The organism is Castellaniella sp. S9 (genome assembly GCF_027257175.1).
Classification (GTDB): Bacteria; Pseudomonadota; Gammaproteobacteria; order Burkholderiales; family Burkholderiaceae_B; genus Castellaniella.
The window spans coordinates 1-112,571 of sequence record NZ_JAPFGD010000002.1; the positions used below are offsets into that span (position 1 = coordinate 1).

The 112,571-nt window shown below is 63.0% G+C and carries 111 protein-coding genes, 1 tRNA gene and 2 pseudogenes (1 of these 114 running past the window's edge); 63 read left to right on the forward strand and 51 right to left on the reverse strand.

Annotated elements, in window-relative coordinates; all coding sequences use genetic code 11:
• Positions 1-343: pseudogene (locus OOZ48_RS02625) on the reverse strand (IS21 family transposase); the annotation flags it as partial.
• A gap of 78 nt (positions 344-421) precedes the next feature.
• On the opposite strand from OOZ48_RS02625, the gene OOZ48_RS02630 reads away from it, so the two are divergent.
• Together OOZ48_RS02630 and OOZ48_RS02635 are read left to right on the forward strand one after the other, a co-directional pair.
• Positions 422-730, forward strand: a complete 309-nt coding sequence (locus OOZ48_RS02630; RefSeq protein ID WP_269495400.1) for a hypothetical protein — start codon at positions 422-424, stop codon at positions 728-730.
• Positions 723-1,058: a helix-turn-helix domain-containing protein gene (locus tag OOZ48_RS02635; RefSeq protein ID WP_269495403.1), complete on the forward strand. Its 336-nt coding sequence runs from the start codon at positions 723-725 to the stop codon at positions 1,056-1,058. Before OOZ48_RS02630 ends, OOZ48_RS02635 begins: the two co-directional genes overlap by 8 nt.
• Positions 1,059-1,130: 72 nt before the next feature.
• Here OOZ48_RS02635 and OOZ48_RS02640 read toward each other — a convergent pair whose 3' ends face one another.
• The gene (locus OOZ48_RS02640) at positions 1,131-2,063 is read right to left on the reverse strand and encodes an alpha/beta fold hydrolase (protein ID WP_269495404.1); all 933 of its coding nucleotides are present in this window, start codon (positions 2,061-2,063) and stop codon (positions 1,131-1,133) included.
• A 602-nt stretch (positions 2,064-2,665) separates the two neighbouring features.
• Here OOZ48_RS02640 and OOZ48_RS02645 point away from each other — a divergent pair.
• Both OOZ48_RS02645 and OOZ48_RS02650 read left to right on the forward strand, forming a co-directional pair.
• Positions 2,666-2,803 (forward strand): hypothetical protein, encoded by a 138-nt coding sequence (locus OOZ48_RS02645; protein ID WP_269495405.1) that lies wholly within the window; start codon positions 2,666-2,668, stop codon positions 2,801-2,803.
• 384 nt (positions 2,804-3,187) lie between these two features.
• Positions 3,188-3,754 (forward strand): peroxiredoxin, encoded by a 567-nt coding sequence (locus tag OOZ48_RS02650; RefSeq protein WP_269495406.1) that lies wholly within the window; start codon positions 3,188-3,190, stop codon positions 3,752-3,754.
• Between the two features lie 15 nt (positions 3,755-3,769).
• Here the strand turns inward: OOZ48_RS02650 and OOZ48_RS02655 are convergent, their stop codons facing one another.
• The 8 genes from OOZ48_RS02655 to OOZ48_RS02690 form a co-directional block, all read right to left on the reverse strand.
• Positions 3,770-4,483 carry a TetR/AcrR family transcriptional regulator gene (locus OOZ48_RS02655; protein ID WP_269495407.1) on the reverse strand — a complete coding sequence of 238 codons (714 nt, stop codon included), beginning with the start codon at positions 4,481-4,483 and terminating at the stop codon, positions 3,770-3,772.
• Between the two features lie 45 nt (positions 4,484-4,528).
• A complete protein-coding gene (locus OOZ48_RS02660; protein WP_269495408.1) occupies positions 4,529-5,782 on the reverse strand; it encodes an MFS transporter in 1,254 nt (417 codons plus the stop codon).
• A gap of 5 nt (positions 5,783-5,787) precedes the next feature.
• Positions 5,788-6,234, reverse strand: coding sequence for a MaoC family dehydratase (locus OOZ48_RS02665; RefSeq protein WP_269495409.1), 447 nt, complete (start codon positions 6,232-6,234; stop codon positions 5,788-5,790).
• A gap of 37 nt (positions 6,235-6,271) precedes the next feature.
• Positions 6,272-7,441, reverse strand: a complete 1,170-nt coding sequence (locus OOZ48_RS02670) for a thiolase family protein (RefSeq protein WP_269495410.1) — start codon at positions 7,439-7,441, stop codon at positions 6,272-6,274.
• On the reverse strand, positions 7,431-7,865 hold the full coding sequence (locus OOZ48_RS02675) for a Zn-ribbon domain-containing OB-fold protein (RefSeq protein ID WP_269495411.1): 435 nt from the start codon (positions 7,863-7,865) through the stop codon (positions 7,431-7,433). Before OOZ48_RS02675 ends, OOZ48_RS02670 begins: the two co-directional genes overlap by 11 nt.
• Positions 7,862-9,016, reverse strand: a complete 1,155-nt coding sequence (locus OOZ48_RS02680; protein ID WP_269495413.1) for a thiolase family protein — start codon at positions 9,014-9,016, stop codon at positions 7,862-7,864. Before OOZ48_RS02680 ends, OOZ48_RS02675 begins: the two co-directional genes overlap by 4 nt.
• A 2-nt stretch (positions 9,017-9,018) precedes the next feature.
• Positions 9,019-10,986 (reverse strand): acetoacetate--CoA ligase, encoded by a 1,968-nt coding sequence (locus OOZ48_RS02685; RefSeq protein WP_269495415.1) that lies wholly within the window; start codon positions 10,984-10,986, stop codon positions 9,019-9,021.
• Between the two features lie 64 nt (positions 10,987-11,050).
• A complete protein-coding gene (locus tag OOZ48_RS02690; RefSeq protein ID WP_269495417.1) occupies positions 11,051-12,445 on the reverse strand; it encodes a short-chain fatty acid transporter in 1,395 nt (464 codons plus the stop codon).
• Between the two features lie 334 nt (positions 12,446-12,779).
• On the opposite strand from OOZ48_RS02690, the gene OOZ48_RS02695 reads away from it, so the two are divergent.
• Entirely contained in the window at positions 12,780-13,064 is a 285-nt protein-coding gene (locus OOZ48_RS02695; protein ID WP_269495419.1) for an addiction module antidote protein, read from the forward strand.
• A 20-nt stretch (positions 13,065-13,084) separates the two neighbouring features.
• Here OOZ48_RS02695 and OOZ48_RS02700 read toward each other — a convergent pair whose 3' ends face one another.
• Both OOZ48_RS02700 and OOZ48_RS02705 read right to left on the reverse strand, forming a co-directional pair.
• On the reverse strand, positions 13,085-15,217 hold the full coding sequence (locus OOZ48_RS02700) for a DNA/RNA helicase domain-containing protein (protein ID WP_269495421.1): 2,133 nt from the start codon (positions 15,215-15,217) through the stop codon (positions 13,085-13,087).
• Positions 15,218-15,267: 50 nt separating this feature from the next.
• Positions 15,268-15,642 carry a nucleotide pyrophosphohydrolase gene (locus OOZ48_RS02705; protein WP_442867530.1) on the reverse strand — a complete coding sequence of 125 codons (375 nt, stop codon included), beginning with the start codon at positions 15,640-15,642 and terminating at the stop codon, positions 15,268-15,270.
• Between the two features lie 110 nt (positions 15,643-15,752).
• Between OOZ48_RS02705 and OOZ48_RS02710 the strand changes: the two genes are divergently transcribed.
• Entirely contained in the window at positions 15,753-16,163 is a 411-nt protein-coding gene (locus OOZ48_RS02710) for a cation diffusion facilitator family transporter (RefSeq protein WP_332108245.1), read from the forward strand.
• A gap of 54 nt (positions 16,164-16,217) precedes the next feature.
• On the opposite strand, the gene OOZ48_RS02715 is transcribed toward OOZ48_RS02710, so the two are convergent.
• Positions 16,218-17,156: a LysR family transcriptional regulator gene (locus tag OOZ48_RS02715; RefSeq protein WP_269495425.1), complete on the reverse strand. Its 939-nt coding sequence runs from the start codon at positions 17,154-17,156 to the stop codon at positions 16,218-16,220.
• A gap of 126 nt (positions 17,157-17,282) precedes the next feature.
• Between OOZ48_RS02715 and OOZ48_RS02720 the strand changes: the two genes are divergently transcribed.
• The 4 genes from OOZ48_RS02720 to OOZ48_RS02735 all read left to right on the forward strand — a co-directional run bounded on the left by OOZ48_RS02720 (position 17,283) and on the right by OOZ48_RS02735 (position 20,195).
• A complete protein-coding gene (locus OOZ48_RS02720; RefSeq protein WP_269495427.1) occupies positions 17,283-17,828 on the forward strand; it encodes a cytochrome b in 546 nt (181 codons plus the stop codon).
• A 31-nt stretch (positions 17,829-17,859) separates the two neighbouring features.
• Positions 17,860-18,432, forward strand: coding sequence for a YceI family protein (locus tag OOZ48_RS02725; RefSeq protein ID WP_269495429.1), 573 nt, complete (start codon positions 17,860-17,862; stop codon positions 18,430-18,432).
• 57 nt (positions 18,433-18,489) lie between these two features.
• Positions 18,490-19,059 carry a YceI family protein gene (locus OOZ48_RS02730; RefSeq protein ID WP_269495431.1) on the forward strand — a complete coding sequence of 190 codons (570 nt, stop codon included), beginning with the start codon at positions 18,490-18,492 and terminating at the stop codon, positions 19,057-19,059.
• Between the two features lie 98 nt (positions 19,060-19,157).
• Positions 19,158-20,195, forward strand: a complete 1,038-nt coding sequence (locus tag OOZ48_RS02735; protein ID WP_269495434.1) for a glutathione S-transferase family protein — start codon at positions 19,158-19,160, stop codon at positions 20,193-20,195.
• A gap of 31 nt (positions 20,196-20,226) precedes the next feature.
• Here OOZ48_RS02735 and OOZ48_RS02740 read toward each other — a convergent pair.
• From OOZ48_RS02740 to OOZ48_RS02775, 8 genes and pseudogenes are all read right to left on the reverse strand, one after another.
• Positions 20,227-20,991, reverse strand: a pseudogene (locus OOZ48_RS02740) (branched-chain amino acid ABC transporter permease); the annotation flags it as partial.
• A 16-nt stretch (positions 20,992-21,007) separates the two neighbouring features.
• On the reverse strand, positions 21,008-21,868 hold the full coding sequence (locus OOZ48_RS02745; RefSeq protein WP_269495436.1) for a branched-chain amino acid ABC transporter permease: 861 nt from the start codon (positions 21,866-21,868) through the stop codon (positions 21,008-21,010).
• A 7-nt stretch (positions 21,869-21,875) separates the two neighbouring features.
• A complete protein-coding gene (locus OOZ48_RS02750) occupies positions 21,876-22,628 on the reverse strand; it encodes an ABC transporter ATP-binding protein (protein WP_269495439.1) in 753 nt (250 codons plus the stop codon).
• On the reverse strand, positions 22,625-23,404 hold the full coding sequence (locus tag OOZ48_RS02755; protein WP_269495441.1) for an ABC transporter ATP-binding protein: 780 nt from the start codon (positions 23,402-23,404) through the stop codon (positions 22,625-22,627). The genes OOZ48_RS02750 and OOZ48_RS02755 overlap by 4 nt, the downstream gene beginning before the upstream one ends.
• Positions 23,401-24,642, reverse strand: coding sequence for an ABC transporter substrate-binding protein (locus OOZ48_RS02760; RefSeq protein ID WP_269495443.1), 1,242 nt, complete (start codon positions 24,640-24,642; stop codon positions 23,401-23,403). The genes OOZ48_RS02755 and OOZ48_RS02760 overlap by 4 nt, the downstream gene beginning before the upstream one ends.
• Positions 24,643-24,690: 48 nt before the next feature.
• Positions 24,691-25,236 (reverse strand): carboxymuconolactone decarboxylase family protein, encoded by a 546-nt coding sequence (locus OOZ48_RS02765; RefSeq protein WP_269495445.1) that lies wholly within the window; start codon positions 25,234-25,236, stop codon positions 24,691-24,693.
• A 185-nt stretch (positions 25,237-25,421) separates the two neighbouring features.
• Positions 25,422-26,444, reverse strand: a complete 1,023-nt coding sequence (locus OOZ48_RS02770) for an ABC transporter substrate-binding protein (protein WP_269495447.1) — start codon at positions 26,442-26,444, stop codon at positions 25,422-25,424.
• A 7-nt stretch (positions 26,445-26,451) separates the two neighbouring features.
• Positions 26,452-28,308 carry an SLC13 family permease gene (locus OOZ48_RS02775; RefSeq protein ID WP_269495449.1) on the reverse strand — a complete coding sequence of 619 codons (1,857 nt, stop codon included), beginning with the start codon at positions 28,306-28,308 and terminating at the stop codon, positions 26,452-26,454.
• 165 nt (positions 28,309-28,473) lie between these two features.
• Here OOZ48_RS02775 and OOZ48_RS02780 point away from each other — a divergent pair, with 165 nt between their 5' ends.
• From OOZ48_RS02780 to OOZ48_RS02795, 4 genes are all read left to right on the forward strand, one after another.
• On the forward strand, positions 28,474-29,310 hold the full coding sequence (locus tag OOZ48_RS02780) for an aldo/keto reductase (RefSeq protein WP_269495451.1): 837 nt from the start codon (positions 28,474-28,476) through the stop codon (positions 29,308-29,310).
• Positions 29,311-29,411: 101 nt separating this feature from the next.
• Positions 29,412-29,570 (forward strand): DUF5993 family protein, encoded by a 159-nt coding sequence (locus OOZ48_RS02785; protein ID WP_269495453.1) that lies wholly within the window; start codon positions 29,412-29,414, stop codon positions 29,568-29,570.
• Positions 29,571-29,604: 34 nt separating this feature from the next.
• Positions 29,605-29,838, forward strand: coding sequence for a hypothetical protein (locus tag OOZ48_RS02790; RefSeq protein ID WP_269495455.1), 234 nt, complete (start codon positions 29,605-29,607; stop codon positions 29,836-29,838).
• Between the two features lie 55 nt (positions 29,839-29,893).
• Entirely contained in the window at positions 29,894-30,415 is a 522-nt protein-coding gene (locus tag OOZ48_RS02795) for a disulfide bond formation protein B (protein WP_269495457.1), read from the forward strand.
• A gap of 10 nt (positions 30,416-30,425) precedes the next feature.
• On the opposite strand, the gene OOZ48_RS02800 is transcribed toward OOZ48_RS02795, so the two are convergent.
• Positions 30,426-31,187 carry an IclR family transcriptional regulator gene (locus OOZ48_RS02800; protein ID WP_269495459.1) on the reverse strand — a complete coding sequence of 254 codons (762 nt, stop codon included), beginning with the start codon at positions 31,185-31,187 and terminating at the stop codon, positions 30,426-30,428.
• Between the two features lie 144 nt (positions 31,188-31,331).
• Between OOZ48_RS02800 and OOZ48_RS02805 the strand changes: the two genes are divergently transcribed.
• Entirely contained in the window at positions 31,332-32,567 is a 1,236-nt protein-coding gene (locus tag OOZ48_RS02805) for a glycoside hydrolase family 88 protein (protein WP_269495461.1), read from the forward strand.
• Between the two features lie 106 nt (positions 32,568-32,673).
• Here OOZ48_RS02805 and OOZ48_RS02810 read toward each other — a convergent pair whose 3' ends face one another.
• From OOZ48_RS02810 to OOZ48_RS02855, 10 genes are all read right to left on the reverse strand, one after another.
• Positions 32,674-33,747 (reverse strand): Ldh family oxidoreductase, encoded by a 1,074-nt coding sequence (locus tag OOZ48_RS02810; RefSeq protein ID WP_269495463.1) that lies wholly within the window; start codon positions 33,745-33,747, stop codon positions 32,674-32,676.
• On the reverse strand, positions 33,744-34,199 hold the full coding sequence (locus tag OOZ48_RS02815) for a MaoC family dehydratase (RefSeq protein WP_269495465.1): 456 nt from the start codon (positions 34,197-34,199) through the stop codon (positions 33,744-33,746). Before OOZ48_RS02815 ends, OOZ48_RS02810 begins: the two co-directional genes overlap by 4 nt.
• Before the next feature lie 11 nt (positions 34,200-34,210).
• A complete protein-coding gene (locus OOZ48_RS02820) occupies positions 34,211-35,404 on the reverse strand; it encodes a CaiB/BaiF CoA transferase family protein (RefSeq protein WP_269495467.1) in 1,194 nt (397 codons plus the stop codon).
• A gap of 5 nt (positions 35,405-35,409) precedes the next feature.
• A complete protein-coding gene (locus OOZ48_RS02825) occupies positions 35,410-36,576 on the reverse strand; it encodes an acyl-CoA dehydrogenase family protein (RefSeq protein ID WP_269495469.1) in 1,167 nt (388 codons plus the stop codon).
• A 20-nt stretch (positions 36,577-36,596) separates the two neighbouring features.
• Positions 36,597-37,382: an enoyl-CoA hydratase/isomerase family protein gene (locus OOZ48_RS02830; protein WP_269495471.1), complete on the reverse strand. Its 786-nt coding sequence runs from the start codon at positions 37,380-37,382 to the stop codon at positions 36,597-36,599.
• Between the two features lie 5 nt (positions 37,383-37,387).
• Positions 37,388-37,813: a MaoC family dehydratase gene (locus tag OOZ48_RS02835; protein ID WP_269495473.1), complete on the reverse strand. Its 426-nt coding sequence runs from the start codon at positions 37,811-37,813 to the stop codon at positions 37,388-37,390.
• Positions 37,814-37,815: 2 nt separating this feature from the next.
• The gene (locus OOZ48_RS02840) at positions 37,816-38,799 is read right to left on the reverse strand and encodes a TRAP transporter substrate-binding protein (protein WP_269495475.1); all 984 of its coding nucleotides are present in this window, start codon (positions 38,797-38,799) and stop codon (positions 37,816-37,818) included.
• Positions 38,800-38,864: 65 nt separating this feature from the next.
• The gene (locus OOZ48_RS02845; RefSeq protein WP_269495478.1) at positions 38,865-40,136 is read right to left on the reverse strand and encodes a TRAP transporter large permease; all 1,272 of its coding nucleotides are present in this window, start codon (positions 40,134-40,136) and stop codon (positions 38,865-38,867) included.
• A complete protein-coding gene (locus OOZ48_RS02850) occupies positions 40,133-40,759 on the reverse strand; it encodes a TRAP transporter small permease (RefSeq protein ID WP_269495481.1) in 627 nt (208 codons plus the stop codon). The genes OOZ48_RS02845 and OOZ48_RS02850 overlap by 4 nt, the downstream gene beginning before the upstream one ends.
• Before the next feature lie 51 nt (positions 40,760-40,810).
• Positions 40,811-41,989 (reverse strand): fumarylacetoacetate hydrolase family protein, encoded by a 1,179-nt coding sequence (locus tag OOZ48_RS02855; protein WP_269495483.1) that lies wholly within the window; start codon positions 41,987-41,989, stop codon positions 40,811-40,813.
• Between the two features lie 240 nt (positions 41,990-42,229).
• Here OOZ48_RS02855 and OOZ48_RS02860 point away from each other — a divergent pair, with 240 nt between their 5' ends.
• From OOZ48_RS02860 to OOZ48_RS02890, 7 genes are all read left to right on the forward strand, one after another.
• Entirely contained in the window at positions 42,230-43,303 is a 1,074-nt protein-coding gene (locus OOZ48_RS02860; protein WP_269495485.1) for a GGDEF domain-containing protein, read from the forward strand.
• Positions 43,304-43,543: 240 nt separating this feature from the next.
• Positions 43,544-44,368 carry a formate/nitrite transporter family protein gene (locus tag OOZ48_RS02865; protein ID WP_269495487.1) on the forward strand — a complete coding sequence of 275 codons (825 nt, stop codon included), beginning with the start codon at positions 43,544-43,546 and terminating at the stop codon, positions 44,366-44,368.
• 59 nt (positions 44,369-44,427) lie between these two features.
• On the forward strand, positions 44,428-46,956 hold the full coding sequence (gene nirB / locus OOZ48_RS02870) for a nitrite reductase large subunit NirB (protein WP_269496298.1): 2,529 nt from the start codon (positions 44,428-44,430) through the stop codon (positions 46,954-46,956).
• Between the two features lie 10 nt (positions 46,957-46,966).
• Positions 46,967-47,407 carry a nitrite reductase small subunit NirD gene (nirD, locus tag OOZ48_RS02875; RefSeq protein ID WP_269495489.1) on the forward strand — a complete coding sequence of 147 codons (441 nt, stop codon included), beginning with the start codon at positions 46,967-46,969 and terminating at the stop codon, positions 47,405-47,407.
• The gene (gene cobA, locus OOZ48_RS02880; protein WP_269495491.1) at positions 47,394-48,206 is read left to right on the forward strand and encodes a uroporphyrinogen-III C-methyltransferase; all 813 of its coding nucleotides are present in this window, start codon (positions 47,394-47,396) and stop codon (positions 48,204-48,206) included. Before nirD ends, cobA begins: the two co-directional genes overlap by 14 nt.
• Positions 48,194-49,207, forward strand: coding sequence for an NAD(P)-dependent oxidoreductase (locus tag OOZ48_RS02885; protein ID WP_269495493.1), 1,014 nt, complete (start codon positions 48,194-48,196; stop codon positions 49,205-49,207). Before cobA ends, OOZ48_RS02885 begins: the two co-directional genes overlap by 13 nt.
• Before the next feature lie 108 nt (positions 49,208-49,315).
• Entirely contained in the window at positions 49,316-49,537 is a 222-nt protein-coding gene (locus OOZ48_RS02890) for a hypothetical protein (RefSeq protein WP_269495495.1), read from the forward strand.
• Positions 49,538-49,563: 26 nt separating this feature from the next.
• Here the strand turns inward: OOZ48_RS02890 and OOZ48_RS02895 are convergent, their stop codons facing one another.
• Both OOZ48_RS02895 and OOZ48_RS02900 read right to left on the reverse strand, forming a co-directional pair.
• On the reverse strand, positions 49,564-51,582 hold the full coding sequence (locus tag OOZ48_RS02895) for an OPT family oligopeptide transporter (RefSeq protein ID WP_269495498.1): 2,019 nt from the start codon (positions 51,580-51,582) through the stop codon (positions 49,564-49,566).
• Between the two features lie 55 nt (positions 51,583-51,637).
• Entirely contained in the window at positions 51,638-53,011 is a 1,374-nt protein-coding gene (locus tag OOZ48_RS02900; RefSeq protein ID WP_269495501.1) for an aminotransferase-like domain-containing protein, read from the reverse strand.
• Positions 53,012-53,225: 214 nt separating this feature from the next.
• Here OOZ48_RS02900 and dctP point away from each other — a divergent pair, with 214 nt between their 5' ends.
• From dctP to OOZ48_RS02920, 4 genes are all read left to right on the forward strand, one after another.
• Positions 53,226-54,269 carry a TRAP transporter substrate-binding protein DctP gene (dctP, locus tag OOZ48_RS02905; RefSeq protein ID WP_269495504.1) on the forward strand — a complete coding sequence of 348 codons (1,044 nt, stop codon included), beginning with the start codon at positions 53,226-53,228 and terminating at the stop codon, positions 54,267-54,269.
• Between the two features lie 77 nt (positions 54,270-54,346).
• Positions 54,347-54,856 carry a TRAP transporter small permease subunit gene (locus OOZ48_RS02910; protein WP_269495506.1) on the forward strand — a complete coding sequence of 170 codons (510 nt, stop codon included), beginning with the start codon at positions 54,347-54,349 and terminating at the stop codon, positions 54,854-54,856.
• Positions 54,853-56,160: a TRAP transporter large permease gene (locus tag OOZ48_RS02915; protein ID WP_269495508.1), complete on the forward strand. Its 1,308-nt coding sequence runs from the start codon at positions 54,853-54,855 to the stop codon at positions 56,158-56,160. The genes OOZ48_RS02910 and OOZ48_RS02915 overlap by 4 nt, the downstream gene beginning before the upstream one ends.
• A gap of 56 nt (positions 56,161-56,216) precedes the next feature.
• Positions 56,217-57,497: a hydroxymethylglutaryl-CoA reductase, degradative gene (locus OOZ48_RS02920; protein WP_269495510.1), complete on the forward strand. Its 1,281-nt coding sequence runs from the start codon at positions 56,217-56,219 to the stop codon at positions 57,495-57,497.
• 40 nt (positions 57,498-57,537) lie between these two features.
• Here the strand turns inward: OOZ48_RS02920 and OOZ48_RS02925 are convergent, their stop codons facing one another.
• The 8 genes from OOZ48_RS02925 to OOZ48_RS02960 form a co-directional block, all read right to left on the reverse strand.
• Positions 57,538-58,188: a carbonic anhydrase gene (locus OOZ48_RS02925; RefSeq protein ID WP_269495512.1), complete on the reverse strand. Its 651-nt coding sequence runs from the start codon at positions 58,186-58,188 to the stop codon at positions 57,538-57,540.
• A gap of 58 nt (positions 58,189-58,246) precedes the next feature.
• On the reverse strand, positions 58,247-59,413 hold the full coding sequence (locus OOZ48_RS02930; protein WP_269495513.1) for a PQQ-dependent sugar dehydrogenase: 1,167 nt from the start codon (positions 59,411-59,413) through the stop codon (positions 58,247-58,249).
• Between the two features lie 21 nt (positions 59,414-59,434).
• Complete coding sequence (locus OOZ48_RS02935; protein ID WP_269495515.1) at positions 59,435-59,917, reverse strand: YajQ family cyclic di-GMP-binding protein; 483 nt, start codon at positions 59,915-59,917, stop codon at positions 59,435-59,437.
• 53 nt (positions 59,918-59,970) lie between these two features.
• Positions 59,971-61,227: an NnrS family protein gene (locus OOZ48_RS02940; protein ID WP_269495517.1), complete on the reverse strand. Its 1,257-nt coding sequence runs from the start codon at positions 61,225-61,227 to the stop codon at positions 59,971-59,973.
• Positions 61,224-62,018, reverse strand: a complete 795-nt coding sequence (locus OOZ48_RS02945) for an ABC transporter ATP-binding protein (protein ID WP_269495519.1) — start codon at positions 62,016-62,018, stop codon at positions 61,224-61,226. Before OOZ48_RS02945 ends, OOZ48_RS02940 begins: the two co-directional genes overlap by 4 nt.
• Entirely contained in the window at positions 62,015-62,839 is an 825-nt protein-coding gene (locus OOZ48_RS02950) for an ABC transporter permease (protein WP_269495520.1), read from the reverse strand. The genes OOZ48_RS02945 and OOZ48_RS02950 overlap by 4 nt, the downstream gene beginning before the upstream one ends.
• Entirely contained in the window at positions 62,836-63,876 is a 1,041-nt protein-coding gene (locus OOZ48_RS02955) for an ABC transporter substrate-binding protein (protein WP_269495522.1), read from the reverse strand. The genes OOZ48_RS02950 and OOZ48_RS02955 overlap by 4 nt, the downstream gene beginning before the upstream one ends.
• Positions 63,877-63,986: 110 nt before the next feature.
• On the reverse strand, positions 63,987-65,042 hold the full coding sequence (locus OOZ48_RS02960) for a metal-dependent hydrolase (protein ID WP_269495524.1): 1,056 nt from the start codon (positions 65,040-65,042) through the stop codon (positions 63,987-63,989).
• A 161-nt stretch (positions 65,043-65,203) separates the two neighbouring features.
• Between OOZ48_RS02960 and OOZ48_RS02965 the strand changes: the two genes are divergently transcribed.
• The gene (locus OOZ48_RS02965) at positions 65,204-66,364 is read left to right on the forward strand and encodes a mechanosensitive ion channel family protein (protein ID WP_269495525.1); all 1,161 of its coding nucleotides are present in this window, start codon (positions 65,204-65,206) and stop codon (positions 66,362-66,364) included.
• Positions 66,365-66,514: 150 nt separating this feature from the next.
• Complete coding sequence (gene htpG, locus OOZ48_RS02970) at positions 66,515-68,413, forward strand: molecular chaperone HtpG (protein ID WP_269495526.1); 1,899 nt, start codon at positions 66,515-66,517, stop codon at positions 68,411-68,413.
• A gap of 38 nt (positions 68,414-68,451) precedes the next feature.
• Here htpG and ampD read toward each other — a convergent pair whose 3' ends face one another.
• From ampD to OOZ48_RS02985, 3 genes are read right to left on the reverse strand one after another with little or no spacing between them, the layout of a single operon-like run.
• Positions 68,452-69,042, reverse strand: coding sequence for a 1,6-anhydro-N-acetylmuramyl-L-alanine amidase AmpD (ampD, locus tag OOZ48_RS02975; RefSeq protein WP_269495527.1), 591 nt, complete (start codon positions 69,040-69,042; stop codon positions 68,452-68,454).
• Positions 69,039-69,290 (reverse strand): PP0621 family protein, encoded by a 252-nt coding sequence (locus OOZ48_RS02980; RefSeq protein WP_269495529.1) that lies wholly within the window; start codon positions 69,288-69,290, stop codon positions 69,039-69,041. The genes ampD and OOZ48_RS02980 overlap by 4 nt, the downstream gene beginning before the upstream one ends.
• Complete coding sequence (locus OOZ48_RS02985; protein WP_269495531.1) at positions 69,283-70,134, reverse strand: cytochrome C assembly family protein; 852 nt, start codon at positions 70,132-70,134, stop codon at positions 69,283-69,285. The genes OOZ48_RS02980 and OOZ48_RS02985 overlap by 8 nt, the downstream gene beginning before the upstream one ends.
• A 94-nt stretch (positions 70,135-70,228) precedes the next feature.
• On the opposite strand from OOZ48_RS02985, the gene ffh reads away from it, so the two are divergent.
• Positions 70,229-71,644 carry a signal recognition particle protein gene (gene ffh, locus OOZ48_RS02990; protein WP_269495533.1) on the forward strand — a complete coding sequence of 472 codons (1,416 nt, stop codon included), beginning with the start codon at positions 70,229-70,231 and terminating at the stop codon, positions 71,642-71,644.
• Between the two features lie 21 nt (positions 71,645-71,665).
• Here ffh and thiS read toward each other — a convergent pair whose 3' ends face one another.
• From thiS to trmB, 3 genes are all read right to left on the reverse strand, one after another.
• A complete protein-coding gene (gene thiS / locus OOZ48_RS02995; protein ID WP_269496301.1) occupies positions 71,666-71,866 on the reverse strand; it encodes a sulfur carrier protein ThiS in 201 nt (66 codons plus the stop codon).
• A gap of 65 nt (positions 71,867-71,931) precedes the next feature.
• On the reverse strand, positions 71,932-72,882 hold the full coding sequence (pip, locus tag OOZ48_RS03000; protein ID WP_269496303.1) for a prolyl aminopeptidase: 951 nt from the start codon (positions 72,880-72,882) through the stop codon (positions 71,932-71,934).
• A gap of 5 nt (positions 72,883-72,887) precedes the next feature.
• Positions 72,888-73,637 (reverse strand): tRNA (guanosine(46)-N7)-methyltransferase TrmB, encoded by a 750-nt coding sequence (trmB, locus tag OOZ48_RS03005; protein ID WP_269495534.1) that lies wholly within the window; start codon positions 73,635-73,637, stop codon positions 72,888-72,890.
• 88 nt (positions 73,638-73,725) lie between these two features.
• On the opposite strand from trmB, the gene OOZ48_RS03010 reads away from it, so the two are divergent.
• From OOZ48_RS03010 to OOZ48_RS03070, 13 genes are all read left to right on the forward strand, one after another.
• Positions 73,726-73,799 (forward strand) — tRNA-Gly (locus OOZ48_RS03010).
• A gap of 239 nt (positions 73,800-74,038) precedes the next feature.
• A complete protein-coding gene (locus tag OOZ48_RS03015; protein ID WP_269495535.1) occupies positions 74,039-75,928 on the forward strand; it encodes a tyrosine-type recombinase/integrase in 1,890 nt (629 codons plus the stop codon).
• 699 nt (positions 75,929-76,627) lie between these two features.
• On the forward strand, positions 76,628-77,374 hold the full coding sequence (locus OOZ48_RS03020; protein WP_269495537.1) for a hypothetical protein: 747 nt from the start codon (positions 76,628-76,630) through the stop codon (positions 77,372-77,374).
• A gap of 117 nt (positions 77,375-77,491) precedes the next feature.
• The gene (locus OOZ48_RS03025) at positions 77,492-77,704 is read left to right on the forward strand and encodes an AlpA family transcriptional regulator (protein WP_102071001.1); all 213 of its coding nucleotides are present in this window, start codon (positions 77,492-77,494) and stop codon (positions 77,702-77,704) included.
• A gap of 40 nt (positions 77,705-77,744) precedes the next feature.
• Complete coding sequence (locus OOZ48_RS03030; protein WP_269495540.1) at positions 77,745-78,623, forward strand: ParA family protein; 879 nt, start codon at positions 77,745-77,747, stop codon at positions 78,621-78,623.
• A complete protein-coding gene (locus OOZ48_RS03035) occupies positions 78,607-78,867 on the forward strand; it encodes a hypothetical protein (protein ID WP_269495542.1) in 261 nt (86 codons plus the stop codon). The genes OOZ48_RS03030 and OOZ48_RS03035 overlap by 17 nt, the downstream gene beginning before the upstream one ends.
• Positions 78,860-80,512, forward strand: a complete 1,653-nt coding sequence (locus tag OOZ48_RS03040) for a ParB family protein (RefSeq protein WP_269495544.1) — start codon at positions 78,860-78,862, stop codon at positions 80,510-80,512. The genes OOZ48_RS03035 and OOZ48_RS03040 overlap by 8 nt, the downstream gene beginning before the upstream one ends.
• A 15-nt stretch (positions 80,513-80,527) precedes the next feature.
• Positions 80,528-81,088 carry a DUF2857 domain-containing protein gene (locus OOZ48_RS03045; protein ID WP_269495546.1) on the forward strand — a complete coding sequence of 187 codons (561 nt, stop codon included), beginning with the start codon at positions 80,528-80,530 and terminating at the stop codon, positions 81,086-81,088.
• Between the two features lie 3 nt (positions 81,089-81,091).
• Complete coding sequence (locus OOZ48_RS03050; protein WP_269495548.1) at positions 81,092-82,267, forward strand: STY4528 family pathogenicity island replication protein; 1,176 nt, start codon at positions 81,092-81,094, stop codon at positions 82,265-82,267.
• 229 nt (positions 82,268-82,496) lie between these two features.
• Entirely contained in the window at positions 82,497-83,297 is an 801-nt protein-coding gene (locus tag OOZ48_RS03055; RefSeq protein WP_269495550.1) for a PFL_4669 family integrating conjugative element protein, read from the forward strand.
• A complete protein-coding gene (locus tag OOZ48_RS03060; protein ID WP_269495552.1) occupies positions 83,294-83,827 on the forward strand; it encodes a DUF3158 family protein in 534 nt (177 codons plus the stop codon). The genes OOZ48_RS03055 and OOZ48_RS03060 overlap by 4 nt, the downstream gene beginning before the upstream one ends.
• Positions 83,828-83,878: 51 nt before the next feature.
• Complete coding sequence (locus OOZ48_RS03065) at positions 83,879-84,280, forward strand: single-stranded DNA-binding protein (RefSeq protein WP_269495554.1); 402 nt, start codon at positions 83,879-83,881, stop codon at positions 84,278-84,280.
• Positions 84,281-84,508: 228 nt separating this feature from the next.
• Entirely contained in the window at positions 84,509-85,288 is a 780-nt protein-coding gene (locus tag OOZ48_RS03070) for a hypothetical protein (RefSeq protein WP_269495555.1), read from the forward strand.
• A gap of 64 nt (positions 85,289-85,352) precedes the next feature.
• Here the strand turns inward: OOZ48_RS03070 and OOZ48_RS03075 are convergent, their stop codons facing one another.
• On the reverse strand, positions 85,353-86,069 hold the full coding sequence (locus tag OOZ48_RS03075; protein ID WP_269495557.1) for a hypothetical protein: 717 nt from the start codon (positions 86,067-86,069) through the stop codon (positions 85,353-85,355).
• Positions 86,070-86,495: 426 nt separating this feature from the next.
• Between OOZ48_RS03075 and OOZ48_RS03080 the strand changes: the two genes are divergently transcribed.
• From OOZ48_RS03080 to OOZ48_RS03150, 15 genes are all read left to right on the forward strand, one after another.
• Positions 86,496-88,511 carry a DNA topoisomerase III gene (locus OOZ48_RS03080; protein ID WP_269495559.1) on the forward strand — a complete coding sequence of 672 codons (2,016 nt, stop codon included), beginning with the start codon at positions 86,496-86,498 and terminating at the stop codon, positions 88,509-88,511.
• 548 nt (positions 88,512-89,059) lie between these two features.
• A complete protein-coding gene (gene dcm, locus OOZ48_RS03085) occupies positions 89,060-90,529 on the forward strand; it encodes a DNA (cytosine-5-)-methyltransferase (RefSeq protein ID WP_269495560.1) in 1,470 nt (489 codons plus the stop codon).
• Between the two features lie 308 nt (positions 90,530-90,837).
• Entirely contained in the window at positions 90,838-91,668 is an 831-nt protein-coding gene (locus tag OOZ48_RS03090; RefSeq protein WP_269495562.1) for a hypothetical protein, read from the forward strand.
• Positions 91,669-92,034: 366 nt separating this feature from the next.
• Positions 92,035-92,397, forward strand: a complete 363-nt coding sequence (locus OOZ48_RS03095; protein ID WP_269495564.1) for a hypothetical protein — start codon at positions 92,035-92,037, stop codon at positions 92,395-92,397.
• Positions 92,398-92,719: 322 nt separating this feature from the next.
• Entirely contained in the window at positions 92,720-93,283 is a 564-nt protein-coding gene (locus tag OOZ48_RS03100) for a hypothetical protein (protein ID WP_269495565.1), read from the forward strand.
• Positions 93,284-93,569: 286 nt separating this feature from the next.
• On the forward strand, positions 93,570-93,782 hold the full coding sequence (locus OOZ48_RS03105) for a hypothetical protein (protein WP_269495567.1): 213 nt from the start codon (positions 93,570-93,572) through the stop codon (positions 93,780-93,782).
• A 20-nt stretch (positions 93,783-93,802) separates the two neighbouring features.
• On the forward strand, positions 93,803-94,195 hold the full coding sequence (locus OOZ48_RS03110) for a hypothetical protein (RefSeq protein WP_269496306.1): 393 nt from the start codon (positions 93,803-93,805) through the stop codon (positions 94,193-94,195).
• 93 nt (positions 94,196-94,288) lie between these two features.
• Positions 94,289-94,753, forward strand: a complete 465-nt coding sequence (locus OOZ48_RS03115; protein ID WP_269495569.1) for a hypothetical protein — start codon at positions 94,289-94,291, stop codon at positions 94,751-94,753.
• A gap of 100 nt (positions 94,754-94,853) precedes the next feature.
• Positions 94,854-95,570, forward strand: coding sequence for a DUF5983 family protein (locus tag OOZ48_RS03120; protein WP_269495572.1), 717 nt, complete (start codon positions 94,854-94,856; stop codon positions 95,568-95,570).
• Positions 95,571-95,857: 287 nt separating this feature from the next.
• Complete coding sequence (locus OOZ48_RS03125; RefSeq protein ID WP_269495574.1) at positions 95,858-96,673, forward strand: GTPase; 816 nt, start codon at positions 95,858-95,860, stop codon at positions 96,671-96,673.
• A 362-nt stretch (positions 96,674-97,035) separates the two neighbouring features.
• The gene (locus OOZ48_RS03130; protein WP_269495576.1) at positions 97,036-97,950 is read left to right on the forward strand and encodes a DUF3577 domain-containing protein; all 915 of its coding nucleotides are present in this window, start codon (positions 97,036-97,038) and stop codon (positions 97,948-97,950) included.
• A gap of 153 nt (positions 97,951-98,103) precedes the next feature.
• Positions 98,104-98,931 (forward strand): DUF932 domain-containing protein, encoded by an 828-nt coding sequence (locus OOZ48_RS03135; protein ID WP_269495578.1) that lies wholly within the window; start codon positions 98,104-98,106, stop codon positions 98,929-98,931.
• Positions 98,932-99,443: 512 nt separating this feature from the next.
• Positions 99,444-99,758, forward strand: coding sequence for a helix-turn-helix domain-containing protein (locus tag OOZ48_RS03140; protein ID WP_269495580.1), 315 nt, complete (start codon positions 99,444-99,446; stop codon positions 99,756-99,758).
• A gap of 82 nt (positions 99,759-99,840) precedes the next feature.
• A complete protein-coding gene (locus OOZ48_RS03145) occupies positions 99,841-102,630 on the forward strand; it encodes an HsdM family class I SAM-dependent methyltransferase (RefSeq protein ID WP_269495582.1) in 2,790 nt (929 codons plus the stop codon).
• A gap of 85 nt (positions 102,631-102,715) precedes the next feature.
• Entirely contained in the window at positions 102,716-103,360 is a 645-nt protein-coding gene (locus OOZ48_RS03150; RefSeq protein ID WP_269495585.1) for a hypothetical protein, read from the forward strand.
• A 397-nt stretch (positions 103,361-103,757) separates the two neighbouring features.
• On the opposite strand, the gene OOZ48_RS03155 is transcribed toward OOZ48_RS03150, so the two are convergent.
• Complete coding sequence (locus tag OOZ48_RS03155) at positions 103,758-105,581, reverse strand: ATP-dependent helicase (RefSeq protein ID WP_269495588.1); 1,824 nt, start codon at positions 105,579-105,581, stop codon at positions 103,758-103,760.
• A complete protein-coding gene (locus OOZ48_RS03160; protein ID WP_269495590.1) occupies positions 105,568-107,349 on the reverse strand; it encodes an ATP-dependent nuclease in 1,782 nt (593 codons plus the stop codon). The genes OOZ48_RS03155 and OOZ48_RS03160 overlap by 14 nt, the downstream gene beginning before the upstream one ends.
• A gap of 248 nt (positions 107,350-107,597) precedes the next feature.
• Between OOZ48_RS03160 and pilL2 the strand changes: the two genes are divergently transcribed.
• The 6 genes in view from pilL2 to traD are tightly spaced (at most 14 nt apart) and all read left to right on the forward strand, a layout consistent with a single transcriptional unit that may run on beyond the window.
• Entirely contained in the window at positions 107,598-108,176 is a 579-nt protein-coding gene (pilL2, locus tag OOZ48_RS03165) for a PFGI-1 class ICE element type IV pilus protein PilL2 (RefSeq protein ID WP_269495593.1), read from the forward strand.
• On the forward strand, positions 108,173-108,823 hold the full coding sequence (locus OOZ48_RS03170; protein WP_269495595.1) for a hypothetical protein: 651 nt from the start codon (positions 108,173-108,175) through the stop codon (positions 108,821-108,823). Before pilL2 ends, OOZ48_RS03170 begins: the two co-directional genes overlap by 4 nt.
• A 14-nt stretch (positions 108,824-108,837) precedes the next feature.
• Positions 108,838-109,566 carry a TIGR03759 family integrating conjugative element protein gene (locus OOZ48_RS03175; protein ID WP_269495597.1) on the forward strand — a complete coding sequence of 243 codons (729 nt, stop codon included), beginning with the start codon at positions 108,838-108,840 and terminating at the stop codon, positions 109,564-109,566.
• Positions 109,548-110,138, forward strand: a complete 591-nt coding sequence (locus OOZ48_RS03180; RefSeq protein ID WP_269495600.1) for a transglycosylase SLT domain-containing protein — start codon at positions 109,548-109,550, stop codon at positions 110,136-110,138. Before OOZ48_RS03175 ends, OOZ48_RS03180 begins: the two co-directional genes overlap by 19 nt.
• On the forward strand, positions 110,135-110,677 hold the full coding sequence (locus OOZ48_RS03185; protein WP_269495602.1) for an integrating conjugative element protein: 543 nt from the start codon (positions 110,135-110,137) through the stop codon (positions 110,675-110,677). Before OOZ48_RS03180 ends, OOZ48_RS03185 begins: the two co-directional genes overlap by 4 nt.
• A gap of 4 nt (positions 110,678-110,681) precedes the next feature.
• On the forward strand, positions 110,682-112,571 hold the 5' portion of the coding sequence (gene traD / locus OOZ48_RS03190) for a type IV conjugative transfer system coupling protein TraD (protein WP_269495604.1). 285 nt of this gene lie beyond the right edge of the window; only the first 1,890 of its 2,175 coding nucleotides appear in the window; it begins with the start codon at positions 110,682-110,684; the stop codon falls past the right edge of the window.

The following is a 112,571-nucleotide window of genomic DNA, read 5'->3' on the forward strand; positions in this document are numbered from 1 at the left end:
GGTAGCGCTCGCAGAACTGGCTGTATTGCAGGGTGCGCCGCCCCAGGTGGTTGGCCTGATACTCCTGCCACAGCAACATCAGGGTGATGCCCTTGCGAGAGAGTTCTTGGTGGATAACGGCGTAGTCGGGGATGACGGTGGCGGCTACCCCGGCCCGGGCGGGGAACAGGCACTGCTCCAGCTCGGCCTCAGTCAAGGGCTCAATGGCCGCCCAGTCCAGGCCCGCCGCTGCGGCGGCGGCCAGGTACTTGGCCACCACGCCCTTGGACACGCCCAGAGCCTGGGCGCAGTGGCGCTGAGAATGGCCCAGGCAAAGCGTGTGATGAAGAATGGATTTGATCATGCGCGTACTCAGTAAAGGCGGCGGCATGGGGACTCCCAAAAAGCCCGACACACTACCGCAGGGTTGAGGTCAACGCGCTTGATCTGGCCGGCTGCCGCCGGCGTGGTCACGATCATCGGAATCGATGGTCACACCACCGGAATAGGTGGTCACGATGCCGGAATCAGGGAAAATCAGAGGGACCGGGCTGCCTGGTCACGATCACCGGAATCGGTGGTCACAATCATCGGAATACGCACCGTGCGCTTCGCCGAGGCCGTCTTTGCGCTGCATGTCTTCCAGAAGAAAAGCAAACGGGGCATTGAAACGCCCAAGCCGGACATGGACATCATTCGTCTGCGTTTGAAGGCGGCTGCAATCGTTGCGCAGGAGTTGAGAAATGAATAAACGCATCATTGACGGCGTAGAAGTCGAGGCCAGCACCGGCAATGTGTTTGCTGACCTGGGCCTCCCCGACGCCGAAAAACTGCAAATCAAATCAGGGCTGACCGTCGAGATTGCCAAGGCCATTCGTGAGCGAGGGCTCACCCAAGCCGAGGCAGCACAACGCATGGGCCTGACCCAGCCCAAGGTATCGAGCCTGCTGCGTGGTGAATTCTCGAACTTTTCCGAACGCAAGCTAATGGATTGCCTAAACCGGCTGGGTTACGACATAGAAATCCGCGTGCGGAAAACACCGGAACCGGTCGGCCACCTGGTGCTAACTCACGCTTGAGGCGCTGACCCGTTTGTGGCCGCCGCAACGCCACCTCAGCCTGGCGGCTGGGCAGCAGCTCTATGAGCCTGATCAGCGAGCTGCTGAGAGAAAAGCCTCGATCGCTATAGCCAGTGCCTCAGGCTGATCGAGATGGACCATATGCCCCGCTCGATCAATAACCTTGCGCTCAACAGACCGGACCTTGCTCAGCCGCCCCTCGAATTCAGAACGAGGGTATTTATCATTGCCCTGCCACCCCTGGCCGTCATGTTCACCCTCCACCAACAGAACGGGCGCCTGGATCTCCTCCCACGTGGAGACGACCTCATCGCATCGGTAGATAAGGGGGTTGACACGTTTATGCACAGCATCCGCCGCAATGTGCCGGCGACCATCCTCTCCAAGCTCTGCCCAATGACGCGCGAGCCAGCGCCCATATTCCTGCTCGAGCAGCGGGCTTCTGCGTTTCAAGTGATCAACGACCTCCTGCTCGCTCGCAAAAGAGCGTAATGTCGTTGGTGATTTCAGGCCCTGTAGCCATTGAGCAAGCCTAGCAGACGCTGCGGACGGGTCGGACCGGGGCAGTCCAAAGCCCTCGACATTGATCAGGCGACGAACGCGCGTGGGGCATGTGCCCGCATAGACCATCACAATATTGCCGCCCATGCTGTGGCCCAGCAGATCGATTGGAGAGGCCGGCGATATGTAGTCAATGACGGCATCCAGGTCGCCGTAATAGTCGTGGAACGAATAACTGTCGACGGGCTGTGAGCCGCAGCTGCCGCCAAACCCCCGCCAGTCCAACGCGATGACCTCTCGGTCAGCGGACAGATAATCGACACAGCGTTGAAAGGAGGCTCCGATGTCCATCCAACCATGCGTCAGGAGCAGAGGTGGAGCGTTAAGCACGGAGCCGTTTTTAGGCGCCCACCGGTGAATCCTATAGGGCATCGTGCCTCGGATGGTGATCTGCTCGATGGTCGAGGCTCTGTGCGGGAGGTAAGGGGATGGCTGCGTGCTCATGCGCGGATTATAGAGGTTGTGAAAGCCCGGTAAAAACCTGTTCAGATGATAATTGAGGGTTGGACGGATACACGGCCTCGATCGTCAAACTGTGTCGGTGGCCGCGCTAAAAAAACACAAATCGTGCGCAATACCCGACGGGTTCGCATCCTGCTGGCTTCGCACCACCCCTTGCGCCACGTCTGCGCGCACGCGGCGCGTGCCATGGCCCCGTAGCGCTGAAAAATGCAGTCTGCTCGCCACTGAAAATGCAGACGCTGCGGCTACCGACCCGTCAGGCCGAAAAATCAGCATGATCGGCTCGGTGACGAAATATGCAGGTTAGCTCGTCCACCGAGCGATACCGGAGCGGAAAAATCGCCTGATGCGATACGGCGGTAAAGACTTTGTGCGCCGCCGCTGAGTGCCATAGGGCCATGCATTCGACGGACGTCCCGCGCAATGGCATGGAGCTGGGAACCTTCACCATCGATTCGAGGGATATCGGCCGCTTGGAGTGCCTCTCCGCCCTGCCGACTTGACATAATGCTGAATTACTGATATTTTATACAGTTGTAGTGGCGGCGCACGGTGTGCTGTCACATTGCTTTGGGAGAAAAACCATGTCTACACCTAAACGTGTCGCCTGGAAAAATATCGTCACGCCACCGCTTAACTGGAAAGCCCCAAAGATATCCAAGCAAGAATCCGAGTCTGGCGAGAACCAAAAAGACAAGGAAGAGCAAGGCTCCGATAAGTAAGCTTTTTGCCAACTGCGTTGTGGGCGTGTAGTTGGTAAAGCCGCGAAGCGTCTGCGGCCAGCGCCGGCCTAGCGTGGCCGCAGATTTCAAGGCCTGCCCCGATACAGGGGCAGGCCTTTTTGTGGTGCGCCCAGCATGGGCGCACTCCTGCGGGTGCAAGTCCCGCCATCAGTGGATCACAGCGAATGAAGCGAAGCGCAACGGCGTGAGGGTGACCAAGCGTGGGAAATAAGAAATCCCCAAAACCCTCATGAACACTGGCTTTACGGCCAACGTGCGATTCCGGCCCCGACCAGTTCTGCAAACCCCTCATGACTGTCCGAAAAGTGTTACTTGTTCCAGACAAACCTTTTAAATGTCCGAAAAGCATGTCATTCTTTAGACATGAAGAATGCGCCTCAAGTCTCCAACCTCAAAACCCAGGTCATCCGTCGGATCAGCGCAGCGCTGATGGCGGTGTCCCTCATCGCGTTTCCCAGCCTGGCCGGTGCGATCGAGGTGGGCGATATGGCCCCCGATTTCCGCTTGCCGGGGGCTGATGGCGGCACCTATCAGCTGTCGGACTATCGTGGTAAGCAGGCAGTGGTGCTGGCCTGGTTTCCCAAGGCCAACACGCATGGCTGCACGATTGAATGCAAGTCGCTGGCGGAAAGCGGCGACCAGATCCGTCAGTTTGATGTGACGTATTTCATGGCCAGCGTCGACCCGCTGGCCGACAACGTCGACTTCGCGGAAAAGACCGAAGCCGATTTCCCCTTGCTGAGCGATGAAGACAAGTCAGTGGCCAAGGCCTACGGGGTACTGGGCCTACTGGGCGTTGCCAAACGGCATACGATTTATATCGGCAAGGATGGCCGTGTCTTGAAGATCGATACTCAAGTCCGGCCCGAAACGTCGGCGCAAGACATGGTCCGGAATCTTGTCGATCTGGGGGTTGAGCGCCGTCACTGACAGTGCTGCGTAGGGCTACTCGGCAGCTGTCCCGTTGCCAAACAGCGTTCCGGCATATGTCCTGCCCACGGAAGCCGGGGGCGCATCGGTCGGCAGGGCCGGTTCGTCACGGCTGAGCATGCGCAGAGCCAGGTTGTTCAGGCGTTCTGCAATGTGCTTGGTAGAGAGTTTGCCTTGCGGGCGCATCCAGATGTAGCTGTAGAAGTACATGCCCAGGATGCCCTTCAGGACGATCGGATCGTACGGCCGGAAGTAGCCCTGGTCGGCCCCGTCGATGAGCGTGTCCCGCCAGATTTTCTCGTAGCGGCTGTGCAACTCCATGACCTCGGAGTAGCGGGGTTCTGATAGTGACTGGACCTCGCGGAAGCACACGGTAAGCTGCGTCTGGTGCGATGCGATCTTCTCGACCAGCAGGCGCCCCAGAATGGCGATGCGTAGATTGGGGTCGAGTTCGCGGCGCGCCTGTTCCGAGCCGATGTCGCCAAGATCCTGGATGTATTCCTTTGCGATGTCGTAGAGCAGGTCTTCCTTGCTCTTGATGTGGTAGTACACCGCACCCCGTCCCAGCCCCACCGCGTCGCATAGATCGCGCATGCTGATGGCGTGGTACCCGTGTTCCGCAAACAGTTTGGCCGCGATCCCCAGGATGCGGTTTCTCTGGGAACCGTTATCTGGGCCTGGCGCGTTGCCGGCATCCTGGGCGAGGGTGGTGGGAAGTCTGGACATCATTCCGGCTGATCCAATGGTTTTGAGCTCCGTATGCGAGTTCCTGCATTATAAGTTTGTGCGTCGTATCCCGCAGGCGGCCCTCAAGGACGGCCAGAACGCCGCCAAGCCCAGCAAGGGCCCGGGCAGCAGGATCCACGCGGAATCGATGCCCATGTGCTCGAAGAGGCGCGTGATCAGTGCGATCGAAACCACGGTGATGGCAAAGCCGATGGCATTCTGGATCGCCAGCGCGCTGCCCACCAGCTCTTTCGGGCAGTGGCGGGCAGAGAGCGCCGAAAACTGCGGTGAGTCTGCCACCACGGTCGCACCCCAAAACACCAGGATTGCAAAGAGGGCGAAGGGCGGCAAGTAAGAGCTTCCCAGCACGAAGACAAGACTGCACAAGCCCGAGAGCGCCAGTGCGCCGGCGGCAACACATTCGCTGCCTACGCGCTGCGACAGGCGTCCCCCGACCAGGCATCCGAGCGTGCCGGCTGCAATGATCAGGAAAGAAGCGCCCGAGATCCCGCCCACTGGCAGCGTCTGGCCCAGGGCCAGGCGCGCCACATAAAGCGGAATGATGGTCCAGAATGCGTACAGTTCCCACATGTGCCCGAAGTATCCCAGGGCGGCGGCGCGAAAGGCAGGAATCCGGAAGGCCTTCGTGACGGCGCCCGGCCGCAGCCTGTTGGGCTGGGCACCTGGGCGGTTCAGGTGCGGCCCGTCGCCCAGAATGCCGATGGCCAGCGCCCCCAGCATTGCAAGCAGGGAGGAAGCGCCGATGATCAGCGGCCACGGCAACTCGGCGCCCACCAATCGCAGCCCATGCGGCAAGGCCGTGCCCAGGGTCAGCATGGCGACTAGTTGCGCGAGCGCGGCGCCTGTGCGCTCAGGCGCCCAGGTGACGATCAGCTTCATGCCCAGCGGGTAGATGCCTGCCAGAGAAGCCCCGACCAGAAAGCGCAGCACCAGGGCCTCGGAAAGGCTCGAGGCCCACCAGGCGAAGACCGCATTGAATGCGGCGCCGGCGATGGCGCTGATGACGAAAAGCGAGCTGGCCCGAAAGCGGTCGGCCAGCCCGGTCAGCGAGACGAACAGGGTGCCGGCGATGAACCCAAGCTGAACCGCGCCGGTGAGCAGGCCGATGTCTGCGGCGGTGATGCCCCAGGCAGCCTGCAGGTCGGCGGCAGCGCTGTTGGCGCTGAACCACAGGGAGGTGCCGAACAGCTGGGCCAGCGCGATGACGGCGACCGGCCCGGGCTTGAGAATCAGGCGCGCTCTGATGCGGGCGACCGCCTGAGGAGCGCCTGTGCCCAGCATGGGAATCAGGCCTGGGGCTTGAGTAATGTGGTGTAGGTGGTGGCCGTTCCGCTCAAGCAGACATCGCCATCCTGATTGACGACGCTGACCTCGAGCTTGCAGATTGGCTTGTCTTCGCGGATTTCCTTGACCGTCACATGCCCGGTGATGGTGTCGCCGACGTACACGGCCTTCGAGAACTTGAGCTCCGTGCTCAGGAACACCGTCCCTGGGCCTGGCAGATCCTCGGCGACGATAGCGTTCAGCATGCCGGAAGTCACGCCTCCTTGCACGATGAGCCCCTTGAAGACGGAGGCCTTGGCCAGCTCCTCGTCAAAGTGCAAGGGGTTGCGGTCCCCTGTGATTTCCGTGAAGAGTTCGATATCCCGGCGGGTGATCGATTTCTGGCGTTGCGCACGGGCGCCTGCCTTTGGCATTCCGTTCAGGGTCTGGTTCCAACAGTTCTGACTCATGAGATCTCCATTCAACAGGTGTAGGTGGCCTGCGCGTCTACGCGACATTTTCAATCAGCACGGCCAGGCCTTGGCCGCCGCCGCCGCATAGGGTGGCGATTCCCCGGTGCAAGCCGCTGCGCCGCAGTTCGAGCGCCAGCGTCAGCAGCAGCCGGAACCCCGAGGCCCCCAGGGGGTGTCCGATGGCAATGGCGCCGCCATTGACGTTGACCTTCTCGGCCGACAGATTCAGTTCGCGCATGGATGCGACTACGACGCTGGCAAATGCCTCGTTGATTTCGTACCGGTCGATGTCGTCGACCGCCAGGCCTTGCTTTTGCAACAGCTTTTGGATGGCGTGTGCCGGTTGCAGTTGCAGGCTGGGGTTCGGGCCGGCGACCCAGGCCCAGTCGATGATCTTCGCCAGGGGACGTGCGCCGCCAAGTTGCTGCAGCTCCTGGTCGCTGACCACCAGGCCTGCGCTTGCACCGTCGGACATCTGTGATGCATTGGCGGCGGTGATCGTGCCGTCGGCGCCGAAGGCGGGCGCCAACGAGGCCACTTTCTCGGGCGTAGTGTCGGGGCGTATGCCTTGGTCCGACCGCACGACGGTGCCCTGGACCGTGACGGGGACCAGTTCGTCGCGCTCCCGCACGGCGGCCGCGTTGGCCGCGCGCTGCTGCGAGAGGACCGCCCACTCGTCCTGCGCCTGGCGGCTGATGCCCAGCTCGCGGTTGTACTGCTCGGACAATGTCCCCATGGAAAGGTCGCTCAAGGCGCAGTGCAGGCCTTCGCTTTGCAAGGCGCTGCGCGCCACCGTATCGGGGGTGATGACTTCGTCGGGAACGAGCCAGGCGGCGCGGGTCATGGAGTCGAATCCGCCAACCACGTACTGGTGCCCTTCGCCACAGCGGATGCGGCGCGCGGCATCGCACACGGCTTCCAGGCTGGCCAGGCAGACACTGTTCAGCGTCAATGCGGGCGTGCTGATGTCGATTCCCCCGCGAGTCGCCGCAATGCGCGCCGGGTTCTGGCCCAGGCCCGCCTGGACGACGACGCCCAGCAAGGCGGCATCGGGCCGTGCCGCACGGGGATGGCGGCGCACAATCTCCTGGATGACCGCCTGGCCCAGGTCCAGGGAGTCCAGGGGGGACAGGGCGCCTCGCATCTTGCCAAACGGCGTTCGTACCCCATCCAGCAGGTATGCGTTCGGGAACTCAGTTTGCATGATCGTCTCCGGAAGGTTCAAAGAAGGGCAGCATGCGCTCGCCAACCTGTACGCATCGCAGGGATACGGCACCTCCTATGCGCGCCTGTGTCGGATCGTCGACGAGCAGTTGGCTGAGCATGGTCGGTCCTTCATCCAGCTGTACCAGCGCGATGAGGTAGGGGGTGGCTGCTTGCCATGCGGGGTGGCCCGCGCGATGGATGACCGAGAAGCTCTTCAGCACGCCCTTTCCGCTGGCCGCCTCCCAGCTTAGTGTTTGCGACCAGCAGTGGGGGCAATGGTGTCTGGCATAGAAGACCCATTTGCGGCAATCGGCGCACCGCTGCAAGGCGAGCTGGTGGTTTTGCACCGCGTCCCAGAACGGCCGGGTGACTGGATTGGGGAAGGGGCCGGGAACTTGCAGGTGGGCTAGAAGTGCTGTCATGAGTCGGCTCCAAGGACCAGGGCGACGGCTTCGCTGACCGTTGCCCCATTGCCAGTGATCAGCGCGCTTTCCGCGTTGGGAATCTGGCGTGGGCCGGCGGCATGTCGCAACTGGCGGACGGCCTCGATGATGTGACCCATGCCGCCCGCCAGGTCGGCCTGCCCGCACGCCAGCTGCCCGCCGTGCGTGTTCAGGGGGTGGTCGCCCAGGTGATCAAAGCAGTGCTCGTCCATCCAGGGTCCGAACTGGCCTGGTGCGCACAGGCCGGCGTCCTCCAGGGTAAGGGCCACCATGATCGTATAGCAATCGTACAGGGACAGAAGGCTCATGTCGGCAGCCCGCAGGCCCGATTGCCGGAAGGCGTGTTCCATGGCGGCTTTGAGCGGCCCGCTGGTGAGCGAGGGCGCCTGGCTGATGGCGCGATGCGTGACCTTTTCGCCGGCGCCCAGCAGGTGTACCGGCGGATGCCGCAAGCCGCGCGCACGGCGCTTGTTCGTCACCACCACTGCTGCGCCACCTGCGACGGGCATCACGATTTCGTACAGATGCAGCGGGCTGGCGATCAGGGGCGAGGCCAGGATGTCTTGAGTGGTGGCCGGTTTGCCGTAGAAGATTGCGTTGGGGTTCAGTTGTGCATTCTGGCGCGCAATGGCGGCGATGCGCGCGAACTGTTCGGGCGTGGAGCCGAATTCGTCCATGTGGCGCTGCATCGGGAGGGCATAGGAAATGTTGGCTCCCGAGGCGCCAAAGGGCACGTCAAACTCGCGGATTGGATTGCGGTTGGGCGAACGGGGCGGATCGGCCTCGCGCACGTTGGCCAGCACACACACGACCGTGTCGCACATGCCGGCGGCGATGGCAGCGGCGGCACGCCAGACCATGCCGGCCCCGCTCGCACCGCCCAGGTCCACGACATTGGACATGCGAGGCTGGATTCCCAGGTACTCAGCCACCGTGGCGGGGACGTGCTGCGGCGTCTCGCCGACCTGGGGACCGACCAACAAGCCGTCCACCGCATCTTTTTCAAGACCGGCGTCCGCGACGGCCTGAATCACCGCGCTGCTGATGAAGTCCAGTGTGGTCTGGCCGACGGTGCTGCGCTGGGGCTTGAGCTCACTGATGCCGATGATGGAAGCCTGGTGAAGTGACATGTTCAGGCCTCTTCGTGCAGCGCGGAAATTGTCGCATAGTCGTCGAGGCAGGCCGGGTTGGCGAGGGAAGCAAGGTTCTTGACGGGCTTGCCGGCTGCGCTGGCACGCGCAGCCCCTTCGACCCGTTTGCCATTGATCGTGTAGGGCACACCGCTGACCTGATGAATGTGCCTGGGGACGTGGCGGGGAGAGGCATGCTTGCGGATGGCCTGACGTATGCGATCCTTGAGTGCATCGTCCAACGTATGGCCCGGCTGCAGCACGACGCACAGGACGATCTCCTCGTCGTCGTTGATCTTTCGGCCGAACACCACGCTGTCCTGGATGGTCTCGATGGTCTCGACCACCCGGTAGATCTCGGCGGTGCCTATACGGACGCCACCTGGCTTCAGGGTGGTGTCCGTGCGGCCATAGATGATCAGGGAGCCGTGGATCGTCTGCTCGGCCAGGTCGCCATGGGTCCAGATGTCGGGCCGCTCGGCAAAATACGCATCATGGTAGCGTTGGTCGCCGTTCTCGCCCCAGAAGGTCAGGGGGGCGCTGGGAAATGGCTCGGTGCATACCAGGTCGCCCTTGCGTCCGATGATCGAGGCGTTGCGCTCGTCGAGCACATCCACGGCCAGGCCCAGCGCCTTGCAGGATAGATGCCCGCGGCGCACTGGATGAAGCGGCGAACCCAGCGCGAAACAGCCGATGATCTCGGTGCCGCCCGATATGGAGGCGAAGATCATGTCCTGCTTTACGGCGGAGTACAGCCAGTCGAACTGTTCGGGGGTGACCGGGGCGCCAGCCGAGAGTACGCTGCGCAGCGCCCCTAGATCGTTGGACCGGCCGGGCGCATAGCCGGCTTCGGCCACGGCTGACAGGTAGCGCGGGCTGGTGCCGAAGTGGGTGATGCCGGCCGCCTCGGACAGGCGCCACAGCACACCGTAGTCCATGCCGCCATCAGTCTTCAGGATGGGGGCGCCATCATACAGGACGATCTGGGCCCGGCAGGCCAGACCGCTGATGACCCAGGGGTACATCATCCAGGCGATGTTCGTGTACCAGCTCATGACGTCCCCGGGGCGGACATCGCCGTGCAGGATGTGCTCCTTCAGGTGCTGCAGCAATACGCCCCCCGTAGTGTGCACAATGCCCTTGGGCAGGCCGGTCGTGCCCGAGGTGAACATGACGTACAGCGGGTGGGCGAAAGGAAGGGGCTCGAAGTACAGTCCATCGGATGGATGCGCGCAGAATGCGTCCCAGCCGATGAGGTCGATGCCGGGCGCATCCAGGGATATCGGCCCTTCGCCGGTGAGGACCATGGCCTCCAGGCCCTGCGTACCGCGGACGATCTCGGAAAGCTTCTCGCGGCAGTCGAAATCCTTGCCGTTGTACCGATAGCTGCCGCAGGCGATGATCAGCTTTGGATTGACTTGCCCTGCACGGTCCAGGATGCCGGCGGCGCCGAAATCCGGTGAGCAGGCCACCCAGATCGCGCCCAGGGACGCGGCCGCCAGCAAGCCCACCAGCGCTTCGATCCGGTTGGGCAGGATGCCCGCCACGCGGTCGCCCTTGCCAATGCCATGCGCGCGCATGCCTGCCTGTGCCGCGGCCACGAGGCGGCGCAGCTCGTCCAGGGTCAGGCGCCCGTAGATACCGTTCTCGTCGGCCTGGATCACCGCCATCCGGTCCCCGGGCCCGGCCAGCATGTTTTCCGCGTAGTTCAGGCGGGCATCGGGGTACCAGCGCGCGCCGAACATCACGCCCTCGCCCGACCGTTCCAGGCTGGTGGCCCCTCGGGTGCCGATGACTTCGCAGAAATCCCACACCGCGTCCCAGAATTCGCCCGGCCGGCTTGTCGACCACCGATGCAGCGTATCGTACTGGCCGGGGTCGAAGCCGTGAGCCTGCGCGAAACGCGCCAGGTTTGATTGCGTCATTTCCTGTTGGCCGGGACGCCAAAGGATTTCGTTGTCACCTATCATCTGAGTTCCCCGTGGGTTGCTTGAATACCATGTCCGACATGGCGGGCGGGTGGACGGGTCTTGGCTATAGAATCAGGGGCAGGATCACCAGCCCGATGCTGAAGATCACGAATGCGACCATCATCATCACGGCCGTGTAGCCCATGATCTCGCGGGCCTTCAGCGCCGTGACGCCCAGCAGCGGCAACATCCACATTGGCTGGATGCCGTTGGTCAACTGGTCGCCGTACGAGAACGCCATGATGATGACGCCCAAGTCGGCTTGGAGCGTCTTGGCGGCCTCCATCAGTAGCGGTCCTTGCACCGCCCATTGGCCGCCGGCCGAGGGTACCGCCAGGTTGACGATCGCGGCGCTGATCAGCGTAGTGATCGGCAGTGTGTACTGGTTGGAGACGGCCACGAGCCATTCGGCGAAAATCGCCACCAGCCCTGAACTGGCCATGATGCCCATGATGCCGGCGTAGAACGGGAACTGCAGGACGATCTGCCCGCAGGCGCCGATCGCGTCATCGACCGCCTTCACATACGCCATGGGCGTCTTGTAGGCCAGCATGCCAACGATCAGCAGGATGAAGTTGACGATGTTCAGGTTCAGGTCGACGCCGTGGGTGTAGAAGTGGTAGCCCACATAGGCAAAGCCCGAGATCACCACGATCAGCGAGAGCAGGGGCGCCTGCTCCAGGCGCTCGGCCACTGTCAGGCGTGCCTGGGCAGTGGCGACGGTCTTCTGGTCCATCAAGGCTCCGACGGCAGCAAGCTCGCCGCTCTCGGGGTCCGTGCCGTGACCGGCCTGCGCATCGGTGATTTCCTCTGTTTCTTCCGGCCGTGGGTGCATGCGCCGATAGACGATCGGGATGATCAGCAAGAATGCGACGAACGTCACCAGATTGGCGGGTGAGAGAATCGTCTCGCTGACGGGGATCAGACCGATCTCGTCCATCAGGAAGTGGCCCTGCGTGTTCACAAGCAAGGGTGCCGAGGCCGAGAACCCCGTGTTGAAGATGATCAGGCCCGTGAACCCGGCGGCCGCCGCCAGTGGATAGTGCACCCGGATCCCGCGCGCTTTGGCGGCCGCGCAAATTTCGCGTGCGGAGATGGCGCCGATGATCAGGCCCAGCCCCCAGCTAATGTAGCCGAAGACGATGGCCAACACCGTGATCAACGCAATGGCCTGGCCGGCGTTGCGGGGGAGCTTGGCGGCATGGGAAATGATCCGGCGCGCCGGTGGCGAAGCCGCCAATACATAGCCGAACAGCAGGATCACCACCATCTGCATGGAGAAGGTCAGCAAGTTCCAGAAACCGCCATACCAGTGTTGGACAAGTTCGAACGGCCCCGAAGGCGTCAGCAGCAGGCCGAGTATGTAGACGATGATTGTCAGGATGATCGCGAATATGAACGGATTGGGAATGTATTCGCGCGACAAGCGCGTACAAAATTCCCCAGCTTGTCTCAACATGGAATTTTCCTCCGGCAAACAAAATTTTTATGAATGGGCCAGCAGCTTGGTCGAACGTGCGCCTATGCTGGGGTTTGCCAGGGCAGTTTAGGAATTGTATTCCGACCAGTCAATACACTGCTTCTGTATTTGTTTATAGGATATTACTAAAATTCCTTATAAAACAATATATTATAAATTAAGATAAGGGAAAACCATGATCATAAAGTATTTTTAAAACTACTATTTAAGCATGTTATTTTTCCCGAATTCGGAGTTTTTAAACTACAATTCCATCATGTCGCGTGATGGTGCAGCCATTCGCGGCTCGATCCTTTCTTCGAGGCAAGCCATCATGAACGAACCCGATGCGTACGATCCGCTGACGTCGCTCCTGGACCAGGATGAAGTCGTCTATTTCCTTGCAGATGCGTTTGCGACTGAAGACGCGGGAAGAATTTCGCACGCGATGGGTACGGTTGCGCGCGCGCGCGGCATGGGCCGGATCGCCACCCAGACCGGCCTGTCGCGCGAGCAGTTGTACCGGACCCTAAGCGGCGAGGGCAATCCCACCTTGAGGACCTTGTTGACGGTCCTGAAGGCGCTTGGGGTGAGCTTGAGCGTACGCGTGGCCAGGTAGTGTGGGTGGGGGCGTAATACTCAATCAATCACGCCCAAAAACTCGCCCACCACCCGATAACGATGCGCGTCATCGTCGCCGAGTTCAATGGTCGCCATGCCGGGATCATCGGACCGGGGCTTCAGCAGGATTCTCTGGTGCTGCCATCCGTCGTCGGTCTCGACCTTGATGCTCTCGTATTCCTTGACGGTATATCGCGAGCCCGCATCGCCATCCTGGATGTCGTCGCATTCGACCAGCACGATTTTGCCGTTCCGGCTGCCGGCGGGATTCAGGCGAAACAGGCAGGTGGCGCCGTTTGGAATGATCGTGTTCATCGATTCGCCGACCACCCGGCAGGCGAAAATGTCCTTGCCTATTGGCATGCCTTGCGGCACGGCGATCCAGTGTTCGTGCGCGACGTGCTGCAGCGCGCTGAAACCGCCCGCGGCAGCCTGCAGGTCATAAAAAGGCACCGCGTTGACGTACGGCTCCAGTTTTTCAGCCGGCTTGGCCAGCGGAATGATAGTGGATCGATAGACGGGTATGTGCCGCTTCAGGTAGTTGCGCAGGCCTTCGTCGCACGCATAGACGAAGGTTCCCTTGATGCCTCGCAGCATGATGGTTTTGTAGATGTTCAATATGTATTGCTTCAGCTCCTCCGGATCGTCGATGGTCTGCTTGCCATTGCGGTCGTGGTAGTTGTCTTTGTCGATGACGATCTGGTCCAGCTTCGCGTCATAGCGGATCTCATGGCCGAAGATCACGCCCGCGTAGTTCAGGTCGTAACCCTGGGTCGTGTGAATGCAGCCGACTTCGTGCTCGGCGCCCGGTGTGTTGATGAAGTCTATGGTGGTGCTGTTCCAGCGCAGTTGGACATCCGCGATCCGGATGTCGTATGCATCCGGGTCTTTCCTGGATATCCACGGCCACGCGTAGCCGGCGACCAGCCGCGCAAGGCCATGCGCCTGATTCCGTCGATCGATTTCCTTCACCATGTCCGATAGCTTGTCGAACATCAGGAATTCGTACTTCTTTGAATGAAATGTCCCGGTGTCGGGCAGGTGCACGTTCAGCAGATCATCGAGGAACTGGACATAGTCCGAGCCTCCTTGAACCCGGAATTGGGAGACCAGCCGCATGACCTTCGAGTCGGGCGACGATTTGATGGCCTGGAAATCGGCGGCGTTCGCATCGGACGGTTTGATGCTCTGGCCCGCGTCGTAGAAAAAGACGGCCTTGCTTGACTGTTGGGTGACCCAATCGATCTCGCTGCAGGTGTTCTTGTCCAATCCCAGGGCCGCGCAAGCTTTGTCGAAGGCGCCATAGTAGGCGCCCAGGTTCACCCGTTTGCGCAGCCGGTGCGATTCGTCCACCAGCACAATATCGTAGGATCCCTGTACCAGTTCTGACGGACTGATGACCATGTCCGGGCGCAGGCCGGCGATGTTCCGGAACGCCTTTTTCAAGGTGTTCCGGAACGATGCCATCGGCACGACCAGGGCCATGCGCGGCTTTGGGTAGCGACTCTTGAACGCCGCCAGCAGTTCGCGCAGCTCGGTTTCCTCTTCGGAAAACTCGTGCAGCTCCAGTTCGGCATCGTCAGTGTGGATCAGCTTGAACAGGAATATGGCGAGAACGGATTTTCCCGTGCCGGCCCCGCCTTCGACCATGAGGTTCTTCAGCCCTGGGCTCAACAGTGCCCGCATGATCTCGATCAAGCCCTCGCGCTGGTCGGCCGACAGGGATTTGTAGGGCGAATACTTGAAGACATCCGAGTTGTCGATGGACTCCAGGGAATGCGCTGCTACGCCGTGCGCCCGCAATTTGTCCCAGGTTTCGCGAAAGATTCTCGAATACAGCTCGTCCTTCTGGAAGTAGTTGTGGTCGGCCAGGCCCAGGTTGCCGTTCAGCAGCCGGAAGCAGCCGTCGGCCGCCATGTACTTGATCAGCGAGGATTCGATGTCGAGGGTGGCGGATTTATTGAAGCGTTCGCTGCTGATGAGGTGCACCGTGGTCAGCCGTTTCTTGTGCGGGTGCTTGAGGTGGGTGCCCAGTCGGGTCAGTGTGTCGGTGGTTTCGCCGACGTAGGCATTGCGCGTCGCACCGTCGCTGAGGATATAGACCAGCGGCCAATGGCCTGCGGCGTGTGCATGGGTCTGTATGCTCGCCAAAACCTCCGGGGAAAACCCGTATCGCTTGACGTCGACAAGATCCGCCTGGCTCATAGCTCGTTGTATTTCTTCGCGCTGCCCCGGGCTTTGTCGACGGGGTATTTTTCCTCGTTGCGTTTGATTTTATCCAGGACGATTTGCTGGGGGTCGAAGCCGTAGGCATCGGACAGCAGCAGTGCGTAGGCCAGCACGTCGGCCAGTTCCTCTTTGACCTTCTCGGGATCGGCGGCCTCGGGCGCCTTCCATAGAAAAGCCTCCAACAGCTCGCCGGCCTCGATGCTCAGGGCCACCGCCAGGTCCTTGGGATTGTGAAACTGCTGCCAGTCGCGATCGTCGCGAAACTGTCGCAATCTTTGCAGGGCCTGGTCCATTTCCTTAGCCTTTTCCGGGGTCGATGTGTTGCCAAGGATGATAACTTGCGCCATTGCGGCTTGCACGCATGGCGGGTCGGGCGGCGGCACGCCACATGCTGCAGGACCACCACCTGAGGGCGGACAGGCCACCCCGGCCTGTGGCCTTCAGCGAGGAGACTCCTATGCCGCCAGAAACCAGTCCGGCATCGCCCTCATCGGCCGACGCAAAGGGCGCGCGCCGGGTGGTGTATGGCGCGGTGGCGGCGAATCTGGCCATCGCGGCCAGCAAGCTCGTCGCCGCCGCGGCGACGGGCAGTGCCGCGATGCTGGCCGAGGGCGTGCATTCGGCTGTCGATGCGGGCAACGAACTGCTGCTGTTGCTGGGCATGCGGCGCAGCAACCGGCCGCCCGACGAGTCGCATCCGTTCGGCTACGGCAAGGTCCTGTACTTCTGGGCTTTGATCGCGGCCGCCTCGGTCCGGTTCAAGCGGGGCATGCGCGTTGAGGAAGTCGAACAGGCCATCGGCCGGCTGGAGGACACGGTCAGCCACGAATGCCCGACGATCCGGCACGTGTTCTTTGAATTCCGCTGACGGCGGCGGGCGGCCGCGCGGGCGCGGGCAGTCCGGCCGGCACACCTGCCGCCTCTAATACACAGAGGCCGTCCTCACGGCTTCGTCGTTCTGCCGGCGGGCGTGTTCGACCAGGTAGTCCAGGAACACGCGGGATCGCTGCGGGATGAACTTGCGGCTGGGCAGTGCCGCATACATGGCCAGGCGGCCCGTGATCCAGGGGTTCAGGACGCGCACCATCCGGCCGTGCGCGAGATAGGACGCGACGAGGTCGAACGAGATCGAGGTGATGCCCGCGCCGTCCAGCGTGGCGCGCAGCAGGGTGTCGGTGTGGTTCGCGATCAGGACGGGTTCGGTGTCCACCTCGACCGCGCCCTGGGGGCCGGATCGCGGGTGGCGCCACATGCGCCAGGCGCGCAGCGGCGCGCCCGGGTGTTTGAGGCGCAGGCAGTCGTGTCCGGCCAGGTCCTGCGGCTTTTTGGGGGCGCCCCGGCGGGCCACGTAGTCGGGCGAGGCGACCAGGATCACTTCGGATTCTATGATCTTGCGCGCCACGATGTCGGCATCGAAACCGGCGTCCACCCCCAGCAGGGTGACGTCGTAGTCCTCGATGGGCGGGTCGCGGTGGGTTTCGACGTCCATGTCGATCACGATGCCGGGGTGGCGCCGGCGAAAGTCCGACAGCAGGGGGGCGATCACATAGCTGGCCAGGGCCGGCTGGGTGTGCACCCGCAATCGGCCGGCAAGTTCGCTGGTGTGTGCGCTGGCGACGGCATCGGCCTCGGCGACGTCTTGGAGGATCTGGCGCACGCGCGCCAGATAGGCCTCGCCGGCCTCGGTCATGGACACGCGCCGGGTGGTTCGCTGGAACAGCCGCGTGCCCAGCATCGCCTCGAGTTCGGCGATCAAGCGGGTCACCACCGGCGGCGACATGTCCAGGGCGCGTGCCGCCGCGGCAAATCCCCCTTCATCGGCGACCCGTTCGAACACCTGCATGGCCAGCAAGCGATCCATGGTGGTCCTCCTATCCTGATTATTCCTGAAACAGGAATAGTATATGTCATTACGCTGTATTTATTCCTGTTGTCAAAATACTTAAAGTAGCACTTCAACCCCATCACGCACGAACCGGAGGCGACCGTGAACCCGAACCCGCGCTATACCCGCACAGCCATTTTTTTGCATTGGCTGGTCGCGCTCGGCCTGGTCGGCACGTTCAGCCTGGGCTTCTACATGGAAGGCCTGCCCCTGTCGCCCAGCAAGCTGAAGCTGTATTCCTGGCACAAGTGGGCCGGCATGACGCTGTTGGCGCTGGCCGTGGTGCGCCTGGCCTGGCGCATGAGCCATCCGGCGCCCGAGCTGCCCGGCACCATGAGTCCGATGGCGCGCCTTGCGGCGGGTGTCGGGCACTGGCTGCTATACGCGCTGATGCTGGCCATCCCCGTCAGCGGCTGGTTGATGAGCTCTGCGCAGGGCTTTTCGGTGGTGTGGTTCGGGGTCGTGCCCTTGCCCGACCTGGTGCCGCGCAACGCGGCCCTGGGCGAGCTTCTGAATGGCGTGCACGTCACCCTGAACTATCTGCTGCTGGCCGCCGTGGCCGGCCACGCAGGCGCCGCATTGCACCACCATTTCATCAAGAAGGACACGGTCATGGCCCGCATGCTGCCGTTCGCGGGCCGGGCCTGACACCCGATATCACAGGATCAAAGGAAAACTCATGAACCTTTCTTTTTTGCGTCCCCTCGCCCTGGCCACCGCCCTCGGGCTGGGCATACTGGGCAGCGCCGGCGCCGCCGAATATTCCACGCTCGATGGCGAGGCCAGCACGCTCGCCTTCGGCTACAGCCAGATGAACGTCAAGATGGACGGCCGCTTTGCCGAACTGCGCGCGACCGAACTCAGCTTCGATCCGGCCCGGCCCGAAGCCGCCAAGGTGTCCATCGAGGTCGCGTTGTCCGGCATCGACGCCGGCTACGACGAGGCCAACACGGAACTGGCAAAGGACGAATGGCTGGCCCTGGCGGCGCACCCGGTCGCCACCTTCACCTCGACCGGAGTCGAGGCCTTGGGCGACAACCGCTATCAGGTGACGGGCGAGCTCTCGATCAAGGGCGTCACCCGCACGGTGACGGCGCCCTTTACCTTCGCGCAGGACGGCGATGCCGGTGTCTTCGAGGGTGATTTCACCTTCCAACGCGCCGACTTCGGCGTGGGCGAGGGCGAGTGGCGGGATTTCAGCATCGTCGCCAATGACATCCGGATTTCGTTCCGCATCGTTGCCAAGCCCTGATTTTCATTTTTGACCATTGAAATTTCCACCCATTGAACATTGAATAGAGGATTCATCATGAAAAAGACGCTCATCGCCGCCGCCTTCGCCGCTTTCTTCGCGGGCCAGGCCCTGGCCGCCCCGCAAACCTATGCGGTGGATCCGTCCCATACCTACCCGCGCTTCTCGTATGACCACATGGGCATGTCCAAGCAGATCCTGCGTTTCAACAAGACCTCGGGCACGGTGGTGCTGGACAAGGCGGCCCAGGACGCCAAGGTCGACGTGACCATCGACATGACCTCCGTCAGCACCGGATTCGAGATGTTCGACGGCCACATCCAGGGGGCGGATTTCCTGGATACCGCCGCGTTCCCCACCGCCACCTACCAGTCGACCAAGGTCGTCTTCGAGGGCGACAAGCCGGTCAGCATCGAGGGCGAGCTGACGATCAAGGGCATCACCCATCCGGTGACGCTGACCGTGACGTCCTTCTACAATGGCCCGCACCCCATGCTGAAGAAGGACGCCATCGGCGCCAACGCGACGGCGGTCATTTCGCGCACCGCCTTCAACGCCGGCAAGTTCGCGCCGGGCGTGGGCGACGAGGTGACGCTGGACATCGCGCTGGAAGCGGTGGCCGAATAAATGGCCGGGCATTCGCCCGAGGCCTGGCGGCCATCCGGCCGGGCATGGCGCATGCCGATGAATGGCGGGCTGCGAGGCCTGCCGGCAAGGAGAACGACATGGGACTGTTGATAGACGGACAATGGCATGACCAGTGGTACGACACCGAGGCCACGGGCGGGCGCTTCGTGCGCAGCGACGCCGGGTTTCGCCACTGGATCACGCCCGACGGCCAGGCCGGGCCCAGCGGCGACGCCGGGTTCCGGGCCGAGGCCGGCCGCTACCATCTGTACGTGTCGCTGGCCTGTCCGTGGGCCAGCCGCGTGCTGATCCTGCGCACCCTGAAGGGACTGGAATCCATGATCGGCGTGTCGGTCGTCAACCCCTATATGGGCGACCACGGCTGGACGTTCGACCCCGCCCCCGGCGTGGTCGCCGACCCGGTGCTCGGGGCGCAGTACCTGTACCAGCTCTATGCGCGGGCCCAGCCCGACTACACCGGCCGGGTGACCGTGCCCGTGCTGTGGGACCTGCAGCGCGACACCATCGTCAGCAATGAGTCCGCGGAAATCATCCGCATGCTGAATTCGGCGTTCGACGGCATCGGCGCGCGCGAGGGCGATTACGCGCCGGCGGATCTGCTGCCGGAGATCGACGCCCTCAATGCGGACATCTACGATGCGCTCAACAACGGGGTCTACAAGGCGGGCTTTGCCACCTCGCAGGCCGTGTACGAGCAGGAAGTCGCCAAGGTGTTCGCCTGCCTGGATCGCCTCGAGGACCGGCTGGGCCGCCGGCGCTACCTGCTGGGCGAACGCCTCACCGAGGCCGACTGGCGCCTGTTCACCACGCTGATCCGCTTCGACGCCGTCTATCACGGGCACTTCAAGTGCAACCTGAGGCGCCTGTCGGACTATCCGAATCTATGGAGCTACACGCGCGAACTCTATCAATGGCCCGGCGTGGCGGGCACCGTGGATTTCGACCACATCAAGCAGCACTACTACCGCAGCCACGGCACCATCAATCCCAACGGCATCGTGCCGCTGGGGCCGCAGCTCGACCTGTGGCGCGCCCCCGACCGTGCAGGTAGCGGTACTCGCGCCCGAACCCCTCGGGCTTGTAGATCAGCAGCAGGATCAGCGCGAGGCCGATGAGGATCAGCCGCAAGGCGGCCAGTTGGTGGGGCGCAAACCATGGAATCGCGTCGTCCAGGAATCTCGTGCCCTCGATCAGGACGACCACCGTCAGGCTGCTGAGCAGCACGCCGCGATGGCTGCCGCGGCCGGCCAGGATGACCAGCATGAAGGCCGATGCCGTCATGGCGACATTGAACTGCGTCGGGTCGATGTATTGGTAATAGAACGCGTGCAGGCAGCCGGCAATGCCCAGCGCGGTGCCGCCCAGCGCGAACAGGCGCAGGCGCGCGCCCAGCACGTTCTTGCCCACGGTCTCGGCCACCAGCGGATCGTCGCGCAGGGCGCGGGCGGTCCGTCCCAGCGGCGAGCGCGACACGGTTTCGAAGGCAAGGAACACCAGCGCCAGCCCGGCCATCGCGAACAGGAGCATGCCGATGTCGCTGGGGAACGGCCGTGGAATGCCCGGGATGCCGATGCTGCCGCGGGTGAGCCATTCCTCGTTGTTCACGATCAGCTTCACGCTCTCGGCAAATGCCAGCGTGACGATGGCGAAATAGTCGTCTTCCAGGCGTAGTGAAATCAGGCTGACGAGGGCGCAGACGACGGTGGTGATCACGATGGACGCCAGCACCGCCTGCCAGGGCGCCCAGCCCAGCTGCGTGATCAGCAGTGCGCAGGCATAGGCCCCGACCATGTAGAAGCCGAACAGGCCGAAGTTCACCAGGCCGGTCATGCCCCACTGGATGTTCAGCGCGAGGCCGACCACGCCGGCGATGACCGCGATGGTGAGCAGGGACAGCAGATAGCTCGTCATAGGGCCTCCTTTCCGCCTACCGGGTCAGCCAGCGGGTGCCGAACAGGCCGGCGGGGCGTAGGATCAGCAGCAGGCTCATCAGCACGAAAGCGACCATGATGCGGTAGTGCGAGGGCAGCACGAGGGTGGCGGCCTCGGACAGCACGCCCATCACCAGCGCGCCGGGTATGGCGGCCAGGGGATGCGTGAGGCCGCCCAGGATCGCCGCGGCAAAGGCGGGCAAGGCATACAGCCAGCCCATTTGCGGGTCGATGGTGGCATCCAGGCCGATGAGGGTGCCCGACAGTGCGGCGAGCACGCCCGACATCACCCAGGTCGCGGTGATCACCCGCTGGCGCGAGACGCCGCGCGTGGCCGCCAGGGGCGCGTTGTCCGCGATGGCGCGCATGGCGCGCCCCAGGCGGCTGCGGCGGAATATGATCCACACGACCAGCAAGGCCAGCGCGCACACGGCCAGCGCCTGGACCTGTTCGACGTTGATGCGCAAGCCCGCCCAGCGCCAGGGACGCGACAGCGCCACGTCGTAGCCCATCGGGGTGTTGCCCGCGATGAAGCGCACGATGTTCTCGAGGATGAACGACACGCCCATCGAGGCCACCATCAGCGTGACGGCGGAGCGGTCGCGCAAGGGCCGGAAGACCAGCAGGTCGATGGCCGCCGCCAGCGCGCCGGCCAGGGCGGCGCCCACGATGCCGGAGACGAGCAGCGGCAGTCCCAGGACCACGTTCAGGGTATAGACCATGTAGGCGCCTGCCGTGATCATGGCGCCGATCGCGAAGTTGGCGAAGCGCAGGACGCTGAAGGTCAGGGCCACGGCCAGCGCCGGCAGCGCGACGAGCATGCCGGTGACCAGGCCGTTGAAAAGTATCTGCATCATGTCCGTGTCAGGGGTCCGGCGTGTGCGCGCCCGGGCGGTCCAGGCTCAGGAACAGTTCGGCCAGCGTGTCGTCGGCCGCCAGTTCGGCGGCGGGCGCCGTGCGCCTCACGCGGCCCATGACGAGGACCAGGCCCTGGTCGGCCGCGGCCAGGCCCAGTTGCACGTTCTGTTCGATCATCAGCAAGGTGAGGCCGGTGCGCCGGATGCGGCCGATGATCCCGAACAGCAGTCCGGCGTTCCGGGGGGACAGGCCCGCGGAGGGCTCGTCGAGCACCAGCAGGTCGGGTTCCAGCATCATGGCGGAGGCCACGGCCACCATCTGGCGCTGGCCGCCGCTCAGGACGCCGGCCGGGGTCTTCAGGTGCGGGCGGATTTCGGGAAACAGTTCCAGGATTTCGTCGATCTTGCGCGCCAGCGGCGCGCGGGATTGGGGCGCTGGATGGAATTCCCAGCCCAGCCGCAAATTCTCGTGCACGCTCATGTTGCGGAATATATTGGCCTCTTGCGGCACGTAGGCCAGGCCGAGGCGGCTGCGCGCCGGGGCGTCCCGGTGAGTGATCGGGGTCTCGCCCAGGCGGATCTCGCCCGCCTGCGCGGGCACCAGGCCGACGACGGCCTTGAGCAGCGTGGACTTGCCCGAGCCGTTGGGGCCGACGATGGTCAGGGCCGAGCCGGCGGGCACCTCCAGGTCGATGCCGTGGAGGATGGGTTTGCCGCCATAGCCGGCCTTCAGGCCGCGCACCGTCAGGGCGGCGCTCACAGCGTCACCCCCAGGTAGGCGTCCTGCACTCGCTGGTCCGCCGTGACCTCGGCAAAGCTGCCCTCGGTCAGCACGGCGCCGTCGGCCAGCACGTAGACGGTGTCGCACAAGGCGGCGATGAGGTCCATATTGTGTTCGACGATGGCGAATGTGCGGCCTTCGTCGCGCAGTTCGCCGATGAAGGCCGCCAGTTCCTCCATCAGCGCCGGGTTCACGCCGGCGGCCGGTTCGTCGAGCAGGATGATGGGGGCCTCGAGCATCAGCGCCCGGCACAGCTCCAGCAGTTTCTTCTGGCCGCCCGACAGGCTGCCGGCCGGCGCATCGGCCAGCCGCAGCAGGCGCGTGCGCTCCAGCAGCGCCAGGGCGCGATCCAGGGCGGCATGCTCGGCATTGCGGATGGCGCGCCGGTCGGTGAAGATCCGCCACAGCGACTCGCCCGGATTGTCCGGCCAGGCCAGCAGCAGATTCTCGAGCACCGTCAGGCTGTCCAGCTCGCGGGCGAGCTGGAAGGTGCGCGCGATGCCGCCGCGCGCCCGCTGGTGCATGGGCAGGCGGGTGATGTCGCGCTCGCCCAGGCGCACGGCGCCTGCGTCGGGCGCGACGCTGCCCGCCAGCACGTTGAACAGCGAGGATTTCCCGGCGCCGTTCGGGCCGACGATGCCGGTGATCCGCCCGGGTTCGATGCGCAGCGAAATCCGGCGCAGCACCTGGAAGCCGCCGTAGGACAGCGAGACGCCGTCCGCGCTGAGGGCGAGCCCGGTGCGGCCGAAGGTCACTGGATCAGGCCCTTCAGATGATTGGCCCCGTGGGTGATGATGAAATGGCCGTAGCTGCGGTGCAACTGGTCGCCCGTGGGCACGAATTCGAAGTCCGCCCCGGCGCCGCTGTAGGCGATGTCTTTGCCGGCGCGCAGCGCCTTCAGGCCCGCGACCGGGTCCTCCACGGTCTCGCCCGGGCCGTTGACCACGTCGAGGATAGACTGGGTGAAGACGGCGGGATCGGCGCTGCCGGATTTTTCGATGGCCAGGGCCATCACGGCGATCTGGTCCCAGACGTTGGAGGGAAAGATGGCGAGTGTGTTGGCCGGCGTGCCGGTGTGCTGCGCGAAGGTCTTGTAGGCGGTCGATTCGGCGGGCGGGATCGACTGGATGTGCTGGATGCCTTCGGAGACCTCCGCGCCGACGTTCTTGATGAAAGCGCCCTCGGCATCCGCCGCCGAGGAATTCGAATAAATCTTGCTGGTGAAGCCGCCGCGGTAGACTTCGCGGGCGATGGCCGACAGTTCGGGCAGATAGCTGGGCAGGAACACGGCGTCCGGTTCCTTGGAGAATACTTTTTCGACTTCGGCCCGGTAGGACGACTGGCCCGGGTTGTAGTAGACGACGTCGACGATCTTGCCGCCCTGCTTCTCGAATTCCTTGACGAAGGGATCGACCATGATGGTCCAGGCGGGGGCCTGCTGCGCCAGCACGGATGCGCTGCGGGCGCCATCCTGGTAGGCGGCGCGCGCGAAGACCGCCCCCCAGTCGCTGCCGCGCGCCTGGAAGCGCCACACCAGTCCCCGGTTGTCGCCCTGGGTGACCTCGTCGCCTGTGCCGGTGACCAGCAGGGGGACCTTGCGTTCGAGCGTCAAGGGCCGCACCGCCAGGGCGACGGAGCTGCTCCACAGGCCGCCGATGGCCACGACCTTGTTGACGTCGAGCAGCTTGCGGGCCGAGGCGACGCCGGCGGTGGGGTTGGTCTCGCTGTCGGCCGCCACGATCTCGATCTTGCGGCCGTTCAAGACGCCGCCCGCCTCGGTGTTGATGAATTCGGCCGCCTGCTTGGCGGCCTCGATCATGCCGGGACCGTAGGCGCCGCCGGCGCCGCTCAGGGGCGCGATGATGCCGATGCGGATCGACGTGTCGTCCTGGGCGATCGATGCGGTGGGCAGGGCGGCGGCCGCCAGGGCGGCGAGCGATGAAAACGCGGCGAGGATGGCGCGGCGGCGCCCTCGTTCGAGGAGGCTGGACATGAGTGGGATACCCTTGATGAGGTCGAAAGAGTCGTTGACCGGCGGTGCCTACAGTGCGTGGGCGGTGGTGCCGCCCTCGCCGATCTGCAGGGCCTGGTTGAAACGGTTGAAGAAGCCGCACAGCGTGATGCGCAGCGTCAGCTCCACGATCTGCGATTCGGTGAAGACCTCGCGCAGGCGGTCGAACAGCGAATCCGGCAGCCGCTGCGCGGATTGCGTGACCGCGGCGGCGTACTCGACGACGAGCCTGTCGGTGTCGGTGAGGGGGGCGGACGTGGTGCCGTCGATCAATTGCTGCGGATCCTCGATGTCCAGCCCCTGGACCTGCAGGCGCGGCGTATGGCCGACGACACAGTACTGGCAGCGGTTCAGATGCGAGGTGACGATGATGGCCAATTCCGCATGCCGCAGCGAGATGCCTTGCCGGTTCTTCAGGGTCAGCAGCATGTCGAACAGGTGTTCCGCCGCGGGCTCCACCTGTGCAAGCACCCGGAATTGCTCCGCGAAATGATCGCTGCCCAGCGTGTAGTGGGGAAAGAGCGCCTGGAGCTTGGGACTCAAGGATTCGACGGCGGGTTCGGAGACACGGGGCATGGTGGGCTCGGCTGGATGCGTGGACGAACTGCGAAGCAGGCTGTGGCAAAGATCAATGACAAAGGGGCCGCAAGCGGCCCCGAGGCACGGGTACGGTGCCGACGACACCCGCGTGGATATGCGTCGTTATTCTATGCAGTCCTGGAAAGCCATTCCAATATCGGATCCCTATATCCTTATACTGTTTAGTCATACAACGATTGCGACGCCCGGGCTGCCTGGGCATAAAGAGCCGGCAACTGGATGCCTCGCGCGGCCAGGCGGGCGGGCCGCAGCGCGATCTGGAATTCCAGGCTGTCCTCGGGCGGGGGCAGGGGGGTGCCGTCCCGGATCGAGGCGAGAACGTCCAGCGCCTTGCGCGCCGCTTGTTCCCCCAGGCCATAGGGCGAGGGAATCACCGCCAGCGCGCCGCCCCCGGCGACGAAGCTTTCGCGCACGCCAACGGCCAAGGGCTTCGATTCGCGCTCGGTCCAGTCCGCCACGAACAGCCTGTCGGTCTCGGTGGGATCCTCGGGACCCCTCGGCAGGCCGCCGGTACTCAGCACGAGAAGCACGTCGGTGTCGCGCGCGGCGGCATGCACGGTAGCCTGCCAGGCCTCGAAGTCGTCCACCAGGTCCACCCCCAGCAATCGATGCGGGCCCCAGTCGAAGCTGCGCACCTGTTGTCCCTCCGCCTGGCCGGTCGGGTCGTCGATGCCCAGCGCGCGGATGCGCAGCGCCGGCCGGCCCAGGTGGCGCAGCAGTTCGACGATCTGGGCGAGCGGCAGGGCCTCGTGGACGCCGGTGACGTTGCCCGCCGTTGTATAGCCGAAGCTGGCGGGGTCCTCGCCCATTGCATAGACCAGGCGCGGACCGGGCCGGCCGGCGTAGTGGCGGCCGACGTGGACCTGGGCCTCCTCGCCGATCGCCACCAGCACGTCCGGTTCCCAACTGTCGACGGCGCCCTGGTTGCGCCGGCCGGCAGCCGCCCATTGCGCGGGGCTCATGTCCCCGGAGAACGACATATAGCGCCAACGCACGGCGATCGGCCGGCGGTTGCGGGCCAGCTCCCGCTGGATGCCGGTGTTGACGGCGGTTTCCCAGGGTCCGGTTTCGGAAAAGGAGTGCAGGATGAGCATGCGCGGTTTTTGATGGTTGAAGGCGACCAGCAGCGCCAGCAGCAGCACCGTGAACAGGCTTGCGAACACCAGGGCCAGGCGGTTTTTCATGGCGGCCTCAATACAGTCCCAGCCATCGCCAGTACGGGATGGACGCATAGGCCAGCACGACCCGCAAGGGGTTCAGCCACCAGGCGTAGTGAAAGAACAGCGTCTCGTCGCAGCGCGCGCGCAGGCCGCCGGCCAGCACCTGCTGGAAGGAGGAATTCTGGTGCGGCATGAACCAGATGTCGGAGAACAGCGAGGTCAGGAACAGGACCACCCAAGGGTGGATGCCCTGGTCCATGCCGATCGGCATGAGCAGCGTGGCCGACAGGATCATGCCCGCGGTCAGCGGCAGCGCCAGGCGCAGCAGCAGGGTCACCGCCAGCGCGAGCAGGATGAACCAGCCCAGCTGGCCGCCGATCCAGTCGAACCGGTGGCCGACCGTGTCGATCATCACCTCGGTCAGCCCCAGGTAATGGATGGCCTGGGTCAAGCCGTCCAGGGCCAACAGGAAGAAAATCAAGGGCCAGTCGATCCCGGTCTGGAAGCCGCGCTTGTCGAACAGGCCCAGCGCCAGCAGGCTGGCCAGCACGAAACCGGCGAGCCAGGCCGGCTGGGACTGGTGCCACTGGGGCACGGCTGCGCCGCCCAGGAACAGCAGGAAGGCCAGCGCGGCCACCCATTCCTGCGGCCGCAGCCGGCCCAGCACCGCGATCTGGCCGGCGATGCGTTCCGCCGGCAGGGCGCGGCGCGGTGTGTCCGCGCGGAACAGAAAGCGCATCGCCAGCAGGTGGCAGGTCAGCAGCCCGACGGCGACGACGCCGGCGCCCACCAGCCACCAGATGCCCTGGAATTCCTGCCGCACCTGGATCGGCAGCATCGTGAAGGCGGCCAGGTTGGAGGATTTCGCGGTCAGCAGCAGCGGCGAAAACAAGGTGGCGCCGGTGAAGGTGGCGATCATGAGGCCGGTGGCCTCGCGGCTGTGCGCGGGGGCGGCCAGGCTGTCGTCCATTTCACGGTACAGCGGCAGCAGCAGCGCGAGGCGCGCGTTCGAGGACGGCATGACGATGGACAATACGAAACCGAAGGCGGTCAGGGCGCTGCGGTGCCAGAACGGCGAATCGGGCAGTCGGGCGAGTATCCCCAGCATGACGCGGTAGGCCAGCCCGGAACTGACCAGGACCGCCGACAGGGCGTACACCCCCAGCAGCAGCAGGAAGGTGCGCGAATAAAAGCCGTGCAGCGCCACCTGGGCCGGTACCAGGTCGATGAACAGCATCGCCACCACGGCGATGATGGGCGGGATGTATTCGTCGACCAGCGAGAACAGCCACATCAGGGCCGTCATGGTGAACAGGCCCAGATAGACCGCGCTGTGCTGGGGCAGGCCGAGGTGGCCGCCCGCGTACCAGGCCAGCAGCGGCAGGGTCAGCGTGGCCACCCAGCCGATGCGTTGCTTCAGCGGCAGGGGCGCCGGGGCCTTGGGGGCGGGGGCCTGTGTGTCGGGGGGCGGCAGTTCGCCCAAGCGCGCCGCCAGGCCCAGCAGCGCCCCCGATCTGATCCGGGGGTCGCGGGCGGCCGGTGCCGCCAGGGCGCTGCGCGGCAGGCGCAGGGCCGAGACCGCGGTCGCCGCCCGCGCCGTTGCGAGGTAGCGTGCCTGCCCGGCCGGGGCGTCGGCCAGGGCCTCGGCGCCGAGGTCGTCGCCGGGACCGAGCGTGCGGCGCGCCTGCGCCGCGATGAGTTCGGCCGCGCCGTCCAGTATCCGGTAATAGTGGTCGGCGGGCTCGCCTGCCCGGATGATGTCGGTGCCGGCGGGGAATTCGCAGCACTGGGCGGCGGCCAGCAGCCGGGCGTGTTCCTGCGGCGTGCAAGCGGCCAGCAGGGGGCATTCCCGCAGGGCGGTGGCGATCTCTGCCTGTGTGAGTGACATCCCGTTGAATCCGTATCTATTTTTTTCCGGGCCTCGCCAGCTTAACTCAGAAAGTGCGGCCGCAGGCTCGGGGCTTGCACCCAGCGCGCTGCGCAAGCGGCTTCGGCGCGCCGACGGCATAATGTCGCTATAGGCTCGTTTCCACCGGTTTTCCCAGGAGATTCCATGTCGATTGTTTCCGTCCCCACCGTTACACTGTCCAACGGCGTCCGCATGCCGGGCATCGGCCTGGGAACCTGGCCGATGGACGATGCGCAGGCCGCGGGCGCCGTCGCCTCCGCGCTGGCCGCGGGCTATCGCCTGATCGATACCGCCGAGAACTATGGCAACGAGCACGGGGTGGGCGAGGGCTTCCGGGCCTCCGGGGTCGCGCGCGACGAGGTGTTCCTCACCACCAAGTTCAATCGCCAATGGCACAGCAAGGACGGCGTGCGCCAGGCCTGCGAGGCCAGCTTGCGCCGCCTTGGCATGGATTACATCGACTTGTTCCTGATCCACTGGCCCATCCCGGACCAGGATCGTTACGTCGAGGCTTTCCAGGGCATGACGGCGCTGGTCGAAGCCGGTCTGGTGCGCGCCATCGGCACCTCGAACTTCAAGGTCGCGCACCTGCAGCGCCTGTTCGATGCGGGCCTGGTGCCTCAGGTGAACCAGATCCAGCTGGACCCCTACCATTTGCGGCCGGACATCGTGGCGGTGCACCGTGACCGCGGCATCGTGACCGAGGCCTGGGGGCCGCTGGGCCGCGCCGGCAGCGGCATGATCAATGACCCGGCCATCGCAGCCATTGCCCGGCGCCATGACCGCACGCCGGCCCAGGTGCTGTTGCGCTGGAGCGTGCAGTCCGGCTATGTCCCGGTCCCGAAATCCGCCGATCCGGCACGCCAGGCGCAAAACCTGTCGGTGTTCGATTTCACCCTGTCGGACGAGGACATGGCGGCGATCGATCGCCTGGACCGGCACGATCCCCAGATGCTCGACTCGGACGTATACGGGCATTGACCGGACGGGGGCGGCGCACGATGTTGCCGCCTCGCCCCTGGTGTAATCGGCGGCGCCTCACCTACAATGTGTCACTTCGTAAACCGATGACGGGGCGCCCCATGATCATGATGTTGCCTTTCCTGACCGCCTTGCTGGCCATAGGCTTTGCCATCAGCGGACGGCGCGGCGCGTGCATCGGCCTGTGGGTCGTGACCTTGCTGGTTTTCGCGGCCTGGTGCCAGTATCACATGACCGGCGTGCTTCCCATTTCCCTCTAGGGCCTGTTCACACTAATTAAGGAGTCGCGAAGCCATGAAAAATCTGGCTGAACAAGGCGCCTGGCGCAGCGCGTATGTCCATACGCGCAAGACGGGCAACGCAGGGCAGGCGGATTTTTCATGGCTTCCCGCAGGGTTGAGTCTGAACGCCGCCGCCCGCTGCGTTGTCCATCCTCGCAAGGCATTGAGCCTTGCTGCGGTGGACGCCTTGCGCTCGACAGCGTTCAGACCCAACGCGATCTCCTTAATTAGTGTGAACAGGCCCTAGGCGGACGATCATGGCAGGCGATATTTTTTCGGGTTCACGGCGTTTTTCGGATGGGATGAATGCGCTCGGCCTGGCGGCCGTCTGCGGCGTGCTCCTCATGGCCTTCATCTGGCAGGTCGCCTTCGACGAACTGCCGTGCCCCTTGTGCCTGCTGCAGCGGGTGGGCTTCGTGCTGGTGGGCATCGGCCTGCTGCTCAATGTGCGATTCGGGCCGTCCCCCCTGCATTACGCCCTGATTCTCTTTTCCGCCCTGGCCGGCGCGTTTGCCGCCGGCCGCCAGATGCTGCTGCATATCGGCCCCGCCGACCCGGGCTACGGCTCGCCGTTCCTGGGACTGCACTTCTATACCTGGGCGTTCGTGCTCTTCGTCCTCGCCATGGCCTGGACGGCGGCCATGCTGGTGATCGATCGGGCCTGCGCCGATGCGCCGCGAGTGCGCAGGAACGGGCCGCTGGTCCGGGCGATCATCTGGCTGTTCTTCGCCCTGGTCGCCGCCAACCTGGTGTCCACCCTGCTGGAATGCGGCTTTGGCGCCTGCCCCGACGATCCGGTGTCCTATCTGTGGTGGCCCCGCTGAGGCGGGGACACTAGGCCCGCATCCTCATCCGCGCGCGGATCTGCTGGGCGACCTGAACGATGCCCTGGGCGATGGATTTTTCCCGTTTCTTGTCCAGCCGGTCGGTGGGTATCGACGTGCTGACGGCGATCCGCCGTCCCAGCGGTGTTTTCCCCGCGTAGGCCGCAAAGCAGATGAGGCCGGCGGCGACTTCCTCGAGGTCGCGGGCCAGGCCGGTCTGGCGCACCTCGGCCAGTTCGCGCAGGAGGATCTCGCGTCGGGTGATCGTGCGTTCGGTGACGGCCGGCAGCCGGGCCGGCAGCAGCCGCAGGATTTCCTCGTCGGGCAGCTGCGCCAGCAGCGATTTGCCCAGGGCGCAGGTATGGACGGGCAGCCGGGATCCGAGGTCGGAGACCAGCCGGACAGGGCGATGGGCGTCCTCGCGGGCCAGATAGACGACCTCGCCGCCCTGCAGGACGGCAAGCTGGACGACCTCGTTGTGCTGCTCGACGAAGGCGGTGGCCACGGCACGGAAGGTGTTCTGCAGGCCGTCGTGGTGAATGTACGAGCAGCCGAGCACGTAGAGGCCGATGCCGACCACGTAGCCGCTGCCTTGTTTCTCGATCCAGCGGCGCTGCTCCAGCGAATCGAGCAGCAGATAGAGCGTGCTTTTGGCGAGTCCCGTGTGCTGCGCCAGTTCAGTGGGACGTACCGGCTCGTTGCGGGAGGCCAGCAGGCGCAGGATCGCATCGGCCCGGTCCACGGCGGGGGCGGCGGATTTGGGTACGGTCATCTCATCCATCGTCGTCCAATATATCGGAAATTAGAACAATCTATTGTTCCACTTCGGCAGTCTATATACACTTCGCTGCAAAGTCCAAGGATTTCGCAATGGGGCAACCCGCTATTCATCGACAAGTTCAAGGGAGCTGAACATATGAATCAAGAGGCTGCGGCCGCCGGACAGGCCTTGCCGAACGACATGCGCGAGCTGTTCGACCGAACGCTTGATCGCGTGGCGCAGAAAGTCGCCGAAGACGAGCCCCGCCTGGGCGTGGAGTTCCCCTACGTGACCTTGCCCGACGGGTCCTGGGACCTGCTGCCGGCCTCCGTGTCGGCCGGCTACACCGGCGAGGCATGGAGCCACGGCAACTGGTTCTGCGGTTTCTGGGTGGGGCTGCTGCTGGCGTCCCATCTGCATACGGGCGACCCGCGCTACATGACCTGGGCGCGCGAACGCATGCGCCTGGTGGCGCAGCGCGCCGACGACGGCAACACGCATGACATCGGCTTCATCTTCGAAAGCAGCGCGGTGCCGGGTTTTCACATCACCGGCGATGACTGGTATGCGCAAATCGCGCTGCGGGCCGCCGACCGGCTGCGCGCGCGCCTGGTCACCACGCCGGGGGGCGCCTACCTGGCCTCGTGGGGGCCGATGGATGATCCGCGCGGGCGCCGCAGCTCGGCGATCGACACCATGGCCAATTTGCCTCTCTTGTATTGGGCGGCAAACCATAGTGGCGACGGCAGCTATCGCATGGCGGCCGATGCGCACGCGGCCATGACGGCCAAGGGTTTCCTGCGTCCCAATTGGTCGACCTACCACGCGGTCGAATACGACGAGGCCACCGGCCGGCGCACGCGCGGCTTCACGTTCCAGGGGGCGGGGGACGAATCCGATTGGGCGCGCGGGCAGGGCTGGGCCATCTACGGCTATGTCGAGTCCCTGCGCGAGACTCGCAAGGCGCGCTATCTGGATCTGGCGGAAAAGACCGCCAACTACTACCTCGAGCGCCTGGGCGACCGCCTGGTGCCGCCCTGGGATTTCGATGCCGAGGGCGCGGATGCCGAGATCAAGGATACGGCCACCACGGCAATCGTCGCCTCGGCCCTGATCGAGCTGGGGACCATTCACCCGGATCGGGCCGCGCGCGCGGCCTGGCGCGCCCGCGGCCTGGATATGCTGGCCGGCCTGTGCCGTGAGGAATTCGCGGACGATCCCGCCCATCGGGGGCTGCTGCGCAACAGCTGCTATTCCCGGCCGCACAAGCAAGGCGTGGTCAGCGCGACCATGTTCGGGGATTACTTCTTCGTGGAAGCCCTCTGCCGGGCGGTGATGCCGGGCCGCTTCCTGCCGGCCTCCTCGCCGGTCACGCCCGCGGCGTCGGTCTGAGACTCCCAGCCCGATAGACAGCGACCCAGGCCGTTTCCGAGCCTGGGTCGTTTTCTTTGGGACCGAGCCGCAGGCAGGCGCCATGCCTGGCAGCGTTTCGTTGGCGTCAGCCCGTCGTCGTCGTCAGCGACCGGATCCGCTCGTACAGGTGCCGCGGAATGCTGACCTCGCCGGTCGCGAGGGTGCGCTGACGGGCCTCGTAGCGCCGCTGCGAGGGCAGCCGTGCGCCTTGGGCGATGATGGATTCGAAGAGCCCCTCGGCACGGTCGAAATGCTGGGCGCGCTCGGCGCCCAGGAACACGTCCGGGTCCAGCGCCACGATCAATTCCCCGTGCAGGGGCGTCAGCCCTGCGCCCTCGTCGACCTTGATCGATTCGGCGCTCAGCAGGTCGCCGAGCAGGGGGCCGGTGAGGAGTTCGACCATGGTGGACAGGGCCGAACCCTTGTGTCCGCCAAACGTGCGCAGCGCTCCTTTCAGGGCGGCCGTCGGATCGGAGGTGGGTTGGCCGTCGCTGTCCACCGCCCATTCCAGCGGGATGTCCTGGCCGGCAAGCGCGTGCATCTGGATGTCGCTGCGCGCGATCACGCTGGTGGCAAAGTCAAAGACATACGGTATGCCTTGAGGGCGCGGCCAGCCGAAGGCGATGGGATTGGTGCCGAAGGTCGGTTTGTTGCCGCCCTCGGGGGCCACGCAATTGACCCCCTGCGTCATGACCAGGCCGATCAGGCCGCGCTCGGTCAGGGCCTCGACCTCTGGCCAGAGGGCCGAGAAGTGATAGCAGTTCTTGATGGTCATGATCGCAACGCCGGTCTTGCGCGCCTTCTCGACCAGCACGGGCAGACCGGTCTGGAAGCTGAGCAGGGAATAGCCAAATCTGGCGTCCATTTGCAACAAGGACGGCGACCGATCGTTGACGACCGGGACGGCGTCGCGCACGAGCGGGCCGCGGCGGATCAGCTGGACGGCCCCGGGCAGTTGATGAAAGCCGTGGGAATGGCATTCATCGCGTTGGGCCAGGGCCATGGCCTCGATCACGGTTTCAGTGTGCTCCGGCGAGAGCCCATTGGCGAGCAGCGCCTCGACCCCCATCTGGCGCAGTGTCTCCAGGGGCAGGCTGATTCGGGCGTCCGCGTCGGGGCCATTCCGATCCGCGTGTTTTTTTTCTGGGAGAGGATTCATGTCTTGAACTCCAGTTCCTTGAGGGCCGATTGGCCCGTCAGCACGCACTGGCCATCCTGCTTGTGTACGGTGGTGTGGATGACGATGATGCGCTTGGCGGGCTTCTTGTCGACGACTTTCAGTTCGATCGTCAAGGTGTCCCCGATGTGGACGGGACCGCTGAAGCGCAGATCCTGCCCGACGTACACAAAACCTGCACCCGTCAGGCGCGTGTGCGCCGTCGAGATCAGCGCGCCGGTGAACAAGCCATGGACGACACGGTGGCCGAATACGGTCCGCGAGGCGAAGTCCTCATCCATGTGCAGCGGGTTGTTGTCGCCCGACAAGGCCTCGAATACGCCGACGTCGACCGCGGTGACGGTTCGGCTCAGTGTGTACTGGCGGCCGATCTCGATGTCGTCGAATCCGAGCATGGCGGCCTGCTGGCCTGCGGGTTGCGTGCTGGTCGTCATGACTGCTCCACCTATTTTTCGGGGGTTGTGCGCAGTTGGGTGGCGCCCTCGGCGGCCAGGGCCTGGATGTCCTCGTCGCTGTAGCCGGCCTCGGCCAGGACTTCGTGCGTGTGCTCGCCCAGTTGCGGAGGCGTGCGGCGCAGGGGCGGTGCCTTGCCATCGTACCGTACCGGATGGGCCAGGACACGGATGGTGCCCGCCCCGGGATAGTCGATCGGCAGGATGACCTCATTGTGCTGCACCTGGGGATCCACCTCGACTTGTTCGTACTCGTTGACGGGCGCATACCAGATGCCGTGGGTCTCGAACGTCTCCATCCAGTGCTCGGTGCTGCGCCGGCGCAGGGCGTCGCAGACGATGGCGTGCACCTCGTCGCGCTGTTCCATCGCGCCCCGCGGGCCGAAGTCCGCGAGTTCCGGCCGCTCGAGCGCAACCGCCAGGGTCTCCAGCGGCGAGATCGAGATCGCAATCCAATGGTCGGCCGTGCGGTAGGTGCCGTACGGCGCGCCGTGAAAGCGGCTGCCCATCGCCGGGCTGCTGCGCTTCCACAGCGGCCCCTTGTTCATGTAATAGCAGAACGGTTCGATCTGCAGGTCCAGGGCGGCGTTCAACAGGTTGCTCTCGACGCGGGTGCCCTGGCCGGTGCGTTCGCGCTGATGCAGCGCGGCGAGTATGCCGAAGGCGGCCAGGCTGGCGGCGTGCTGGTCCACGATGGCCGAGCCGACGGGCACCGGGCCGGCCTCGCCGTCGCCCGAGAGCATCGTCAGCCCGCTCATGGCCTGCAGCAGCAGGTCCTGGCCCGGGCGTTTCAGATAGGGGCCCGAGGATCCATAGCCCGTGCACGAGCAATAGACGAGACGCGGGTTGATGGCCTTGAGCGCCTCGTAGCCGAGTCCGAGCTTGTCCATGACGCCCGGCCGGTAGTTCTCGACCAGCACATCGGCCTCGGCGGCCAGGCGCTGGGCGATTTCGAGGCCTTTCGGGTTGCGCAGGTCGAGGGTGATGCTGCGCTGGTTGCGGTTGGCCAGCATGAAAAAGACGCTGACGCCTTCGACGAAGGCGTCAAATCCCGCCCACTGACGCTCCCAGGCGCCTTGGGCGGGTTCGATCTTGATGACGTCCGCACCAATGTCGGCCAGCATCTGGACGGCCGACGGCCCTTGCAGGAAGTGCGTGAAACTGAGAACTTTGATGCCTTCTATCATGGCCTTCAGGTATCCATTTGGGAAAGAAGTTCGCGCGAGATGATCATGCGCTGGATCTCGGAGGTCCCCTCGACGATCTCTAGCACCTTGGCATCGCCAAAGGCCCTCGCGACCGGGTATTCAGTGATGATGCCATAGCCGCCGTGAATCTGTATGGCCTGGTGGGTGGCCTCCATGGCCTTCTCGGTGGCAAAGAGCTTTGCCATCGAGGCTTGTTGGGCAAACGGCCGACCTTGATCCCTGCGGGCCGCAGCGTCGTACAGCATCAGGCGCGCGGCATGAGCGTGAACTGCCATGTCGGCCACCTTGAACTGCAGGGATTGGAAATCAGCGATGGGGCGTCCGAACGCCCGGCGCGTCTTCATGTAGGACAGCGAGCGGTCCAGCGATCCTTGCAGCAGACCCAGGGCCAGCGCGCCGATCAGGATGCGGCCGGTGCTGATCTGGGCCAATGTCTGGCGCAAGCCTGCGCCTTGTTCACCCAATAGATTATCGGCCGGAATCCGGCAATTGCGAAAGACGAGCTCGAATGTGCTGGAGGCCCGCCAGCCGATCTTGCGCAGCTTGCGGCCATACTCGAAACCCGGCGTGCCGTTGGGCACGATGAAGTTCGAGATCTCTTTGCGGCCGTTGTCGCGTGCGCCGGTGACGGCCGCGATCACGACAGGGCCGGTGACCTCGGTGCCGCTGTTGCTGATGAAGGTCTTGGCGCCGTCGATGACCCACTCATTGCCCTCGCGTCGGGCGCGGGTCGAGATATTGGCGGCATCGGACCCTGCATCCGGTTCGGACAAGCCGATAGCGCCCACCTTGCGGCCATCCAGGATCGGGGCCAGGTATTGCTGCTTTTGTGCATCGGTGCCGTAATTGCTGAGCAAGCTGGCAACCGTGGAGTTCGCCATCAATGAGTTGGCGACCGCGCAGTCCACGCGTGCGAGCTCTTCCAGGACGATCGTAAAAGAGACCCAGTCGCCGTCACCGCCGCCGTACTCCTTGGGGTATGGCAGCCCCGTGAAGCCCAGTTCACCGGCCATTTTCCAGATCTCGTACGGAAATGCCTGGTCTTCCCAGAGGGTTTCGGATTGTGGGGCAATTTCGCGTTCCGCAAAACGCCTGACGGTGTCGCGAATGAGTTCGCGCTCGGAATCCAAATGGTTATCGTCGGTCATCATGGTTTCTCTCGGTAGTCGTTTTACTTCGTTTTCTTGCGGCCTTGCTGCAGGAAAGCCTCCAGGCCGGCCAATGCATGTGGTGTTCCGAAGTTCGCCGTGTAGCATGCGGCCTCGAAATCCATGCCGGCTGCCAGGGGCAGTTCGCCGGCGCGTAGCACGGCCTGTTTGGCCATGCGCACGGCAAAGGGGTGGCCGTTGGTGAACAATGAGGCGAAGGCCAGTGTCTCGTCCTCGAGCGCATCGGGCGCGCAGACGCGACTGACCAGTCCCCAGGCTTCGCACTGGGCCATAGGGTATAACTGGCCCGACAGCACCATTTCCATGGCGTGGGCCATGCCCAATTTGGCGACGGCCAGTTGTGTGCCGCCCCAGCCGGGCAGGGTGTCCAGCCGGATTTCGGGGAAGCCGAAGACGGCCTTGCTGGAGGCGACGATAAAGTTGCATGCCAGGGCCAGCTCGAAGCCGCCGCCCAAGGCGTAGCCGCCCACCATCGCGATGGTGGGTTTGGGGGCTTCGTGCAGGCGCAGCATCAGACGCTGGCCACGGGCCATGTCTGCGTGGGCTTGCATGGCGTCCAGGCCGGCAAGGCGTGAAATATCGTTGCCGGCAGAGAACGCCTTGCCGCCCGCACCGGCAAGGACGATGGCCTTGGTGGCGTCGTCCTCACAGGCTTCGGATACGGCAATTTCCAATTGATCCAGCAGCTCGTTCGAAAAGGCGTTGAGCTTTTCGGGGCGGTTCAGCGTAATGACGCGAACCGCCCCGCGCTGGTTGATGAGCACAGGGGCGGTTGTCGAGCTTGACATGGCGGTCAGAGCACCTTGAGGTAAGTCTTGCCCTGGGTCACCACCGTTCCATCTTGGTTGGTGACAGTGGCCTCGAAGATGCAGGTATTGCGGTCTTCGTCCTTTTCGATCAGGGTGAGCTTTGCGGTCACGGTGTCGCCGATGTAGACCGGCGCCTTGAAGGTCACGTCGTACCGATACGAGACCCCGCCGGGATCGGGCGCCTTGGCCGCCATGTAGCCCATGACCGTGGAGATGAACCCCACGGACAGGGCGCCTTGGGCGATGCGCCGACCGAACTGCGTCTGCTTGGCCTGCACCTCATTGAGGTGCACGCCGTAGAAATCCCCGACGATTCCGGCAAAGCCGTAGACATCATATTCGGACACTGTCTTGGCAAAATCCGCCGTGTCGCCGATTGCATAGCAATCCATGTGGGGGCGCTTCGCCATGTTTACTGCTCCTTCGCTTTCTGAACTTCGTCGTACAGAGCCTGGCCGTTCGGGATGTCCTTGAGCAGGGCTTCGACGACCGGCGCGCTGGCTTCCTTGAGCGTGCTGAGATCGGTCTCGACGACCGTCACGCCGGCGGCCTTCATCTGCTCGATGGAATCCGCGTAGGACTTCTTGTAATAGTCGCGGCCGTGGGCGAGGGCCTCCGTCGCGGATTCCTGGATGATCTTCTGGTGCTCAGGAGAGAGCTTGTCCCACTTTGCCTTGGAGATGATCAGCAGGGCGGGCAGGTAGTGCACCTTGGTCAGGTTGTAGTATTTCGACACCTCGATGAACTTGTCCATGACGAACTGGTCGGGCGAGGTGTCGCCGCCGTCGACCACGCCTTGTTGCAGCGACAGGTACACGTCCCCGTAGGCCATGGGCGTGGGCAGGGAACCCAGGGCCCGGTAGGTCTCGACGTAGCCGGGCGACTGCATGACGCGCAGCTTCTTGCCTTCCATGTCGGCTTTGCTGTTGATGGGGCCGGCCGAGAACACGTTGCGTTCCATCAGCGACAGGAAGCCCAGGCCCACGAGCTTGTACTGCGGCAGCATGTCGAGGAAGGTCTGGCCGACTGGGCCCGACATCACCTTGTTGCCTTGCTCGAAGCTGTCGAACAGGTAGGGAATATCGAACAGGCTGTATTCCTTGATGGTGTTGGTCAGCGGGGCCTGTGCGGTGATGAGCATGTCCTGGACGCCCGAGCGCGCCGCCTGGATCATCTTGACCTCGCCGCCCAACTGGGACTGGGGGAACACATTGATCGTGATCTCGCCGTTGGATTTCTGCTTGGCGAGCTCGGCCATGCGCTCGCTGGTGGCCTGATAGTGGCTATCGGGGGCCAGCGTATGGCCCAGATTCAGCGTGACGGCCGCCATGGCGCCGGAGGCCGAGAGGGCGGCAAGCGAGGTGAAAGTGGCCAGTGCAATGGTCTTGAGTTGCATGGATAAAGTCTCCGTTGTAGTACTCGAGTGGGGTTGAGGGAGGAGGTGATCTGTAGCGGCACGCATCAGTGCATCCAGGTCGTCAAGGCAGGCACGTAGCTGATGATCAGGATATTGACCACCAGGACGCCCAGGAACATCAGCAGCGGCCTCATCAACTGCTCGAGGCGCACGTTGGCTACCTGGCAGACGACAAAGAGATTGATGCCGACCGGGGGCGTCACCATGCCGACCGCCAGGTTGACGATCATGATCGCGCCGAAGTGGATCGGATCGATGCCGAACTGGATCGCCGCGGGTGCCAGGATCGGTGCAAGGATGATGATCGCCGCCAGGGTTTCCATCAGCATGCCGACGACGAACAGGGACAGGTTGACCAGCAGCAGGAAAAAGATGGGGCTGTCCGACGCGCTGGTCAGGTAGTGGCCGAGCTTGTGCGGCACCTGGTTCATGGTCAGGATGTAGGCAAAGATCGCCGCGAAGGCCACGATCATCAGGATGATCGCCGAGGTCACCGCCGAGCGACCGAACACGTCCAGCAATTGGCTCCATTTCAGCTCGCGGTAGACGAACAGGCCGATGAACAGCGCATACAGCGCGGCCACGACGGCGGCTTCGGTCGTCGTGAACAGGCCGCCGTAGATGCCGCCCAGGATGATGACCGGCATCATGACCGCCAGCGACGCCTCGACAGAGGCGCGGCCCACGTTGCGGAACCATTCCCTGAAGGTGATCTTCTGCACGGCGTCGAAGCCCACCAGCCGGGCGCGCACCCAGACGACGGCCATGAGCGACAGCCCGATCATGATGCCCGGGAAAATGCCCGCCAGGAACAGCGAGGCGACGGACACGTTGGCCGACAGCGCATAGACGATCATGGGGATGGACGGCGGCAGGATTACGCCCAGCTCACCGGACGAGGCGGTGATCGCCGCCGCGAAATTGCGCGGATAGCCTTTCTTTTCCATGGCCGGGATCAGCGTGGAGCCGATCGCCGCGGTGGTTGCGGACGAGGACCCCGACATGGTCGAGAAGAACATCGTGCTGAGCACCACGACCGAGCCCAGGCCGCCCCGCACCCAGCCGACGATGGCGTTGGCCAGGTTGACCAGCCGCTGGGCGATGCCGCCGGACTGCATCAGGTTGCCGGCCAGCACGAAGAAGGGGATGGCCATCAGGCTGAACGAGTCCAGGGCCTCGAATGCGCTCTGGGCGAGGATCAGCAGCGGGATGTCCTGGGTTTGCAGGGCAATGACCGAGGACAGCCCGAGCGTCACCGCGACGGGCATGCTGACCGCCAGGAAGGCGACGAATCCAATCATCAGTATCGAGATCATGCGCGCGCCTCCGCCTTCGCTGCGTTGTCCATGCTTGCCAGCGCCGACTCCAGTTCATCGTCAATGGCGGCGTGCCGGATGTCCTTTCCGTTGATGCGCGCCTCGAGGATCAAGGCCAGGGTATTGATGATCAGCAGCACCCCGCCGACCGTCATCGACGCGTGCAGATAAGTCAGCGGCATCTGCAGCACGGGCGAGTTCTGCGACTCGCCGAACTCGATCCATTCCAGCCCCACCCAGCACAGCACGCCATAGAACACCAGCGACAGGGCGTGTGCGAGGTACTTGAGCGAACGGCCGAGGACCGCGGGCAGGTAGGTGACCAGGGCCTCGACCCCGATCAGCTTGCCGCTGCGCGCGGCGACCGCCCCGCCCACGAACACGGACCAGATCATGAGATAGCGCGAAACTTCCTCGGTCCAGGATGCGCGGATATGGAGGTCCATGTGTGAAAACACGAAGCGCACCAGGATGCCGAGCGTCACGGACAGCACCATCGCCACCAGTGCCAGGCCGCACAGCTTGACCAGCCCCTTGTTCATGATGTCCACGGCGCGCAGCAGGCGTCGGCCGCATTCATGCCTGCGCATTGGATCAGGCGCCATTTCGCTGGCGGCTTGCATGGTTTGTCTCCTGTATTGTCTTCAATAGGGTCTCCGGTCGGGCTTGTGTCATCATCTGCGATCCACGGCGATGCCGCGGCGCGCCAGGTTGCCATAGAGCGCGCGGATGCCGAAGGTCCAGGGTGGGATCCGGTTGGACCGCTGGACTTCGTTGACCAGCGCCCCCAGCAGCGGCGACGAGATCGTGACGATGTCGCCCAGGTGGTGCGTGAAGCCGGCGCCGGGGGTGCCGCGGTCGGTGATGGGCGAGAACATCGTTCCCAGGAACAGCATGAAGCCGTCCGGATACTGGTGATGGTCGCCGTAGGCCTGGTTGACGAGGTCCAGCGGGTCGCGGCTGATCTGATTCATGTGGCTGACCGCCTGCAGCCGGAAATTCTCCGGCCCCTCGATCAGCAGCGACACCTCGGCCTCGCGCACCGAGTCGATGGTGAAATGTTCGTCGAACAGGCGGATGAAGGGGCCGATCACGCACGAACCGTTGTTGTCCTTGGCGCGGCCCAGCAAGAGCGCGCTGCGGCCCTCGATGTCGCGCAGATTGACGTCATTGCCCAGGGTTGCGCCTTTGGCGCGGCCCTGGCTATCGACGGCCAGCACGATCTCGGGCTCGGGATTGTTCCATTCCGAATCGGGGTGCAGGCCGATGTGCTGGCCCATGCCGATGGACGCCATGGGCGGGGCCTTTGAGAAAATCTCGGCGTCCGGCCCGATGGCCACCTCCAGGTACTGCGACCATTCGCCGCGGCGGATGAGTTCTTCCTTGAGCTGCTTGGCGCTGTCCGAGCCGGGCTTGACGGCGGACAGCTCGGTGCCGATCGCTTGCTGCAGCGATTCCCGGATGGCGTTGGCGCGCTCGGCATTGCCGCCCGCCTTTTCCTCGATCAGGCGCTCGAGCAGGCTGACCATGAAGGTCACGCCCGAGGCCTTGACGACCTGGAGGTCGCAGGGCGCGCACAGGACCGCAGCCCCGGCGGCGGTTCGCCGGTCGAGGCTGGCGCGGATCAGGTCCTCGACCGAGCCGATCGGCGTGCCGCGCAGGCTGCGGACGTACCCGGCGCAGTCGTCGCGGTCCAGCAGGTCGGCCATGGTGGGCGCATCCGTCGAGATGTCGAATACCTGGCCGTCTCTCACGACCACCACGCTGGGGCCGTCATCGGGCTCGGGGCGCCACACCCTGCCCACCAGCAGCGCCCGGTCCAGGTCCGCGGGCAAATGGCTGACTTTGTTCATGGTCTCGGTGTCCATCGTTGACTATCGGGAAACGGGGCCAGTCTACCGACACGATCCAAAATGAACAATCTACTGTTTTTATTTCTAATATGTTGGAATTTAGGCGGCAGGCACCCGATATCGGAAAGCGGTCTTTTTCAACTACACCAATCACAATGGTGATACTATGTAACAAAAGAAGCCTGTCCCCCCAAGGAAGCCATCGCCGCCGGCACAGGGCGGCCATCATGCGAGGGTCCGATGCCGAATCGCCCGCCGTCCAATCATGAGCCCGGCGACGTGGTCGGGGACCCGAGCCGGATGCAGGCTCTGGCCGATTGCCAGATCCTCGATACCGAACCCGAGGCGGCCTTCGACGGCATCGTCAAGCTGGCCGCCGCCGTGTGCGCCGCGCCGGTTGCGCTGCTCGTCTTCGTCGATCACGAGCGGCAGTGGTTCAAGGCGGAAACCGGCCTGGGCGTGCGCGAGGCGCCGCTCGATGCGTCGGCCCATCGGCACGCCCTCCTGGAGGCCGACCTGCTGATGATCGACGATACGCGAAACGATCCGCGCATCTCGGCCAACCCCCTGCTGCGGCTCGCCGGCCGCAGCCTGCGTTCCTATGCCGGCGCCCTGCTCAAGTCAGGCCCCTACCCGCTGGGCATGCTGTGCGTGCTGGACGAGCGTCCTCGCGCCCTCGGAGCGGGCCCGCTCGAGGCCTTGGCGCTGATGCGTGACCAGGTCGCGCACCTGCTGGAGCTGCGCCGCAGCCACTTGGCCCAGCACCGCATCGTGCGGGCGCTCGACGAAGCGCGCAACGAGCTGCAGCGCCAAGTTCATCGGGATCCCTTGACCGGCCTGCTGAATCGCCGCGCACTCGAGAGCCGCCTCCAGCTGGCGCTGGAATCCATGCCGGCCGAGGCGCCGTGCGGCGCGGTGCTGATGCTCGACCTGAACGAATTCAAGCAGGTCAACGACACCTACGGGCATCTGTGCGGCGACCGGGTGCTCAAGCGGGTGGCCGAACTGTTGCGCGAGGCGACGCGGGCGAGGGACGTGATCGGGCGCTGGGGCGGCGACGAGTTCCTGCTGTTGCTGCCTTCCACGGACCTGCAGCAGGCCCTGGACGTTGCCGAGCGGATATCCTACGCGCTGGCGCGCGACTTTTCGGTGGGCCATGCCGGCGGCCGCATCTCCGCCAGCATCGGCATCGTACCGATGACGGGGTTCCAGTCGGTTGCGGGCCTCGTCCATACCGTCGATACGGCGATGTACGAGGCCAAGCGCTCGGGAGGCGGCGGGCCCCGGATCAAACTCACCGTCCGACCCGCCTGACGGGTCCGGGCGCACCGTCCTGGTGCGGCGCACCATCCGAAGGCGCCCGCCGGCCCGGCCGCCGCGGCCCCTTGCCGGCCTCTTTCCTGCCGATTTGTCCCTCAGGGCCTGGAGGAACCGGGCTCGCGCGGCCGGCGCCCGGCCGGCCCGGAAATCTGGCACGCCAATTGCTTTAAGCCTTCATGAAGGGCCGGGCGGTCGTGGCGCGGCCGGATTCCATGTTCGAGGGAGAGCACCATCATGTATCACGAGACCATCCGCGGATTCGTCGCCGCAGGGGACCGCAAGCTCGCGCAGGTGCGCGAGGCGCCGCAGCGCTTCTTCATCGCCAGCATGCTGGCCGGCGCCTATATCGGCGTGGCCATCCTGCTGATTTTCACGCTGGGGGCGCAGGCCCCGGCCGAGTTCCGCAAGCTGGTGATGGGCGGTGCCTTCGGGCTGGCCCTGATCCTGGTCGTGATCGCCGGCGCCGAGCTGTTCACCGGGCACACCATGATCATGGCCCTGCGGCGCTACACAGGGCGCGGAACCTGGGGCGAAGCGGCGCAGACCCTGGTCCTGAGCTGGACCGGCAATCTGTGCGGCGCGGCGGTACTGGTGGGCTTGTTCGTGATGGCGGGCGGCGGCGGGCTGCTGGACGATCCGCGGGGCCTGGTGATGGCCGCGGCCGCCCAGAAGATGAACACCGGCGCCGCCAGTCTCTTTGCCCGCGCCGTGCTGTGCAACTGGCTGGTGTGCCTGGCGCTGTGGATGTCGGCGCGCGTGTCGTCGGACAGCGCCCGCTGCATCGTCATCTCATGGTGCCTGCTGGCCTTCATCGCCTGCGGCTTCGAGCACTGCGTGGCCAACATGACGCTGTTGCTGCTGGCGCTGGCGGGCAATCATCCGGAGACGGTCGGCTGGGCCGGTCTGGCCTGGAACCTGGGTTGGGTGACTCTGGGCAATATCGTGGGCGGCGCGGTGTTCGTGGGCGGCGCCTATTGGGCGGCCAGTCCGGCCGCGCGGGCGGTCGAGGCGTCCCTGCCCGAAGGCGCCGCCGCGGCCTCGGCCGCGCCCCGGTCTTGATGACGGAGGCGATGCGCATGAAACCGGACGAGTTGCCCCCCGACATCGCGCCACGGGCCTTGCGGCTGGTCGTGATCGGCCACGGCATGGTGGGCCAGCGCCTGCTCGAGGAATTGGCGAACCAGGGCGCGCCCCATGACATCACGGTGTTTTGCGGCGAACCCAGCCTGGCCTACGATCGGGTCCGGCTCAGCCAATGCTTCGAGGACGCGAGCGCCGCGGAACTGGCCCTCGCCGACGCGGATTTCTTTGACCGGCATGGCATCCGCGTGCTGCGCCATTGCGCGGCGGCCTGGATCGACCGGGCGAAACGCTGCGTCTTTACGGCCGACGGGCAGGCCCATCCTTATGACCGGCTGGTCTTCGCGACAGGCTCCCTGCCGTTCATTCCGCCGATCGAGGGCAGCGACCAGCCGCACTGCCTGCCGTACCGCACGCTCGAGGACGTCGAGGCGATCCGGCAAAGCGCGGCGGGCAGCCGCAGTGGCGTGGTGATCGGCGGCGGCCTGCTCGGCCTGGAGGCGGCGCGGGCCTTGCACAAGCTCGGCCTGGATACGCACGTGGTCGAGTTTTCGCCCCAGCTCATGGCGATCCAGCTGGATGCGGCCGGCGGGCGCCTGCTGTGCGCCGACATCGAGGCTCTGGGTATCCACGTGCACACGTCGCGGATGACGGCGGCCATCGGCCGGGGGCTGCGCTCGCGCTACCGGCTGCGGTTCTCCGAGGGCGGCTTCCTCGAGACCGATATGGTGGTGTTCTCGGCCGGCATCCGGCCGGCGGACCGCCTGGCGCGCAATTGCGGGCTGGTGGTGGGCGAACGCGGCGGGGTGGTGATCAACGATCATTGCCAGAGTTCCGACCCGGACATCTATGCGATCGGCGAGGTCGCCAGCTGGCGGGGATCGACTTTCGGCCTGGTCGCGCCCGGCTACGACATGGCACGGGCCTGCGCCGCGCACCTGTTGGGGCGCACGGAGCCGCGTTTCGTCGGCGGCAATCTCTCGACCAAGCTCAAGCTGCTGGGCGTGGAGGTCGGTTCGATTGGCGATGCGCACGGACGGACGGCCGACAGCGTGAGCTGCGTGTTCGAGGACGCCTTGTCGGGGGTGTACCGCAAGCTGGTCGTCGATCGTGCGGGCAAGCGCCTGCTGGGCGCGGTCCTGGTCGGCGATACGTCGGCCTTCCCCATGCTGGACCAGTATTTCAGCAACCGGCTGGACCTGCCTCGCGATCCCGCCGCCCTCATCGCCCCCGCCGCGGCGCAGGTGCCGGCGCTGGGCGTGGATACGCTGCCCGATGCGGCACAGATCTGCTCGTGCAACAACGTCAGCAAAGGCGCGCTGCGCGATGCCATCGCTGCGGGCTGCACAGGCCTGGGCGATCTCAAGGCCCGGACGCGGGCGGGCACGACGTGCGGAGGTTGCGCGCCGCTGGTCAAACAGGTCCTGGATGCCGAGCTTGTGCGCCTGGGCGTGGCCGTGGACGACAGCCTGTGCGAGCACTTCCCCTACAACCGCCAGGCGCTCTATCACCTGGTACAGGTCAACGGCATCCGCGATTTCAAGACCCTGATCGAGCATCACGGCACTGGGCGCGGGTGTGACATCTGCAAGCCGACGGTCGCGTCCATCCTCGCCTCGTGCTGGAACGAGTACGTGCTGTCCCCGCGGCATGCGGCCTTGCAGGACAGCAACGACGCCTACCTCGCCAATCTGCAGAAGGACGGCACCTATTCGGTGGTGCCGCGCATTCCCGGCGGCGAGATCACACCCGACAAGCTAATCGTGATCGGCGAGGTGGCCCGCAAGTACGATCTGTACACCAAGATCACCGGTGGCCAGCGCATCGACCTGTTCGGCGCGCGCCTCGAGCAACTGCCCGCCATCTGGCAGGACCTGATCGATGCCGGGTTCGAGTCCGGCCATGCCTACGGCAAGGCCTTGCGCACCGCCAAGTCCTGCGTGGGCAGCACCTGGTGCCGCTATGGCGTGCAGGACTCCGTCGGCATGGCGATCCGGCTGGAGGAACGCTATCGCGGCCTGCGCGCACCGCACAAGATCAAGATGGCGGTGTCCGGCTGCACCCGGGAATGCGCGGAGGCGCAGAGCAAGGACGTGGGCGTGATCGCGACCGAGAAGGGCTGGAACCTGTACGTGTGCGGCAATGGCGGCATGCGCCCGCGCCATGCCGAACTGCTGGCCAGCGACCTGGACGATGCCGGCCTGATCCGCGCGATCGACCGTTTCCTGATGTTCTACATCCGCACGGCGGCGCGCCTGCAGCGCACGGCCGCCTGGCGGGAAAGCCTCGAGGGCGGCCTGGATTACTTGAAGCAGGTCATCCTCGAGGACAGCCTGGGCATCGGCGATGAACTCGAGGCGCAGATGCGGGCGCAGGTCGACACCTATGAGTGCGAGTGGGCGCGCACGCTCAAGGATCCGCAGGCGCTGCGTCGCTTCCGGCCGGTGATCAACGACAGCCGTCCCGACGAGCACGTCATCCACGTGCGCGAGCGCCATCAACCGCGGCCCGCCACGACGGCGGAGCGGGCCGCGGCGCTCGAAGGCGCCGATGCCGGTCAATCCTGAGGAGAACGCCATGTCCCGTTTGATTCGCACTCGCTCGGCTCCAGCCGCGCAAGACACGCCCGCGGTCCCTGGCGCGCCGGGCGCAGCCGCCTGGCCGGCGGTCTGCCATGCCGATGACCTGATCCCGGACGGCGGCGTCGCAGTGCGCGCCCATGGGGTGCAGATTGCGATCTTCCTGACCGACGAAGGCCTGTTCGCCCTGGACAATCTGGATCCCTTCAGCGGAGCGGCCATCCTCGCGCGCGGCATCGTGGGCGAACTGCGGGGATGCCTGGTGGTGGCGTCCCCCATGTACAAGCAGCATTTCCGCCTGGACACCGGACAATGCCTGGAGGATGCCTCGGTCTCGGTGCGTTGCTGGCCGCTGTGCAGGGACGAGGCCGGCATGATCTGCGTCGGCCCGCCGCAAGCACCGGAACGCCGCAAGGGGTGCGATCATGCCGCTGCATGAGCCGGGCGCCCGGCCGGCGCGCGCCCCGGGCCGGGTCTGCCTGGTCGGGGCGGGTCCAGGCGATCCGGACCTGATCACGGTCGCGGGCCTCAAGCGCCTGCGGGTGGCCGACGTCGTGGTCCACGACCGCCTGGGCGCGCCCGCGCTGCTGGGCGAATGCCGGGCCGATGCGCTGAGGATCGACGTCGGCAAGCAGGCCGGCCGGCATCCCGTGTCCCAGGGCGACATCAATGCCTTGCTCGTCCGCCATGCCGCGGCCGGTCGCGAAGTGGTCCGGCTCAAGGGCGGGGACCCTTTCATTTTCGGGCGCGGGGGCGAGGAAATGATCGCCTTGCGCCAGGCCGGCATCCCGGTCGAGGTGGTGCCCGGCATCACCGCCGCCAGTGCCTGCGCGGCCGCCACCGGCATCGCCCTGACGCATCGCGGCCTGGCCTCGGAGGTGTCACTGGTCGCGGCGCATCAGCGCGCGGGCGCTGCGGGCTGCGACTGGGCCTCGCTGGCTGCGCGGCGCGACCGGACCCTGGTGTTCTACATGGGCCTGTCGCAGGCGGCGGACATCGCGCAAGGCCTGCTGCGGCACGGCCGGCCCGGCGGCACCCCGGTCGTGCTGGTATCGGATGGCGCCACGCCGCGCCAGCGGGCGCTGCGCTGCACACTGGATTGCCTGGCGAGCACGGCGCGATACGGGGGCCTCGCCTCGCCGTGCCTGATCCTGGTGGGCGAGGTTGGGGCCATGGCCGACCCCCGCGCCGTGGTCCTGGCCGAGGCCGTCGAAGAGGTCGCGAAATGGGCAGCCTGAATCGCCTGTATCCGGTTTTTGCCGACCTGGACGGCCGGGTCGTGCGGATTGTCGGCGGCGGCACCGTGGCCGAGCGCAAGGTGCGCATGCTGCTGGACAGCGGCGCGCGGGTGCGCGTGGGGGCGCCCGACCTGACGCCTGCCTTGCGGACCTGGGCCCGGGCGGGACGCCTGATCCACGATCCGGGACTGTTCGACGAGGCTTGGCTCGACGGGGCCTGGCTGGTGATCGCCGCGACCGGCGATGCGGCGGTCAACGCGCAGGTCAAGGCGCTGGCGGACCGGCGGCGCATCTTTGCCAACGTGGTGGACGACCCGGCGCATTCGTCCTTCCAGGTGCCCGCGGTGGTCGATCGTTCGCCCATTCTGGTGGCGATCTCGTCGGGCGGCGCGGCGCCGGTGCTGGCGCGGCGGCTGCGCGAGCGCCTCGAGGCGCTGTTCGACCATGCCCTGGGCGACCTGGGGCGCCTGGCGCACCGCTATCGGTCGGCGATCCGCGAGGCGCACCCGGCCCCGGGGCCGCGCCGTGAATTCTATGACTGGCTGTTCGACGGTCCGGTGCTGGCTTACTTGCGCGAGGGTGATGGTGCGCGGGCGGAACATGCGCTGCGCGAGGGGCTGCGCGCTCCGCGGATCCCCCCGGGCCGTGTGTTCACCCTGATCGACGTCGGCCATTCCGACCCGGCCGGCCTGACGCTGGGCGGTCTGCGGGCCTTGAACGAAGCGGACCTCGTGGTGCACGCTGCGAGCCTTGGCGAGGACCTGCTGGGACTGGCCCGCCGCGATGCGGACCGTCATCGGCTGGCGGGCGCGGCCCTGCGGGATGCCGCGTCGCTGGCCGAGGCCCTGGACCGCCTGGACGGGCGCCACCGGCGCATTGCGGTGCTGGCGGCCGGGCCGGTCCTGGCGGCGGGCGGATTGGCCGCCGCGGCGCGGCGCCTGGGCGAGGGGGATACCGTGTGCCGGGTGATTCCCCAGGTTGCTTCAAGCTTTCACGGTTGAACCCTTTCCGTTTCGCGCCGATGCTACACTCGGTCCGTCCGACACGGACGACGACGCGGGTGGGATCCGTGCCGCCCGCGCCTACCAACAGAATCAGAGGGGGCTTTCATGCTTTACATCTATCAGATTCTCGCCGCCATTCTCATTGGCACCTCGATCGGCGCCCTCATGAGCCGGCGCAACAACGTCCTGTTGATCGGTTCCCTCGTCGGGATCGTCCTGGGCGCCGTGGCCATGTTCTTTCCCTCGTGGCCGCCACTGGCCATCGGCGCGGCGGTGTTCCTCGCGACACAATTCATGCAGCGCGACACCAATGCCGGCATGTCCTGAGGGGCCGGGGCGGGGGGCCGGGGCCGCTAAGGCCGCCGCAGCGCCCGTCGGATGAATACGACGCACATGGCGGCGAACGCCGCCGGTCCGATGAATTCCGCCAGGCCGCCGAATCCCGCCAGGGCCAGCGGCGCGGCGCTGCCTCCCGCGCTGACCGACACGACGATGATCATCGCCAGCACGACCCCGACCAGGCTTTCGCCGACGATCAGGCCCGAGGCGAACAGGGTCGCGCGGCGGTCGGCGTGCTCCAGGGCCACGGCGGGATCCGTGCCTGCGGCGATGGCATCCGTCGCGGTCCGCCGGCCTACGAACCACGCGATCAGCGCGCCCACGAACAGGGCGGTGACGATGGACGGCGGCAGGTACAGTCCCATGGCGACGGCCAGCGGGGGCACGCGCAGCCTGCGGGTCGTGCGCAGGAGCACCGCGTCGATCACGATGATCACAATGCCGCCGCCCACGCCGATCAGGATGGTGGACCAATCCAGCGTATGCGAGAACAGGCCGTCGGCGATGGTGATCATCAAGGCGGCCTGCGGCGCGGCGAGCGCCTGCGTGGGGTCCATGTCGGCGCGCGGCAGGGCACCGATGAAGCCGTAGGCCCGATAGAGGATCTCGAGCACCGGCGGAATGGCCAGGGCGCCGATGACGCAGCCGATGATCAGGGCCGCCTGCTGTTTCCACGGCGTGGCGTGCACCAGCCAGCCGGTTTTCAGATCCTGGAGGTTGTCGTTGGAAATCGCCGCGATGGCGACGACCACCGACGAGCAGAACAGCGCAAGCGCCGTGTAGAAACGCGCGTTCCCGGCGTCGTCCAACAGGCCTTGCGCCTGTCCGGCGCCGATCAGCACCAGCGAGATCGCCAGGATGGAAATCACCGCGATGCCCGATATGGGACTGGCGGATGATCCGATCAGGCCAGCCATGTAGCCGCAGGCCGCGGCGACCAGAAAGCCCAGCAGGAAGGACATGAATACGCCGATCGCCACTAGCGTCCAGGCCGTGGCGCCCGGCAGGCCCGCGTCGGCGATGAACGAGTGGAACGTGGCGGCCAGCAGCGCCAGCATCAGCACGGTCGTGACCAGCAGGGTGCGCGGCGAGAGGTCGGTATCGGTCCGCGCCTGGCCTGCGGGCCCGCCGCCGCCCCTGAGCACGGACAGTGAAATGCGCATGCCTTCGATCATGGGCTTGATCAGCGTGATCAATGTCCAGAGGGCCGCAATGGCGATCATGCCGGCGCCGATGAGCCGGACCTGCGACACCCAGATCTGTGTCGCGTGGCCAGCGATGTCCGCGCCCGCCGGCGCGGGGTGCAAGGCGGTCAGCCAGGGCACCGCGATCCCCCAGGAGAGAAAGACGCCGAGCAGCATCGCGATGCCGCTGCGGATGCCCACCAGGTAGCCGGCGCCGACCAGGGCAAAGGAAAAGCCCAGGGGCAGCTGAAAGATCGCGCGCCCCGCGGTGACCCAGTAGGACACCCCGTCGGATGCGATCCTGAATCCGTTCGCCAGCAGGCTGAAGCCCCCGGCCACGGCGCCGCCCAGCAGGATCTCGCGCAGGCCATGGCCGCCGCGCGCCCGCCCGCCGGGTTCGTCCTCGGCGTGCCCGGCACGCAGGATCTCGGCCGCCGCCACGCCTTCCGGGTAGGGCAGGTCGCTCTTGACGACCAGCGCGTGCCGCAGCGGCACGGTGAAGACGACGCCGAGGATCCCGCCGCAGGCGCATATCAGCATGGATTCCAGCATGGGAAACCCCTGCCAGTAGCCCATCATCAGCAGCGCCGGCAGCACGAAGATGATCGCCGACAGGGTGCCCGCCGCGGACGCCTGGGTCTGGACGATGTTGTTCTCGAGGATGTTGGAGCCCTTGAAGGCGCGCAGCAGCGCCATGGAAATGACGGCGGCGGGAATGGAGGACGCGAAGGTCAGGCCGACCTTGAGGCCCAGATACACGTTCGAGGCGGTGAAGGCCAGCGTGATGAGCGCCCCGAGAATGGTACCTCTGATGGTCAGTTCTTTGAGTGTTGCCGTGTGGTCGGACATCGAGGTACCTGGAGGAAGTGGGCGGATGCGGAGGATTGTAATGAAGGGTGGGCGACTATGCCCGCCCCGCCGACCGCTCACGCATGAAATCGATGAACTTCGGATGCGTGGCGTAGGCGATGTTCAGCCGCATGGCGGGGCGGTCGTTGACCCGCTCGGGAATGAACAGACGGCCGGGGGCGATGAAGATATTCCGCGCCGAGGCCTCCTCGACCAGCCTCGATTCATCGTCCCCGGGCTTGAGATAGACCCAGAGGTAGAAGCAGCCCGAAGGTTCGCAGAAGACCTCGAGGCCCAGGCCACGCACCGCCTGGAGGGCCTGGGCGGTGGTTTGCGACACCCGGGTGCGCAGCCTGCGCAGGTGTTTCAGGTACTGGCCCGAAGCGATGAAGCCGAACAGCATGCGCTCGGCGAGGTCCCCCGAGCTGACGACGGTCAGCATCTTGAGGTCGCACAGGGCGCTGGCCCGCGCCGGGTTGGCCGCCAGGTAGCCGACCCGCAGCCCCGCGGACAGGGTCTTGGAAAACGTGCCGACGTAGATGACGCGCTCGAGCTGGTCCAGGGCCGCCAGCCGCGGGGCGTTGGCGGGCAGGATGTCGGCGAGCGGATCGTCCTCGACGATGTCGAAGCCGTGACGCGCCGCGGCCTGCAGCACGCGATGGCCGATCGGCAGGGTCAGCGAGCTGCCCGTCGGATTGTGGGCCAGCGACTGGGTGAAGAACAGTTTGGGCTTGTGCCGGGCGGCCTTGGCGTTCAGCTCGTCGACGTCCGGCCCATTGACCCGCCGGCGCACGCCGACGATGCGGATGCCGCCCAGGTGCAGCTTGGCGAACAGGGGGTAGTAGCCCGGGCTGTCGACCAGCACGGTGTCGCCGGGCTCGAGCAATTGGCGGGCGATCAGGTCCAGGGCGTGGTTTGCGCCCATGGTGGTCAGGACTTGTCCCGGCGTGGCCTCGATGCCGCGCTCGGTCAGGCTTTGGGCCAGGTACTCCCGCAGTTTGTCGAAGCCCCAGGGGTTGCCGTAGTCGTGCGCCTCGTTGTCCTCGTGGCGCAGGCCCGCGTCGGCGAGGGGCTTGAAGTCGGGACGGCCGACCCAGGCGCGCGGCGGGCGGCCCTCGCCGACCCGGACCTCGTAGCGGCGCACGAGCTGCTCGCGCAGCAGCGACACCGCATCCACCGCCTGCGCCACCGAGATGGCCTTGGGCAGCGGCTCGCGCCGGGCCTGCAGGGGCACGTAGTAGCCCGAGCCCATGCGGGCCTCGAGCTGGCCCATGGCCACCATCCGGTCATAGGCCTCGGCCACGGTGTTCTTGGACATGCCCAGTTCCGCCGCGGCGGTGCGTATGGACCAGATCCTGGCGCCCGGGGGCCAGGTGCCCGCCGCGATGCCGGCGTGTATGTGCTGGATGACGGCATCGATGCGGGTCATGAGGCCTCCGGTGTCAACCGTCATGGGTCAAAGAACAGGACGGTTTACTGGTTTTTATTGAACTGTACCTTTTATTGTACCTGTTACCCGCTTATGATCCTTGGGGTCCGGCCTGTGGTTTCACCGCCGGGCCGAAAACGACAAACGAGGGCGGGCGTGCGACGTCCGCCATCCGGATCCCGGCAGCGGGCTCCGGAGATCACTGGAGATGACAATGAGTACAGTCAATCGGCGCTCTGCGCTCAAGGTTCTGGGCGGCGGCGCGCTGGCCGGCGCGGGGTTGGGGCTTGGCGGCGCGGCGCGTGCGCAGGACAAGGTCAAGTGGCGGATGCAGGCGCTCTGGGACGGCGGCACCACGCCGCAGAAATTCGAGGAAGTCTTCGTCAAGCGCGTGGCCGAGCTGACCGGCGGGCAGTTCGAGATCGAATTGTTCGCGGCGGGCCAACTGGTGCCGGCCAATCAGGCTTTCGACGCGGTGCGCGGCGGCGCCTTCCAGATGATGAAGACCTTCGACGGCTACGAGGCCGGCAAGATCCCGGGCTTTGCCTTCACCAGCACCATTCCCTTCGGCTTCACCGAATCCGACCAGTACGAGGCCTGGTTCTACGAACTGGGCGGCCTGGATCTCGCCCGCAAGGCCTACGCGCCCGCCGGCCTGTACTACATTGCGCCCACCGTGTATGGCCCCGAGCCCATCCATTCCAAGGTGCCCATCAAGACCATCGCCGACTTCAACGGCAAGAAAGGCCGCTTCGTCGGCCTGGCCTCGTCGGTGATGGCCGCCATGGGCGTCGCGGTCACCCCGCTGGCGACGGCCGAGGTCTATACGGCGCTGGACAAGGGCGTGATCGACCTGGCCGACCGCGGCGACCTGACCGCCAACCAGGAGGCCGGCCTGGGCGAGGTGGCCAAGCACATCGTCATGCCCGGCCCGCACCAGCCGACGACCGCCACCAGCTACGTGGCCAACCAGGCCGCGTACTCGGCGCTGCCCGAAACGCACAAGGCGGCTTTGGCCGCGGCGGCGCGCGAGGTGTCCATGGCCTTGCGCCAGCACATCCTCGTGGCCGACGGCAAGGCGATCGACGCCTTCAAGGCACAGGGGGTCGAGGTGGTCGCCCTGGATCCGGCCGATGTGGCGCAGGGCCGCAAAAAGGCGGTCGAAGTCTGGCGCCAGGCGACCAAGGGCGAGGCGCTGGCCACCCAGATCCTGGACAGCCAGATCGCCTTCATGGAAAAGCTCGGCCTGATCGCCTGAGACAGTCCCCGCATCCATGACCCGGGCGCGGCCCCCGCGGGGCCGCACCCTCGATCCCAGTCGTCGGGAATCCCGCCATGCTGAACCTCGTTCGCGCATACGTACGGACCGTCACGGCCGTCAATAAATTCCTCTTCATCATCGCGGCCGCACTGATGGCGATCGTCGTGCCGGTCATGATGTTCGAGGTCATCAGCCGCTATGTCTTCCATGCGCCCACGGTCTGGGGCATGGAGCTGGCCGTGCTGTTGTTCGGGCCCTATTTCCTGCTGGGCGGCCCCTACGTCCTGCACCTGGGCGGCCACGTGAACATGGATCTGTTCCGCAGCCGCATGTCCCCGCGCACCGGCCGCGCCGTGGACATCTTCAACCAGCTGGTCATCCTGTTCTTCTGCGCCGTGCTGCTGTATTACGCCGTGCCGCTCGCCATGCAGGCCATGGCCTATCGGGAAACCACTTTCTCGGCGTGGAACCCGCCGCTGTGGCCCTACAAGTTCGCGGTGCCCGCCTCCTTGCTGCTGCTGGGGCTGCAGAGTCTGGCCGAGCTGGCCGTGCTGTGCCTGGATGGCCAGAAGGAGCCGGCATGAGCCCGAACATGATCCTGCTGCTGATGTTCGGCGGCCTGACCGCCCTGATGATGACGGGCTTGCCGATCGCCTTCGTCCTGGGCGGCCTGTCGCTGCTGCTCACCCTTACTCTGTGGAATCCGGATTCGATCGTGATCCTGGTGCTGCAGATCTTCGACACCATGCGCTCCGAGGCGCTGCTGGGCGTGCCGTTGTATATCCTGATGGCCGGCATCCTGCAGCGCTCGGGCGTGGTCGAGGACCTGTACAAGGCGATGGAGCTGTGGTTCGGCCGCCTGCGCGGCGGGCTGGCCATCGGCACGGTCGTCATCTGCGTGGTGATGGCGGCGATGACGGGGGTCGTGGGTGCCGCGGTGACCGCCATGGGCGTGCTGGCCATGCCCGAGATGCTGCGCCGCAAATACGATCCCTCGCTGGTCACCGGCACGATCTGCGCGGCCGGCACGCTGGGCATCCTGATTCCGCCCTCGATCCTGACCATCATCTATGCGGTGACGGCCCAGGTGTCGATCGGCAAGATGCTGATCGCCGGCATCGTGCCGGGCATCCTCCTGGCATCGATCTACATTGCATATATCCTGTACGTGGCCTATTTCCAGCCCGGCAAGGTGCCGCCGGGTTCGGGCGAGCCCGTGCCCATGAGCCTGAAACTGCTCAGCCTGCGCGCCGTCGTGATCCCCGCCATCCTGATCGTCCTGATCCTGGGCTCGATCTTCTTCGGCGTTGCCACGCCCACCGAGGCGGCGGCCGTGGGCGTGGTGGGGGCGATCGGCGCCAGCGCCGTGCGCGGCAAGCTGCGCTGGCGCGGGCTGACCGAGGCGGGCTTCGAGACGCTGAAGGTGACTTCGATGATCCTCTGGATCACCATCGGGGCCAAGGCCTACGTGGCGATCTTCACCGGCCTGGGCGGCGCCGACACCCTGATGAGCTTCATCCGCGGCCTGGACGTGAACACCTATGTGATCCTGGCGGCGATGATGCTGATCCTGATCTTCCTGGGCACGGCGCTGGACGAGATCGGCATCATCCTGCTGACCGTCCCGGTGTTCCTGCCCATCGTCAAAGCCCTCGGTTTCGATGAGATCTGGTTCGGCGTGCTCTATGCCATCACCATCCAGATCGGCTACATCAGCCCGCCGTTCGGCTACACACTGTTCTACATGAAGGGCACGCTGCCGCGCGGCATGGGCATGGGCGTGGTGTACCGGGGCACCCTGCCCTACATGGGCCTGCAGATCATCGCTCTGCTGATCTGCACGGCTTTCCCGGCCATGGTGACCTGGCTGCCCAGGCTGATGAGCTAGGGCCTGTCAGCACTGTTCGGGCTCCAATTTTTCCGTTTGCCATAGAGGTGCATGTCGTGAGTACGAAAACATCGCGGATTTCCGGATTCCACAAACTGAGCGTCCCCGAGCGCGTGGACAAGGTCATGGCGTTCGCCGGCCTGGAGGACGATGGGCTGCGGGCGCAGTTCCTGGATACCGGCAATCTGCCGGTCGATCTGGCCGACCGCCTGATCGAGAATGCCGTGGGCACCATGAACATCCCGGTCGGGGTGGCCACCAACCTGCTGATCGACGGCAAGGACTACCTGGTGCCGATGGCGACCGAGGAATCCTCGGTGGTGGCCGCGGTGTGCAACGCGGCGCGCCAATGCTATGAATCGGGCGGGTTCACGACCTCGATGTCGGGCACCTGCATGATCGCCCAGGTCCAGCTGGTCGACGTTCCCGACCCGGCCCACGCGCGCCTGGCGATACTCGAGCGCATCGAGGAGATCCGCAGCCTGTGCGACGCCTGCGATCCCGTGCTGGTCAAGCTGGGCGGCGGGTTCCGCGATCTGGAGGTGCGGATCGTCGACTCGGCGCACGGCCCCATGGTGATCACGCACCTGATCGTCGACACGCGCGACGCGATGGGCGCCAACGCGGTCAACACCATGGCCGAAAAGCTCGCGCCCCACCTCGAGGGCTGGGCCGGCGGGCGCGTATACCTGCGCATCCTGTCCAACCTGGCGGACCGCCGCCTGGCGCGGGCGCGCTGCGTGTGGAAACTGGACGCCATCGGCGGCCCCGAGGTGCGTGACGGCATGGTGCGCGCCTACGAATTCGCGCTGATGGATCCCTATCGCGCCGCCACGCACAACAAGGGCATCATGAACGGCGTGACCGCGGTGGTGATGGCCACCGGCAACGACACGCGGGCGGTCGAGGCCGGGGCGCACGCCTATGCGGCGCGCAAGGGCTGGTACAGCAGCCTGTCGCAGTGGGAGGTCACCGCCGATGGGGATCTGGCGGGGTCGCTCGAAATGCCCATGGCAGTCGGCCTGATCGGCGGCGCCACCAAGCTGCATCCCATGGCCCGGGCATCGCTGCGCATCATGGACATCCAGTCCGCGCAGCAACTCGCGCGCGTGATTGCGGCCGTGGGCCTGGCGCAGAATTTCTCGGCGCTGAAGGCGCTGGCCACCGAGGGCGTGCAAAAGGGGCACATGTCCCTGCACTCGCAAAACATCGCCCTGATGGCCGGCGCCGTCGGCGACGAGATCGGTCTCGTGGCCCGCCGCCTGGTGGAGCGGGGCACGGTGCGCATCGACGTGGCCGAGGAGGAACTGCACGCGTTGCGCGCACAGCAGAACTAGCGCGCCGCGAACGGCAGAGACGCGGTGGGCGCGCGGCGTTTCAGGCCACGTCCTCCACGTCCTGGTAGGGTTCGAAACGGCCGGTCTGCGGATTGCGCATGAACAGCAGGCCGGTCGCCACGCCGAAATATGCACCGTGGATGGTCAGGCTGCCCGCCTCGACGCGCTCGCGCACGGCGGGAAAGGTCATGAGGTTGTTCATGCTGTATTCGACCACGCCCCATTCCAGCCGCCGGATCCAGTCGGCGCGGTCCGCCCCTTCGGGGCCGACGCGGTCCATCACCGGGGCGATCTGCGACATCCACTTGCCGATGAAGTCGCGTTGGGTCAAGGGGGCGGCATGGTTGGCGAAGGCCGCCACGCCACCGCAGCTGGCGTGCCCCAGCACGACGATGTGCTTGACCTCGAGGGCGTTCACGCCGAATTCGATGGCGGCGCTGGTGCCGTGGAAGGTCTCGTGGGCCTCGTCCTCGCAAGGTGGCACCACGGCCGCGATGTTGCGGACCACGAACATCTCGCCGGGTCCCGCGTCGAAGATCGTTTCCGGCGCGACCCTGGAGTCGCCGCAGCCGATGACCATGATCTCCGGATGCTGGCCTTGTTCGGCCAGGTCATGGTAGCGGGCGCGTTCAGTCTGCAGCCGATGGTGCAGGAAAGTGGTATAGCCATCGATCAGTCGTTGCGGAAACACGGGCACCCCTTTTTGAAGTTGTCTGGTGAGGCATTTTACTCCTGCCGGAATCAGGGTCTCAGGACGGATCCTTTGGCGTGAGCCGCAGCAGGCCGCCGTCACTGCCGTCCTCGATGACCCAGATCGCCCCGTCGGCGGCCACCGCCACGTCGCGGATGCGCGCGCCCAGCGACCAGCGGCCGACTTGCCGGGCGCTGCCGCCGTCCACCTCGACGCGCACGAGGCCCGTGGACACCAGGCCGCCGATGAGGGCGGATCCCTGCCACCCGGGGAACAGATCGCCCCGGTAAAAGGCCAGTCCGGCCGGCGCGATCACCGGCGTCCAATAGAGGACCGGCGCGCGGAATTCCGGGCGGGTGTCGTGGTCTGGAATAGGCAGGCCGATGTAGTGCCTGCCATTGGACACCAGGGGCCAGCCGTAGTTCTGGCCGGGCTCGATGAGGTTCAGCTCGTCGCCGCCGCGCGGTCCCATTTCATGCTCCCAGAGCCTGCCGTCGGGCGCGAAGGCCAGGCCGTAGGGATTGCGATGGCCGGTCGTCCAGGTCAGCGCGCGGACACCGCCGGCGCCGGCCATGGGGTTGTCCGCGGGGACCGAACCGTCGAGGCGCATGCGCAGGATCTTGCCTCGGGCCTGGTCGGGATCCTGTGCGGTGTCCGAATCCTGGCGCTCGCCGACCGTCAGGAACAGATGTCGTCCGTCGGGGGCAAAGGCGATCTGGGCGCCGGGATGGCCTCGGCCGCCCGGGGGTTCCTGGCGCCACAGGATCTGCGGATCGCGCAGCTGCGCGGCTGTGCCGGAGTCCTCGAGGCGCGCCCGGGCCAGCGTGAGGGCGCCGCCGTCGGGCGCGGGCGCGACGTAGGTGAAGTAGACGAGCGCATCGCGCGCGAAATCCGGCGAGATCGCGACGTCGTGCAGGCCGGTCTGGCCGCGCGCGTGGACCTCGGGCACGCCCGAGACGGACCGGACCGCGCCGTCCTGCGTGGCGATGTGCAGGCGCCCCGCCTTTTCCGTGACCAGCATGCGGCCGTCGGGCAGGAAGGCGATGGCCCAGGGTCCGTCGAAGGCGGCGACGCGCTGGACGGCGAACGGCGTGTGGGGATCGGCGGGCAGGTCGCCGGCGTTGACCGCGGCGCCGGCGGGCGGCGCCGGCAGCGCCAGCACGATCGCCGCGGCCAGCGAGGCCAGGGCGGCGAGGCGACGGTGACGGAGGGCCGGGGCGTTCATGGCATTCGGTCCGGTGTCGGCCTAGTCGCGGAAATTCTGGTATTGCAGCGGCAGGTCCACGTCGGCCTTGCGCAGCAGGGCGATGGCCTGCTGCAGGTCGTCGCGTTTCTTGCCGCTGACGCGCAGTTTGTCGCCGTTGATCTGGGTCTCGACCTTGAGCTTGGCCTGCTTGACCGCGGCGATCAGTTTTTTCGCCGTCGATTGCTCGATGCCTTGGCGGATCGTGATTTTCTGGCGGGCGCCGCCCAGGTTTTCAAGGGGATCGGCGACCTCCATGCAGCGCACGTCGATGCCGCGCGCCGACAGCCGGCCGCGCAGGATGTCGAGCATCTGCCGCAGCTGGAAGGCGCTGGGCGCCGATTGCGTGACCAGGAATCCGTCGAGCTCGAACTTGGCGTCCGTGCCCTTGAAGTCGAAGCGGGTCGCCAGTTCGCGGTTGGCCTGGTCGACCGCGTTGCCGAGTTCGTGCTTGTCGACCTCCGACACCACGTCGAAGCTGGGCATGCCTGCCTCCTGCAAAAGAGTGGGGGAAACCTTATTTTGCCTGATCGGGCGGCTCAAGGCACGTCGCAGCCAGAGGCGGCGTCCTCCTGCAGGGGTTCGGCGCAGCCGGCCTGGCCGTCGGTGCGCGGGCCGACCAGGGTGGGGCCGGCATGCCACAGGTACAGGGCGAAGGCGGCCGACCAGACCAGGCCCGAGAGGCCGAGCAAAGGCCAGGCCCAGGCGCCTGCCGCGCCGACCCCCGATGCGGCGCGCAACACCGCGGCGAGCACCAGGGCGATGGCCGCGATCGGCGCCCAGGGGCGGCGGTCCAGCCACAGGCCGGCATGGATGCGTCCGGCGATGCACATGATGGCCAGCGTGGTCAGGGCCATGGCGCCGGCCATCAGCAGGTGCCGGCCGGCCGATGCCGTGATGGGCAGGCCCAGCCCGGACAGGCCCATGGCGGCGTAGCCCAGGCCGATCAGCCAGTAGCCGCCATAGAGCATCAGCGGCCAGCGGCGAAACAGCGGCCGGCCCACGTGCCAGTCGTTGAGCAGGTTGAACATCGCGGCCGCCGCCGCGAGCGCCGTCCACGCGGCGACCAGGCCGGGGCCGGCGAGGAATTCCACGGCGCTGGCCGCGCCGATGCAGAACACCGCGAGCGTGCGGCGTGGCGGCCGGGCGAGGTAACCCACCTCGCCCGGCGGCGGCTCGCCGGGGCGGCCGGCCTCGATGTGGCCGTTGACCACGTTCATCGACACGCGGCTGCCGGCCATGACAATCAGGATCATGAAGGCGCCGACCGCCGCCCGCAGCCAGGCCAGGGCGTCGCCGTCGACGGCGACCGAGGCATAGAAGCCCGCCTGCAGCAGGATGAGCGCCGCCAGGGTGTAGGCAAAGCCGAGGTGGCGGCGCTGGGGGTCGCGCCACAGCGGCGGGGCCAGCTGCGCCAGGAGGACGCCCGCCAGTCCCAGGTCGCAGGCGGCCGCCGGCCACAGACCGAGGGCGGCCGGCCAGGCGGCGGAGGCCGCATAGGCCAGGCGCCCGCCCAGCCACAGCAGCACCAGGCCGCGCAGCGCCTGCGGCCCGATGGCCGGACTGCGCGTGAATTCGGGTACCGCGGTCAACAGGAAGCCCGCCACCGCGGCCATGCCGAGGCCGTAGATCAGTTCGTGCGCGTGCCAGGCGACGATGCCGCCGGCGGGCTGCCAGCCGGGCACGGCACCCATGAGCACCAGCAGCCAGGCGGGCACCAGCAGGATGCCGCTGACCGCCACCAGCACGAAGAACGGCCGGAAGCCGCACATGAAGACCGGATGGCTGGCCCTCATGTGGCGCATCCCGCCGCGCGCACGGTCGTCGCCTCCCCGACGGGCTGGCTTGCGGACGTCTCGTCCAGGCCGAAGCCCAGCCGCACCGCCCGGGCCTGCATCAGTGTCCCGGTGGTCTGGTAGACCCAGGCGTCGTCGCGCAAGGCGTGCGCGCGCTGCAGCGGGAACTCGTGGACCATGCGGCCCGGATCCGGCGCCATCATGACGATGCGGTCGGCCAGGCGCACGGCCTCCATCAGGTCATGGGTGATCATCAGCACGGCGGTGCCGCGCGCATCGATCTCGCCGCGCAGGTGGCGATACAGGGTGAGCTTCAAGCCCACGTCCAGGGCCGAGAAGGGCTCGTCGAGCAGCAGCAGGTCGGGCTCGATGGCCAGGGCGCGGCCCAGGGCCACGCGGCTTTGCATGCCGCCGGAGAGCTCCTGCGGATACTTGCGCAAGTCGTCCGCATCCAGGCCCAGTGCGCGGGCCAGTCCCGCCGCCCGCGCACGGCGCGCGGGGGCGGCCATGCCTTGGGCCTTGAGACCCAGGGCGATGTTGTCGATCGCGTTTTTCCAGGGCATCAGGCGCGCCTGCTGGAACATGCAGGCGATGTTGCGGAACTGATTGTCGATCACGCCCTCGGAAGGGACCAGCAAACCGGCGACGAGGTGCAGCAGGGTGCTCTTGCCGCAGCCCGAGGGGCCGACCAGGGCCAGTGTCTGGCCGGCGGGCAGGCGCAGGCCCACCCCGGACAGGACCTCGGTGAGGCCGTAGCGGTGCGTCAGGCCCTCGATGCGCAGCCGGCTCACGAGACCCTCCAGCGCTCGACGGTGCGCTTGAGCGGCTCGAGACACAGGTACTCGAAGGCGAGCAGCAGGCCCAGCACGGCCAGGATCCAGCCCATGGAGGTCGGCGTGTCCAGTTGCGCGCGCGATACCGCCAGTGCGGCGCCGACGCCGTCGGCGGTGGTCAGCAGTTCCGCCATGACGACGACCTTCCAGGAGGCGCCCAGGGCCGTGACCCAGGAGGGAAACAGGTACGAGGCCATGTGCGGCAGGTACAAGTCGGTGAGCGTCATGCGCCAGGGCAGGCGATAGGCGCGCGCCATGTCGCGCAGGCTGCCGTCCAGGGTGCGGGCGCCCTGCAACGCGCCCACGAAAACCACCGGCAGGCAGGCGACGAAGACCGTGAACACCGGCGTGGCGTCGCCCATGCCGAACCACAACATCGCCAGCACCAGCCAGGCGATCGGCGGCATGCCCAGCAGCACCGTGGCCAGTGGCCGCGCGATGATGGCCGCCGTCAGCGAGCGGCCGGCGACGAAGCCCAGCAGGCTGCCGACGCTCAGCGCGAGGCCCAGGCCGGTCAACGCGCGCCGGGCCGAGATCGTGAGTTCGGGACGGGCGTCGCCCTGACCGATCATGGCGGCCAGGCGCTGCAGGGTTTCCAGGGGCCCGGGCAGGATGAGCGAGCCGTAGGCCTGCGCGCCCCATTCCCAGACGGCGCAGAACAGCATCAGGCTGGCGATGGCGCCCCAGCCGCTCCAGAGGTAGGCGAGGACCGCGCCCGCCGCGCGCGCCGGGCGGCCGGGCCGCGCCTCGTCCCCGCGGTCGATGGCGGCCGGGCTCAAGCGTAGAACGCCGCGTCGGGCAGTTTGCCGCCCACCAGGCCCGGCTGGTCGGCAAGCAGTTGCTGGAAGAAGAACTCGAGCTCGGGTCGCGCCTCGCGCGCGCTGGCCAGGTGGCGCACCGAGGCCTGCATGGCATCGGCGACGGCCTCGGGAGTGACCATTTCGATGTGGCGGGACACCAGTTCGCCGCAGGCTTGCGGGTTGGCCTCGCACCAGGCCTGCGAGCGGGCATAGGCCTCGCTGACGGCCGTCAGCAGCGCCGTGTCCTCGCGCGCCTGGCCCAGGGCGGCGATGCCCGCCTGGGGAATGCGCGCCGGGCGCGCGAGCACGCGGCCCCATTCCTCGGTGAGGCTGACGCTGCGGTAGAGGTCCGGCGCCACCGCCGACAGCGGGAAGGAATGGGTTTTGCGCAAGGCCACCGACACGGCCGGCTCGGCCAGCAGGGCGTGGTCCACCCGCCGCGTCAGCAGCAGCTGCATGGCGTCCATCGGGGTCGCGACGTAGCGGATCGTGAAGTCTTTCCGGGGATCCAGGCCCTGGCGCCTGGCCAGCAGGCTGAACAGGATGTCGGGCATGTCGGCGCGAAAGGGCAGGGCGATCTCCATGCCCCGGAAGTCGGCCAGGGTGCGCATGTCGGGGCTGCGCGAGATCATCCACAACATGCCCCACACCGAGACGTTCAGCAGCGTCAGCGGGATGCCGCGGTTATACAGATTGGCGCCGACGTTCGAGGGCACCGCCATGAAGTCGGCCGCGCCGTCGAGCGCCAGCGCCCGCAACTGGTCGGGGTTGGTCCACAGGTGGAATTCCACGTTCCGGGCCACCGGCGCCAGGGCGCCGGATTCCATCATGTGGATGAAAGGAAAGGAGACCGTGGCGGGCGGCCCCGACAGCACCAGGCGGTCGCGGGGCCCCTCGGCGGCCAGGGCGCGGGCGGCGGGCGACCCCGCCACGGCGAGGGCGGGCAGCAGGCCCAGGAGCGCGCGGCGGCGCGGGCGCGGCGCCGCCGGGGCGGTGGGGCGGGGGGAGGCAAACATAATTGAGGATTCCTTTCGTTCTCAATATTATTTCGCCGATTCCCCGGGGAGCCAATGACTATTGTCAATGAATAGGGCTGGAACCCCGCGCGCCACGGCCGCATGGCCGCTCAATCATCCGGTGGAGCCTGGTCCATGCGGCGCGCCCAGTCCGCCAGCGGCAGGGGCGGCTCCTGCGTCCAGATCCGCCGCAGCACGGTGGACAAGGCCTCCCGGCCGCGTTCGCTGGGCCAGCGTGTCGGCGTCACCGCCTGCCAGCGCCCGGCGGCGTCGCGCTCGGCCACGCGAAAGCGGAACGAGTACAGGCCGCTGGCCAGGCCCATGCGCAGGTCGGTCGCCACCAGCCGGCCGTCGATCTCGTCGTACCGCAGCCAGTCGCCGGTGAACCAGCGCAGTCCCTGCAGCGCCGGGATGTCCGCGGCGGCCTCGGCCAGGCCGCGATTCAGGGGCGCGCGCAGGGTTTCCGCGGGACCGCGATCCAGGAGGCCGGCGATGGCCTCGACCATATCGCCGTCCGCCGTGCGGGCCACGACCCGCCACAGCAGGATGCTGAAGGGCTCGGGCGTCGAGAACAGGGCTTCGACCCGGATGCCCTGTCGTTCGAGCTGGGCGTGCACCCGGTGCTCGATGACGGTCTTGAAGGCGACGGAGCAGGCCAGGTAGGCCGTGCTGATCGCCAGGGCCCAGCAGGCGATGCGCCGGTTGGCAGGACGCGCGCCTGTGGCCAGGCCGGCTGCGGCGGCCACCAGCAGCGGCAGGGTATAGAACGGATCGATGATGAAAATCGTCGACCAGGCGGTCGGCGTGGGGCGCCAGGGCCAGAAGAGCTGGGTGCCGTAGCTGGTGAAGGCGTCCAGCAGTGGATGGGTGACCAGGGTCAGGCACAGCGCCGCGAACAGCCACAGGCCTGTATAGCCTGGATGCGGCCGCAGGCGGCGCAGCAGCCAGGCCAGCAGGGCGGCCAGGGCGGTGAGCGTCAGCAGGGCGTGCGAGAAACCGCGATGATTGATCATGGCTGACAGCGGATCGGCGTGCCGGATGATGACGTCCAGGTCGGGCAGGGTCGCCAGGACCGCGCCCGCGACATAGGCCTTGCGGCCGTGCGCGCGTCCCAGCATGGCGCCGCAGATGCTGGCGCCGAGGGCGGCCTGGGTGATGGAATCCATGGTGTGGGGTCTCTGGCTTTTCAAAGGGGGTGGCGAGGGGTCTTTTATAGCCTATACGGCCACAGCCCCATCCCGCGCCGGTCTTGGGTCGCGAGGCGCTTGTCGGTACACTGACCCCTTCGGCCGGCCCGTGCCGCCGGCCGAGCGAATGGAGGAAAGATTTGAACGATACACCACTCATCCAGGACCTCGTGTCCGCCTACCGTGAATGGCATACCGCGATCCTCGTCTTCGGCGTAGTGCTGGGCACTTTGCTCGCCGGCCTGGCCGTGCGCGCCCTCTTTGACCGCCTGGCGCGCCGGGTGGACGAGCTGCGCCACGTCTGGGCGCACGGCCTGTTGACCAGTGCCAGCACGCCGGCGCAGGTCGGTGTCTGGATCGTCGGCCTGGCCGCGGCGGTCCACGTCCTGCTGGACGTGCGCGAGGGCGCGGGGGACTCGACCCTGGCGCAGGCGGTCGGGCCGGCGCGCGACGTGGCGATCATCGGCGTGGCCATGTGGTTCCTGCTGCGCGTCGCCGGCCGCGTGCAGGACAACATGATGGCGCGGGCGCGGCATCGCGGCCACGAACTGGACCCCACGGCCGCGGACGCGGTGGGCAAGCTCGCGCGCGCCTCGATCGTCATCACCGCCATCCTGATGATGATGCAGACCCTGGGCTTTTCCATCGCCGGCCTGCTCGCCTTCGGCGGCGTGGGCGGCATCGCCATCGGCTTTGCCGCGCAAAGCCTGGTGGCCAATCTGCTGGGCGGGCTGACGATCTTCGCCAGCCGCCCCTTCAAGGTGGGCGAATACATCATCATTCCCGGGACCGACCTCATGGGCGGTGTCGAGCACATCGGCTGGCGCGCCACGCGGCTGATCGGCTTCGACTGCAAGCCCTTCTACGTGCCCAATGCCATGTTCAACAGCGAGCCGGTCATCAACCACACGCGCATGACCGCCCGGCGCATCATGGAGGACATCCATATCCGCTACGCCGACATCGACGCGGTGCCCGCCATCGTCGCCGAGGTGCGAGCGATGCTGGGGGAACACCCCGGCGTGAAACACGATTTCTTTGCCTTCAACTTCAGCAGCTGCGGAAACTTCTCCCTGAAGCTGTTCCTGTACGCCTTCACCGTCACGACCGACTACAACGAGTACCTGGATGTCCAGGAAGACGTCCTGCTCAAGATCGCGGGCATCATCCGCCGCCACGGCGCCGAACTCACCGGCCCGGCCACGCGGGTGGACATCCCGCAATGGGAAGGCCCCGCGCCGGATCCGGCCCGGCAGGGCTTGGGCAATCAGCCGCTGCCGCCCTTGTCCTCGCCGGCCTGAGCAGGGCTCCAGGCCTGGCCGTGGCGTCTACCGGGGCCTGGGCCTTGAAGGCGTGCGGGGGCGCCCCCATATGATGGTCCGTGCCGGCCGACTCAACGGCGGGCCGCCGCATCCGCATTGCCATCGACGATTCTTTGAATGAAGAGCACCATGAGCCAAACCGAGACAACGCCCGAGACCCTGGGCTTCCAGGCCGAAGTCAAGCAGTTGCTGCACCTGATGATCCATTCCCTGTACAGCAACAAGGAAATCTTCCTGCGCGAACTCGTGTCCAACGCGTCCGACGCGTGCGACAAGCTGCGCTTCGAGGCCATCGACCACCCCGATCTGCTGGCCGGCGACACCGAGCTGCGCATCCGCGTGACCTTCGACAAGGACGCGCGCACCCTCACCATCGCCGACAACGGCGTGGGCCTGTCGCGCGACGAGGCCGTCGCCAACCTGGGCACCATCGCCCGCTCGGGCACCCGTGAATTCTTTTCCCAATTGACCGGCGACAAGCAAAAGGACGCCCAGCTCATCGGCCAGTTCGGCGTGGGCTTTTACTCGGCCTTCATCGTGGCGGAAAAAGTCTCCGTGCGCAGCCGCCGCGCCGGCCTGCCGGCCGCCGAGGGCGTGCTGTGGGAATCCGACGGCCAGGGCGAGTTTTCCGTGTCCGCCGTCGAGCAGGCCGAGCGCGGCACCACCGTCACCCTGACCCTGCGCGCCGACGAGGACGAATTCCTGTCCGGCTGGAAGCTGCGCGAGATCCTGCGCCGCTATTCCGACCACATTTCCCTGCCCATCCAGATGCGCAAGGAGGAATGGGACGCCGAGAAATCCGAGCAGGTCGTCACGGACGAGTGGGAAACCGTCAACCAGGCCAACGCCCTGTGGACCCGCGCCAAGGCCGACATCACCGACGAGCAGTACCGGGAATTCTACAAGCACGTCGCTCACGATTTCGAGGACCCGCTGGCCTGGACCCACAACCGCGTCGAGGGCCGCAGCGAATACACCCAGCTGCTGTACATCCCCAAGCGCGCGCCGTTTGACCTGTGGGATCGCGATGCCCGCCGCGGCGTCAAGCTCTACGTCAAGCGCGTCTTCATCATGGACGACGCCGAGCAGCTCCTGCCGGCCTACCTGCGCTTCGTGCGCGGCGTGGTCGATTCGGCCGACCTGCCGCTGAACGTCTCGCGCGAGATCCTGCAGGAAAGCCGCGACGTGCGCGCCATCCGCGAAGGATCCGCCAAGCGCATCCTGGGCCTGCTCGAGGACATGGCCAAGGACAAGCCCGATGAATATGCCGAGTTCTGGACGCAGTTCGGCCAGGTGCTCAAGGAAGGCGTGGGCGAGGACGCCGCCAACAAGGACCGCATCGCCGGCCTGCTGCGTTTTGCCTCGACCCAGTCCGACAGCCCGCTGCAGGCCGTGTCCCTGGCGGACTACGTGGGTCGCATGAAGGACGGCCAGGACAAGATCTACTACCTGACCGCCGATTCCTACGCGGCCGCCGCCCACAGTCCGCACCTGGAAGTGTTCCGCCGCAAGGGGCTGGAGGTCCTGCTGCTGTCCGACCGCGTGGACGAATGGATGCTGTCCTACTTGCGCGAATTCGACGGCAAGGCCCTGGCCTCGGTCGCCAAGGGCGGCCTGGACCTGGACGCCCTGGCCGACGACGAGGAAAAGAAGCAGCAGGCCGAAGCGGCCGAGGCTTTCAAGCCGACCATCGAGCGCCTGAAGACGGCCCTGGGCGAGCGCGTCAAGGACGTGCGTGTCACGGCCCGCCTGGTCGACTCGCCCGCCTGCGTGGTGGTCGACGAGCACGAACTCAGCCCGCACCTGCTGCGCATGCTCAAGGCGGCCGGCCAGGACGCCCCCGAGGTCAAGCCGATCCTCGAGGTCAACCCAGGCCATCCGCTGGTCAAGCGCCTCGAGGCGCAGCCCGATGCCGCCTTTGGCGACTGGGCGGAACTGCTGCTGGACCAGGCCATGCTGGCCGAGGGTGCGGCCCTGAAAGATCCGGCCGCGTTCGTCAAGCGGATGAATGCTTTGCTGCTGGGTTGATCAGGCCGCGCCGGCGATCTTCGCAAGGGGATCGCCGGTCAACCCGGGCCCTGGCCGAAGCGTCCCCAATCAAACGCCGGCCCCGGGTCGGTCTTGCGTCCGGGCGCGATGTGCTCGTGCCCCTGCACCCACTGGATCGGATGGCGCGCCCGGATCGCGGCCGCCAGCGCCTGCAGGCGCGCGTACTGCGCGTCCGTGTAGGGCAGGGTGTCGGTGCCCTCCAGTTCAATCCCGATGGAAAAATCGTTGCAGCGTTCCCGCCCGCGGAAGGTGGAGACCCCCGCATGCCAGGCACGCAGCGTGGTCGGCACGAACTGCACGATCGTCCCGTCGCGGCGGACCAGGAAATGCGCCGACACCCGCAGGTCGCGAATGTTCTCGAACCAGGGATGGGCCGTGAAATCCAGCCGGTTCTGGAAGAATTCGATGACGGCGTCGCCCTGGAACACGCCGGGCGGCAGGCTGATGTTGTGGATCACCAGCAGGCTGGGATCCTCGCCGCCGGGGCGTTCGTCGTGGTTGGGCGAGGGGCGGCGCAGGACGCCGGCCGCGGGCGCCAGCCAACCTGAGTCCTCGATGGCCAGCGCGGTCCCGCCAGCCGCGGCGGCGGCGCGGGCCGGTGGAGTCATTTCTTCAGGCCCAGGCGCGCGTGCTCGGCGCTGCACCAGGTCTTGCCCTGGCTCATGAAGGCCTCAGCGCGCGGCAGATAGATCTGGCAGTGCTCGCAGCGCACCATGGAGTGGGCCGTGCCCGAGCCCGCGTCGCGCTCCGGGCGCGGCGGCGGCGCGCTGCGCTCGCGTGCATTGCGGTGGGTGACCATGCGCGCGACCAGCATGACGCCCAGGATGATGACGATCCAGATCAGTAATTTAGCCAAGCGTGCCCCGCTGGAGGATGACGTCGAGGACGAAGCGGCTGCCGGTGTAGGACAGCAGCAGGAATGCGAACCCGGCAAGCGTCCAGCGCAGCGCCGTGCGCCCGCGCCAGCCTTTGATGTGGCGGCCGGCCAGCAACACGCCGAAGGTCGCCCAGGACAGCAGGGTAAAGACGGTCTTGTGATCCATGGGCAGCGCAGGCCCGCCCAGGCGCAGCGACACCTGGATGCCGGTGACCACCGTGAGGGTCAGCACCGCGAAGCCGATCCAGATCAGCCGGAACAGGAGTTGCTCGAGCACCAGCAGCGGCGGCATGGACTCGAGGGCGCGGGCAAAGACGTCGCGCCGGTCCTCGGCCTGGACCGGGCGGTGCAATTGGCGATCGAGGGCGGTCATCAGCATCGCATGCAGCGCGGCCACGGTGATCAGGCCGTAGGCCGTCATGGCGATCAGCAGGTGCGTGCGCAGCCAGTCGTTGTTGGCGTGCGGCACCAAGTGGCCTTGCGGAAAGGCGGCGGCCAGCAGGCAGGTGACGGCGGCGGCGGGCAGGAGCAGCAGCAGAACGCTGTCGATGCGCAGCAGGAAATTCTCGATCCAGAAGACGATCATGCCCAGCCAGACGGCGGTGGACAGGGCCAACGCCCAGCCCAGGTGCAGGCCTTGGGGTACGATGATGGCCAGGGCGATGCCCGCGCCGTGCAGCCCGATGGCGCCCAGCACGCAGAGGCGGCCGATCGCCTTGCTGGGCTGGCCAGCCTGGCCGCGCGCCAGCGGCCGCCAGCGGGCGGCCGTCAGCACGCCGTAGGCCAGCGCGGCGAGCAAGTGAAATACAATGCTTGCAGACATAGTCCCCTTGGGTGTCCGGCGAGCGGCGTGCGCTCAAAAACGCCTATTTTATGCGCTGCCCGCCCGATCAACCAGTTTCAGCGAATCCATCATCATGCTCGACAACCTCACCAATCGCCTGTCCCGCATCGTCAAGACCATGCGCGGCGAGGCGCGCCTGACCGAGGCCAACACCCAGGAGATGCTGCGCGAGGTGCGCATGGCCCTGCTGGAGGCCGACGTGGCCCTGCCGGTGGTGCGCGATTTCGTCGCCCGCGTCAAGGACCGCGCCCTGGGCCAGGAGGTCGCCGGCAGCCTCAATCCCGGCCAGGCCCTGGTCGGCGTCGTGCACAAGGAACTGACCGCGCTGATGGGCGGCGACCTGGGCGCCGAGGCGGGCGAATTGTCCCTGGCCGCGCAGCCGCCCGCCGTGATCCTGATGGCCGGCCTGCAGGGCGCGGGGAAAACCACCACCAGCGGCAAGCTCGCCAAGTGGCTCGCCGAGGGCGAGCACATCCAGCATGGCCGCAAGACCGGCCGCAAGAAAGTCCTGCTGGTCAGCGCCGACGTCTACCGCCCCGCGGCCATCGACCAGCTGCGCACCGTCGCCGCCCAGGTCGGCGTGGATTTCCTGCCCACCGATCCCTCGCAGAAGCCCGAGGACATCGCCCGGCAGGCCTTGGATCACGCGCGCCGCCATCACTACGACGTGCTGCTGGTCGACACCGCCGGCCGCCTGGGGATCGACGAGGCCATGATGGCCGAGATCAGCGCGCTGCATGCGCTGCTCGATCCCGTCGAGACCCTGTTCGTGGTCGATGCCATGCAGGGCCAGGATGCGGTCAACGTCGCCCGCGCATTCTCCGAGGCGCTGCCGCTGACCGGCGTGGTCATGACCAAGCTCGACGGCGACGCCCGCGGCGGCGCGGCCCTGTCGGTGCGCCACATCACCGGCAAGCCCCTGAAGTTCGTCGGCGTCTCGGAAAAGCTCGACGGCCTCGAGCCTTTCCACCCCGAGCGCATGGCCCAGCGCATCCTCGGCATGGGCGACATCGTCTCGCTGGTCGAGCAGGCCCAGCGCAACATCGACGCCGCCGAGGCGCAGAAACTGGCCGCAAAGCTCAAGTCCGGCGATCGCTTCGACCTCAACGATTTCCGCGATCAGCTGCAGCAGGTGAAAAAACTGGGCGACATGGGCTCGCTGCTGGAAAAACTGCCGGCGCAATTCGCCCAGGCCGCCTCGCAGATCCAGGGCGGCCAGGCCGACAAACAATTAGGCCGCACCGAGGGCATCCTCAATTCCATGACCCCGCTCGAGCGCGCCAAGCCCGAACTCATCAAGGCCTCGCGCAAGCGCCGCATCGCCGCCGGCGCGGGCGTGCCCGTGCAAGAGGTCAACCGCCTGCTCAAGCAGTTCGAGCAGATGCAGGGCATGATGAAGCAGATGAAGAAAGGCGGCATGGCCAAGATGATGCGGGCCATGGGCGGCATCAAGGGGATGGGCCGGGGCGGTTTCGGCGGCTTTCGCTAGGTCCGACGTGGCGGCGCGGCCTCAGCCGCCGCCCACGGCAACGACGATTTCGATGCGATCGCCCTCGGCCAGATGCGTCTCGGGATGCTGGGTCCTGGGCACGATGTCGCCATTGCGCTCGACCGCGATGCGCTTGCCCTGGTAGCCCAGATGCGCGACGAGGTCGTGCACGGTGCGCACCGCGTCCAGCCGGGTGGCTTGTCCGTTCAGTACGATGTTCATGCTCATGGAAGTCATATTAACAGTGTCCGGCGCCGGGTCCGCAGCTATCGGGGCCCGGCCCATGGCTATCGATGCGGTTCGCGCGCGTACCGGTCGGTGGCCGCCAGCAGCTGCGCGAGGATGCCGGGTTCGTCGAAGGCGTGGCCGGCATCGGGAACCAGGTGAAAATCAGCGCCGGGCCAGGCCTTGTGCAGTTCCCAGGCCGAGCGCGCCGGCGTGCAGACGTCGTAGCGGCCCTGGACGATCACCCCGGGAATCCCGGCGAGCCGGTGCGCATCGCGCAACAGCTGGCCCTCGTCCATGAAGCCGGCGTTGACGAAATAGTGGTTCTCGATGCGGGCGAACGCCAGCGCCGCCGCGTCCCCGGTGTGCGCCTGCTGGTGCGCCGCATCGGGCAGCAAGGTGATGGTGTTGCTCTCCCATTGCGTCCAGGCATGGGCGGCGGCCAGCCGCGCCTGCGGGTCCTCGCCCGTCAGGCGCAGGCGATAGGCGGCCATCATGTCGCCGCGCTCGGCCTCGGGGATGGGCGCCTGGTACTGTTCCCACAGGTCGGGAAACAGCCACGAGGCGCCTTCCTGGTAGAACCACAGCAGTTCCGCGCGGCGCAGCAGGAAGATCCCGCGCACGATCAGGGCGCGCACCCGGTCCGGGTGCGCCTGCGCATAGGCCAGCGCCAGCGTCGAGCCCCAGGAGCCCCCGAAGACCACCATCTGGCCAGCGCCCAGGACCTCGCTGCGCAGGCGCTCGATGTCGGCGACCAGGTCCCAGGTCGTGTTGTGCTCGATGCAGGCCGAGGGCGTGGAGCGCCCGCAGCCGCGTTGATCGAACAGCAGGATCTTGTAGCGTTCCGGGTCGAACAGCCGCCGGTGGGCCGGCGAACAGCCCGCGCCCGGGCCGCCGTGCAGGAACACCACCGGCCGGCCGTCGGGGTTGCCGCACAGTTCCCAGTAGACCTGATGGCCGTGGCCGGCGTCCATGTGGCCGTGGGCGTAGGGTTCGATCGCGGGATACATCAGGCCTCCTAGGGTTCGCGGTGGTGTGCGGGCGCCGCGTCCGCGCGGCGAGTGAAAATCAGGTCCCAGACGCCGTGGCCCAGACGCAGGCCGCGGTTCTCGAATTTGGTCAGCGGCCGATAGTCCGGGCGCGGCGCGAAATCCGCGCAAGTGTTGCGCAGCATCGGTTCGGCCGACAGCACCTCGAGCATCTGCTGCGCGTAGTGTTCCCAATCGGTGGCGCAATGGACGTAGGCGCCCGGCGCCAGGCGGCTGGCCAGCAGGGCGACGAAGCGCGGCTGGATCAGGCGGCGCTTGTGGTGGCGCTTTTTCGGCCAGGGATCGGGAAAATAGATGTGGGCGCCGGCCAGCGACCCCGGCGCGATCATGTCGTGCAGCACCTCGACCGCGTCGTGCTGGATGATGCGGATGTTGCCCAGGCCGTGTTCCTCGATGCGCTTGAGCAGCGCGCCCACCCCCGCGTTGAACACCTCGACGCCGAGGAAATCATCACCCGGCCGGGCCTGGGCGATCTGCTGCGTGGTCTCGCCCATGCCAAAGCCGATCTCGAGGATCACCGGCGCCTCGCGGCCGAAGGCCTGGGCCAGGTCCACCGGCCGGGATTGGTAGGGGATCGACCAGCGCGGCAGCCATTGGGCGAGCGCCTGCTCCTGGCTGGGGGTGATGTGGGCGCGACGGTGGACGAAGCTGCGGATGTGGCCGCTGCCCGACGGATGCGTCGCGGTCACGATGGGCGGGTAGGATTTGGGGAGGTTCAAAATACTGGTAAAATATCGGGCTGCAAGGGTTTTGGATGAGCCCATCATTCTACCGTAAATCCTTGCGAATCAATCGATTGCGGTCGATGCGGGTGTAGTTCAATGGTAGAACGGCGGCTTCCCAAGCCTCAAGCGTGGGTTCGATTCCCATCACCCGCTCCACGTCAACATTCCACGGTGTTCCGTCAATGGCCATTAGGTTCTATAAGTCATTGATTGTTGGGAAGTTATTCTAATCTGGATGTTCCACTGACATCCATGGAAAGCTCCCTACAGCGCCTCTGAATGGGTACATTATTGGGTACATCAATACGTATGTACCCGGTGCCGGATTGTTGATGGGCGCAAACATCAGGTGAGATCAGCATAAGTCCAACTTCCCCGCTTCAGGAGTTGGCACCATGGCTCTGTCCGATCTGACTGTCCGTAAAGCTACGGCGACGGGTAAAGACCGCAGCATTGCGGATTTCGATGGTCTGTATCTCTTTGTTCCCGTTCAGGGGCGAAAAGCGTGGCACTTTCGTTACTACTATGTCGGCAAGCGTCAACGCTTTTCCCTGGGGACCTACCCCGAGGTGTCGCTGCGCGAGGCCAGAGACCTGCGCGACGAGGCCAGGGCCTTGTTGGCCAAGGGCATTAATCCTCGCAACGAGCGTAAAAGAAAGCGCCAAGCGATCGTCTTGGCCGGTGCCGATACGTTTATGGCGGTCTATAAAAAGTGGCTCGCTCATCGTCAGCTTTCGCTCGATGAGTGCCGCCAAGGCAGCTATGATCAGATTCAACGGGTATTCAAGGCGAACGTTTTTCCTGTGCTGGGCAATCTGACCGTCCATGAGATCACACAGGCTCACCTGTTGGATATCATCGGCAAGGTCGAGGCGCGGGGTTCGCTGTCGGTGGCCGAGAAATTGCGCACGTGGTTGAATCAACTTTTTTCCTACATCAAGGTGGTCGTTACGGGGATAAAGGAAAATCCGGCCGCTGATCTGGATGTGGTGGCGTTGCCGTTGCCCCCGGTCGACCACAACCCCTTCCTGCGCATGGCCGAGCTGCCAGTTATGCTGCAAACGCTGCGCAAGTACCGGGGTCGGCTCACGACTCAACTGGGTTTGCGGCTGCTGATGCTGACTGGGGTGCGCACGGGAGAATTACGATATGCCACACCCGATCAGTTCGATCTGGACCGGGGCCTCTGGATCATCCCTGTGGTGCGTCTGAAGCAGCGTAAGATGCTCACGAAAAAGAATCGCAAGCGGATGTCCGACATTCCGCCTTATATCGTCCCGTTGTCCGTGCAGGCCCAGGAAATCGTTCGTTACCTGCTGGCGCAGTTCAAACCAGCTCAGGTGTACCTGTTGCCAGGAGCGAGATTCCTACTCAGGCCAGTGAGCGAAAACACGCTGAACCACGCACTCAAGCGCATGGGGTACGAGGACCGACTGACTGGGCATGGCATTCGCGCAACGATCTCCACGGCACTCAACGAGCTGGGATACCTCAAGAAATGGGTCGATGCTCAGCTCTCGCATGCCGACCCGGATAGGATCAGTGCCACCTATAATCACGCCGAGTACGTAGAACAACGGCGTGTCATGATGCAGGACTGGGCCGATCGACTTGATCTATTCGAGCAGAACCACGTCCAGGCGGCCAGCATGCACCTGACCATTACGCTGCAAGGCTTGCCCACCATTGCCGGCCAGGCCGTGACGCATCGTCCCATCATCAATCCGAATACGCCAACGCTCATCGTGGCCCCAGCAACACCCGATATGCCCATCGTGCCGGAGTCAGCCCAGCGTTTGCCCGCAGTGGAGGTGCCGGACTATGCCAAACCTCAGCCGTCACCTCTGCAGCACGAACGAATGAAGCTGCTCGATCTGTTCGAGGCCGCCCACCACCTGCGTGTTGTTGACTACGCGACGTTAGTGGGTAAGTCCAGGCGCTGGATCAGTTATGAAATCCAGGCGCGCAATCTGCTCGCGCTTAGTATGGGCCATCGTGGCTTACGCGTACCCGATTGGCAGTTGGACCCACTCAAGCGGCGGCTGGTCCAAAGTGTGCTCGCCTCAACCCCACCCGACATCGACGCCTGGCAGATTTACCACGTATTAACAGAGGCGCATGAGTCGCTGGGGGGGCGTTCGCCAATTGAGGCCATCACCGTGCGTAACCTAGATTATCTCGTTGGCTTGGTGCGTGACACGCTCTACGCTATGCAATGGCCCGTCTCACCCTTCACGACGCTCTCGCAAATGGAGAATGCCACAGCGGTCGAGATGATGGTATGAGGCCACATTGATAGGACACAGATGGCCTTGGCGGCATTAAATAATTAAGCTGAGGTCATCGTGGTTTGGGCCACTTTTACTCGCCACGTCTTGCTTCTGCAAGCGCTAGGACTCCAGCTTGACGAGTCCTGGCGCTCAGCCGCATTGCGCCATAGCCGGCGTATCTAAGTCGAACTGACGCGGTTCGTACGTCAGCACCCTAGACATCCGCGTGCGCGCTTCTCTCACTGATTGTTATTCAATTCGACCGATATCCGGTCCGCCGCCTACAACCCGCTACTTGAAGTACGACGCGGCTAACTAGGAGTATTCAGATTGCCGGAACAGAATCCTAGTTGCAAAATTGGTCTCTCAGGATTCCGGATGGGTCTTAGGCGACCGGCGCTTCCCCTAGTGTTCCTTGGCATGGCGAAAAATATGTATCAGTGATGCCGTCTGCTTAGACCGTCGGTAGAACACCTAAGACCTATTGAGACTTGTAGGGGCAGGTAAAAACCATGACGCTGGCCAGTATGTACGAGTAACGGGTTAACGCTGGAGCTTGTGAGGTGGCCAATCAGAACCATCGAATTTTCGCACATCAAGCGCGTGATCGCTACCGGCGATCGGCGGACCTGATGTCAGTTCTCAAGGCTTTTACAAAGGCGCTCGTACAGCAGAAGAGTCGGTGATGTAGCACTCCCACAAGGAGACGGAGACATGCATGAGAATCCCTCAACATCCATGGTTTTCTATCGCCCCATCGAAGCAGCCATTCGCTGGGTGGGCCTATTGGGACACGAGCAGGAAATCCTGTCTGCCATCTCGTCGCCAAGAAATTTACCGCGAACGCTCGATTATCCCCGGTGGGACGATCTTCTATTATGCATGGATCGTATCTACGATGCCGTCATCCACCGGGAATTGCCTTATGGACAAAACGGCGTCACGTTAAATGATGAATCGCTGTTTGATTCGACCGAGCTGACTATTCGTCATATCGATTTGAAGCGTTGGATACGCATCCATTACCCAGAGCATCGCCCTAGGTTCCTTTTCAGTCGCAGCGAGCGCATTGCGCATCCCTTCATCACGTTGGAGGCGGGCCAGGCCATGCTGATCGAGCGACAGGCCATGAAAGCCGAGCTTGAGCAATGCCGCCGCCAGATGCACGCGCTTCGGGAACAGCATGAAAGCTTTCTTAAGCAATCGGTGGTGATCTCAGCCTGTAGTCAAGGTAACATTTCCGACAGGGCTGAAGCAACGTACCTGAACATCATCGGTGGAATGCTGACGCTGATGCTGGGGACGTCACCCGCAGGCAAGGCCTACTCCAGTTTCAGGACTCAGGAAGCCGTGGTGAGCGCCCTGGTGGCGCATCACCAGAGTGTCATGGGGATCACGGAACGAACCTTGAACGGCAAGTTTGCCAGCGCAAAACGCAGGCTGCGTAGCGCAAACAGCTGAGCGCTGCCAGCTTGTATCTGCAGTCTCCGAAACTGCATTTGCAATGTACTTCCACACCCGTTTCGATTGAATAGAGGTTACGCCAACAAGCGCTACCAAGCGTTAAGGAGTGACCCTATGTCGCAGACACCTGCCTTGCCCCCGGGCGAACGCCGCATTTTACGACGCGAAGAAGTTGAAGCCAAAACGGGCTTTAAGCGCGCCCATATCTACAACCTGATGAAGAAAGGCCAGTTTCCGAAGGCCTTGCGCCTCGGGGTGCGCGCGGTCGGCTGGGATTCAGTTGAAATCGACCAGTGGATCACCGAACGCCTCGATAACCGGGCGTAACCGCTCTCCCTCACATTTTCACACCCACACGGAGAGCGCCATGCAGGTTGTATCCATCATTTCTACCAAAGGCGGCGTGGGAAAGACAACCACCGCCGCCAACCTGGGCGGGTTCGTCGCCGATGCGGGCCTGCGCGTGCTGCTGCTTGATTTTGACATCCAGCCCACGCTGTCGTCCTATTACGAGCTGGCACATCGTGCCGCCGGTGGCACCTACGAGCTGCTCGCCTTCAACGAGCAGCGTATCGAGCAGTTGGTGTCTCGCACCGTTATCGCTGGTCTGGACTTGGTGGTGTCCAACGATGACCGGGGCGAACTGAACACACTATTGCTGCATGCGGCCGATGGACGCTTACGGCTGCGCCATCTATTACCGGTGCTGGCGCCGCTCTATGACCTGGTGCTCATCGATACGCAGGGCGCGCGCAGTGTGATGCTGGAGATGGCCGTGCTCGCTTCCGACTTAGCGCTGTCGCCGGTTACCCCCGAAATCCTGGCCGCACGCGAATTACGGCGCGGGACCATACAGTTGATTGAGGATATCGCGCCGTATCGGCACCTGGGCATTGAGCCGCCGCCTTTGCAGCTGCTCATCAACCGGGTACATCCTGTGTCGTCAAACGCCCGTCTGATCCAGCAGGCGCTTCGCGATTTATTCCAGGGACAAGTTGGCCTTCGTGTGCTGGGCACGGACGTGCCTGCCATCGAAGCCTATCCCCGCGCCGCGACACGGGGCCTGCCCGTGCATCGCATCGAATACCGACAGCCGACAGGTCGCGTGGCACCCGCCGCACTTGAGACCATGCGATCGCTTGCCATTGAACTTTTTCCGTTGTGGAAAGAGCCTTTGGCCCGCGTCTCGGGCCGCCCGCAGCACCCGCATCAACCAGGGAGCGCACGCCATGGCCAACGCGCATGAGTTAGCACGTGGCCATAAGCGGCTGCGTGCTCTGATTGATTTTGCCATTGCTGAAGGCTGGCACGTGAAGCGAACATCAGGCGGCCATCTCAAATTCACTAAGGCGGGATACGCGCCGATCTACACCAGCACGACGGCAAGCGACCATCGAGCCAGTCTCAATGCGCAGGCCCAGATTCGGCGCGCTGGCCGGCAATGCCGCCCAATCCTTGAAAACCTTCAGCGGGGGACAGGCCATGGCTGACATAACTTCCCAGGATATGGCAACCAAGTTGCTGGCCGCGGGCTTTGAGCGCAACAGCTCCTCTGCCTCTGCATTGAGCGACCCGATCGCCGATACCCCCATGATCGTCACTTTGGATCAGCTGCGTCCCTATGATCACGATCCGCGCATGAAGCGCAATTCCGCGTACGATGAGATCAAGGCCTCTATTCGAGAACGTGGGCTGGACGCATCCCCCGCCATTACCCGGCGACTGGGCGCAGAGCACTACATCATCCGCAACGGTGGTAATACCCGCTTGGCGATTCTGCGCGAACTGTGGTCAGAAACCAAGGACGAACGTTTTTTCCGCATTTCTTGCCTGTTTCGGCCTTGGCCAGAGCGGGGCGAGATCATCGCCTTGACGGGACACCTAGCCGAAAACGAGTTGCGCGGTGGCCTGACGTTTATCGAGCGCGCGCTCGGTGTGGAAAAAGCTCGCGAGTTCTACGAACAGGAAAGTGGCACAGCGCTGAACCAATCCGAACTTGCGCGCCGCCTGGCCGCCGACGGTTATCCCGTGCAGCAATCCCACATCAGCCGCATGTCCGATGCTGTACGCTATCTGCTGCCGGCCATCCCGACCGTGCTTTATGCCGGACTGGGCCGTCACCAGATCGAGCGGCTTGCCGTCATGCGCAAGTCCTGTGAGCGTATCTGGGAGCCGCATACAAAAGGCAGGGCGGTATCACTGGATTTTGAGAGTTTCTTTCAGGACGTGCTGACCCAATTCGATACGCAGGTGGAGGAGTTTTCCTGGCAACGCGTGCAGGACGAGTTGATTGGACAAATGTCTGACCTGCTGGGTGTGGACTATGACGTTTTGAGCCTGGATCTGAATGACTCAAACAGTCGTCAGCGCGCCTTGGCGAGCGAGCCAACACCCGAAGGTTCGCTTACGACATTATCCGTACCCACGGCAGCGCCGTCCTCGACTGTTGAAACACCGCCCACGGTCTCTGCGCCACTCAGTGCGCCGCCTGTCAGCCCACCTGCGGTGAATTCGCCGCCTCGCGAAGCCATCGTGGGTGCTAACGACGCTAACACCGATGGTATCGATGACTCCGAGCGTCTGCGGGAACATATCATCTCGACAGCTCCCACGACCGAACGGCTGCAGTCTATTCAGCGCATGGTGGCCGACCAGTTGGGGGATGCGATACCGCCCGAATTTGCGGCCAACGTGCTGCAATCCATTCCTGTGCAAGCCGGTGGGTTGTATCCGATTTCGGATGTCTGGTACATCGACACGGGGTTGGACGCACCCGATCGGCTGCGAATCCACATTGAACAATTCGCACGAGAAATCGCCGACGAGGCGGGCGTGGCTGACTGTGTGCAGGCGAGCTGCGATGGTATCGGGTTCCGTTGCGCTGAATGGCAGGAAAGCATGCCAGTAGCAGCACGTGCCGTCACGCACTTGTTGAGGGCACTAAGCGGTCAGCCTATCGCTGTGCCAGAGCCTGACGATGAGCGTCTGGCTGCCCACTTGCCGGTGCTGCTACACGGTAATGGCCAGCAGGCGCCCGGTTTGAGCGATACCGCCTTGGTCAAGTTATTTCGCTTGCTGCGCCTGGCAAGACGCCTGGTGGAGCTTGACCTCAATAGACCCCATCGCGGTGCGTGAGAGAGGAGGATCGTCATGTCCACACCACACCCTTTGAATCAGGCCGTTATTGCCCAGGCGCTGTACGATCTGCGCAACGGCCAGCTGCGCCGCTGTAAGGCGATGGGGTTCGGTGAGGAAGAGCTTAACGCGCTCAAGCGTCCCGAACTGATTAGCGTGCTCCTGAATGCTTCCGTGTCGTGGTGCTCTGTGTCGATCAATCGCGACGTGGTCAAGCGGTTGCTGCAACAGGCTCAGGACGCGGAAAAAGAGATCGCTTTCGTGGATCGCATGCTCCGGCTTGGTGCCAGCACAGAAATGGTCGGTCGCTTCTACGGTTTGACGCATCAGGAGGTCGCTCTGCGGCGCGACATTTTGGGATTACCCAAACGCAAGGGGCGCCACCCCGTGCTGGATGAAGAGCAGGATACGGCGCTCTGGAAGCAGTGGAGGGTGTTTGCAGAGGCCAGAAGCATTGCGTGTGATGATGACGCCGCCATGTTGGAGGCCGCCATGGACTTGGCCGAAGACATGGCGCTGCCGCTATCCGTGGTCTGGTCAGCAATCAAGGGCTGGGTTGACCAAGGGTTGGGCTAGGTCGTGGCGGACCATGAAGCGAGTCGGCACGATGGCCCCGTCTTGCTGTCCAACCTGTTGGACGGTGCGCTGACGGAACTTTCTTCCGAGCAGGAGCAGAACCCAGCGAGCGATGGGTTTCTCTATAGCGGTAATCGGCACGAGAGCGTTCCGCGCCGGCTTTTTCTCGATAGACGATTGACACCGTTGGAGCGCAACGCCTGGCAAGTCTTCCGGCTGCTGCTCAATGATGACGGTGTCACGGCATTTCCCACCTACGAGCAATTGCGACCCTGGCTTGCCTCGATGCCGTGCGGGGCTCAAGCCTCGCATGAGACCGTGGCGCGCGCACTGACCTTGTTGCGTCTGACGCGCTGGCTCAGTCTGGTGCGCCGTCGGCGCGACCCCAAAACGGGTCGTATTCAGGGCAATCTCTATGTGCTGCACGACGAACCGTTGACGCCGTTTGAAGCCATGCAGCTTGACCCGGATTATCTGGAGCTGGTCAGTCAGTCTCTGAGCCACTCGGCCAAGGCCGTTCAGATCGTCGGCCTGAATACGTTGCAGGAAATTGCCGATGACCCCTTGTTGCAGGGGCGCACGTTGCCCTCTCGTTTGTACGTGCTCGCGCAACGCCTGCAGCAGGACGCGCCAGACAAGAGTTATCCACAGGAGGGGGGGCGCCACGAATCCGAAGAAGGCGGCTCGGGCTTACTTCGGAATGTCGAAGCCCCGTCTTCGGAATCCGAAGCAGGGGTGAAACCCGCGTCAAACGGCACTCTTCCGAATCCGAAGCGGGACCGTACAGTACGTGAGGTAAGTATTAAAGAAGTACGTACGGCTGAGCCCGTTCGCGGGGCACAGAATTTACGCTTGCCCCAACGTTTTGGGCAATTAAAGCAAGAGCAGCAGGCGGGCACCTTGGTCGCGCTACGCCAGGTGGATGAGTCCCTACGCCAGGCGGTGCTCGACGAGTGGGCGGCGCGTTGCAATAACCAGGTGGTGCGTAATCCTGCCGGCTATCTGTTTGGCATCATTCAACGCGCGATCAGTGGGGACTTCAAACCCTGGGCAGGAAAGTCGAAAGGCCCGGCACCCACTAAAGCACCTACATCCGAATCAGCGCCGCGCGAAGTGGTGCCGCCCGAAGTTGCTCTGGAACATCTCAATCGATTGCGTGAATTGGTGAATAAGGACTGAGTCCGGTTAGCGGGGTGGGGGAGCAGCCATGGCCTGCGTTCCACGTGAAAAGCCATCGCGTGTTGAGGATCGGAACACCATGGACGTTCTTGGAGCTATCCCCTGGGGATAATTCGCTGGCCAGTGCGGCCACGGCGAAACTGGGATAAGCGCGTATCCATTTCTTGACTGACTGCCTTCTGGCTCATGCCGATGATGGTGCCTTACCCATTCACGACGAGTCGTCACTATGTCCAACGAACGAAATTCCTCCGAGTCCTTGCAGTTGAACCTCGGGTCTCTGCGCAGCGCCATGTCGCTCACGCTGCACACGCACCACGCCTCACGCATCTGGCACGGGCGTGCGCCCGCCGAAGGTAAGCCGGCGATCGTCGGCCTAAACGGTTTTGTGTCGATTATGAACAAGCTCAAACGTGGCGCGGAGCAAGACGATCCGTATTCCGACTGGTGGATGCTGCGCATTGAAGACAAGCTCGAGCAAACCAAGACCACGCTTCAAACCCTGGGCGAGCAGGTCGATCAGGCCCTGACTAACGTGCCATCGGCGCTGAGCCTTGGGGAGAACCTGAACGTGCAGCCCGTTAAGCTGCCGCTCTTCGTTAATGCCCAATTAGGGTTTGCCGCCGTCTATCTACTGGCCGATTACGATGAGATCGCGCGCAAACTTATCCTGGCGCATCACACAGCACTGATCGATCGCCGCACACTGGAGCGCTGGCTAAATGAGGGTGCGCACGCACTGCGCAGCCTGTTCAGTCTGGCGCAGCAATACCGCTACTCGGGTACGCAGCGCGACGATTTTGCCGCCAAGAATGCCGCCGCGCGAGCCGCCATCGAGAAGTTCGGCGAATTGCCCGAGGATGTGCTGGAAGGTACGAGGCGCTCACGCTTTGCGCCACCGATCGTGCGCCGGGGCCAGCCGCTGAGTAGCCATGTCGAGCCCGATGCGAGCGATACGCCGTCTGTCGCATCAGATGCTTCGCCCGACACGTTTGAGCCTGTTGCCACCGACGAGGACGAATCGGCATGAGCGATCACCACGATAGCGCACGCCGCCACTTCCAGGCGTTGCAACAGACGGACTTCCTGCGGCTGGAACACGCGGCCTATCTAAAAGGCCTTTTAAAACCTTTTAAAGGTAAGGGGGCTTTGGAGGATTGGGCCAACCAGTGCTTTGCACTACGCGACGACATGATAGGCCTGGCGCAGCGGCGGGTCCTGCCACAGACGAGCGGCTATCCCTTTCACCTGCTGGATGTGGAACTGGCCCAACAAAACACTGGCGCAGGCACGACCTTTTTGCGCTGGCGCAAGCATGATCGTTCGGCCATGGGCGTGGCGTTGTGGCAGGCGCTGATGGCCAGCGCCGCCACGCCAGTCACGATGCTCGATGACCTGCATGCCATCGAGCAGCAGCGCATTGTGCTGAACATGCAGATCAGTCTTTTGCACACGCTCGGGCGCCAGGCTCGGGAATGCGCCAACAAGTTGGCTCAGGCCGAAGACGTTTATCTGCGCCGGCTGCGATCTATGTCTGAGACAGACCGCGATCAGCGGTAATCCCAACCGCCTGCGCCGGAGCAGGCACCCCAAGCATCAGGAGATTGATCTATGAGTACGCATTTTTTCGGTGAAGGCAACATCGGTTCAGCCCCGGAGTATCGTGAGTTTCCCAACGGCAACGACGAACCTAGTCGGCTGCTGCGCCTTAACGTTTATTTTGACAATCCTGTGCCAAAGAAGGATGGCACCTTTGAGGACCGCGGTGGTTTCTGGGCTCCTGTCGAGCTGTGGCATCGCGATGCCGAGAGCTGGGCCAGCCTGTACCAGAAGGGCATGCGTGTGTTGGTGGAGGGGCGTACTGTTCGGGACGAATGGGAGGACGCCCAGGAAAACGAGCGCGTGACTTTCAAAATCGAAGCACGGCGCGTGGGCATTTTGCCGTTTCGGCTGGAGGCGATCAAAGTCAGCGCCAAGTCCGTCAGTGCCGAATCAGCGGCTGAGGACGAATAACTTATTTTGTGTGGAGCAGCGGCATGTCGATGTTGCTGCTCCTTTTTTAACGTCGGGCGATACACCTATCCCCAGGGGATAGCTCCACTGACGTCCACTGTGTTCCACGCTTTCCCTGCAGTATTTCTGCTGTCTCGACTATTGCTATTACGTCGGCACTACGTGATCACTCGTTACACTGTGCGTAGAGCCTTTACGACGGGCATTAGACTCAAGGAGATTCACAGCATGATTGGATTGAGGACGCGGCATTCCTTTGCGCAGTTTCTGGAATTACAGGAGCCCGCTGTTTCGATAGTGCTGTTGGGCAAGTATGGTGTTGCACACCTTTCATTGACTTCGTCCCAACTGCTGTCCCAGTTGAACAATATCGCACGAGGCCTGGACGATCGGACCATCATGTTGGTACTGAGTGAGGTGGTGAGCACTGCAGGGGATTTGCGCGCGCGGGTCAATCCGAAGTATCGATTTGACGAGCGTATGCACGATCTGACGCAGTGCCTATTGCTAGACGGTTATGCCATTGAAAGCAAGAAGCTGATTCAGACAGATCCTTCGGTTGGCGAGGCAGCACCGGTGGAAGATGACCTAGTTGAGGCGCTACGTAATTGCACTGCCCCTCAGCGCGAAGATATTATCTCGAAAATTAACGATTCGGCTCAAGCGTTCCGTGCGACGCCTCCTGATTTCAACGCCGCGTTGGTAAACGCACGTGTCGCGCTTGAAACTTTGGCTGTAGATGTTGCCGCTGATGTGGCCTATTATTTCCCCAATCCGGCACCCTATGACCCAGCCAAATGGGGCAGTGTGATCGAGTTTTTACGCAAGTGCGATGAAATTACTCTGGAAGAGGAACGCGGGTTGGCAGGTGTATTTGGGTTCTTGAGTCCCGGCGCTCATAGACCTGTGGGCATATCTCAGGATCAAATGACGCGCCTGGGCCGATCATTCGCTCTTAATATGTGCTGGTTCTTACTTAAGAACCGTCTGGCCAAGCGTCCAGGTTAGGCAGTCGGCTTGTTGGTTCGATTGGGGCATCGTCGCCCAGCAAGCGACGATGCCGAGTCTCGACTTAGGGTTTCAAGGATTGCTGATACGCGAAATACGCCTGTTCGTCCTCGTAATCTTGATCCCGCCAACTGTCATCGGCAGATGCGCCCGCGCCGCCTTCCTGGAATACTAGGCCGGCACGTCCGGCCTTTTGATAGACCAGCCATCCACTGCATTTGAGCGTGTCCCCATTGAACATGCGATCGCCATTCGGATCGTACTCTCCTATCATTTCGCCGTCGGATTGGATTTTCCATTCATTGACAGCAGTCCAAAGATCCTCGGTGGGCGGGCATTCGATGCTGAGCTCGGGTTCATCAACGAAGCTAGCATTGCTTTCCGCCATCGAGATCGCTACGTCCTCGTCCTCATAAATTGTTTCCGCTAGAGCCTGGCGTCCGTAGGTGTCGTAGAAGTCGGATATATCATCGCATACCTGGGCGTGGGTGATGGCGCCTTTTAGGGCGGCTACGCAGTGCGCGACAACCTGCACGCTCGCCTGTTGGTTCAGGGTTGCAGCACGCTCGATTCCCATTGGCTGATTAAGCACAATGAACTCCGCGTCGTCTAAATGGTAGTTCAGACCCGGATCTAGCTCTTCGGCGGTTAAAGCGGCGAGGGTGCGGTAGCCGAGTAATGCGGCGATGATTTCAGAGAGGTGTGAGCGCTTGGCAGATAACCCTTGCGCGGCGAGGGATTTTGATGCTGCGTAAGCGGCAGGGGCTAGAAAGGTAGCCATGTCGGAATACTCCACGTCTGTTCGGGCGCTGGACGTTTTGTCGCGATCGAACAGCCGGTATCCCGGATCGTTGAAAGCGAAGTAATGTTTTAGGATGGAGCGAGGTTACCTGTTTTAAGTCGACCAGAACTTAGGCGGGTGCCGGTTGTGATCATAGTCCTAAGCATGCGAATGAGCAATATCCCCTGGACATATCCCCTGGACATATCCCCTGGGGGTAGCGCCACTGACGTCCACTGTGTTCCACGCGCCTCCCGATCTGGACGCAACTGTTCCAGACCCTCCCGATTCGGCCTGATCCTTTCGCGCGTCGGTGAGCACGCCGTTAAAGCGCTTGCACCATGTCCAACTTGTTTACTGCCCGAATCTGACGCTGCGTCCATGCTGTCTCCATTGGCAGTATCAACGAGATCCGGATGGAACAGCATGAGGCTATTTCTGTGCGAGAAGCCCTCGCAGGGCAAAGATATTGGCAAAGTGCTCGGTGCCACGCAGCGCGACAACGGTTGCCTCAAAGGCCCAGGCGTCATCGTGACCTGGTGCATCGGCCACTTGGTCGAGGCGGCACCGCCCGAAGCCTATGACGAGCAGCTTAAACGCTGGTCGATTGAGCAGTTGCCCATTATTCCCCAGCATTGGCGTGTCGAAGTCAAACCCAAGACCGCCACGCAATTCAAAGTCGTCAAGCAGTTGCTGGCACAAGCTACCGAATTAGTGATCGCCACCGATGCTGATCGCGAAGGCGAACTGATCGCCCGCGAAATCGTTGATCTGTGTGGCTATCAAGGACCTATTCAGCGCCTGTGGCTGTCCGCCTTGAACGATGCGTCGATTAGCAAGGCATTGGCCGCTCTGAAACCGTCTTCTGAGACGCTGCCCATGTACCATTCGGCCTTGGCGCGCTCCCGTGCTGACTGGCTGGTGGGCATGAATCTGAGCCGCCTTTTCACCCTGCTGGGTCGGCAGGCCGGCTACGATGGTGTGCTGTCCGTGGGCCGGGTGCAAACACCCACGCTTAAACTCGTCGTGGATCGTGACCGGGAAATTTCCCGGTTTGTTTCCATCCCGTTCTGGGCCATCGATGTGGCGCTCTCTGCTACAGGGCAATCTTTCATCGCGCAGTGGCTGGCCCCCGAAGCCTGCACCGACGAGGTGGGCAGGTGTTTGCAGGAGCCCGTAGCGCAGCAGGCGGCGCAGCAATTACGTGCAAACGGTGCCGCCCAGGTCGTGTCCGTCGAAACCGAGCGAATGCGCGAAGGTCCGCCACTGCCGTTTGATCTGGGCACACTACAGGAAATCTGTTCCAAGCAATTGGTCTTGGATGTGCAGGAAACCCTGGACATTGCTCAAGCCTTGTACGAAACGCACAAGGCCACCACTTATCCACGCTCGGATTCGGGTTACTTGCCCGAGAGCATGCTGGCCGATGTGCCAGCCGTGCTTGACAGCATGCTCAAAACCGATTCCACGTTACAGCCTGTCATGGGGCAGCTTGATCGCACACAGCGCTCGCGTGCATGGAACGACAGTAAGGTAACGGCTCACCATGGCATCATCCCCACGCTGGAACCCGCGAACTTGTCAGCCATGAGTGAAAAAGAGCTGGCCGTCTACCGACTGATCCGTGCGCACTACCTGGCGCAGTTTCTACCCCATCACGAGTTTGACCGCACCATTGCGCGGTTTTCATGCACAGGCGAACATCTTCAAGCCGTAGGCAAGCAGATCGTCATCCCAGGATGGCGGTTGGTGCTGGCCGAGCAGCAACCGGAGGATGCCGACGATGACACCGCCCCGCGCAGTCAAGTGCTGCCCGCACTTAAGCAAGGCCTGTCCTGCCAGGTGACCAACGTCGATCTTAAGGTGCTAAAGACGCTGCCTCCCCGCTATTACACGCAAGGCGAGCTGGTCAAGGCTATGAAAAGCGTCGCGAAGCTTGTGTCCGATCCACGCCTGAAGCAGAAACTGAAGGACACGGTGGGTATCGGCACCGAGGCGACTCGCGCCAATATTATTAACGGCTTGCTGACACGTGGCTATCTGCTCAAGAAAGGCCGGGCAGTCCGCGCATCGGAGGCGGCCGGCACACTCATTGATGCCGTGCCTACAGCGATTGTCGATCCCGGCACCACGGCGGTTTGGGAGCAAGCGCTGGATATGATCGAGGCGGGCCAGCTTACCCATGAGGTCTTCATCGACAAGCAGTCGGCCTGGATTGCGCAGATCATCGCCCAATACCAGGGCACCGCCTTATCAATCAAGGTGCCCCAAGGCCCGCCGTGCCCGCTGTGTATGTCGGCCATGCGCCAACGCACCGGCAAGAACGGTCCTTTTTGGTCATGTTCGCGCTATCCCGATTGCAAAGGCACGTTGCCGGTTGAATCGGCCAACGCCAAGCGCAGTGTGCCGCGTAAGCGCCGCAGCGCACCCAAGGCATCCTAAGATGCCCAATACCCCCTGTGCCATGCAGGCCGATCCGGTTGTATGGCATTAACCCCGCAGCTTTGCGGGATTCCCAGCGCGCCACTCCTTCTATAACCGTGTGCGTGCCTCGCCACGCCGAAGACGGCTGCCGAGGCCAGAAGGATGCTTTTACTTGAAACGCTTCCATGCGCTTTCCCTTGATCGTTGATCGTCACGTCGGCACCGATGGGTCCCCTGGTACTTTGCCGTCGCGTCACCCTGCGAGGCACCAGGAGACCTTTCGGGGTTAACGGTAATCGGTGCCGGTGCCCGCCGGTGAAACACCGGGCTCCCTTTGTGCGCGGATGTGCGCCAGACAATGCCGGCCCCAACCACGACATGGGCCGGGTGTGATTGCTGTGACAGCGTACGGTTCTAGCGACAACCGTGAGCCTAGATCAGCCCACGGGTGGTGACTTCCTCCCGCGCCGAAGGCTTATGGGTCTTCGGCACCTTTCTCCTGCTTTACCACTACCTTCCGGCCCGGCCGATGTCGGTTATGGCCCCTACGAACAGGAGAAACGCAAATGAACCCTCAGCCTACCCACACAACATTGCAGTACGGCAGCGTGTGCAGCGGTATTGAAGCCGTGAGTCTCGCGTGGCAACCACAAGGTATGCAAGCCGCGTGGTTTTCAGAGATTGACCCGTTCCCGTGCGCCGTACTCACCCATCACTATCCCGCCGTACCTAACTTGGGCGATATGACTCAGATCGCCACACTGGTACGTGACGGTCAGGTCGTCGCGCCAGACATTCTCGTGGGCGGGACGCCTTGCCAAGCGTTCAGCATCGCTGGCGCACGTCAGGGGCTTTCCGACCCGCGTGGCGCCTTAACCCTCAAATACGTGGAGTTAGCCAATGTCATCGACCAAACCCGCCAACAAAATCAACGCCCTCCCGCCACAATCATTTGGGAAAACGTCCCGGGCGTCCTTAGTGACCGCTCCAACGCCTTTGGCTGCCTGCTGGGTGTACTGGCCGGCGAAAGCCGTGCGCTCGAACCGCCAGGGGAGAAATGGACGCACGCAGGTTACGTGTCTGGCCCCCAACGCCGTCTCGCCTGGCGTGTGCTCGACGCTCAACATTTCGGTCTCGCCCAACGCCGCAAGCGCGTGTTTCTTGTGGCAAGTGGTCGAGATGACGTCGATCCCGCCCAAGTACTTTTTGAGCGCAAAGGCCTGCACGGGGATTCTTCACAGGGCTTTGCGTCGTGGCAAGACATTGCCTGCACTGCTGGCGCAAGCACTAAAACATCAGGTCGATACGGATGGCTGAATCAAAACGATAGCGATGAAACACTGTCTTTTGCGTTTGGTAATGGCGCCGGCCCGGTCGGGGTTTCATCGTGCCTGCTGGCTGCGGGTACTAAACATGATGCCAGCACTGAAACCTACGTTGTGCAATCGGCAGCCGACCACATCACCCACACGCTGGAAACCGTCAACAGCGGCACAGGCAACAGCGAGGAGGCTATCGGTAAACGTGTACCTATCATTGCTTTCGCCCAAAACTCCCGCGACGAGCTACGTTGGGAGTCTGGGCATGGTCAGGTGGTCGGCACACTCTCAACCGGTGGCGGCAAGCCTGGTCAAGGTGTACCGATGGTACTCAGCGTCTCCTTGCGCGGTCGCGCAGAGGAAACGAATACGGAGCTAGGTACGCACATATCCCCAACCTTACGCGCCTCTGTAGGAGGAGGTGACAAACGACTTGTGCTGTTGCAACACTACGAGGCACATTTCCAGTATATGCCCCACGAGCCAGATGGCACGCACTGGTCGCAGTGGCGTGTGCGTCGGCTGATGCCGATTGAATGCGAACGGCTGCAGGGCATGCCTGACGACTACACGCTGGTGCCATACCGTGGCAAGCCAGCCGCCGATACCCCGCGTTATACAGCGATTGGCAATTCCATGGCTGTGCCATGCCTATCCTGGCTGGGGCAACGGCTGATGCAGCACCTACGAAAAGAGGAGAAGTCTGGCGCGGATTGATGCAAGACTAACTGAACGCTCAACGCCACGCTATAGGCCTGACTTACTGAACCTTCAGTAACCACCAGCAGCCCCGGTCGTTCAAGCTGCGTCGCGAAGTTTTCGCGCCGACCACCTCGTCCGTTTCGCATCACGCCGCGGACGCGCATCCATTACGGATGTCGATGCCGCTTCTCCATTGGGCGTTTCAGCCCAGCCTCTCCAACACGGGTAAACCCCAGACCAATGCGTCTGCGCGTAGGGTCAAGCCGTTCTTATCTTTTCCACTGCGCCTCACCGGCGTTCGTTCTATTTCCAGGAGTCATCCTATGAGCACTATTCGTCTCAAAACCAATCAGCACAAGTTGATTGCCAACCTACGGCATGCGTTCAACCAAGCCTCCATGCTTGGCGAACTATTGCAAAATGCTCGGCGTGCCCAAGCGAGCCACATCCAAATCACCGTCGAAGGCGATACGCTTATCGTCAGGGACGACGGAGTCGGTATCGCCGACCTGCAGACCCTTATCTTCATTGCCGAGTCGGGCTGGGATAAAGATTTGCAAGCCCGTGAGAACGCGTTCGGTCTAGGCGTACTCTCCACGTTGTACTTTGCTCAACACCTGAGTGTTCATTCCATTGATCAGGCCTTTAACGCCGCAACGGAAGCAATCATGCGCGGCGACGCTGTCCTGGTTTATCCAGAGTCGCCACGCGTAGGCACCGAAATTCGTCTCGATGGTGTCCAGTCCCCCGATGCAGGCATCAACCTGCCCGAATGGGTCGGGCGCAAGCTCAACCGGCTGTGCAAAGCCTTTCCCGTTCCGGTCTTTTTGAATGGCACTGAAATCGACAGGCCGTTGGCCGACCCTTCCTTGTCGTGGCGACAAACCAACATGGGTGAAGTTCTTATCGACCTGCGTGCCTCGCGCATGCAGTGGGGGTGCTTCCTGCAGGGCCTGCCTATCGGCGAACGGCCAATGTACAGCAAGCATCAGATCATTCTGTTGCCCGATGATACGCTCGCGAAACTGCCAGATCGCCAGTACTTGCTGAATGAGGCTCAAGATCACAAACGCATCCAAACTGCCGTTGACCTAGCTTACCGCGAAGCCTTAATTGAGGCCAAGCAACGCTTAGCGGCAAGAGAGTTTATTTAAGACTATGCGCAGACCTGCCTCGATTCGTCCAACGCCGATCTGCTCAACGACGTCCCCTTCGTTCCCCGCTCCTGGTTTCGTGACTGGGTACAGGAGCCAGCCGGTTTTCGTCGGTACTGGCAGTATTGTCTGCCCTCGGGTGTTTTCGCCCAGGAAGTACTCGAAAAGTCGGGTGTCTGGCAGATCGTCACTGACGAGAACGATGAGCATACCGCCGAAGTCTATCTGGAAGCCAGCAATGCCTTTTTGCTGGATAAGTCTCGCCTTGACAACGGGCACTGGCTCAATTGTCTGATCAGACAGATCACACCCGAGCAGATTCGCGTCCGATCAGGGACAACTCTGCACAAGGACGCTAGTCTCTGGTTGGCTGACGACGTTGAACTGGAGTTGGTTGAGACACTTCATGTTGGTTTCGATGATCAACCAGAGTATACGGTGGAAGCCGTGCGCAAGTCGGACACGCTCTACCTGACACCAACTGCGGGGGGCAGGACTGAGTTGGTCTCCGACTACCTATTCGACGAACGGTACGACGAGGATCGCGAAGACGAAGACGCTATAGTCATCATGACTTTTATTGCCGTGGGCTGTTCACAGTCTCCCGATCAGGTGCTCAAGGCCTTGTTGCCTGACTTTCTATGGAACATCGCCCAACCTAAGCTCGCCAATGCTTGCATTCATCTGGTATTTGACAGCGAAGGTCAACTGAGCGCGGTTCAACCCTAAACAGTCTCTTACTTTCCGCTCCCTTCGGGGAGCTTTTTTCCTCACAAGCAATCTGATACGACCAAGTACCGATTGGCAAATGACACATCCGAATCGTCATCGGATGCTTATGACATGGGTCGCTGATCGTTTCAGCACCATGCCAGCAGCCAGGGTTTGCAGGCTGCCGTGAGACCTCCTCACGTCACCCGCCAGTTCGCACATGCATCGCACCGGCGAACGTTGCCCACGCGGGCATTGATGCTTATTTCTCCAACCATATGAGTACATGTCACGTCCCATCAGAGGAGTGCCATCGCTCGACACCATCCTAGGAATCCACATGGAAACCACAATTCAGCAATCGCGCATCACATTAAAGAGTCTCAAAGTGGCTCAGTTCGCCAGCGAAGAGACACTGTGCTTCACTGCCACCGTGCTGTTGGACGGCATCGCCATTGCTCAAGCACGCAACGACGGGCGCGGGGGGTCGACCTTCCTTCATGCTCTGGAAGGCAAAGCCTCGCAATTGTCCGATGCCAAACAGTTTGCCACAGGTCTACCACCGGCCCAGTTCGAAGGAGGTGTGACCGGTCAGGATAATACCCCGCTTGTTATCGAGATGACACTGGATTTTCTCGTCGACCAGTTAGCTGAAACCCTACACACCGATCGCAAGCTGCGCACTGCATTCAGTCGTGACATCGGCAATAAAGTGCTGTTCATCAAAAACGGCAAGTTGCTTTTTTTAAAAGGCGTTAAGCTCAAAACGATCACAGACCGACCGGCATACTTCACTGCCTTGCGCGCACGGCAGGCCCTGCCCATCGTCATTCTGGCTGAACTAGCTCCAGACGAGGCATTTGTCGTATGGAAACGCTATGCCACGGGCGAACACACAACTTAATCTTTCATCGCAAGGTCAATCGGGTAACGGTTGATTTCCCATTTCAGGCTGCTAACAGCGGACATCGGAACGATGCTTGTCGCATGTTTTGCTGATTGTGTCAGCACCATGCCAGCAGCTCGGGTTCAGGCTGCCGTGGAGTTTCTCCATGCCACCCACCAGTCCGTCATCGCATCAAGTTTGCGGACGGGTGCCATCGCGGCGCCGATGCCGATTTTTCAACCGCCAGCGGGAGTTGCCATCCCGTTAAAGGCATGGACGTCTCGCTACCTCAAGGAGTTCCTCTATGTCCCAGCAAGCTTCTTTTGGCCATCTGGCCTTGACCTACGTCGGCACCTTTCTGCCGCTCGAAGTACTGAACAGCGCCGCCGGCCATTACATCGGTACACGCGACGCCCACGGCCCCGTCTCTCGCGAGTCGGTTGAGTATTTCCGAAGTTCAGCAGCCGCTCAGCGTGCGCTCAATCGAGGCGGCTGGACACAGCTGCACTATTCGTAATCCATATCAAGGAGAACGCTATCAATTTCCTCTTGCCACATTACCTCGTTGATCATCTCCCAAAAAACGAAAGGTATTTCGCCAGCGCGCCCGAGGCCTTTTTCCAAGCGTGGAAGCGCGGTGTTCAAATCGCCGGACATGAGTGGTTTGGCGATGGCACACACGATGGTCTGGCCGCTGCCTCCAGTAAGTGGGATCTACGTCCTAACTTGTTCCTGCTCAATGACTCCCTGGGTGTCCTGAGCAGCGGCCAGCGCATGTTCCTGGCCGCCATGGTCAGCTTTTACAACGCCAGCGAAGGCGCTGCCATGCTGCGTCGCTGTGGTTTTGAAGGCCTGTCTGATTTGGGCGGGCTGGATCTGCAACGACGGCAGGTCATTGCGGACCTGGTGCTGCACTACAACGGCTGGTGAGATTGCGAAGCTAAACCGCCGTACTTTTTACCCCTATGAGGGACATGGGTCCCCTCGGGGTCATGTCCCTCCTTTTTATCTAGGAGTGACTATATGCCCCGTAACCCATCTTTTGCCGTCGTCCTTGAAGGCGGCCTCGTTCAATCCCTTCTCGTGCAGGACTGGCCCGCACAGATACCTATGCCACGCATCGCGGTAGTGGACTATGACACCGAAGGTGCAACCGACGACGAGATCACGCATTTTTCGATCGGCGACAAGCCTGAGGAAGCCATCTGCCGCGGCGAAGTGCCGGTGTTATACGAATCCGTCACCGATGCGCTCTCTCCCAGGGCGGTGCTCACTGCGCTGGGCGAATCCATGGACGATGAAGATGCCGAGTCGCCGCTGACAATCGCACAAAGCGTGCGGCAAACCATTCTCGACTTGGACGCACAGATCAATGCCAATGAGCAAGCGCCCACTGGCGACGATTACAACCACCTCTATGTCCTGGCCAACTGCGGCCTGATTGATGTGCTCAAAGCGCTGGGCGACACCACCAACTTTGGTGATTGATTCACGACGCGGCCTGACCGGTCGCTATTTATGTTCCACCCACCGGGGTTCAATCCCCGGTAGGGGATTGGTCCCGTTTATCCTCTGCTGGAGAAATCCCATGACCAAGATCGTTAACCCTTTCGCTCGTGGGTATCAGAACCTGCGTATTATCCGAACGTTGCTCATCACTTACCATGAGCGCTGCTCGCCAGTCTGGCGACCATTGCATGACAGCCAGGTACACCTTTCCGACGAACAAATCGCATTATTTCCTTGCCTGAGTTGCCAAGATTTCGCGATCATTACCGTGGATCAGGATGTGCCTAAAGAACTGAAAGCCCAGTGCCAGGCAGAAGGCTTTGTCAGTGCGGTGGTCTACGCCATTGTCGCAGACGATTTCGATGGCGAGCCGGTGCAGGTGGGCGACACCTACTCCGAAGAAGCCGCCCGCGAGGTGGTACGCCGCCTGAAATTCGAGACCGGCGTATACAGCCGCGCCTGGGAAATCAGCACGGCTCACATCACCGAGCAGTCACAGCGTTATTTGCGTGATTTAGCCGATATTGCCACGCCGACCGGCTTCATGTTTATCGCGTTTCGGGTGCCGTACAGCCCGGCCATAGGCGTCAAGCTGATCGCCACCCCTTGGACGGATGAAAACCTGCGGTCCATCGAAGAGATCACCGCCGAGCAATTGCGCCAGGAACATCTGTCCAAAGGGATGCCAGAGGAGCTGATGCGCGTGCTGCATTTAGCTGCCAAAGCCGATGTGCGCATTCTGATATTCGATGCCGATGCGCCCGAACTAGATGGTCTCCCAGTCTACGAAATGTAGGTTTTCTCATTTGCCCCTTACCCAGGGGCTTCTTTTTGTCTGCATGCTTGGAAAGCGGATGAACACCGCAACTGTTTCATGACAGACGGCATCGTTTCACTGCCTCATCCTTAAAGCATGTTCGCTGGCGTAGCCGGCAGCATCCCAGGCAGTCAAGGCCGTTAAGACTGCGGCGAACACACAGTTCGCTGGCTGACCTCATCTCCGGACGATCATCGTCCATTCCACCCCCACGGGATCTTTCATCCCCTGGGGATGAGAGGTTCCGTATTTTCGGAGACTCCATCATGGATCATCAAACCATTCGTCAACAAATGCCTACTCTGGTTGCCGGTCATGTGCCGAGTAACGCGCGATCCTTCCAATTCAACATATTCGACGGTGAACCGAAGGAGTCCATGTTGGGCTTTCGCGTTGATCCGTCGCCTTTTGAGGGCAAAGTCATCGCGACCACTGATGAGGCCATTGTTGTCAAAATCAGTCGAACGAAGTTTGCTGTTCTGGATCGTACGCTCATCACCGAAGTTCCCGAAGAGGGAGCCAAGGTCGAAGTCATACCCTATGCACGCCGTCGCTTCGACGGTCAGCGTGCCGATACGCCGGAAGAGGTCATCGAACACACGGGAGACGGCACGCCTTATACCGTACAACGCATGATCCTGGGTGCGGCACCGGCCAAATTGCCCGTTGCGCAGCCGCGGTGTCTGGAACTGCAGCAACTTATCGAACAACTGGAGCAACTGCCTGCCCCCGATGGGCATCGGCGGATTGCTCACATGCTGGTCGATGCACAAGCACGGGACTTTTCCCTCGTTGATCCCACGCCTGCAGACATCATCCGGACACCGCCCACAGTGAGCTTCACGGTTGAAACTGCGAAGTTCTCGGGGCGCGTCAGCGTGATCTATCTGCGTGCCGATGATGCGTATGCGGTGGCGCTGCATCGCGACGATGAACAGGTCGAGCGCCGAGACGATGTTTATTTCGACATGCTGGGGGAGACCTTGGCCGATTTGATTGATGACGGTACCTGGCGCCGCATTTGTGTTCAGACCTTGCAACAGCCAGCCCGCAGCAAGAAAGCGCTTTCCTCTACTACCTAACCAACCTAGTCCCATCTCAGCCCCCGACCAACCATCGGGGGCTTGTTTTTTGGTGATTCCATTGGTTGCGGCCTATACGGTCCGGTGCGATCACCCATTGTTGGTGGCGTATCGGCAGGCATGGTGCAACCCTTGACCCATGATTGTTGACGTTGTCAGCGACATGCCAGGCGACCATTGGTTTTTAAGGTTGCGGCGCGACGCCTGTCGCGTGACCACACCAGTTCGCACCGCATCCTTGCGCGAACGACTGCCTTTTTTTTGGTGGTGATGCAGCTGCCTTTCTCAACCCATCGCGGGGTTACGCACCTGCCGCTTTGGGCATGGTGTGTCTTCCGCTTCTTTTTCACTGGAGATTCACCATGAACCAAACCTCATCCAATACGAAGTCCTACTTCGACCTTCATACTTCGGGCATTGGCTATTTGCAGCGTGTCCGGATGGTACCCGTACGAGGCGGGCGTCGTGCCGAGGCTTTCCTCGCATGCACCGTCGCCGCGCTGGTCGGTCCTGCAAAGGACTCGACGCTGCGCTTTTTTGACGTCAAAGTCTCTGGCGCTGATGCCAAGACACTGGTGCAGCGTTACGTCGGCGTCGATGATCCGAAACAGCGGCCCTTGATCCGCTTTCGGATTGGCGACCTCTGGGGCGACCCCTATATTCGTCCCAGCGGCGAGCGCAAGGGGGAGCCTGCGGGAAGCCTTAAAGGCCGACTGCTCAAAGCCGAGTTGATTGATCGCGCCGAACTGGCACAGATCGAACAGCATGAAGTGATCACCCGAGGCATTGGGTATCTGAACCGTCCCAAGGAAGTGGCGCCGAAAAATGGCGACCCGTTCCTGTCATGCTCCATTGGCGCCTTGGCCGGGCCGGTCGATGAACCCGAATATCGGTACATCGATACCATCGTCACCAACGCCGATGCCCAGCACCTGGTGCGTCGCTGTGTCGAGGCTGTAAAGTCCGAACGCAAAGTACTGATTGCCTTCCGTTTGAATGACATGAAGACCGATCCGTACCTCCGTACCAAGGGTGAGCGCGCTGGCGAAGCCGCCTTGTCTTTAAAGTCCAACCTGGTTCACATCGGCCTGATCAAGGTCGATGGTAAGCAGGTTTATCCGGCTGTTCCCCAGGCCCCTGTACCCGAGGACGCTTTGGCGATTGAGGGCACAGATCAGACCAGCAGCAACGACGATGCAACGCCTTGCGAACCCGCAGAAGGCGAAATTCAGGACCTACCGCAGACCGACGAGCCAGCGATGGCAACGTCGTTCTAATCTTACCCTCAAGGCCCGTTTCAGGGGCTTGATCTTTCTCGCTCTGCCGCCCGCAACCACTCAACGTGGTTGTGGGCATTCGCACATTCATCCCAAGTAGTCCACTTCTCGCATAAGCGAGATCCGCTGCCTTCTTTATCCAGGAGACTCATTATGTCCCTCGCTTCCAGTTTCTCAGCTCGGTCGCCGGTATTGCGCTCTGATCGACCGTTGTCGAATGATCAGATTCGTGCCGTTGTTCCATCCATCTTTGCGGAAACCCCGCATGAAAGTCGCTCCGAGCGATACAGCTACATCCCGACCGCCACCGTGCTGTCGGAACTTCGCAAGGAGGGGTTCGAGCCCTTCATGGTGTGTCAAACGCGTGTTCGCAATGAAGATCGTCGCGAACACACCAAGCACCTCATACGCCTTCGCCACGCAAGCCAGATCAGTGGTGCCGAGGCCAACGAGATCATCCTACTGAACTCGCATGATGGCTCCAGCAGCTACCAGATGCTCGCCGGCATGTTCCGTTTCGTTTGCCATAACGGCCTGGTTTGCGGTGATACGTTTGCTGATGTCCGTGTGCCGCATAAGGGCGATGTAACCGATCGGGTCATCGAAGGTGCCTACGAAGTTCTGAAAGGTTTTGAGCAGGTGCATTCATCGCGCGAGGCCATGCGCGCAATCACGCTGGAAGAGGGCGAGCAAGAAATATTTGCCCGCTCTGCTTTGGCACTTAAATATGACGATCCGAACAAGCCAGCACCCGTTACGGAGAGCCAGCTACTCATGCCTCGACGCTTTGAAGAGCGCAAGGCCGACCTTTGGTCGACCTTTAATCGGGTGCAGGAAAACTTCATCAAAGGTGGGCTCTCCAGCCGCGCCGCCAACGGCCGTCAGCAGCGTACTCGGGCTGTGCAGGGAATAGATCAAAACCTGCGGCTGAACCGGGCGCTTTGGATGCTTGCCCAAGGCATGCAGCAATTAAAGGCGTGAGCCATGCGGACCTCGCCCGTAATGGGCGGGTCCACTTTTCTCTTTGATCGTCGCGCTTTATGTGGCTAAAACGCATAAATCAGGCTGCTTTCCCTTCAGATTTGCGTATCCTCAACACTTGGTCCAACCAATAGATTCTGTACTTTAAAAGTATACGTAAGTAGCGTACAGTAATGGGCGTCGCATTCATTGAGCTACCGCCGTTCGAGCCTTACCGAGCTATGTACCTTGACGACGACGTATTTAATGAGCTTCAATGATGTAGACTCGCGTGCCGGGGATGTCATCCAGAGTACGGGTGGTTGATGAGAGGTGCGCTTCGCAGGTGAAAGAATGAAGAATGCAAAAGGGTAAACGTAAGGGTATCCGGGTCATCTATTACTGGCGGTTGGGCGGTGCGCAATTATGGCTTTCACTCTGTATGGCAAAGACGTTCAGGATGACCTCAGTGCAGCGCAGAAAAAAGTGCTGAAGAGTTTGCTGGACATAGAAGTCAACGCGAGGAAGAAACCATGAAACGAAATATGTTTGCTGAGGTGGCCGAAGGTTTTAATGCCTTGGCATGCACGCGAACGGGTAAGGTCACGCTGCGTTCGCACAAACTGAAAATGCACAAGCTTCCTGCTGTTACCGCAGGTGAGTTGGTGGAAATTCGCGAGCATTTGCACTTGTCGCGACCGGTATTTGCCATGTACCTGCGCACCAACGCACGGACATTGGAGAGTTGGGAGCAGGGGCGCGCGAAGCCCAATGCCCAGGCAACTACATTGATTCGTCTAGTGCAGAAATTTCCAGAAACGGTGGGGCATCTGGTGGCACTGGCGTGAGCGCGACCATGTCTAGGGTGTATAGATGTTGATAAAGGGCCACCAGCAATGGTGGGACCATCTGAGTGACCCTGCGGGCCACGTGGAAGGACTCGTCCTCGTCGGCAGCTATGTGAACGATGGACGGCCACCCGAAGAAGTGGTCATGATGGAAAAGGCGCGCGAGTACGGCGCGCAGGCCGTATTCTTTGAAGCAAGCCGCAATGGCAAGCGTGCTGTGGCGCAAGCGTTCATTTTTATTGCCGAGGGACCAGAGAAGAACCAGGAGTTTGCCGAGATCCACAAAAAATTGTGGAGTTGGGGTGGCGTGCCACTTGTCTATCGGAAACTGCCCGGACAATTGCAATTATTCCGGTGCGCGCACGGTCCGGACTTTGTTTCCTCCTCTGGAGAGCTGGTATGCAATCCGGTTCGTACATTGCTGCTTGCTTCGGCGGTTGCTGCTGACCCATGGTGGAATGGAGAGCAGTTGCACAACGGCACGTTGTGGGATAATACGGAGGCTTGTAAGGTCTTGCTTTCGTCGAGCAAGTCTGCGCACAAAGGCCTTATCAATGCCGTCAAGGAAATCAGTGATGAACTGAACGACGAAGGTATCTTGCCTAAGCACCTGCGTCGGAAGTTATTGATTCTCTCGTTGTTGATCGCCTATCTGGAACAGCGCGAAGTTTTCAAGGATGGTTATCTCGCGCGCTTCCTTCCTGATGCGACCAAGTTTTTTCAAGTGCTTGCCAACGGTCCTGCGTTGGTCTCGTTGCTGGAGGATTTGGAGGGGCGATTCAATGGACACGTCTTCACGTTTAATGAAGCTGACCGCGAACGGTTAAAGGGCAGTCAACAGTTAAGTCGCTTCTCAAGACTAATTGAAGGACGTGAAGAGGTCGGTGGCCAATTGACGCTTTGGCAACTCTATTCGTTCAAGGACTTGCCGGTTGAACTTATCAGTCATATCTATCAGTTGTTCGTTAAGGATGCCGACAGTTCCGTCTATACGCCGCCGTTTCTCGTACGCTTGATGCTGGAAGAGTCGTTGAGCTGGGCGCGTCTTGATCGATTGCAACAACGCGGTGAGATTATCCTCGATCCATCATGTGGGTCGGGCGTTTTTCTCGTGGAAGCCTACAAACGGCTGGTGCTGCATTGGCGTAGTCGAAACCAATGGCAAAAGCCCGGTGTCACCGTCCTAAAAGGATTGTTGAAGTACGTTCACGGCATCGATTGTGAAGAAGGCGCGATAGAACTTGCTGCATTCAGTCTGTGCTTGGCGCTTTGTGATGCGCTAGAGCCGGAAACTATCCGTGCCACCATCAAGCTGTTTCCGCCACTTGCTGGAAAGACGTTGCACTTGTCCTGCTTTTTTGAGGCCAAGGAGCAAAACTTGATCACGTCCCCCATCGGCGTCGTGGTCGGCAATCCACCGTTTACGTCGCAACTGACGACGCCGGGCGCCAAGCGGAGTTATGAACGTTATAACGCGACCATTGGTACGCTACCAGATAAGCAGCTTGCGTATCTCTTTCTGCACGAGGCGATGGAAATGGTCGCTGAGGGCGGCATTCTGAGTATGCTGCAACAGTACAACTTCCTTTACAACCAGCACTCGCTTTCATTTCGGCGTGACTTCATTTCTAAATGGGATGTGCGGGAGATTCTCGATTTCATTTCAGTGCGTGGGTTGTTCCAAAAGGGCAAGGCTGACACTAAGATCATCGTAATCGTTGCGGAAGCGGTACCGGCGCCGGAAGATCGGCAAATTCTGCATGCAACCTTTCGACGCAGTGGGCGCTCTGATGCCGAACAGGGCTTCGATATCGACTACTACGATCTGCACTGGTTGCCCCGACAACTTGCTTTGACCAATGACGCCGTGTGGCGTACGGACTTGCTTGGTGGCGGACGTGCGCTGGGACTGGTTAATCGGTTAAAAAGCTACAGGACTCTGGGCGAGTATGCCAAGGAAAAGGGTTGGGATTTCGGTGAGGGTTTTATTGAGGCCCAGAAAGGTAAACGCGTAGCGGCCAGCCATATCACAGGGAAGAAGTATCTACCGTCCGAAGCGCTTCTGGAGGATGGGGTAGATCGCAGTAAAATCACCGTCGCCACGGGCGATCTTTTTAAGACGGCATACACGAGTAGCCGATACACGCCGCCGATGTTGCTTATTCGAGAGCAAATGGACCTAGCGCATTGTCTGTGGAGGGATTCCTACCTCACCTACGGTCAGCAGATTGTCGGATTCTGTGCACCGGAAAAAGATATTGCTGATCTGGAGATACTGAACAGGTGGATGTGCAGTTCTCGCCGTGTACTGCAAGCACATCTTGCGTTGATCAGTCCGCGTCTCTTTGTTCAAAAGGCAACTGCATTGCAGGCCGACGATGTGTTCTCCATACTTTATCCTAAGGAAGGAAGCTTGGATCTGAGTCCTAATGAGGAGGTCCTGATGGACGACATCGTGGACTATTACCGTGACCTTGTTCGACTCGGCGAGGATTCGAAGGCCATGAAGGAGAGCGGGCTTGCCGCAGTCCCCGCTTTCAGCGAGATCTTTGTGCGCCAAGTCAATGCCATCTACAAGAAGAGGCCAGTACAGGCGCTGGCCCCGCAGGCTTGGCCAGGTGTCATTTGTCAACCGTTTGTGTTTGGCAATGGGAAGGTGGATTGGAATGATGCTGAGGCGCTAAAGGGGAAATTGGGGGCGTTGCTCCATGAGCGGCAGGGCGGAGTTTTACAGGTCACCCGCATCGCACGTATCTATGACGGGAATTTTATCTTCCTGCTCAAACCGGATCGTCTGAGATTCTGGATGCGATCCGTGGCATTACGTGACGCCGACGAAACATTGGCAGATCTCCGGGCACAGGGGTTCTAACTAATAACCTATGCTCGCCAACTCAGCAAATCACCAAGTCCAGTCAGGCGCTCTCAGCACAAACGTGCATCTGGGGGCAACATCAATGCTTGAGTTGCTTGATTTCATTGCGGATCAGTTACCGGGCTGGCGCGACCATCCTGATCGACCAAAGAAAACGTCTGAGACCGACCTTACTTCGCAGCTGTGCGGCTACCTGAACATTGCAGCGCGGTTTTCTTCGGGGTGGGACATTTTGCAATTCAGGATAGAAGAGCCTGACGAGCAGCGGAAGGGACGAAAAATCGATCTTGTGGCGTCACCATGCGGACCTACGGTCTGGATCGAGGGGCGACGCTGCACACAATTCGATACATTGCTTCCGATTGAATGCAAGCGACTGCCGACGCCGAAAAGCAAAGACCGTGATGAACGTGAATATGTCATCAATCGGAAGGCGACCACCGGTGGTATTCAGCGCTTCAAAGCTGGCAACCACGGTGCGGCACATGTTCTTGCTGGCATGATTGGCTACGTGCAGGCAGAGTCGCCTGCAGTCTGGCATGGCCGGCTGAACACTTGGATTGAAGAGCTGGATGGTTCTGTACATGTCGGATGGACTGCCAAGGACCGGCTCCATGCCGACCCGAGGGATGCCAAGCCCGATCTGACGATCTATCGGTCATCTCATGCCAGGGAAAAAGGGCTTCCAGATATTGACATGCGTCATCTCTGGATCGAAATGAGCTGATTCTTTCAGGGCATGCCGGCATATCGTGCCGTTAGGCTCTTGGGCGTTGCTGAGTGGTGCAATGGACATCCCAATGGTCAGCCGCTATTTTCTCAGCATGAATCATTCTTTCTTCTTTCCTCCGCCCGCAACTGCAGATCCAGCGGCGAATAGTAAGTCTCGTCCCGCGTGTATGGCGGGAGCAAAGCCCATTTCAGCATGAGTAAGCCAGAAAGTAGGGCGGCGGCCAGAAATAGCGAAGCCAATTCTCCCAGCACTTGTCACTTGTATTAGAGCGCCGATTACACCAACGCTGTCTTGCCCTTGACGAGCAACAACCCAGTCAGCTACTGCGCTTACTGCTCAGCGCGAGGCTTAGGCATCCTGATATTAGCTCGAACGACGAGGGCCGCTCGCACTACCACTCGCCGACGCCTGCTGCTTGCATACGTACTTCGAGTTCATCTAGAAAGGGCGAGCGTCCAAAACGCATGGGGCCATAGCGACCTTCCACAAATCCAGAGTAAAGCATATGTACTTCGTCACGGGCCCGCGTTAAACCGACGTAAAAGAGCCGCCGGCTCTCTCGCAACTTCTCTGGTGACTCGTTGCGCCAAGGCAAACTACCGAGATCTAGACCGATCATGATTACAACGTCGTACTCGCAACCCTTGGCGGAATGAAGAGTTAGCAGATTCACATGGTCGGGCGATCCATCACGGCCACCGAAACTTACGATATCGAGTGCTGCCAAGGCTCCTCCAGTGGCGAGAGCAGCTGACATGCGCTCTATTTGCTCACCCTGATCGGCCAGTGCCGGCTCGCTATCCAGCAATTGATTGACAATGCCAGACCGTAAATCGCCAACAAAGTCTCTGGCTGGACGCTCTTCGGCTCGTAGCGACCATAACAGCGCGGTAAGAGCCTGCCCTTCGTGCCTTGCCTGCCTATCATTAAGACGAGTACGGTGAAAAGCTAGCCAGCGATCAATGAGTCCACGCAACTGCGGGCGCCCGAGGCGCCATCCCCCTGCACACCATGCCGCGCAATCTTCGATCCAACTTGTCAGAGCGACCTTCCGATAGGGGGCCGCTGTATCAACGCGAACATAATCAAAGCCACCAGCTGCTACCGCTTCGGCCACGATATTCCCTCCGCGGTAATCTTTGTAAAGGATGGCAATGTCGCCAAGGGTGCGGCCGGGCTTTGCGGCCAAGGCGGCCGGAATGATTTCAGCAACGGCATGCTCTGCTTGTCCTGCAAGTCCGTTATCGCACAGCACGAACTGGATCATCGCCCGCCGGTCTGGATCACTAGCCTGATATCCTCGCACTTCGCCAAGTGCCATTTCCGATGCGTTCACGATTTCCGATGCGGAGCGGTAGTTGAGCTGTAGCCGTACACATTGAACGTCGTCCCGATTGGTCAATTCTGTGAGCAAGGCGCCATCTGCTCCGGTGAAACCATAGATAGACTGATCTGCGTCGCCAACAGCGAATAGCCGGACTCCGCCATCGAACGCAAGGCGTTTGACGATGCGATGTAGTGCAACGCCGAGATCTTGGTACTCGTCAACCGCCAGCACAGGGAATTTTGCTTGCACCAGCGGGAGTACCCAGTCATGCTCAACGATAAGGCGTTGCCCGAACACCACCATATCGTCGTAATCGATCAATCCTTCGCGACGCAGTACGGCCTCATAGGCTTCCGCCCATGCCGCCAACTCCTCTTCGCTTCGCCAGGCGACGCTGGCCCGATTGAGTACTGAACGGCGGTGCCTCCCTAGGTCGATAGTTTTGTATGGATGTCTGGCACCAAACAATCCATCACCAACCTGCTTGAGCAATCGGTCACTTTGATGCTGAGTAGCGACGGATAGTGGGTAATTGATGGGCAGATCGGCCAGCCTCCCATAGGGCGTCAGGAGATGTCGTAGGCAGAATCCATGTACTGTGCCGATGAATAAATTTGAAGCTTCGCGAAGTCCCAGCCCTTCGAGTCGCCGGGTAAGTTCCCGGGCGCACTCTTGACTGTATGTGATGCATGCGGCGCCGCGAGGTGCCTGGACATCCTCTGCCAGGATACGCGCCAATTTCAGAACTAGGGTCTTGGTTTTGCCGCTACCTGGACCAGCGAGCACCACGCAGTGATCTGTCGAATCGTATGCAGCCAGTTGACCTGGGTTATTAGCCAGGTCTGCGGCGCCGGCTAGGTAAGCCGAGCTGATGTTACGCGACGGCATCGCGGATGTACTCAAGTGCAGACCGAATGTAATCCGGACAGTTATCGTCAGATACTGATGGAGCAAGCGCCTGTGCGAACCGTCCTTTGCCTATTCGCTCGATCAAAGCGATGAGCCTGTTCTCGTCCAGCGTCTCGGGATCGTCAACCCAGTCTTGAAGGGCTTCGCGTGTCTGTGCTTTGATACTCAACTCCTGCTCAATGACCTCTTGCATCGCTTCGGCGAGGCCTTCGGTAAACAATTCTGGCTCAAGCGTGTTTTCGTTAGTGAAATAGCCAAAGTGCTCCGCACGTGTGATGACTGCATCGGCATCCATGTTCCGATAGTTAACATCTTCTTCAACTAAGCTAAGCAGTTTGATCAAGCGGTTCATAACAAGTGGAGGTCTTTCACCGTTGGGATCGCGGTCCGTTAGAATAACGTGTGGGATAGCGAGTCCTTGTGGACCCAACAGCTTCACATATGGTGTGAAATTTGTTCCACCAACCGAACATACAGTGATGCCTAGAAGGTCTAATGGCATCCCAAGTGCCTCTGCATATGCTGGAATCAGAAAGCGCTCTGCATCGCCCTCGACTAGGATAACTCCGCGAGCAAAGAAGATTTCTCCGCGCGTTACGTCTATATAGCGCTGCAAATCATTCTCATCACGTTGCGTGAAAGGAGTAGATGCTGTGGAAACCGCGACCGTCTTACCTTCGGTTATGTCATGCCGCAACAGAACGAGGGAACGGATGGGCGTCACGCTCGCGATGTGCGGGGAATGAGTGGTCAGGATTGTGGTCAGGGGTGGTTCGTCTTCACCCACCTCGCCGGTACCAAGGAAATAGCGGTAGACCAACCGCTGTACATGCGGATGAAGATGCGCTTCAGGCTCTTCAACGACAAAAAATGTATGGTCGCGCTCTCCGTCGGTGACCAATCGGTCGAGTTCCAGGCTCTTAAGCGCAAGAAAGATTAAATTAGCAGTTCCCAGACTTGCATCGCCAATGCCACGCATACTATTGTCGATCAACAGTCGCAAACTGCGTAGCAGTGCATCCACCCGGGTAGGTGCCAGCCCAAGCGAAAGAGGAACCGCATGCTGCTCACCAGCGAGAGCTATTAGCCGTGCGCTGATCAGCTCCGCAGTACTGATGACCGCTTCGTGGCTAACCAATTCCTGCTGAGCGTCGTCGATTTGCGCCTGGAATTCATTACGTGCATCTTCGTCCAATGAAGCAGCTAAGTCTTCAATGATGGGCCGTAGCGGCGAGTTGCGCCAACTTGCTAGATCCTTCTCAGCATCCCGCAGTGCACCTTGAACATCCAACGGAAGCATGCGCCGCATCGACCCACCTATTGCCATATCCGGGTCATTACCTCCGAAGATCACATATTCATAATCTGTGAGCGACTCAGCGTCTCGGCCCAGGCCAGGCTTGGGCTGATAGCGATAAGTGAGCCGTGCCACCATTGACGGCCCTGGATCGATAATGCAGTCGTTGAGATGCGCCATTAACCGAGGGTCGTCAGTGAAGTCCGTCAAATCCACCGAAATTTCAATGGCTTCGCCGATTTTCGCTTCGGCCAGCCCATCCCAGAAATGTTCCAGCCCCAATTGTCTATCCCGTTCGGATAAACCCGGGTCAAGAATCAACTGCAGACCGCGAATGAAATTGCTCTTTCCTACCTTGTTCTCTCCAACAATAACAATACTTTCACCCGTCTCTATATCTACTTCAGAGAAATTAGCAAAATTACTTATTCTTATTCGCGAGATTCGCATTGTGTCCTCATTGTTAGCATATGGTTAATCTTGACCGCGGACACTGACCCACTGTTGTGCAAGGTCCTTCCCAAGCAATACATATCCCGATTGGCTGACGGGTAATGTAACAATTATATGGTTTTCTTACATAATTACTATCAAATAACTATATTCGAGAAAGCGGTCACCTCTTAGTTCGTATTCTTGGCTGACCGCGCAACGACTTCGGACGAAGGTATCGGCTTATTGCAACAGAGAGCCGAGCCATGTCAGCCATCTTTCCCCTCCAGCATCTTGCTGGTAGCTGCGTGCTGATCGCCGCCGCACTGTTAAGCGGTTGTGCGACTACCACTGCACCGTCAGTAGCCCCCACTCCTGAAGAGCTTTCTTCCGTGCCCGAGCCCGCACAAGCGGAGTACCTGCCGGTGGTTCGCTATGGTCGCTACACCTTGGTTGAGCTTGCGCCTACGGCGGCGCAGCGTGACCTGCTGCTGCAGATCGTCGATGTATCCATGCCTGAGGATGTACATGCCTCGGTGGGCGATGGTCTGCGCCATGTCCTGAAGCGCAGCGGTTATCAGCTTTGTGAAAGTGGCTCAGTGACCACCGAACTCTATGCGCTGCCTCTACCGTTGGCACATTTGCATTTAGGGCCAATGACCTTGCGTGATGCGCTGGTGATATTGGCAGGTTCCGCCTGGGACCTGCAAATCGACGACATGACACGGCAAATCTGCTTTGTTCGATCCAACCCCAGTGAGATCAAGCTGGAGCCAGCCAGTGACATCCCTGTCAGTGAACCGGTACTGACCTTTCCCGTCATGGTGACAGGAGTCCGTTCATGAACGGCGCGCAAAGAAACTCACGCGGCACGGTCACCGTAGGCTTGCAGATTCTACTTTGGGTCTGGTTGGTCGTGCTCAGCATACTGGTCGGAACTGGGTATCGGACCATGGCAGGCCTCGCTGATCGGGCACATGTCGATTCGAGCCTGCGGCAGGTTCAGGTGCTTCAGGCGCGGATCGCTGAATTGGCTGACAGCGTGCAAATGCTCCAAGCCCAGCCCGAATCCGCCACAGTCGCCGTACTGCATGAGATGCGCCAACGCCTGGAGACACGTCTTACCCGAATGGAGCAGGCGCTGGCTGACCGCTCCGCCGCAGAAGAACTACAGGCACTACGTATCGAAGTCGAGCAGATGAAAACACACTCGCAATCTACTCCGACAGTGCCGCCACCACAAACCAAACCCGTCACGCCTGTGGCTGCGACTGTGAAGCAATCCCCGTTTCCATTTCGTGTCGTGGGCTCAGAAATGCGCGCCGGGCAGCGTAGCGTGTCTGTCGCGCCTGTAAAGGACGAACTGACGGCAGACAAGATTCAGGTGGTACTAGCCGGCGAGACGGTGGGGCAGTGGCGACTGCAAGCCATTGAGGCGACCACCGCCGTGTTCCAAAACGGTAAACAGACACGCCGTCTGGTCATCCCTTGATCCGGAGCCAAGCCATGAAATTACAGATCACCTTGGCGCTTGCCTTGTTCGCAGGGTTGCCCCCGTGGGTGTCGGCACAACCCGCATCCCAACAGACCTCCATCAACCAGCCATCACGCACAGGTCAAAGTCAGGTCGAACAAAGCCGCGACGAACGCCTGGCACGGGACTGGGGGCTGGGCGCAGAGGAGTGGACACGCTATGAGGAACTGATGGACGGCCCGCTGGGGATCTATTCGCCTAACCTTGATCCGCTTTCAGCCCTGGGTGTTGAATCCCGCTCGGATGAAGAGCGGCGCCGCTATGCCGAACTGCAGGTACAGGCTGAAGCACGCCGCGTCGAGAAACTGCTGGCCTACCAGCGCGCCTACGATGACGCCTGGCAGCGGCTGCACCCCGGCTTGCAGCGGGTGAATCTTCCTGAGGCGACGTCTGGCGGCATGTCGATCGCTGGCAGCGGACGTACGGCGATTTTCGTGAAGGACGAGTGCGCAACCTGCGGTGTGCTTGTGCAGCGTTTGCAAGCGGCGGGCACTGAGTTTGACCTTTACATGGTCGGTAGCCGTCAGGATGATGCTCGTATCCGTGATTTGGCCAAACGCATGCAGATCGACCCGACCAGGGTACGCAGCGGCACCATCACGCTCAATCATGATGGTGGGCGTTGGCTGTCGCTCGGTCTGGCCGGCGAGCTGCCTGCTGTTGTGCGTCAGGTGAACGGGCAATGGCAGCGACAGCCGTAAGCTCGGTGCAGCCCCTGTGGGTCCTTCTGTTGGCGGCTGGTCTGTTCATCAGCAGTGGGCATGCTCAGGAAATTCCCCCTCCCGCCTATCAGTTGGCAGCCCAGCGAGCGGGCATTCCCTCGACGGTGCTCTTTGCCGTGGCCCTGCAAGAAAGCGGCATCCGCCGCGACAACCGCCTCATCCCTTGGCCCTGGTCGCTGAATGTGGCAGGGCAGTCGCACCGCTATGCCACGCGTGCCCAGGCTTGCACCGGTTTGCTTCAGGCGCTGCGTGAAACGAGGCCTACTCGCGTTGATGTGGGCCTCGCACAAGTCAACCTGGGCTATCAGAAACACCGCTACAGCCGCCCGTGTGATCTGCTCGACCCTTACGCTAACTTGGCAATCGCTGCCGCCATCCTGCTTGAACAGTACAAGCCAGGCGAAGATTGGCTGTCGGCGATGGGCCGCTATCACCGTCCGGCGGGCGGGGAGCCGGCGGCACGTTATCGGCGCAGTGTTTCCCGGCACCTGAATCGTGTGCAAGGTTCGTCCGGCGCGTCACGCACCACCCATCAGGAGACTTCACCATGAAACCCTTTTCCCTAGCCGTGCTCGGCTTGTCTGCCCTGATCGCCGCCACACCGTTGTCTGCTTTGCAAGCGGCAGAACCGCTGATTGTGGTGGACGATCACGGCGGCGTGTCGGCGTTACCGTATTACGAAGCGCTCAACCTGCAGCCGCGAACCGGTGCCGTACAACGTCCACCCATTCCCATCCCTCAGATTCCGCCTTCAATGGACGCAGAGGCGCAGATGCTGCCTGTACGCAGCGCGAAGCTCACGCCGGGCGCGGTCGCGCGTCGGGTTATTGAGGCTGCGGGCCTACAACCGTTCTTTCTGATCGGAGATGATGAAGTCTCCCAGGCCTGGCTGCGCCGCCATGCAGTAAGTTTGCGCGAGCGCAGCGCGGCCGGTTTAGTGGTCAACGTCGAGACGGCGCAGGGGCTGGAACGCTTGCGGGCGCTGGCTCCCGGCCTGCAGCTTTGGCCCGTATCGGCGGACGATCTTGCAGACCGGCTGGGTCTGCGCCACTACCCCGCCTTGATTACGGCCACTGGCATCGAGCAATGACGATATGGCGCAGACCCAGCCGGTTGAGGTATTGCTGCGCCCCGCCGTGGAGCTTTACACCGTGGCGGTGTGTGCCGGCGCCGCGATTCTGTGCGTGGTGGCCCCGTGGTCGCTCGCGTTGAACCCCAGTCTGGGGATCGGTAGCGCCTTAGCGTTTTCTGTCTTTGGCGCGATCCGTTTTCGACAGGCCCAGGCCATCCTGCGCTACCGCCGCAACATTCGCCGTCTGCCGCGTTATGTGATGACTAGCCGCGAGGTGCCAGTCAGCCAGCAGCGGCTGTTTATCGGCAAGGGCTTTTTGTGGGAACAGAAGCATACGCATCGGCTGACGCAGACGTACCGGCCTGATTTTCGCCGCTATGTCGAGCCGACTTCGGCTTATCGATTGGCGCGGCGCTTGGAAGAACGTTTGGAGTTCGCGCCATTTCCCTTATCTCATTTGGCGCAGCTTACGGCATGGGATGTGCCATTGAATCTAGTGCGCCCACTGCCGCCGGTCGGCGGTTTGCCCCGTCTGCACGGCATCGAACCGCATGAGGTTGATGTCAGTTTGCCGTTAGGGGAGCGCGTCGGCCATTCGTTGGTGCTGGGCACCACACGGGTGGGTAAAACGCGGCTGGCCGAGCTTTTCATCACCCAGGACATCCGCCGCAAGAACAGTGCGGGCGAGCATGAAGTCGTCATCGTCTTTGATCCCAAGGGGGATGCGGATCTACTCAAACGCATGTACGTGGAGGCCAAACGCGTCGGACGCGAAGGCGAGTTCTATGTGTTTCACCTGGGTTGGCCGGACATTTCCGCCCGCTATAACGCCGTGGGCCGGTTTGGACGGATTTCCGAAGTCGCCACCCGCATTGCTGGCCAGCTCTCGGGCGAGGGCAACTCGGCGGCGTTCCGGGAATTTGCCTGGCGCTTCGTCAATATCGTTGCGCGTGCGCTGATCGAACTGGGGCAACGCCCGGATTATTTGTTGATCCAGCGCCACGTGGTCAACATCGACGCGCTGTTCATCGAGTACGCCCAGCACTATTTCGCCAAGACCGAGCCCAAGGCCTGGGAGGTCATTGTCCAGCTCGAAGCGCGGCTGAACGACAGGAACATTCCCAGGAACATGATCGGGCGCGAGAAGCGTGTGGTCGCGCTTGAGCAGTACCTGAGCCAGGTGCGCAACTACGACCCGGTATTGGATGGCCTGCGTAGCGCCGTTCGCTACGACAAGACGTATTTTGACAAGATCGTTGCCAGTCTGCTGCCGCTGTTAGAAAAATTGACCAGCGGCAAGATCGCGCAGCTACTCGCACCGAACTACTCAGACTTGAACGACCCCAGGCCCATCTTCGACTGGATGCAGATTATTCGCAAACGCGCGGTGGTCTATGTGGGCCTGGATGCGCTCTCGGATGCTGAGGTCGCCGCCGCGGTGGGCAACTCCATGTTCTCTGATCTGGTGTCGGTGGCGGGGCACATCTACAAGTTCGGCATCGACGACGGGCTACCCGGTTCCAATGCGGATCAGAAGGTGCCGATCAACCTGCACGCCGACGAATTCAACGAACTCATGGGCGATGGGTTCATCCCGATGATCAACAAAGGGGGAGGGGCAGGCATTCAGGTCACCGCCTACACCCAGACCCTGTCTGACATCGAAGCGCGTCTTGGCAATCACGCAAAGGCGGGCCAAGTCATTGGCAACTTCAACAATCTATTCATGTTGCGCGTGCGCGAGACCGCCACGGCCGAGCTGCTGACCAAGCAGTTGCCCAAGGTCGAGGTCTACACCACCACGGTCGTGAGCGGTGCCACCGACAGCTCGGACATTCACGGTAAAACCGACTTTACCAGCAATACTCAGGACCGCATCAGCATGACCAGTGTGCCGATGATCGAGCCCGCG

Excerpts from the sequence above, each read along its gene's own strand:
- OOZ48_RS02635 (WP_269495403.1), top strand. The coding sequence starts at position 723 with ATGAATAAACGCATCATTGACGGCGTAGAAGTCGAGGCCAGCACCGGC.
- OOZ48_RS02640 (WP_269495404.1), bottom strand. The coding sequence starts at position 2,063 with ATGAGCACGCAGCCATCCCCTTACCTCCCGCACAGAGCCTCGACCATC.
- OOZ48_RS02645 (WP_269495405.1), top strand. The coding sequence starts at position 2,666 with ATGTCTACACCTAAACGTGTCGCCTGGAAAAATATCGTCACGCCACCG.
- OOZ48_RS02650 (WP_269495406.1), top strand. The coding sequence starts at position 3,188 with ATGAAGAATGCGCCTCAAGTCTCCAACCTCAAAACCCAGGTCATCCGT.
- OOZ48_RS02655 (WP_269495407.1), bottom strand. The coding sequence starts at position 4,483 with ATGATGTCCAGACTTCCCACCACCCTCGCCCAGGATGCCGGCAACGCG.
- OOZ48_RS02660 (WP_269495408.1), bottom strand. The coding sequence starts at position 5,782 with ATGCTGGGCACAGGCGCTCCTCAGGCGGTCGCCCGCATCAGAGCGCGC.
- OOZ48_RS02665 (WP_269495409.1), bottom strand. The coding sequence starts at position 6,234 with ATGAGTCAGAACTGTTGGAACCAGACCCTGAACGGAATGCCAAAGGCA.
- OOZ48_RS02670 (WP_269495410.1), bottom strand. The coding sequence starts at position 7,441 with ATGCAAACTGAGTTCCCGAACGCATACCTGCTGGATGGGGTACGAACG.
- OOZ48_RS02675 (WP_269495411.1), bottom strand. The coding sequence starts at position 7,865 with ATGACAGCACTTCTAGCCCACCTGCAAGTTCCCGGCCCCTTCCCCAAT.
- OOZ48_RS02680 (WP_269495413.1), bottom strand. The coding sequence starts at position 9,016 with ATGTCACTTCACCAGGCTTCCATCATCGGCATCAGTGAGCTCAAGCCC.
- OOZ48_RS02685 (WP_269495415.1), bottom strand. The coding sequence starts at position 10,986 with ATGATAGGTGACAACGAAATCCTTTGGCGTCCCGGCCAACAGGAAATG.
- OOZ48_RS02690 (WP_269495417.1), bottom strand. The coding sequence starts at position 12,445 with ATGTTGAGACAAGCTGGGGAATTTTGTACGCGCTTGTCGCGCGAATAC.
- OOZ48_RS02695 (WP_269495419.1), top strand. The coding sequence starts at position 12,780 with ATGAACGAACCCGATGCGTACGATCCGCTGACGTCGCTCCTGGACCAG.
- OOZ48_RS02705 (WP_442867530.1), bottom strand. The coding sequence starts at position 15,642 with ATGGCGCAAGTTATCATCCTTGGCAACACATCGACCCCGGAAAAGGCT.
- OOZ48_RS02710 (WP_332108245.1), top strand. The coding sequence starts at position 15,753 with ATGCCGCCAGAAACCAGTCCGGCATCGCCCTCATCGGCCGACGCAAAG.
- OOZ48_RS02715 (WP_269495425.1), bottom strand. The coding sequence starts at position 17,156 with ATGGATCGCTTGCTGGCCATGCAGGTGTTCGAACGGGTCGCCGATGAA.
- OOZ48_RS02725 (WP_269495429.1), top strand. The coding sequence starts at position 17,860 with ATGAACCTTTCTTTTTTGCGTCCCCTCGCCCTGGCCACCGCCCTCGGG.
- OOZ48_RS02730 (WP_269495431.1), top strand. The coding sequence starts at position 18,490 with ATGAAAAAGACGCTCATCGCCGCCGCCTTCGCCGCTTTCTTCGCGGGC.
- OOZ48_RS02735 (WP_269495434.1), top strand. The coding sequence starts at position 19,158 with ATGGGACTGTTGATAGACGGACAATGGCATGACCAGTGGTACGACACC.
- OOZ48_RS02745 (WP_269495436.1), bottom strand. The coding sequence starts at position 21,868 with ATGATGCAGATACTTTTCAACGGCCTGGTCACCGGCATGCTCGTCGCG.
- OOZ48_RS02760 (WP_269495443.1), bottom strand. The coding sequence starts at position 24,642 with ATGTCCAGCCTCCTCGAACGAGGGCGCCGCCGCGCCATCCTCGCCGCG.
- OOZ48_RS02765 (WP_269495445.1), bottom strand. The coding sequence starts at position 25,236 with ATGCCCCGTGTCTCCGAACCCGCCGTCGAATCCTTGAGTCCCAAGCTC.
- OOZ48_RS02770 (WP_269495447.1), bottom strand. The coding sequence starts at position 26,444 with ATGAAAAACCGCCTGGCCCTGGTGTTCGCAAGCCTGTTCACGGTGCTG.
- OOZ48_RS02775 (WP_269495449.1), bottom strand. The coding sequence starts at position 28,308 with ATGTCACTCACACAGGCAGAGATCGCCACCGCCCTGCGGGAATGCCCC.
- OOZ48_RS02780 (WP_269495451.1), top strand. The coding sequence starts at position 28,474 with ATGTCGATTGTTTCCGTCCCCACCGTTACACTGTCCAACGGCGTCCGC.
- OOZ48_RS02785 (WP_269495453.1), top strand. The coding sequence starts at position 29,412 with ATGATCATGATGTTGCCTTTCCTGACCGCCTTGCTGGCCATAGGCTTT.
- OOZ48_RS02790 (WP_269495455.1), top strand. The coding sequence starts at position 29,605 with ATGAAAAATCTGGCTGAACAAGGCGCCTGGCGCAGCGCGTATGTCCAT.
- OOZ48_RS02795 (WP_269495457.1), top strand. The coding sequence starts at position 29,894 with ATGAATGCGCTCGGCCTGGCGGCCGTCTGCGGCGTGCTCCTCATGGCC.
- OOZ48_RS02800 (WP_269495459.1), bottom strand. The coding sequence starts at position 31,187 with ATGACCGTACCCAAATCCGCCGCCCCCGCCGTGGACCGGGCCGATGCG.
- OOZ48_RS02805 (WP_269495461.1), top strand. The coding sequence starts at position 31,332 with ATGAATCAAGAGGCTGCGGCCGCCGGACAGGCCTTGCCGAACGACATG.
- OOZ48_RS02810 (WP_269495463.1), bottom strand. The coding sequence starts at position 33,747 with ATGAATCCTCTCCCAGAAAAAAAACACGCGGATCGGAATGGCCCCGAC.
- OOZ48_RS02815 (WP_269495465.1), bottom strand. The coding sequence starts at position 34,199 with ATGACGACCAGCACGCAACCCGCAGGCCAGCAGGCCGCCATGCTCGGA.
- OOZ48_RS02820 (WP_269495467.1), bottom strand. The coding sequence starts at position 35,404 with ATGATAGAAGGCATCAAAGTTCTCAGTTTCACGCACTTCCTGCAAGGG.
- OOZ48_RS02825 (WP_269495469.1), bottom strand. The coding sequence starts at position 36,576 with ATGATGACCGACGATAACCATTTGGATTCCGAGCGCGAACTCATTCGC.
- OOZ48_RS02830 (WP_269495471.1), bottom strand. The coding sequence starts at position 37,382 with ATGTCAAGCTCGACAACCGCCCCTGTGCTCATCAACCAGCGCGGGGCG.
- OOZ48_RS02835 (WP_269495473.1), bottom strand. The coding sequence starts at position 37,813 with ATGGCGAAGCGCCCCCACATGGATTGCTATGCAATCGGCGACACGGCG.
- OOZ48_RS02840 (WP_269495475.1), bottom strand. The coding sequence starts at position 38,799 with ATGCAACTCAAGACCATTGCACTGGCCACTTTCACCTCGCTTGCCGCC.
- OOZ48_RS02845 (WP_269495478.1), bottom strand. The coding sequence starts at position 40,136 with ATGATCTCGATACTGATGATTGGATTCGTCGCCTTCCTGGCGGTCAGC.
- OOZ48_RS02850 (WP_269495481.1), bottom strand. The coding sequence starts at position 40,759 with ATGCAAGCCGCCAGCGAAATGGCGCCTGATCCAATGCGCAGGCATGAA.
- OOZ48_RS02855 (WP_269495483.1), bottom strand. The coding sequence starts at position 41,989 with ATGAACAAAGTCAGCCATTTGCCCGCGGACCTGGACCGGGCGCTGCTG.
- OOZ48_RS02860 (WP_269495485.1), top strand. The coding sequence starts at position 42,230 with ATGCCGAATCGCCCGCCGTCCAATCATGAGCCCGGCGACGTGGTCGGG.
- OOZ48_RS02865 (WP_269495487.1), top strand. The coding sequence starts at position 43,544 with ATGTATCACGAGACCATCCGCGGATTCGTCGCCGCAGGGGACCGCAAG.
- nirD (WP_269495489.1), top strand. The coding sequence starts at position 46,967 with ATGTCCCGTTTGATTCGCACTCGCTCGGCTCCAGCCGCGCAAGACACG.
- cobA (WP_269495491.1), top strand. The coding sequence starts at position 47,394 with ATGCCGCTGCATGAGCCGGGCGCCCGGCCGGCGCGCGCCCCGGGCCGG.
- OOZ48_RS02885 (WP_269495493.1), top strand. The coding sequence starts at position 48,194 with ATGGGCAGCCTGAATCGCCTGTATCCGGTTTTTGCCGACCTGGACGGC.
- OOZ48_RS02890 (WP_269495495.1), top strand. The coding sequence starts at position 49,316 with ATGCTTTACATCTATCAGATTCTCGCCGCCATTCTCATTGGCACCTCG.
- OOZ48_RS02895 (WP_269495498.1), bottom strand. The coding sequence starts at position 51,582 with ATGTCCGACCACACGGCAACACTCAAAGAACTGACCATCAGAGGTACC.
- OOZ48_RS02900 (WP_269495501.1), bottom strand. The coding sequence starts at position 53,011 with ATGACCCGCATCGATGCCGTCATCCAGCACATACACGCCGGCATCGCG.
- dctP (WP_269495504.1), top strand. The coding sequence starts at position 53,226 with ATGAGTACAGTCAATCGGCGCTCTGCGCTCAAGGTTCTGGGCGGCGGC.
- OOZ48_RS02910 (WP_269495506.1), top strand. The coding sequence starts at position 54,347 with ATGCTGAACCTCGTTCGCGCATACGTACGGACCGTCACGGCCGTCAAT.
- OOZ48_RS02915 (WP_269495508.1), top strand. The coding sequence starts at position 54,853 with ATGAGCCCGAACATGATCCTGCTGCTGATGTTCGGCGGCCTGACCGCC.
- OOZ48_RS02930 (WP_269495513.1), bottom strand. The coding sequence starts at position 59,413 with ATGAACGCCCCGGCCCTCCGTCACCGTCGCCTCGCCGCCCTGGCCTCG.
- OOZ48_RS02935 (WP_269495515.1), bottom strand. The coding sequence starts at position 59,917 with ATGCCCAGCTTCGACGTGGTGTCGGAGGTCGACAAGCACGAACTCGGC.
- OOZ48_RS02940 (WP_269495517.1), bottom strand. The coding sequence starts at position 61,227 with ATGAGGGCCAGCCATCCGGTCTTCATGTGCGGCTTCCGGCCGTTCTTC.
- OOZ48_RS02955 (WP_269495522.1), bottom strand. The coding sequence starts at position 63,876 with ATGTTTGCCTCCCCCCGCCCCACCGCCCCGGCGGCGCCGCGCCCGCGC.
- OOZ48_RS02960 (WP_269495524.1), bottom strand. The coding sequence starts at position 65,042 with ATGGATTCCATCACCCAGGCCGCCCTCGGCGCCAGCATCTGCGGCGCC.
- htpG (WP_269495526.1), top strand. The coding sequence starts at position 66,515 with ATGAGCCAAACCGAGACAACGCCCGAGACCCTGGGCTTCCAGGCCGAA.
- ampD (WP_269495527.1), bottom strand. The coding sequence starts at position 69,042 with ATGACTCCACCGGCCCGCGCCGCCGCCGCGGCTGGCGGGACCGCGCTG.
- OOZ48_RS02985 (WP_269495531.1), bottom strand. The coding sequence starts at position 70,134 with ATGTCTGCAAGCATTGTATTTCACTTGCTCGCCGCGCTGGCCTACGGC.
- ffh (WP_269495533.1), top strand. The coding sequence starts at position 70,229 with ATGCTCGACAACCTCACCAATCGCCTGTCCCGCATCGTCAAGACCATG.
- thiS (WP_269496301.1), bottom strand. The coding sequence starts at position 71,866 with ATGAACATCGTACTGAACGGACAAGCCACCCGGCTGGACGCGGTGCGC.
- OOZ48_RS03015 (WP_269495535.1), top strand. The coding sequence starts at position 74,039 with ATGGCTCTGTCCGATCTGACTGTCCGTAAAGCTACGGCGACGGGTAAA.
- OOZ48_RS03020 (WP_269495537.1), top strand. The coding sequence starts at position 76,628 with ATGCATGAGAATCCCTCAACATCCATGGTTTTCTATCGCCCCATCGAA.
- OOZ48_RS03025 (WP_102071001.1), top strand. The coding sequence starts at position 77,492 with ATGTCGCAGACACCTGCCTTGCCCCCGGGCGAACGCCGCATTTTACGA.
- OOZ48_RS03030 (WP_269495540.1), top strand. The coding sequence starts at position 77,745 with ATGCAGGTTGTATCCATCATTTCTACCAAAGGCGGCGTGGGAAAGACA.
- OOZ48_RS03035 (WP_269495542.1), top strand. The coding sequence starts at position 78,607 with ATGGCCAACGCGCATGAGTTAGCACGTGGCCATAAGCGGCTGCGTGCT.
- OOZ48_RS03040 (WP_269495544.1), top strand. The coding sequence starts at position 78,860 with ATGGCTGACATAACTTCCCAGGATATGGCAACCAAGTTGCTGGCCGCG.
- OOZ48_RS03045 (WP_269495546.1), top strand. The coding sequence starts at position 80,528 with ATGTCCACACCACACCCTTTGAATCAGGCCGTTATTGCCCAGGCGCTG.
- OOZ48_RS03055 (WP_269495550.1), top strand. The coding sequence starts at position 82,497 with ATGTCCAACGAACGAAATTCCTCCGAGTCCTTGCAGTTGAACCTCGGG.
- OOZ48_RS03060 (WP_269495552.1), top strand. The coding sequence starts at position 83,294 with ATGAGCGATCACCACGATAGCGCACGCCGCCACTTCCAGGCGTTGCAA.
- OOZ48_RS03065 (WP_269495554.1), top strand. The coding sequence starts at position 83,879 with ATGAGTACGCATTTTTTCGGTGAAGGCAACATCGGTTCAGCCCCGGAG.
- OOZ48_RS03070 (WP_269495555.1), top strand. The coding sequence starts at position 84,509 with ATGATTGGATTGAGGACGCGGCATTCCTTTGCGCAGTTTCTGGAATTA.
- OOZ48_RS03075 (WP_269495557.1), bottom strand. The coding sequence starts at position 86,069 with ATGGCTACCTTTCTAGCCCCTGCCGCTTACGCAGCATCAAAATCCCTC.
- OOZ48_RS03080 (WP_269495559.1), top strand. The coding sequence starts at position 86,496 with ATGAGGCTATTTCTGTGCGAGAAGCCCTCGCAGGGCAAAGATATTGGC.
- dcm (WP_269495560.1), top strand. The coding sequence starts at position 89,060 with ATGAACCCTCAGCCTACCCACACAACATTGCAGTACGGCAGCGTGTGC.
- OOZ48_RS03090 (WP_269495562.1), top strand. The coding sequence starts at position 90,838 with ATGAGCACTATTCGTCTCAAAACCAATCAGCACAAGTTGATTGCCAAC.
- OOZ48_RS03100 (WP_269495565.1), top strand. The coding sequence starts at position 92,720 with ATGGAAACCACAATTCAGCAATCGCGCATCACATTAAAGAGTCTCAAA.
- OOZ48_RS03105 (WP_269495567.1), top strand. The coding sequence starts at position 93,570 with ATGTCCCAGCAAGCTTCTTTTGGCCATCTGGCCTTGACCTACGTCGGC.
- OOZ48_RS03115 (WP_269495569.1), top strand. The coding sequence starts at position 94,289 with ATGCCCCGTAACCCATCTTTTGCCGTCGTCCTTGAAGGCGGCCTCGTT.
- OOZ48_RS03120 (WP_269495572.1), top strand. The coding sequence starts at position 94,854 with ATGACCAAGATCGTTAACCCTTTCGCTCGTGGGTATCAGAACCTGCGT.
- OOZ48_RS03125 (WP_269495574.1), top strand. The coding sequence starts at position 95,858 with ATGGATCATCAAACCATTCGTCAACAAATGCCTACTCTGGTTGCCGGT.
- OOZ48_RS03130 (WP_269495576.1), top strand. The coding sequence starts at position 97,036 with ATGAACCAAACCTCATCCAATACGAAGTCCTACTTCGACCTTCATACT.
- OOZ48_RS03135 (WP_269495578.1), top strand. The coding sequence starts at position 98,104 with ATGTCCCTCGCTTCCAGTTTCTCAGCTCGGTCGCCGGTATTGCGCTCT.
- OOZ48_RS03140 (WP_269495580.1), top strand. The coding sequence starts at position 99,444 with ATGAAACGAAATATGTTTGCTGAGGTGGCCGAAGGTTTTAATGCCTTG.
- OOZ48_RS03150 (WP_269495585.1), top strand. The coding sequence starts at position 102,716 with ATGCTTGAGTTGCTTGATTTCATTGCGGATCAGTTACCGGGCTGGCGC.
- OOZ48_RS03155 (WP_269495588.1), bottom strand. The coding sequence starts at position 105,581 with ATGCCGTCGCGTAACATCAGCTCGGCTTACCTAGCCGGCGCCGCAGAC.
- OOZ48_RS03160 (WP_269495590.1), bottom strand. The coding sequence starts at position 107,349 with ATGCGAATCTCGCGAATAAGAATAAGTAATTTTGCTAATTTCTCTGAA.
- pilL2 (WP_269495593.1), top strand. The coding sequence starts at position 107,598 with ATGTCAGCCATCTTTCCCCTCCAGCATCTTGCTGGTAGCTGCGTGCTG.
- OOZ48_RS03170 (WP_269495595.1), top strand. The coding sequence starts at position 108,173 with ATGAACGGCGCGCAAAGAAACTCACGCGGCACGGTCACCGTAGGCTTG.
- OOZ48_RS03175 (WP_269495597.1), top strand. The coding sequence starts at position 108,838 with ATGAAATTACAGATCACCTTGGCGCTTGCCTTGTTCGCAGGGTTGCCC.
- OOZ48_RS03180 (WP_269495600.1), top strand. The coding sequence starts at position 109,548 with ATGGCAGCGACAGCCGTAAGCTCGGTGCAGCCCCTGTGGGTCCTTCTG.
- OOZ48_RS03185 (WP_269495602.1), top strand. The coding sequence starts at position 110,135 with ATGAAACCCTTTTCCCTAGCCGTGCTCGGCTTGTCTGCCCTGATCGCC.